The organism is Pedobacter soli (genome assembly GCF_900101435.1).
GTDB classification, from domain to species: domain Bacteria; phylum Bacteroidota; class Bacteroidia; order Sphingobacteriales; family Sphingobacteriaceae; genus Pedobacter; species Pedobacter soli.
The window spans coordinates 230,687-346,029 of sequence record NZ_FMZH01000007.1 but is presented as its reverse complement, the minus strand read 5'-3'; the positions used below and the strand labels follow the sequence as shown (position 1 = coordinate 346,029).

Genomic DNA, 115,343 nt, shown 5'->3' with positions numbered 1-115,343 from the left:
GGTACGATTGAAGTAGTTGGCGGAAATCTTGTAGTAAACGGTAAAACTATCCGTGTTACTTCAGAAAGAAACCCTGCTGATTTGAAATGGGATGCTGTAGGTGTTGAAGTGGTAATCGAATCAACCGGTTTATTCTTAACCCGTGTTGATGCTGAGAAACACATCGCTGCAGGTGCAAAAAAAGTAGTTTTCTCTGCTCCGGCTAAAGATAGCGACATCCCTACTTACGTAATGGGTGTTAACCACGATAAATTAACTGCAGATCAGACTATCGTTTCTAACGCATCTTGTACTACTAACTGTTTAGCACCAATTGCTAAAGTGTTAAACGATAACTTCGGTATTGTTGAAGGTTTAATGAGTACAATCCACGCGGTAACTGCAACTCAGAAAACTGTTGATAGCCCATCAGCTAAAGACTGGAGAGGTGGACGTGGTGGTTTCTCTAACATCATCCCTTCATCAACCGGTGCTGCTAAAGCTGTAGGTATGGTACTTCCTGAATTAAAAGGAAAATTAACAGGTATGTCTTTCCGCGTTCCTGTTGCTGACGTTTCTGTTGTAGACTTAACTGCACGTTTAGAAAAACCAGCTACTTACGAGCAAATTAAAGCTGCGATGAAAGCTGCTTCTGAAGGTGATTTAAAAGGCGTACTAGGTTATACTGAGGATGAAGTTGTTTCTTCAGACTTTATTGGTGATGATCACGCTTCTATTTTCGACGCAAAAGCAGGTATCTCTTTGAACGATAATTTCGTAAAAGTGGTATCTTGGTACGATAACGAGTGGGGATATTCTTCAGCATTAGCTAAATTCGTAGAATACTACGCTAGTTTATAATAAAAAGAGGCGCTAAGCGCAGCATTACACTAAAAAAAGGCAGCATTATTAATTTAATGCTGCCTTTTTATTTTAAACAGCATTTTCACCTATAAATTCTATTTTAAAATCAAGCTAAAACAGCAATTTATTTAATTTAAAAATCAAAAATCGACCTTACACACCAAATAAAACTAAAAATAAACCCGAAATTTCAAAAAAAACAACATTAACTAAAGTTTAAACAAACGTTTGACTAAAATCGCGCTATAAATTGACAATATTTAACAATTAGTTAACACTTTTTTGCCTTATCTTTGTGGTACGATCATTTTAAATCCTAAAAGCTTACAGAAAAGGAACAGGAAATAAAAAATGACAAAAAAAATACTTAAAATTTTCTTAGTGTATTTTTTACACTATCAAATTTTTTCCTATATTTGTATCATAATAAACGGAACGATGTTTGTTATCAATAGAAAAAGATAAATCACTTTCTGGATAAACCCAGGTTTAGAAAGAAGGTTAAAGACAAAGCCTGGCTCATAACAGGTTTATATTTGGTTAGAAAAAAGAGATACGTCTGGATGGAGTATCTCTTTTCTTTTATACGGGGTTTTTATTTATGTTTTCATTTGCATGCGCATCCTTTTAGCAAGGAGAAGAAAGATTTTATCTGCTATACATTAAGATTTTAAAGCCATCTACATCGTTATTCCCAAACGAAAAGGATTATCTACATAGAACATTAATCTACAATACATATATTAGGATAAATTATTTAATCAGCCAACATGAGACATTTTTTATTGTACTGCTTAATACTAGTGGTTACTCAAAAAGCTTATTCGCAAATCAATATCTATACTTTCAATACCCAAAAGTTTTTTACTGAAGCAGAAATAAAATCTATCTACGATAAAATGTCGAAAGGATTACCCTCCGACCTTGATATTACTACGACCATTTACCATAAAATCACAAAAAAAGATACCGTGATCAATTATCTGCGGTTTGATGCACACAAAACAACAGATAAATCAGCTTTTAAATTCTCCTTCAAACAGGATTCTACTTTCTTACTTTTAGGCAAGAAAATTCCGCACTTTGAACTAAAAGATTTGGATGGCAAAGCTTTTACATCAAATCAGTTTTTAGGTAAGCCAACACTTATTAACTTTTGGGCTACTTACTGTGGGCCATGCATCGCAGAGATGCCGACACTAAGCAAACTAAAGGAAAAGTACGGTGCAGAGATGAATTTCATCTCCATTACTGAGAATAACGCCCTCCGTGATGATTTAAAACAATTTGTTAAAGACAAAGGATTTAATTTCTTGGCATTGGAAAATGGCGAATCATACAAAAGAAGCTTAAAAATATCGTCGATTCCGAAAAATCTATTTATTGATAAAGATGGCATTTTACGCTATATAGAAGGCAATTTTCCATTAGAAAGCAACGGAGAAGAGCAATCACAAGAATCAAACTCATTCCTAAAAATTATCAACCAGCTTATTAACGAAGCAAATTTGGACAAAAAGTAGCTGTTATTGCATTCTCTTACATTAAATATCTTTTCATGCCAAACTGTAAACATTCACACCTGGATTAACAATTCCGACACATTCCCCATCGGGCTAAGCTAAATTTGGCAAACAAAACTTCTTTGTTTTATATTTGTTAGAGACCTTAGCTATAGTAAATTTTTAAAACAGTACCCGTGCATGAGTAAGTTTAGCAAACCCTCAAATACTACATCTTATTACGAATCACAACGCCTTAATAAGCTCAGGCGTTATGATATTATTGACACCCCACCTGAACTTCTTTTCGATCTGATTGCAGAAATTGCCAAGATCACTTTTAAAGCAGCGGGATCATTTGTTTCGTTTATTGATGACAAACAGGTTTATTTTAAAGCCAATACCAGCCCTATACAGGTTACAGTGATTAAAAAGGAAGACAGCCTATGTACCATCGCCTCACAATCGGCAGAAATTACCCTGATCGAAGATACTGAAACTTCTGTTGAGGCTAAAGATTGCCCCTACGTTGAAATGGATAACGGAATCAGGTTTTATGCTGCGGCACCCATTACCACGATGGAAGGTTTTGTAATCGGAGCTGTAAGTGTAATGGACGATAAACCCCGTTACGATATTGAAGAAGAGCAGTTAACCATACTGAAATGGCTGGCGCGCATTACGCTCGAAAAACTCGAATCGCGCCTCATTAACCGGGTTTCGGTACGCGCTTACGATGACCGCCTGCATCGCCTTGCCCACGACATGAAAAACCCCGCAACCTCACTGGTTGCTTACGGACAACTTTTAGGCAAAGGTTTACTTAGCCAGGAAAAACTTGTATCACTAGGCAACAAAATTGAACTAACGGGCAGGAACATTGAACAAACGATGAATAACCTGCTAAACGAAGCCAAAAATGAGAATGCCTCTATTGATTTGAAATTTGAAACCGTTGAAGTAACCGATTTGCTCAATACTGTTGCCACAACTTTCGATTTTGCTTTAAAACAAAAACAACAAACCATTAAAATAAATTGCCAAACGGGTGGCTATATCCAGGTAGACCAGGAGCGGATTACCGATGTTTTAACCAACCTGTTAAGCAATGCCATTAAGTACTCACACATTGGGGCAGAAATAACCGTAAATTGCAGTGATCAAATAAACGATATTGTCTTCGAATTTAAAGACAATGGCGTTGGCATGACGGCAGAAGACATCACCAGGCTTTTTACTAAGTTTGCCAGACTATCATCTGTGCCAACTGCAAAAGAGCGCTCGAACGGAATTGGCCTTTACATTGTTAAAACGTTGGTACAGCTGCATGGTGGTAAGGTTTGGGCTACAAGCGCCGGCAAAGACTTGGGCAGTTCGTTTTTTATTTCATTACCCAAACGGGAAAGCCTGCCGGTAACGGATTAGCACAATATAATCGTCATGCGGAACATTGATTGTCCACGTTTGCAACGAGGATAAGCGAGATTGGCGATTGCATCGCCATACATTTCAAACATATATCTTTCCATTCGCGTTACAAACGCAAACGATGCTAAAAAGACAATTACTTAAACCACTTCAATCCCCAGATGCCTGTAAGCATCCAATGCCGCATTATCCGGCTCGGTTTCGGTTATAATTACATCCACATCAGTAACAGGGCACACATAATAAGGCTCTACGGTATTAATTTTTTCTAAAGCAGAAAGTGCAATGGTTTTCTGTGCCTGGCTAATCATCGTATTATTCAGCTGTGCATCTTCGTAAATCATAGAAGTAATACCCATGCTATGGTGCAAACTGCAAATTCCAAGCATACAAATATCGGCGCGTACTTTTCTAAAAGTATCGACCGTTTCTTGTCCCATGGTAGTAAATGCGGTTTTATGCAATTTTCCACCGGCAAATATCACTTCGGCACCAGGATGATCTTCTAAAATATTGGCTACTGGAAAGCTATTGGTAATGATGGTAATTTTCAAATCTTTTGGCAATGCTGCTGCCAGCGCCACAACCGAGGTTCCGCCATCAAAAAACACCACCTGGCCGTCTTTTAAAAACTGCAAAGCCTTGGCGGCGATAGCCTGTTTATGCTGCTGGTTATATTTCTCCCTTTCGCGATAATGCTGCGGACTTGGCGAGCGCACAATAGCACCACCCCGCACTGCCCTAAGCAGACCTTGCGTATCGAGCTCTTTAATGTCGCGCCGCACGGTATCTTCTGATACATTGAGCAAACTACTCAATTGGTCAAGGCGTACTTTATTATCTTTTTCAAGCGTATCGATAATCACCTGCAGACGTTCTTCTTTTACCATATTATTGCAATATACTGCAAATATAAGATTTTAAATGAAAACAAATTTGCAATATATTGCAATATCAAATATTTTTGTTGCAAAATATAGCAAATCATGAAAAGAACAATAGGCATTGATATGGATGGCGTACTCGCCGATATAGAAGACCACATATTACAATCGTACGCTGCTGAAACCGGCATTGTACTTAGCCGCGATGAAATTAAAGGCAAATCGGAAGAAGAGCTTTTTCCTGACCGCGAAATGGTGATGAAAATCTGCAATAAAGCAGGCTTTTTCAGAAACTTACCCCTAATGGAAGGCGCTGTTGAAACCGTAAAAAAACTAATGGAAGATTACGAAGTTTACATCGTTTCGGCTGCAATGGAATTCCCTTTATCGCTATTTGAAAAACGCGAATGGCTGGCAGAACACTTCCCTTTTATTGGCTGGAAAAATATTATTTTTTGTGGCGATAAAAGTATTATCGATACCGATTATTTAATTGACGATCATTGCAAAAACCTCGATTTCTGCAAAGGAAAACCTTTAATATTTACGGCATTTCACAATGTAGAGAAAGACCATCACCAAAGGGTAAACCATTGGAATGAAGTGCCTGATCTATTAAAAAGATTGGAAGAGGAGCAACTGGAAAACCTGGCCATAGCATAACGTCCGTACTGAACAAAAAAAGGATGCAACCATTGGTTACATCCCCTATCTAAATTAACGCTCTCAACTTATGAAGTTGATATAAGGCTCTCACCCCTTATGCCTACAATATTACGGCAGAAAGATTAAGATTTCATGAAGAATTACTTTTTTCTTTGATAATTCTCAAAAGAAATGAAGCAAACACTAAAGCTACTTTGATTAACGGATGCAATTTTCTGCAAGGTTTGACACAGCCTGCAAACTGCTTAAAGCTTAATCACCACCACAACCACCGCAGCTGCCACAAGAACTGCCACAAGAGGATCCGCAGGAGCTTCCTCCACCATCGCTACTACCCCATTTGTTACGATCGTTATAATTCATTACCGTAAAGAAAGAAGCATTTAAAGCAGCGGTTCCATACAGAAAATAATTCCATTGCCAATCGCTACCTGCTTCATACTTGTACTGCGTATGGTTACTGTACCAACCGGGAATGGTTTCCTTGCACAGCATCAGGGATAACTTGCGCAAATAAAAAATTACAAAAGTAAGCAAAGCAACTGTTACAATAACCACCTGGGTAACTGGCTTATCTCTCTCTACACCTGTAATTACCCTGATTAACGGAAACATGAGTAACAAAGCAAAAACCGTAAAGCTGCTGCAGAATAATTTGGCAAAAGTTTTAGACTGGTTAAAATTATATTGAAAATTAGCTAAGCTATTGCTTACATTTCTGAATATGGGTTTTGATTCCAATACACGTAAGAGTTTTGGATAATGCACGCGGCCTGATTCTTTCAAAACACTAACCACCTGTGCCTGCTCGGCAGATTGAATGGTAATGGTATTGGAAACCGAAATCATTTGGCCGGTAATTTTGATTGTTCCATTGTTAATCAGCTCATTTACCGAACCTCCAATTACATCAGAAAGCCGTTGTGTTTTAAGGTAAACCAGTTCCAAAGGTTTTAGGTGATAAACAAAAGAATCGTGATCGAAGTTACGTAACACGGTTTTCATGCTGTTTTTATTGTACAAATCGAGTATTACATAGCCAGCCAATGCTATTGCAGCAAAACCTAAAATAAAATATGGATTATCAATATGTACATAAAGTGGTTTGAGCAAATAGTAAAACGGAACTGTGAGCAGGCCGAAAATCAATACGCCAAATAAGACCACAAAGCCAGGTTTTACATTTGCAGGCCTTAGCTTTAAACCGGCCAACATACTTTCATAATGCCAGATACTTTCAGGCTGCAAGCCAAAATGTGAGGTATACTGCACTTTTGTCCTTTCAGCAGCCCATTTAAACTGCTCAAACTGTGCTTTGTTATGTGTAGAAGGTACATGCTGAATATCTTTACCCAACAGCTGGCAAAAATCATGGTAAGATTGTGAAAAAATAAGGTGCTGGTGCCAAACTACATCAACAATAGCTGAAGGCGAAACCATTACATCGGTAACAGCAGCCAGGTACATAAACTTTTTATACTCGAGAATGGCACTTTCGGTAAAGCCCTTTGTCCACCTGTTTTCGTTGGCAAGCCTAATCGAAAAGGGATAATCGCCAGGTGTCTGATCGAAATCAAACTGCTGTATGTTGTCCCAAAGTGCATTGTTCATAGCGATGCTAGTTTCCAGTTTACACTCATAAATATAGTACTATTTATGAAACAACAACTAAAAATCAGGTGACCGCATTTATTGAGGAATGCAATTAGGGACTGGATTGGCAAAAAAATAAGCCTCTCTAAAAAGAGAGGCTTATGAGTGTAATCTAAATCGTCCCGTTGATTTAATTTTTACTTACCCAAATATAGCCACTATTTATGCACGTGCAACCCGAAATACGATCTTGTACAGCAACTTGTAAAATGTGTATAATGCTATGTAAACATAATGTCTCAAACCTGATCAACATGTACAATACCTTATTGTAAATGACCAGAAACAGCAGGTTAAACCAATTCCTTAATCAGTTTGCTGCGTATACGGCTCAGTGTTTCTAAACGCATACCCAGGTAACTGGCTACACAACGCAAGGGCACTCTGTTGATTTCGAAAGAATTTAATTCCAGAAATTTCTCATAACGTCTTTCGGCCGAGGGAATGCGTGCCAATATTGCACGTTCTGCTGCAGCATAATATTGTAACGCCAGAATTTTCCGGCCAATAATATTGGTTTCCATATGGCTTTCGTAAAGTTTATTGATGAAAGCATTTGACATGGCCACTACTTCTGTTTTTTCTAAGGCCTGCAGGTATTCTATAGATGGTTGCTGAATATCTTCAGGATGCTGAATGGCACCAATAAACTCGTTACCCAGACTTACCCAGGTCGTAATTTCTTTACCTTCGTCTTTTACAAATCCCCTTACAAGTCCGGAGGCTATAAAAAACACATAATCATTATTATCAATTGGCGACAGGATATATTTATTCTTTTTAATCAAAATTGGCGCTGCATGTTTCTTTACCTCCTGAATGAAACCAGCTGTTACAGGATTTAAATTGCTGAGATAATTTAACATGGTGTTTACCAAAAAAACTTTACGTGTTTCGAGCATACAATAACTGGGATAGACTTTAGACCTTTAATTATAGCGAATAAAACTAAACGACAAAAATAAAGTACATTGGAGCGTCTGATTTGCTGATTAAAGTCAACAACTAAGCTTCAATTTTACTTTCGGGGCACAATTCAGGCTGTTAACAGCAACATACGGATCATTATTCTGACCCTCCCCTGTTTTGGCTGTTTCTGTTTATTAAACAACCTTTTCTCCATTCATACGATTAAAAATAACATTTTGGCCTCCTGCTTTTTTTGGTAACTAAATAATATCCTACTGAAATTTCGTGCGATCCGTAATCGTAATTACCGAGTTTATTCAGGCTATAATCATAGCCATAACCTATACGTAAATTCTGACGTACAAAAAGCTCTGAAATTAAACCGATGGCTGCGCGATCTCTGGTGTTGCTTTCCAGATTCTGCTTGGGATATAATTTTATTGAAGTACGATAAACAGCCCCCAGCCAAAATCGTTCTTTTACTAAAAGAAATGCATTCAAATCTAAAGAAGTTGGCCCATGCAGATCGTCTTTAATCAAAAATGTTGGTTTAAAAACAAAATCATCGGTAAGCGGCAGCGCAAGGCCTGAGCTTAAATAGAAATGCGGCTGCGCCTTTACATTTAGCATACTGTAATCAGAAAATACGGACAAGGTTTTCGACAAAAGGTTGTTTGCAGCAAAGCCGATAAAAAATTTCTCGTTAGAATAATGGATACCTGCACGGATATCGGGCATTATCTGACTTACATTCCCGGTAGGGATGCGGTTATCGCCCTGCTCAATCGGATCAAGCAAGCTGCCGTTTAAACCCAGTTGCATTACGCCCACCCCCAGGCCAAATGCGAGTACATTGGTTTCGGTACGATCTAACTTAATGCGATAGGCAAAATTTGCCGAAATGTTTAAAGCACTTTGCGCACCTATTTTATCTTTTGTAATGATGCCACCAATCCCCATGCTTTCATCATTGATAGCTTCATCGGCAGAAACTGATAAGCTCTGTGGAGCCCCCTTTACACCTGTCCACTGTGCGCGGGCGAATGCCTGCAAATAAAGCTCTTCTTTGTATCCTGTATAAGCTGGATTAATGTACATCCCGTTAAAAACATATTGCCCATACTGCGCATCCTGCTGGCTATATGTACGTAACGATGCCAAACAGATTACTAAAACAATGCTGATCTTTTTTAACCTTATCATATCGCTTTATGTTTTTCCATTTTACCTGATGATTGTAACATAGCCTTTGTATTCTATCCAGCTGGCTGAGCCGTTTTTAACTTTAACCACGTAGAAATAAGTTCCATCGCTTAAACCTGGTGCTGTCCAGTCGTTGAGGTAACCATTAGCCTGATAAACTGTACTGCCCCACCGGTTAATTACCGTTACTTCGTTAAATTCAAAAGAACCCAGGTTTTCAAGATAAAATGTATCGTTTTTCCCATCCCCATTGGGTGTAAATACATTTGGAATCCTTAAGCCCGAAATTTCTTTTAAATCGGTTGAAGTATTATTGTTTAATAGTGGATCGTGCTCTGACGCCCTTACAGTAGCCGTATTGGTTACCATGCCGGGTTGCTTCGACCTTACTTTTATACTCAGCTCAGCAAACCTTCCATTGGGCAGGAGTTGAATATCCCATTGCACGGTTCTCGAAACAGGATCGTAGGCAGCTGTTCCATCTGTGGGCTGCCCCAGGCTTTCAAAAATCAGATTATCTGGCAGTACATCCTTTGCTTGTACCGAGCTTGCATCGTCGACTCCGTTGTTGCGTACATTCAGGTAATAATCGAACAGCTGATTGCTGAGTATATTCCGGCTTTCGGATCGTTTCGTAATGGCCACATCAGCAACCGGAACTGCTATAACTTCGACCTCTATTTCATCAGAGAGTTCAGAAGTACATCCAAAGCTGTTAACAGAGGCTACTTTGTAAATACCAGCAGTGGCAGTAATGAGGCTTGCCTTGTTCTGACCAGGTATAAGCACACCATCTTTGAACCAGATGTATGTGCTGGCCCCTCCCGAATTTGCGCGCAACGAAACCGACGACCCTTTTTTGATCGTGATTTTCTGCCGCCCATTGGGTACGGTCTGGCTAAAACCTGTTGCAGATAAAAACAACAGGAATGCCATAAACAGGAAGGTGTAAAACCTAAGCCTCATTTATAGAATTACAAATAAAATATTGATTACTTAAAAGGTAACTGCATTGGCAGTTCCTGAAATTTGTGCAGGTGTAAGCGTTGGCTTGGTCGGCTTAGCGCTAACAACAACATCATGATCTACTGTTTGCGGGCAATATTTATTACCACCAATTACATAACCTACTTTTAACCGGTATTTAGTTGTACCTACCGTTGGCGAAACCGGTGTATAATCCTTACTGGTTGCACCAGCAATTGCGGTTTCAGCAGAACCTGTAACGGTGTACCATTGGTAAGCTAAAGTAGTAATGGTTGGATCTTCGGGATTGATAATTGTTCCTACCTGCGTTAAAGGTGCCTCCACACAAAAATTGGCGGCAGCAAAGTCGGGCACAAGCGGTTTTAACACATATACGGGTATTTGCTGCATTTCCGATTCGCAGGATCCTGCTGCTGTTGCTTTTGAGCTCAGATAATAATACCCGTTTTGTAAATCGGCAGCGGCAATTTTATTTCCGCCAACCAGCGTAATTACCGTTGATGGCGTAGTAGTTGCTGTTGTGCTAAACCTTACAATCCAGTTTTCGCCTGGTGCGGGGGCAGGAAATGTAAGGTCAGATCCTTTACAGAATAAACTTACATCAGTGGTAGTTGGTGTAACCTGCGCTGATGCACGCAAAAAACTGCAGGTTAACAGAATAGCAATGGCAAATACTGTTTTTTTAATGGTACTGTTCATGGGGATGGGATTTAATTTTTGTTTTTGAGTTAATATTGTGAGTTAGTAGTCACCAGCACATGCGGTGCCGGTGGTTTTGGATTTATTTTAATACTAAAATTGAACTGGCTGCTACAACCACTGGCGTTCTTAATGGTTAAAATGCCAGTGTATATACCCGGTGTTGCGTTAGCCGGAATAGTGAGCGGAATACTTGCAGCGGGTAAAGGCTGATCGGTTACAGCTGTGAAGCCACTGGCCGCCCAGCTGATACTGTAAGTAACCGGGGCATTAACAGGATTGCTATAAGTGAGCGATGCTACAGTAAAACCTGCGCATATTTCAGGATCAGTACCCAGGGTTAAACCTGGTTTTCCATTTACAGTCAGGTTAAAATCAACAGCATTGGCGCAATGAGTAAGTCCATCAGGAATACTGTATCTGATTGTAGCTGTTCCTGCAGCTAATGCACTTACTTCACCAGTTGTAGCGTTTACAGCTGCAACTAGTGGGTTTAAACTGCTCCAGGTACCGCCCGCAGCCGAATTGCTTAGCGTGGTAATCTCTCCAACACAAATATTGGCTAAACCTGTAGAAGCAGGCACAATCGCCAGCGGTTTTACATTAACCGTGAGTGCACCACGACTACTACTGGCACAGCCGGTTACCTGATCTATGGCTTCAACATAATACGTGGTAACCGCGGTAAGTACAGGAGTAGTATAGGTACTGCCGGTACTGATTAAAGTACCGTTTGTTGAGGCATCGTACCAGTTATAAGTAATGCCGGCCTGTGGAGTATTTACAGCTAAATTAACTGTAGAACCACTGCAGGAAGTAACATTGCTAACTGAAACAACAGGGAGTGGATTAACCCGGATTGTTACTTTTACACGTTCGGAAATGGATGAAATACAGTTATTGCGCCGCGATTCTACATAATATACATGATCACCCAGCCCCAGCACTCCTAAACTATAGGTACTACCGGTAAATAACGGGGTTGTTGTTGTTTTATCGGCATACCAGTTATACGTAGTACATTGCTGCAGGTTATTGATAGATAAGGTTGTAGCATTACCCAAGCAAACATTTTTAAAGCTCAGCGGCACTCCATCAATAAGCGGATCAGGTTTCGGAATTACTTTGGTTACATTATAAATATGCAGTTCGGCACCTATGGCCAGCAAACCACCCCATGATATTTTAACCCGGTCAAATGCTGCGGCTACCGGAAATGAAACCTCGAATTTTGTGGTACCGGCAACAGGTTTAATGGTTACATTTCCATTATTGAAAGCCTCACCTGCAGTAGCCGTGCCTAAATAAGGCTGTATGCTAAAGCCACTAAGCAGATTTAGTCCACCACCACCATCGTAAACGATCTTAACCGAATCGAGCGGTTGACCTGCCTTAGCGAATAAAGCAGTAAGATACACTTCATTTGCTGCCTGCAAGCCGGCATTTAGCGTGGCATAAGTAGCATAAAGCGGATCGGCATCTATTGCTGCATACGGATTGGTTACCGTAGCAGTGGCGTTTAACAAACCTGCACCATTTACTCCTGTTAGTACATCTATAGGTTTATCACAGTCTATATCAAGCGGGTTATCTTCTAAAATATAAGCACCATAAATTTCGGCCTTTACCCCTATGGTTAAACTTGCAGAAAGCTTAACATAAACACCTTCATAGGCTTGTGCAGGTGTTAATGTAATTTCGATGGCGCCAGCACCACTTAACAAACCCACTGTAGATGCCGAATAGAGCGAAGTTCTTAGGGCTGCCTTAGTACTTGTATTTAAACCGGTAAAAGTCCCTATCTCGATGGTACCTGCTACACTTAAGGCAGCGGCTGGTATCGACACCTTTATCACAAATGGTGTACCTGCAGTTATTACCCTTTTACCTGAATGGGTTCCGTTGTTAGTAAATTCGAGGTATTGGGTAACGGATGATGAACTTAGTAAACTATTTATCGATAAGGTAGCGGCAGTAGATGGATCAGTATCCACTGCTAAATTGTTATTGGTTACTGAAACAGAAGAGCCAAGGGGGCCAGCCGCCTCCTGCGAATCCTGAAAACCAGCGTATACGCGACTTTGATTCGTACACAACTGTGCATACGAAGCTCCTGGCAGGGCCAAAAACAACCCTATTAATAAGAATAGACTAAAAAACCACTTCAATTTGTTTGGGAGAGCAAAATTCAGTGTTATTGTTCTTCCTTACGTAAAAAAGCAATGGGCGGTTTTTTAAAATGCGAATTTTATTATTTTTTTTCGCCGCAAAACAAAATCACCAGTAGATATAAGATAAAGAGCACTTTACCCTGGATTGGTATACGATAAAAAATTAAGAATACGGTGTAATGCTAAGCCCATTTTGTACATTTGTAGCCAGCAATGAAAATATTAGTTTACCTTTTAAGCTTAAGCATCCTGTTCATCTCTTGCATTACCTGCGAAGATGCACCGGATTTTGTGGGCAATAATCAGCTAAATATCTCCATTGTAAAACCAGAAAAAACAGCAAGTACGCATAAAGATGATTGCTCGCCCATGTGTACCTGCAACTGCTGCGGCCAGCCAACACTCAACCACGCTATACTTGCCGATTTTGTTTTTTTGAAGCGCGAAACAACTGTAAAACAAAAAATCCATTACAGCAACCGCTTTATTTCTGCTTACATCCAAAATATCTGGCAACCGCCTAAATTGAATAAAACAGTTATCGGCTAACCGGTAAACAACGATTGTAAACGCTACAATCTATTTATTCAACAATTCACTAAAACACATGCAAAAAATAATAATATTGCTATGCGCAGTTTTGTGCATAACACGTGCCTACGCACAAGATAATTTTAAAATAACGGTTAAAGACAAGGGGAATAATTCGCCATTACAGGGCGTAACCATTCTTGTTAAAGGAACCGGTATTATTGCTAAAACTACCGAAAACGGAACAGCAAGCCTTAATAACATTCCGGCAGGCAAACAAACACTGATTATCAGGAATGTTGGTTACGAAGAACAATTGATAACCTTAAATTTTCCTTTAAAACAAACTGTTCCGCTCGAAATCCTTTTAGCAGCTTCAGAAGATGAGCTCGAAGAAGTAATTGTTTCTTCTACCCGAACCAGCCGCAGCATTCAAAATACACCTACCCGGGTAGAAACTATAGAACTGGAAGAAATTGACGAAAAAAGCAACATGAGGCCAGCCAACGTTTCGATGATCTTACATGAAAGCACCGGAATTTCGGTACAGCAGACCTCGGCAACCAGTGCCAATGCGAGTATCCGGATTCAGGGTCTCGACGGGCGTTATACACAGCTGCTAAAAGATGGTTATGCCAGTTTTGGCAATTTTGCCAGCGGGCTGAGTATACTTGAAATCCCGCCTTTGGATTTAAGTCAGGTAGAGATTATTAAAGGCCCCTCTTCTACCTTGTATGGTGCAGGTGCCATAGCCGGAGTAGTGAATTTCATTTCGAGAACCCCAAAAGAAAAGGCCGAATTTAACTTTATTGTAAACCAATCAAATGTGGGGCAAACCAATATCGGTGGCTTTGGTATGCAACGCAATAAAAAATTTGGTTACAGCCTTTTAGCATTGGCTAATTTTCAAAAAGCTTACGATGTTGATGATGATGATTTTACCGAACTACCCAAAACGAAAGATTTTACGATCCACCCTAAATTATTCTTCTATCCTAACGAACGCACAACTTTAGTTATTGGCAATGCTTTTACCAAAAGTGACCGCACCGGAGGTGACATATTTGTTGTGAACAGTAACGCAGATGCCAATCACCGCTATTTCGAAACCAATAACAGCATCCGGAATACTTCAACACTCGATTTTAGCTACAAAACCAACGAAAAAGATCTATTGAAGCTTAAAACCAGTTTCAATTATTTTAAACGTGGTATTGCTATACCGGATTATCGTTTTGATGGTATTAACTATAATGCCTATACCGATATCAGCTATTTGAAAAATATCGAGAACCAGAGTTTAATTTTTGGGGCTAACCTGGTATACGACGACTTTCAGGAACAAAACCGGGCTGTAAGCCTAGCCAAAAACTTCACCACGAAAACAGCGGGCGTTTATGCACAGCAAACCTGGGACATTACCCAAAAATTTAAGCTGGAAAGTGGCATGCGTATCGATTTTGTAAATTATTTTAATGCCAATTACAGCAAAAACGAAGCTTTTATACTACCCAGAATCTCGGCATTATACAAATTTAACGATAAATGGAGCTCGCGCATTGGTGGTGGATTAGGTTATAAAACGCCTACCCTATTTACTGAGCAAACCGAAACTTTCCAATACCAAAATCTGCTGCCCTTAAACCAGGTAAAGGCCGAGCGGAGCTATGGAGGTACAGCAGATGTGAATTATAAAACCAATATTGGTGAAGACTGGATGATTAGCCTGAACCAAATGTTTTTTTATACCCGGATTAGCAATTCGACAATTTTATTACAAGATGCTGTCGGTAACTTTCATTTCGAAAACACCAGTCTGCCTGTACAAAGCAAAGGTTTTGAAACCAATGCTAAAATAATCTTTAAAGAGTATTTTAAGCTTTTTGCAGGCTATACCTTTACCAGTGCCAAAGCAGATTACCTTCCTGTTATACAAAATATCAGGCTTTTACCTCAAAACAAATTAAACCTGGCCTTGCTTTACGAAAAGGAAAGGAACTTTAAAATGGGGCTGGAAGGTTACTTTACCGACAGGCAATACCTGTACAATAACCAGCAAACCAACCCATTCTGGGAATTTGGTTTTATGGCTGAAAAGGTTTTCGGTAAGGTATCGGTATTTGTTAATGCAGAAAACTTTACCGATACGAGGCAAAGCAGATATAAAAGTGTAGTAAACGGGTCGCACCTCAACCCTACTTTCGACGATATCTGGACGCACACCGAAGGCAGAACTTTTAATGCAGGGATAAAGTTAAAGCTCTAAAAATGAAATAATAAAAAATAATACTTGCAGGTGCATTAGATTATCGTACCTTTGCAGCCGCTCCGGATGCTTCCACTCCGGAGTTAAGAAAGCCTTTCAGCAATGAGAGGCTTTTCTTATTTAAGGGTATTTTGAAGTGAATCAAATAAGTTTTGTCGTAATATAAAAAACTATATCACGCCAAAAACATGTTTTAAAGAGTAGTTTTGGCGTGATATAAAATCAAATTACCGATAAAAAGCAATGTTATTTACTTTTTAGCACAATTACTGCCAGAGGTGGCAGATTAACATCTACGGCATATTTTTGGTTATTATGCCCTTGCTCATGCGGCGTAATAACGCCTTTATTATTGATGCCACTTCCGTAGTAGATAATATCGTCGGTATTAAAAATTTCAGTCCACCCTGTTTTAAAAGGCACACCTATTCTATAGTGCTCGCGCACTACCGGAGTAAGGTTTATGGCAATTACCAAAGTATCTTTTGCTTTAGGTCCTTTGCGCATGTACACAAATACCGATTCGTTAGCATTATCGGCATCCAGCCATTCGAAACCTTCGTAACTAAAATTAAAATGATACAAGGCAGGCTCTTTTCTGTAAAGGAAGTTTAAGGCCTTAACAGTTTCCTGCATCCCTTTGTGCGGTGCATACTGCAAAAGATGCCAATCCAGTGATTGGGTAAAATTCCACTCATTGGTTTGACCAAACTCGTTGCCCATGAAAAGCAGTTTAGCGCCCGGATGGGTAAACATGTAAGCGTATAAAGCCCTCAGGTTAGCAAATTTCTGCCAGTCATCGCCCGGCATCTTATACAACATAGGCGATTTACCATGCACTACCTCATCGTGAGAAAAAGGAAGCATAAAATTTTCGGTAAAGGCATAGGTCATGCTAAAGCTCAACTGGTTATGGTGATGCTTTCTACCCAAAGTATCTACCTTAAAATACTTTAAAGTATCATTCATCCAGCCCATCATCCATTTCATGCCAAAACCCAGCCCACCGGCATGTACCGGATGGGTTACGCCCGGATAGGTACTGCTTTCTTCGGCTATAGTTTGTACACCCTCAAAATTGCCATACACAGCAACATTCAGGTCTTGCAAAAACTGTATTGCACCTAAATTTTCACTTCCACCGTACTCATTGGTGGCCGATTCTCCTTCTTCGCGCGAAAAATCGAAATATAGCATCGAAGCCACCGCATCTACCCTTAACCCATCAGCATGGTACTGATCCAGCCAGAACATCGCATTGCTGATCAGGAAAGACCGTACTTCATTCCTGTCGTAATTGAAAATATACGATTTCCAATCAGGATGGAATCCTTTGCGCATATCCGCATGCTCGTATAAGTGCGTTCCATCAAATTCATACAAACCATGCCTGTCGCCCGGAAAATGCGAAGGTACCCAATCGAGTATTACAGCAATATTGGCTTTATGCAAGGCATCAATAAGATACATTAAATCCTGTGGTGAGCCATAGCGCGAACTTGCGCCGAAATAACCCGTAATCTGATAGCCCCAGCTGGGAAAAAACGGAAATTCCATTACCGGCATGAGCTCCACATGCGTAAAACCCATTTCTTTTACGTAAGGTACCAGCCTGTTCGCAACTTCCCGGCAGGTTAAAACACGTTCGGGATCATCCGGATCGCGCTCCCAGGAGCCCACATGTACTTCATATACCGATATGGGCTGATCTAAAGCATTTAATTTGGCTCTTTTATTTAACCAGGTTTTATCTTTCCAGGTATAATCGGTATCCCAAACAATAGAAGCGGTCTGCGGTGGGTGCTCCCACCTGCGGGCATAAGGATCGCCTTTTAAATGTTCCGATTCATCAAATCCTTTTACAAAATACTTGTAAACTTCGCCTTTGGCAATACCCGGAATAAAACCTTCCCAAATACCAGATTTATCCCATCGCTTGTATAAGCTATGCGAAGCATTATTCCAGCCATTAAAATTACCAACCACAGCCACATTAATGGCATTGGGTGCCCATACCGAAAAGTAAGTTCCGGACGTACTATCAACACTGATCAGGTGCGAACCCATTTTCTCGTAAAGCCTGAAATGCTTTCCAACCAGAAAAAGATCAATATCGTAATCGGTAAATAAACTGTGTACCCAAACTGCTTTCGTGTGGTCTGTTTTGATTAAAGCTGTTTTTTTTGCGTTAACTTTTTTTGCTGCTGGCATAGATATTTTTGGCTAGATAAATTAAGCCCCAAATGCTAAACAACATTTGGGGCTAAAAGATTTACAGACTTAAAATCTGAATCTCAGAGAAATTTTTATTGCATTTGAAATGCAGTACATGCTGATCGTCGGTATAGAAATCGCTCACCTCTTTATTATCGATAATAATCTTTCTCACCTGGAATTTTACCCCGATAATATTGCAAACATAAAACTCGTAGTTCGGGGTATACAACCCTTCAATACGTTGATTTACTTTTATGGCTTGCGTATCGCCTTTTACAGTAAATTTCTTCTCAAGGTAAATATCCTGCTCGTAGGCAAAAGTATCACCATGATCTTCGTACATATACGAATTTACTTCGTAATCGGTATGGTAGATATTTAACACTACTTCTGTAATCGATTTTTCATCTACATACTGCATTACCGGATATTCTGGTAAAACAGAACCTGCACGCACAAACATTGGCATACTGTCTATCTTAGCATCAACAGTATATTCGTTACCTCCCTCCAAAATCTCATTAGTCCAGAAATTATACCAGGTGCCTTTAGGCAGATAAACTTTGCGCGAAATAGCTCCCTGTTCCAATACCGGACAGATTAAAAGCTTATCGCCATAGCAAAACTCATCCTGACGGAAACTGTTGCTGATATTCTCCTGCTCAAGCATTACCAGTGGCCTTAAAATCGGGAAACCAAAGCGGTGATGCTCCCAGAAAACCGAATATAAATAAGGCATCAAACGGTACCTTAATTCAATAAACTTGCGGTTAATATTTTCGAAAAACTCGCCGAAGCTCCAGGGTTCGCGCTCAGCAGTATCTCCGGCAGAATGCGCACGCATGAACGGCGAGAAAGTACCCAGCTGAATCCAGCGGGTAAACAATTCGCCATCCGGCTCGCCGCTAAAGCCACCAATATCTGTTCCGCAGAAAGGCACACCAGAAACCGATAAACGCTGGCACTGGATATTTCCGATCTTTAAGTGTTCCCAGGTAGCAATATTATCACCAGTCCACACACTTGCGTAGCGCTGCATACCCGAATACCCTGCTCTGGTAATGGTAAATGGACGTTTGTTTCGCATCAGTTTTTTCAGTCCCTCGTAAGTTGAACGAACCATTTGCATACCATAAACGTTGTGCGCTTTACGGTGCGAACCACGGTAACCGTCATAATTGTGGCGTACATCGTTCGGGAAAGTGCCCGAACCAAACACAGCAGGTTCGTTCATATCGTTCCAGAAACCAGCAACCCCCATATCTACCAGTTCTTTGTATAGATTACCCCACCAGCTACGTACCTTCGGGTTGGTAAAATCGGGGAACTGGCAGCGTCCGGGCCAAACGTGCCCTTCCATATAATAGTCGTCGCTGCGGCGACAGAAAAATCTTTTCTCTTTACCTTCTTTAAACACCCAGTAATCATCGTCGACTTTAATACCCGGATCTATCATCACCACGGTTTTAAAACCATCATCAGAAAGTTCTTTGATCATACGCCTCGGATCCGGAAAATATTTTTTGTTCCAAGTAAAGCAGCGGTAGCCATCCATGTAATCGATATCCAGGTAAATGGCGTCGCATGGAATTTTACGTTCCCTGAACTGTCTGGCTATTTCTTTAACCTTGGCTTCTGGATAATAGCTCCAGCGGCATTGCTGATAGCCCAAAGTCCATTTTGGAGGCATTGGATGCGTACCGGTTAAAGTTGCATAACGTTTAACCACATCCATAATATGCGGCCCATGTATGTAATAGTACTGCAATTCGCCACCATCGGCCCAGAAACTGGTTTTATTTACATCTTCCGATCCAAAATCGAAGTACGATTTAAAGGTATTATCGAAAAAGATACCATAGGCAGCCTGATTGTGCAAACCGATATAAAATGGTATGGTACGGTAGAGTGGGTCCTGGTTCCATCCAAAAGAATAGGCATCGGTATTCCAGTTTTCGAAACGGCGGCCACGAAGGTTAAAATTTCCTGATTTATCGCCTAAACCAAAGAAGTTTTCTTCGGGATGGCATTTTTTGGTGGCATAAATGTAATAGCCCCCAAAATCTACATTTTCTTCCCAGTGCATCGCATTGGCATCGCCAACCATTTCTACATTGGTAATATTATCTGAAAAGGAAATATGAAAGTTTTCCTTGTCGATTTTACAAGTTACTGCATGGGTTGAAATGCTGTAATGATCTTCGTGCTCCTGCATTTTAAATACCGAAACCTTTTGATCTACCTCAGGTACAGCGTAAGAAAAATCATCTAAAAAAACGCCATGTGGCGCCAAGCGCACCCTGATAATGTCGTCGCTAACCACGCGAACTTCTACCCTTGCATCACCGTCAGAGAAATAAAAACGATTGCCCTCTTTCTTTACTTTTTTTACCGCACCAAGATATTGTTTTACAATTGGCTTTACCGATATATCTACAGGATTGTTCAGGTGCTGTATTTCCTGTTCCTGCTCAATCAGCTCATTTATTTCGTTGCTTTTGTCGTTTTGCGCTTCCATCCTTATATCTATAATTTAAAATTAATAGCTCTTAAACCGGGATAGTGCTTAAGAAAGTACTATAATACAAATATTTTATTAAAAGGAATCAAGCTTTTTTTCAAGGCATGTTGATTAAAGTGTATTATTTACACTAAGGCAAATCATTCTCTATGCCGGTAAACTAAAAAAAATAATTTCAGAAGCCTTACAAAGCCTTTTTTTGAAGCAATTACCATTCGCAGGAAAGTTTTATTTGTAACATCTTTTTTTGAAATATCTTCAAATACTCCTGTCTATACTCTTCTGTTAAAAAACTCTTTTCAATCATGCTCTTAACATTCTTAGCTTGCTTTGAAAAGTCTGCATATATACTTTCTCTAACCTTGTCTGCAATTCCCAAACTAACCGTAAACTGATCAAAGTCAGCTCTTTTAATTTTTTGCTTTCTGCCTCCTAAAGTTAAAGCCAAATCCTCCTGATCCCTCGGATAAATTAAGTTAACATTTAGCAAATCATAAGCTGGCGAAAACAGAATACCTCGATCAGTATGTAACAGGGAAAAATTCTTAAGATGCATATCATTATTACCTGTTAAAAATGAAAATAGCACTAACCTGAAGAATTTGATCGCATCTAGTCCAGAGTTTGAAGCATACTGCTTAATAACCTTTCCTACACGCTCATAAGAACTTTTATATTTTTGTTCGGTTAGCAATTCAGAAAGTTGGCATAAATCTTCCACGTGAACTTTTTTACCTTTAAGGCGGTCAAATCTTTTGGTGATATAAGCAAGTTCATTTGCTGAGGTTCTAATTAACGCGTGTTGGGCAGTTTCAATTTTAAAGAGCCTGGCCAGGTGCATCGTCAGATCTTCTACTTCTGGCATAAATTTAAAATCCGTTGATTGCGGCTTCAATATAAAATCTCCCCACAGCCCCACCAAAGTTAACCGCTTGTTGCCTTTCTCTCCAACTAAACTCAATGATATCTTAGGCTGAACCCCAGTGATTGCCAGTCTTTCATTTACAGTAAACTCAGCCAATTGATTTAGCTTTTCTTTATCCAGCGATAATTTTGGAATTTCAACTGTTCCAAAAAACTTCTTTGAGCAAGCAGCATGATACTCACCGGTATCTACAGATTGATAGCAAAACAAACAACTAGCCATTGCCCTCCACCTCCACTGGGTATACAGAAACCGCTCCAATGGTATCTCTACATAAATTTATTAACAGCTCAAAACGGTCATTTGGGTTAAGTTTCCAATATTTTTCACCAATATCCAGCAACCAACCTTCTGGTATCAGCCCATCAAAAAATGGGAACAGCACTTTGTTATGGTATGGATTTTCAGAAAGCGGCAAAGTCAGACTAACCACAAAAGCATTTTCACTTTTCAAATAACCAAAATCATATTGAAATGTGTATCCGTTATCTGTTTCAGAAAGACTCCCAGCCAACTGATTTTGATAGTATATCTTTGCTTGCCTAAACATTTCTTACAAGATTAATAACGCCAACTTCCTTACCAAATAAGGCCAAAACATCATTTACCTTATCTAAACGAAGGGTTTTCTTGCCCTGCTCTAGATCACGAATAAAATTTAATCCAACACCTGCGTTCAGCGCTAAATCTTCCTGGGTTAAGCCCAATTCTTTCCGTTTAGCTTTTACAAAACCTCTTATTGCTTCCATATTATATCCTATCGGATATAAATATAGTAATTTAAACTTACATTATATGCTATCGGATATAAAAAATAAAATATAGTCAAAATTTATAGCCGAAAGGATATAAATTAACAAATATTGATAAGATACTTGATCACAAAAAACTTTACCAATTTCCTGACCGTTAACAATGACTTCAATGCTTTAAGGGAAAAATATGGGAATTTATAAAGGATGATCTAAGAGATGTAATTACTCATCAACAATACATTCAACATCTCCGCAATAACAAAAAGCCCCCTGTACCTTTATACAGAGGGCCGCTCAAAACTCAATAAGTTTACTATGGGTTAAATGTCAATCCAACATAATAGATTGCGCCAGCCATAGGATTACCATAAGAAGTGATATAATATTTATTCAACACGTTCGAACCACCAAGTTTAACAACCGAGTTTACTGACGGAATCCTTAAACTAACCTGCGCATCCAAAGAGCTGTATGCAGGTACCTGGCCTGAGGCGAAAGATGAATTCCAGTAGAACTGGTCTTGCCAGCGATAAGAAACATTGAAACCAAAGTTTTTAATAATTTCTTTATTGCCTAAGCCCAGGTTATAACGGATTTTTGGGGTATTGAAATCATTGATGTAGTTAGCAGGCAAGTCTCCAATCTGGTTATAAGAAACGTTACCACTTACATTCCATTTGCCTACCAGGTAATCAAGACCTAAAGCCCCACCGTAAGAAGTTACTTCGCCCTCGGCATTAACCGGAACACCAAATTTAACAAAGCTTCCGCCTACATTCTGGTAAACATCAACCGCGGTGATAAAATCTTTATAGATGTTATAATAGCCATAAGCATCAACCAGTAAGTTCGGCAACAATAAGCCTTTGTAACCTAACTCATAAGATTGTACGCTCTCAGGACGAACACCTTTGGCATCGAAATTATATTGTTGCAGCAGTGCCGGATTAGGAGTTCCTGTAGCGGCAGCTGAAGCTAAGAATGCACGATAACTTACATCAGTATAAGGTTTATTGGTATCTAAATGATATTTGCTAAACATAATTTCAGGCAAACCACCAATTAAACGTTGCGAACCACCACCAACAGATAAATCGATATATTGGTTCTGCGTAGTTGGATTGCGGTAACCGGTTTGGTAAGAAACCCTGATATTGTTGTTTTTAGCTACCGTAAATACGCCGGTGATCCTTGGTGTAAACCTGCCCTCAAAATTCTGGCTTTTATCATAACGGCCGGCAACAGTAAACTTAACTTTATCATTAAAGAATTTCTTTCCAATCTGTCCAAATGCACCGTATTCTTTAATGTCGATTGAATTAATTAAATCATTAAAAATTGTTCCTGCAGAGTTTAAATCATAAAGACGGTAAGAAGCACCAACCTGAAACTCTACAACTTTATCAAAAAGATTGGTAAAATTGTACATACCCTCGTAATGGTACAAGTTTGATTTATCATCGAATTTAGCACCATAAATACCTTTTGAAGGATCTGAAGCACTGATTGTGGTATTCATGATCTGATCTTTAGCCTGTATAAACTGAGGAGAACCCGGCTCGAAACGGCCCTGGTTAGCAGCAGTTCTGGCTAAAGCATGTGCCGCAGCATCGCCCTGACCGGCAGCTCTTGCACCTACATAATTACCAATATATTGCGGAAACCAGGTTGTAGATGGTTTTGAAAGCTCATTAATATAACTACCTAAAATAGAAGAAATATAAGAATCGCCAGAGCGTTCCTGAGTAGTGTAAGCTTTAACAAAGAAGTCTTCACCTTTAATCTCCAGTTTATACTGACCAATATTAAAATTACGCAACGAATAACGATCAGAACCGGTGTAAACCGAAGTTCCTGTTCCCCAATTGGCTTGCGCTACAGCCTGTACGGTGTTGCTGATATTGTAATACAAGGCACCCGAAGCTTTTAATGATTTGGTATTGTAATCAACCAGGTTTTCTTCATTATAACCTGTTCTTGAAACGTTTTGATCAGGAATTAAATTGGCTTTTAACCCTACATAAAAAGGGAAATAATTTTGTACCGCCGGACGTAGTGCAGCAGGCAAGCTTGCAAGGAAACCAGCTTGTTGCGTCGCATTTGGGATAGCTGCACCAAAGGCTCCATCCATGGTCGCTTTAATATTAGGAATTAAACCGCCCGAACCTGCATTGATTCCTGAGATTGTAGCATTCTGCACGCTTAAGGCAACGTTTCGCATATTCTGACTTACTTCATCGCCATACACATTTATACCATCATAATTGGTATCGCTATTGCGGTCTCCGGCTTTTGCTGTTCTTGCAATCCTATCGAAATTTGAATAGTTATTTCCCATCCAATCTTTGGCCTGTAAAAACGAGAAAGCTGCTTTTACGCCGAACTTATTATTCCATGATTTAGCCATGCGTACATCCAGTTGGTTAAATGGTTGTACAGTGCTGTTATCATCATTAACGTGATTTACCCCTGTTTTATACTGAAAACTGGCACCTGGGAATTTGAACGGATCTTTTGAAGTCATTAACAGCGTACCGTTAATACCCCCCGCACCATAAAGGGCTGATGAAGCACCTGGTAATAGCTCCACATTATCTACATCCAGTTCTGTTATACCTACAATATTACCTACCGAGAAATTCAGTCCCGGCGCCTGGTTATCCATTCCATCAATATACTGGTTAAAACGGGTATTACCATTAGAGTTGAAACCACGTGTGTTGATCGATTTAAACGTTAAACTCTGCATACTGCTTTCCACCCCTTTCATGTTGTTCAGGGCATCGTAAAACGAAGGAGCAGCAATTTCTTTAATGGTTGCAGCACTCATGCGCTCGATAGAAACCGGCGATTCTAAAATTCGCTCAGGGGTACGTGAAGCCGAAACTACCACATCACCACCCAGTACAACCGCAGTTTCGAGCTCTAAATTAATACCAGTAGTACTTCCAGTAATTTGCTGTTCTACCGTACCATAACCTACATAAGAAGCTACTAGTGTAAAAGGAACTTTAGCCGATGTCGTAAATGTAAAACTACCATTGCTTGTAGAGGCTGTACCGCCCGATTGGCCTTTGATGGTTATGCTTACCCCTGCCAATCCTTCTTTAGATTGCTTGTCTTTTACGGTTCCACTTACCGTAGTATTCTGTGCCTGTGCTGCTAAACTACCAGCAAACACAAATAATAACACATAAAAGATCTGTGTAAAAATTCTGCTCATACGCGATTGTTAATTTGGTTGTTTGTATTATTAGTTACATAAACTTAAATTCTTTTTTTGAATTAAACAAATTATGTAAGCATAATAATTTCAATTCAAATTATAATTTTGATTGATATACAGTTTGTTGTATTTTGCAGTAAACATAAACCGTCATTTTGCCCTATCTTCGCAAAAGACTTGTTACTAACCATTATGAATAAAATTAAAGCCCTGTTCTGCGTCGTTGTGCCAATCGCATTAGCTTTTTTATTTAATACCAAATTAGGCAATACACCACCTCTTCTCAAATTCCTTGATCCTTTTATGGGTCTTTGGCAAAATGCCGAAAACAATCATTTTATGTTTAACCATAAAGCCAAAATTAAAGGCGCAACCGATAAAATAGAAATCGTTTTCGACGACCGCATGATTCCGCATATTTTTGCGCAAAATGATCATGATCTATACCTCGCCCAGGGCTATGTTACCGCCATGCACCGCCTTTGGCAAATGGATTTCCAAACCCGTTTTGCTGCCGGGAGAATAAGTGAAGTAGTTGGTGATAAAGCCATTGAAGTAGACCGCTACCAGCGCCGCATGGGCATGGTTTATGGTGCAGAAAACTCATTAAAAGGGATGATGGCCGATCCTAAAGCGAAAGAAATGATCGAGGCTTACACCGAAGGGATTAATGCCTATATCAAAACCTTATCTAAAGCCAATTACCCTTTAGAATATAAAATACTCGATTTTAAACCCGAAAACTGGACTCCGGTTAAATGTGCTTTGCTGTTGAAACAGATGTCGGCGGTTTTGGCCATGGGCTCTGACGAGTTCTATATGACCAACATCCTCAAAAAATTCGGCCCGGAAGTAACCAAAGATCTTTTCCCGGATTATCCTTTCCGTGAAGATCCGATTATACCGGTAGGCACAAAGTGGGATTTTACTCCACTACCGGTTCCAAAAACACCAGAAAGTTTTACTCAGGCACTAACTGGCGAGGTAAAAACGAAAGAGAAAATAGAAGGTATAGGCAGTAATAACTGGGCGCTATCGGGCACAAAAACCGCTTCAGGTTACCCCATTCTGGCTAACGATCCGCACCTGGATTTAACTTTACCTTCTATCTGGTATCAAATTCAGTTACATGCACCGGGCGTAAATACTTACGGCGTTTCTTTACCGGGCGCACCGGGCGTAATTATTGGTTTTAACCAGAAAATTGCCTGGGGTGTAACCAATGTTGCAGCCGATGTACTCGATTTTTACCAGATTAAATTTAAAGACAGCAGCCACAACGAGTACTGGTACAACAACCAATGGAAAGCGACAACAAAACGGATGGAGGTGATTAAAATCCGTGGTGCTAAAGATGAAATTGATACCGTTTACTACACACACCATGGGCCGGTGGTTTATTTTCAGAAACCAAAATACAGCCGGGCAAATAATGTACCTGTTGGCGATGCTTTAAGGTGGATTGCACACGATCAATCCAACGAGCTGATGACTTTTTATTACCTGAACCGGGGTAAAAACTATGCAGATTACCGTAAAGCTTTAACTTTTTATACCGCCCCGGCACAGAATTTTGTTTTTGCCAGCGTAGATAATGATATCGCCATTACGCCAAACGGAAAATTCCCGCTCAAATGGAAAGACCAGGGTAAATTTATTTTAGATGGTACCGACCCGGCTTACGACTGGCAAGGCTGGATTCCGGCGGCCCAGAACCCGACCGTTAAAAACCCACCGCGGGGTTTTGTGAGCTCGGCAAATCAATCTTCAACCGATACCACCTATCCATACTATATTAACTGGGAATTTTCACCTTACGAAAGGGGAAAAAGGATTAACGACCGCTTAACTGCGATGAGTAAAGCCACTATGGATAGTATCCGCCTGATGCAGACCGATAATTACAGTATTCTGGCGCAAAACCTCCTTCCGGCCTTACTCCCACTACTGAATAACGAACAATTGAACGCTACGCAGAAAGAAGCATTAAGCTATGTAAACAAGTGGAATAAGCACTATGATGCTAATGAGATTGCAGCAAGTGTTTTCGAAATATGGACCAAACGGCTAAGCTTTGATATTTGGGCAGATGAATTTGAGGTAAAAGGTATCCCGATGCGTTACCCATCCAGAGACCGCATGGTAGAAATGATTTTAAAGGAACCTAATGCCCCATGGTATGATAACATCCACACCAGTAAAAAAGAAAGCCTGGCAGATTTGGTAAACGAATCTTTTAAATACAGCTGCGATAGTTTGGAGAGAAGATTTGGCCCTATAAACAAAGACTGGAACTGGGCTAATGTAAAACAAAGCAATGTACCTCATTTAGCCAAAATACCTGGATTTGGTTCAAAAATTCTGCAAATAGGCGGAGCTAAAAGTACCATTAATGCTTTAGGAGAAACCAATGGTCCATCATGGCGGATGGTGATCGAATTGGGCAAAAAACCTAAAGGGCATGGCGTTTACCCTGGCGGGCAATCGGGTAACCCGGGCAGTAAATTTTATGACAACATGATCGATACCTGGGCCAATGGCCAACTTTACGATCTGTTTTACATGCAAAGCGCCGATGATAAATCGGGCACAGTTATTTCACGTTTAAAAATTTCTAAATAATCAAAAATGGTTTTCATCGTTATCGCAGTTATCTGTTTTTTCTTACAAATGATCGCTCCATGGTGGGTAATTATTGTAATTTCTTTTGCCACCTGCGGCATTATCGGTAAAACAGGAAAAATAGCATTCTGGCAATCATTCCTCGCTATATTCTTATTGTGGATTGGTTATGCTTTATTTAAAAGCCTGCCCAACGATAATTTGCTGGCCGGCCGTGTTGCGGTAATGACCGGAGTTAAAATCTGGTGGATATTGCTTTTGCTCACCGGTATTTTAAGTGGCCTGGTTGCCGGAATCAGCGGTTATTGTGGTTATCATTTTAGAATGGCTATGCTGGCCAAAAAAACTGACAAGAAAATAGCATAATGCTTTGTACTTTTGCGGCGTGAATTTAACAGCTGAAGATATATTTTCTGTACAAAGTGGCGATGGATTTAAAACATTAGCCCTAAACATTTTCAGGTTTCAGGCCCAAAATTGCAAGGTATATGGCGAGTACATCCACCATTTACGTGTTGATATTGACCAGGTAAAAACCATTGAGCAGATTCCATTTTTGCCGATTAGTTTTTTTAAAAGCCATGCTATTTTAAGCAGCGAGGCTCCTGTAGAAATTACCTTTAGCAGTTCGGGTACAACAGGTATGGTTCAAAGCAGCCACCATGTAACCGATGTTAAATTATACGAACAGAGTTATCTGCAGGCCTTTGCCCAATTTTATGGCGATGTAACGGAATATTGCTTTCTGGCATTATTGCCTTCTTATCAACAGCGATCGGGTTCATCTTTAATTTACATGGTTAACGACCTGATTGAAAAAAGCGGGCACCCGCAAAGTGGTTACTTTTTATACAATCACGATGATTTGTTGCAAACCCTGCTCAAGCTGAAATCAAAAAAGCAAAAAACAGTTTTAATTGGCGTAACCTATGCACTGCTCGATTTTATAGAGCAGCATGATATCGACTTCCCTGAGCTAATTGTAATGGAAACAGGTGGCATGAAGGGCAAGCGCAAAGAAATGGTACGTGAAGAATTACATGAGCAGTTAACCAAAGGTTTTGGCGTAAAATCGATCCACAGTGAGTACGGAATGACTGAATTGCTTTCTCAGGCTTATTCTTTAGGCGATGGGGTATTTAACTGTCCAAACTGGATGAAGGTTTTAATCCGCGATACCAACGATCCTTTAAGCCTGGTAGCACAAGGCCGCACAGGTGGTATTAATGTAATTGATCTGGCCAACCTCAATTCCTGCAGTTTTATTGCTACGCAGGATTTAGGGAAAATTAATCCTGATCAGAGTTTTGAAGTGCTGGGCAGGTTCGACCATGCCGATATCAGGGGTTGCAACCTTTTGGTGCAGTAAGTTAGTTTACTTTACTAGAGCAATTGGCACAAAGGCCTGTAGCAATCAGGTTAAGGTGTTCTACTTTAAAACCTGCAGGCACCTTTAACGCCGGAATCTTAACACTATCTAAACAGTAAATTTTATGGCAGTTGTCGCAGTTAAAATGGACATGCTCATCATGGTGTTCGTGTGCACTGCAACCTTCTGAACAGATGGCATAGTTAGCTGTTCCCTGCTGGTCGAGTACTTTATGGATAATTCCTTTTTCTTCGAAAGCCTGCAAAACACGGTAAAGCGTAACGCGGTCAGCATCTTTACCCATTACCTGCTCTAAATAAGGCTGTGAGGTTGCAGAATCGCGGCTACTCAAAATCTCAAGCACCTGCAAGCGCGGGGCGGTTCTTTTTAAACCGTTTTTAACCAAAAGTTTTTCGAAACGCTCTGTGTTATTTTCCATAGCAATACAAAATTAACAATTAAATAACGAGTTTGGCATTTTTAATTGTGATTGGCGGTGCATAGCTGGCATCTTTCTGCTCTAATTTTAATATTCCCTTTACCTTAATGGGCTTTTCGCTGTAAGGTATGGCACTTTCCATTTCAATCATGATCATTACCGGAATTCCGTTTTGCCCACAAAAGTAACATTGGTTAATGGGTAAAGTTGCCAACAGAAACTGTTGCTGCTTTGCTCCGCTTTTAATGGGGATCAGATAACCTTTCAACTCAAATTCACGGTTTTGAAAACGTTTTATCGACTCTGAAAATATAGGTAAAAGCTCGTTCTTTTCTGTTAGTTCGAATTTAACAGAGGCAATTACATCCCAGTTAAGCGAACGTAACTGATCGTTAGGATTGTGTTTCTGGTTTTGTGCCTTTGCTATAAAACAGGTAGCAAGCAAAGAAAAAATCAGCAATAGTCTTTTCATTTTTGTACAGCATCTAAGAGGAAAAAGGTTGACCGGCTATCCCCGGAATCGTTAATCTCCAGCTTTCCCTTAATTAAAACAGGTGCATCGGTCCATTTAATTGGCTTTAGCATTTTTACCTCTACCATAGATGGGATATCGCCCGTGCCGCAATAAGGGCAGGAAGCGATGGGCACAATAGAGAGCATAAACTCTGTAAAACTGTTGCCCACCCTGGTTGGAATAATATAGCCTGGCAATTCAATTACTTTATGGTTTATGGCTTTTAACGCCGGCGGAAAAACAACCTGCCAAACCAATGGTTTAACCTGCTTATCGTATTTCAGGCCAATCAGGTTCCAGTTGGTCGTACGCATATCAGCATGAACCTGTGCCTTTGCACCAAAAGAAACGAATAACAATACCCATATCAACACTATTCTCATATTACAACTGTTTAGCGTTTAAGAGAAAAAATTCGCTTCTGTCATCACCCGAATCGTTAATGATAAACAGGCCCCGCAGCTTTATTGGTTTTTCTGTTATCGGAATAGGGCTTAACATTTTAACCTGTATCATGGCTGGTATATCGCCAGAGCCACAATATGGACATGAAGCAATGGGTACAATAGAAAACATAAATTCGGTAAACCGCTGCCCTACTTTGGTTGGAATAATGTAACCCGGCAATTCAATTACCTTATTGTTTAGCCGCTTCAGTGCCTGCGGGAAAACACTCCCCCATTTTCCGGGAGCAATTTCTGCATCGTAACGCAAACCAATTAAATTCCAGGTTGGCGTGCGCATGTCGGTATGTACCCGAACCTGCGCAGCCACTAGCTGGAAACCTAAACATAAAACAACCAATCCAGTTAATTTTTTCATCACTTAGCGGGCCTTGGTGAGCGTTTCAGCAATATCTACCTTATAGATTTGTAAAGCTGGTATTAGCGAAGCCAATACACCGGTAAAAAAGCCTGTAGCAATTAAATACAACTCCTGTGGTACGATAAACATTCCGCTAAGCCTGGCCTGCGATGATTCCTGATAGCTCCCAATCAGCTCGAGTGCTACATGGCCAATCAACAAACCCAAACAGGTACCTATAGCCGTAACCAGCAAACCATCTAATACCACCAACCAGAACAACTTAAATTTGGATGCCCCTAAACAGCGCATTACAGCCAAATCGTATTTGCGTTCTTTCATGGCGTTGTACAAACTGATAAAAATGCTCAATGCAGCGATGCCCATAATCAAAACAGCAAACCATTTTAGCGTATCTACCCCCACTCCAATTAAAGAAAACAGTCTGGCACTCTCCATTGCTGGCGATGCAGCTTGCATATTGGTACTCTGGTTCACCATCCTCGGAAACACAATAACCGACATGGGCGAGCGGTACTGAATTAAAATTGAGGTAATCTGTTTGTTATTAATCTCTTTACTTTCAGTAGCCGAATGTTCATGCTCTTCTTCCGGCGCTTCGTGTATTTTATAAACACTGCCAATATTGGTAAGAATGAGGTTATCGGTGATATTGCCTTGCGGTTTTAAAATGCCTTTTACCACGTAGGCATGCTGCTTATGGATATCGCTGCTACCAGTAAGTCCGTGGGCGCCGAAAAAGGTATCACCAATATGCAGTTTAGCCGTTAATGCTACCGTGTTGCCGATAGTAACCTCCAAATCTTTTTTCCAGAAATTGCCACCTTGAAGCGACAAGCCATATAATCCCGTAAAAGTAGTATCGGTACCCACAATGCGGTAACCGTTGTAATTATCGCCGAGCGCCAGTGGAACAGCCCTTTTTACCATCGGGTTTTTCATTAACCGGTAAGCATCTGCCGCCGGAATGTTTCCAGTTGGGAAATCGATATGGTAAATGCTGCTCATAATCAGTTGCAACGGGCTTCCTTTTGCTCCTACAACCAAATCAATATCTTTAGCATTTTTTTCGAGCTTATTGCCAATCTGATTCGCCGCTAAAAAAAGTATGGTTAAAATACCTACCCCAAAGGCCACCAAAATGATGTTTAAAAGTGTAGCCAACTTATTTCTGTACAGGTTTTGGCTGCTTATTTTCAAGATATTCATTACAGTAAATAGGTTTTAGTAATGTATTTACACACCCGCTGATCGTGTGTAGCAATAACCAGGGCAGCCCCGTTTGCCCTGGCCTGAGTGGTAAGCATTTCAGTTACCTGTGCAGCATTTACATCATCAAGGCTCGAGGTAGGTTCATCAGCAATCAGCAAATCGGGTTTATTAACCAGTGCACGTGCTACTGAGACCCTTTGCAGCTGCCCTTGACTTAACTGAGCAGGATAGTTTTGCGCTTTATCGGCAATGCCAAGTTCGCTTAACAGCGCCAGGTTATGTTCGCTATCTATTGGTACACCTGCCATTAAAGCTGCCAATTCAAGGTTATCGAGTACATTGAGCGACTGAATCAGGTGAGGCCTTTGAAAAACAATACCAATATTTTTTCCCCTGAATTGGTCCATCCTGCGTGCAGGCAAAGTATACAAATTGGTGTCATGAATGAAAACCTCCCCCTGGCTAGGTTTCAGCAATCCGGCAATGATGTTAAGCAAAGTGCTCTTGCCACTTCCCGAAGCGCCCAGTAAAAGCCAGTGTTCCATATCAGCAATTTCCCAGTCGGGAAAAACAATTCTTCTTCCCTGCTCATAATTATGGGCTAGCGATGTGATGTTAATCATGACGGGTAGCTTTTTCCAGGTTTTTAATTACCAGGTTTTTAATGGCATAGTGCCTGTATAGTGTCATGGCATCGTTAGTTCCATGCTTACAGCCTGGATTGAGCACTGAAATAAATAACAGTGCCGGAATGAAAAAGACTTTAGGGTGCTTGAACATATCGCAAAGGGTAAAAGATTTAATGGTTATGGTTTACGGGGCAGGTTTTGAGTAGCCGGAGGTTAAGATAATGTGCCAATGCTATGGTAAATCCGCCAAGTGGAATCAAAACAGGTTCCAATGCCTCCAGGTCCGAGAAATGCCCGAAAGCAATAAAAATAAAACCTAAAATAAGTATCAGTATGGGCATAATACGCTGGTGTTGCTTTCTATAACCCGAGCTTAAGCTCCACACGCCCAACACCAGCGAAACGGCAATCATGGTAATTTCAACAGCTTCATTGGCTAAAAAGCCCATCCCCCAAATGGGTAAAACCGTAATTACAAATGGAAGTACCGCGCAATGTATGGCACAAAGTGTTGAGGCAGTGATCCCCAACCTGTCGAGGTTAATTTTATAGCTACGCTGTTTCATCAATTTAAATTTAGTCGACAAATATAAAAGCAATAAAGTTGCATTTAAAATATTCAACATTATATTTGCAACATAATTGCATTAACATGATAAAGAAATTACCAGGAACCGTATTAAGCGGTTTCTTAGGCAGTGGAAAAACCACCTTACTCAATGCCATACTTCAAAACAAGCAGAACTTAAAAGTGGCTGTAATTGTGAACGATATGAGCGAAGTGAACATTGATGCTGCTTTGGTTAAAAACCAGCATACCCTCTCTAAAACAGAAGAAAAACTGGTAGAAATGAGCAATGGATGCATTTGCTGCACCTTGCGTGAAGATTTGATGATTGAAGTAGAAAAACTGGCTAAAGAAAACCGTTTCGATTACTTGTTGATTGAGAGTACCGGCATTTCTGAGCCCATACCTGTTGCGCAAACTTTCTCTTTCATTGATGAAACTTCAGGTATTGACTTAAGCCGTTTTAGCCGCTTAGATACGATGGTTACTGTTGTAGATGCCTATAACTTTTACAAGGATTTCGGCTCTGCCGAAAAACTCGCAGACCGGAACATGACTGATGATGCAGCCGACAAACGCACGATTGTAAACCTGCTTACCGATCAGATAGAATTTGCCAATGTTATTCTGTTAAACAAAGTAGATCTGGTAAGCGAAAACGATATTCGGGTTTTAAAAGCTTTAATTTCGAAATTAAATCCTGGTGCCAAAATTTACCAAACCCTTTTCGGCGAACTTGATCCGGCTTTAATTTTAAATACCGGCTTATTCGATTTTGAATCAGCGGCCGAAGGGGCGGGCTGGAAAAAAGAGCTTGAAGAAATTCACCAACCGGAAACCGAGCAGTACGGAATTAGCTCAACTGTTTTCCGCTCGAAAAAGCCTTTTCACCCGCAAAGATTATGGGATTACATTAACCATGAATTTCCACCACATATTATCCGCTCGAAAGGTATTTTTTACCTGGCCGCCATGCCAGACCAAGCCATTAATTTCTCACAAGCTGGTGGCTCTTTACGCATCGATCTGGCTGGTGTTTGGTGGGCCAGCATGAACAAAAGCGAAAGAATGCAATATACAGACTACCTGGAGAACGAAGCAGAGATACATGTAGAGTGGGATAACGATTTTGGCGACCGCAAAAACGAACTGGTTTTTATTGGTCAGGAAATGGATAGTGCAGCATTGAAAGCATCGCTTGAAACCTGTTTACTTAGCCCGGCAGAGATCGCAGCTTATAAAATTGGTGCCAAGTTCGAAAATCCGTTTGAACGGGTAATTCCATACCAGTAATTATCAGATTAATTCAACTTATAAATTAGAAATCGCGCTTTTTTATGCCCAGGATGCGTGAAAGAATAAAAACCGACCATAATTAGTCGATTAAATGAACAAAATGGTCGTTTATTAATGGTATTCGCGATCAGGATATTGTGTAAGTTTGATTAATCCCAAACAAACTATAATATCATGACATCAACCAAGGACCAAACTGTTGTTACAGGCTGTCCGCCATGTCCGAAATGCAAAAATTTCGAGACATACAGAGTGCCGCGAGGTTTTCTCTTTAAAACACTTATGCCATGGGTATCGGTTAAACGCTACAAGTGTTATAAATGCTTTAATAAGTTTTACGTAACCAGGTAATACCATAAACAAGAAAGCCACTTTAAAAGCGGCTTTCTTGTTCCTCTCTTATTCTGCAATTAAAAGGAAATAGTTTTTCTTTCCTTTCTGAACTACAATAAATTTATTGTTAATGAGGTTTTCAGCATTAAATACTTGGGCGGCATCAGTAACCTTTTCTTTATTTACAGAAACTCCACCACCCTGGATCATTTTTTTTGCTTCGCCCTTTGATGGAAAAACGGAAGCCTTTTCTGTAAGTAAAGTGGCAGCATCAATTCCAGCGGCTAGTTCAGCTTGCGAAATTGTAAGCTGAGGAATACCTTCAAACATTTCTAGAACGTGATTATCCGAGAGTGTATTCAAAAATTCCAAAGTCCCATTAAATAAAAATTCAGTGGTTTTTATAGCTGTTTCTAAAGCTTCTACAGAGTGTGTTTTAATGGTAATTTCTTCTGCCAAAGCTTTTTGTAAAATACGCAGGTGCGGTGCCGCATCGTGTTCTTTTTCCAATGCTTCAATTTCGGCCTGGGTCTTAAGCGTAAAAATACGGATCCATTTCTTCACATCATCGTCAGATGATTTTAACCAAAACTGGTAAAATTTATATGGAGAAGTTTTTTCCGGATCTAACCAAACGGCACCACTCTCGGTTTTACCGAACTTAGTACCATCAGCTTTTTTAATCAATTGGGTGGTAATGGCGTAGGCTGTTCCCTGATCTTTTCTTCTAATTAACTCGGTACCAGTAACAATATTTCCCCACTGATCTGATCCACCCATTTGTACCAGGCAGTTTTCGTTTTTCCATAAATGGTAAAAATCATACCCTTGTATCAACTGGTAACAGAATTCGGTAAAGGATAAACCGGAATCACCTTCCAAACGGCGTTTAACGCTGTCTTTGGCCATCATGTAGTTTACGGTAATGTGTTTACCAACATCTCTGATAAAGGTAAAAAGGTTCATATCTTTAAACCAATCGGCATTATTAACCATTACTGCTCCATTGCCGCCTTCTTCAAACTTCAGGAATTTAGCCAGTTGCTTTTTCATTCCCTTCAGGTTATGCTCAATCATTTCAGGCGTTTGAAGATTACGCTCGTCAGATTTTCCTGATGGATCGCCAACCATACCCGTAGCGCCACCCACCAAAGCAAAAGGCTTATGGCCGGCGTTCTGAAAATGGATAAGGGTCATGATTTGCGTCAGGTGACCAACATGCAATGAATCTGCAGTAGGGTCAAAACCGATATAACCAGAAGTCATACCTTCGTTTAACTTTTCTTCAGTATTCGGCATAATATCATGTAGCATGCCACGCCACCTTAACTCTTCAACAAAATTCGTCATTGTACAAACACTTTAATAATTGTGCGTGCAAAGATAAAATTTTAGCTTAGTTTAAAGCAAATTAGTTGGTTTTGGTAAACCAGTTCTTAAAATCGGCCTTTGCGGTCTCAAAATTTGCATGACCAATAAGGCAGTTGAGGCTGGAATTGCTACGAATAGATTGATTTGGTACGCCTTGCCCATTTAACCAGTTCTCACAAAGCTTTTTAATCAGAGCAACTTCATCATCTGCAACCGCATCCATATCCATTGCATTAAGCGTTGCATATTCATCTTGATTAATACCTGCAGGCAAATCCCAATGTTTACCGGCTGCATCGTCAATCAACACTGGTCTTAGAGCTGGATTCATGCGGATAAAATCAACCGGCTGTGCAGGCATAGACGGGTTCAGAATCATATAAGCCACAAAAGCAGCCGTATCTGGCGGATCGTTTAAAATACTTGTACCCATTTTTTGGATATCTTTAATCAGGCCTGGCGATTCGTGCTTCGCTTTAAGTTCATCGTATTTTACCGGGATTTCCTCATCATACTGCAATTGCGAAACCGATCCCGTCCCTATAGAAAGTACCTGAACCTGTTCAATCTCATATTGCTCGCGGTTACAAATCGCTTCAGTAACGGCAACTAAAACCGGGTTATTATTGCCTGTAACGCCACCATCCCAATAGTATTTGGGCTTATTGTTAACCAAAAATGTAGCTGGTTCATTAAAATAATTAACCGGCGCAGTACTTGAGGCATGAATGGCATCAACCAATGTTACCATACAATCAGAAGGACTTGCAGGCTGAGCAGGCAGCTTTTTCAGTTTACGCTCAATAACTGATGTCGCAGCCATACTATCGCAATCAGACCTGAAAAGTTCTGCCCTGTTGCGGTAATAATCATATCCAATAATCAAAAACTGGGTTTTAATGGCTCCATTTGATGCAATATGCGCCGGGATATCCATCATATCGATTTTGGCAATTCCGGGTAAAATTTCCTTTAAGGCGAGGTGCTTTCGTTTAGTGGCATATTTCGCCCCGATTTTGAATATCCTGGCTATGCTGGATAATAAACTTTTTTCAAAAAAACTTAACCTCGAAAATACCTTATTCCTGAGTTTTGCATCATCAAAGATCTTTTCAATTTCAGAAAGCCGCAGGTTCTCGGCCATTGCTGCTGCTACCAAACTGCCACCGCTATTGGCCGATACCAGATCAAATTCAGCTAAAACTTCATGTCCGGTAGGATCGGGATTGTTAAAAGTTTCGGCGAACAGCTTACGCAAACATTTCACCTGGATAAGTGCCCAGGAACCACCGCCATCGAGCGATAGGATCCTGTAAGTTTTAGCATTAGGCATGATGCATCAGTTTAAGATTACTTAAAGCTAGGCATAATAAAGCTGCAAAACAATATGGTTTTGGAGTCAATATTTCCAATTCGGGTTTTACAACAGGCCAGAAAATATTACCTTGCAATATGAACTTTTTATCCCATTACTATTTCGACAGGTCTAATCAGGATGCCAATGTGGTAATGGGAACGGTTTTACCCGATTTAATTAAAAATGCCCTTAAGGATGCCAACCTGTATCCTCAGAAAAATGAATTTCTTTTTAAGGGTAATCCAGATGAGGAAAGCCTGCTTAAGGGATGGAAAAGGCATTTAGAAGTCGATTTGTATTTCCACTCTTCTGCTTTCTTTTTTGAAAAAACAGCCATCCTGAAACAGCTGATTAAACCCATTGTAGAAAATACCCCCATCCGCCCCTCCTTTTTGGCACATATTGGCCTGGAATTATTGCTCGATCATTTGCTGATTGAACACAACCTGATTCAGGTAAATCATTTTTACGACCATTTGAGTGCAGTTAAAAAAAATTCGCTAACCAACTTTCTCGAACATTGCGGTTTAAAAGACCAAACCTTATTTTTTAAATTTCTGGAAGGTTTTATTAGCAGTAAGTACTTGCTGAGCTATCAAAAACTAGACAATATCAGTTATGCCCTAAACCGGATTTGCATGCGTTTATGGCCAGAAACCTTAAACGAAAAGCAGCTACAGGAGCTTACTTTTGAACTGGTGGTTTTTAAATCCTTGTTGGAAAAAGACTTCATTACAATTTACCAGGAAATAGAAATTAAACTGATTTAACATTTGTTATCTTTATTGCCAATAACAAATTAATCTTAACCCCAAACAAACTTAATGAAATCTATTTTAAAACTCGCCCTGGTTCTTTGTGCGCTAAATTTTAATGCACTTGCGCAAACCCAAATAAATGTTATCAAAAAACCAGCCTGGAACTTCAGAACCTCTTTCGATAGCCGATACGGATCAAAACTAGATCTTTCGGGCAATGCCTTTGCTATGATTATTGATGTTCCAAAAGCCGACTTCGCAGTGGTTACAGTTGACGATAAGCTAAATCAAAAGTGGCTTACTGAGCTTTCCGGATTTCCGATGGCCATTGGGAAGTTTAAAGATAAGATTATGGTTATCGCTGCCACAGATCATAGCTATTTCAAAAGCTTTACCAACCAGTTTAATGCCTACCTTTTAGAAGAAAAAACCGGCAAAATATTCTCTCAAAAGTTGATTTACGATGGAAGTAAAGATTTTGTAGAAGCTCCCGAGTTCTTTTTTTCAAATGATGGTTCTTATTTTAAAATGGCTTCAAGACTAACCGGTCTAAAACGCAAAGTGCATGTTGGCCTACCAATAGTTGGCTTTTTAACGGCCCTTAAAGTAGATAAAGATTTTAATGAATCGCAAAGTTATACAGTAATAGATTTTAATGAAAAACTTGAGCAAGTACAAAAAATGGAACCAGAAATGCCAGACGGAGATAGCTGGAAAGCATCTTGTGGTGATGATGGTAGCTTTATTATCAGTACGGTAGATGCCACAAAAGGAAAATGTCATGTGGCAACTTATTTAAGCAGCAACCCCACTCCGTTAAAAACAGTAAGCATTCCCATTGATGCTTTCAATCAGGAGGAAGTATCCTCGATAAGTTTTGCCAGCAGTAAAACACCACTGATAAATTACATTGCTATATTTTATAAGAACATGAATAAAGAGCGTTCCTTATTAACCGCTAGGATCGATTTTAACGATGGCACCTACACCTACAATAAAGAAGTGTTTGATAAAGCTCATATTAAAGAATTACAGAAATCTTTCGTACCTGTAAGCAAGAAATTTGATGACCTGGCTTTCTCTGATAGTAAATTTATGAATATCAGACACATCGCAGAATACAACAACAAATTACTAGTAACTATTTCTCCTAGATCTGTTATCAGCAGTAGTCATGGTTCGATCACATCAGAAGGCTCAGTTTTGATTAATGCATTTGATCAGCAGATGAAACCGCTATATCATCAATTTATTCCCCGCGATTATGCAAGCACCAGCATGGGCGAAGGGTCAGAAGTATCGTTCAATCTGGCAAAGAATACCCTTCGCATCTTGGCCAACCAAACTGATGGTTTTACTGCAGTTGCTACAATGTATGCTGAAATGGATCTGGAATCGGGGAAAATTAACAAGATAAATATGATTAGTAAGGATGATATTAAAAATTCTTATTATGCCAATACTGAGTACATCAGTTGGTTAAATGATAGTTTTGTTATTCCTTTCGTTGAGCGTAGGGGCATTTTTAGTAACAAAGTAGATTTACAGTTATTGCAACTAAAATATTAATCACTCTTCACCTTTTTTTATATTTGTAAATGCCCTTAACAGCGATACAAGAAGAAATGGATGCCCTGGTTGCCGAGCTCAACCAGCACAATTATAATTACTACGTACTGGCCATGCCTACCATTGGCGATTACGAGTTTGACAAAAAATTAAAACACCTTCAGGAGCTTGAACAAGCAAACCCCGAGTTTGCCGACCCAAACTCTCCTACCCAACGTGTTGGCGGCGATGTGACCAAAAATTTTGTTACCGTTAACCATAAATACCCCATGCTTTCGCTGGGTAATACGTATAATGAGCAAGATCTGCGCGATTTTGACGAGCGGATCCGTAAAGCCATCGGCGATAATTTCGAATACGTTTGCGAGCTAAAATTTGATGGTTTATCCATCAGTCTTACTTACGAAAACGGCAAACTGGTAAGAGCAGTTACCCGTGGCGATGGCACCAAAGGAGACGATGTAACGGCTAACGTTAAAACAATCCACACTATCCCGCACCAGCTTAAATCGGCTGTATCACCCGAACATTTCGAAATACGTGGTGAAATTTTTATGCACAAAGCAGCTTTTTTACGTTTAAATGCTGCGCGCGAAGAACTGGGCGAAATCCCTTATGCCAACCCGCGCAATTTTGCTTCGGGCACCATAAAAATGCAAGACAGCAAAGAAGTGGCTAAACGTCCATTAGATGGTTTTATCTACTTTTTATACACCGATAAAAACGAATATAAAAACCATTGGGATAGCCTGAATGCGGTAAAAGAATGGGGTTTTCATGTTTGCGAACACAACAGATTGGTTTCCAATATTGATGCTGTGCTCGATTTTATTCATCATTGGGAAGAAGAACGCTTTAAACTCAGCTACGATATAGATGGCATTGTAATTAAGGTGAACAGTTTTGCACAGCAACAGGAGCTTGGCTTTACAGCCAAATCGCCACGTTGGGCTATTTCTTACAAATACAAAGCTGCCGAAGTTGAAACGATTTTAGAAAAAGTAACCTATCAGGTAGGCAGAACCGGAGCTGTAACCCCTGTAGCCAATTTAACGCCGGTTTTACTGGCAGGCACAACGGTTAAACGCGCTACTTTGCATAACGCCAATGAGATTGAACGTTTAGACCTGCATCTGGGCGATACTGTATTTGTAGAAAAAGGTGGCGAAATTATCCCGAAGATTATTAAGGTTAACCTGGATAAACGCTTACCAGATGCCGTTAAGGTAAATTATCTGCAAAACTGCCCTGAGTGTGGCACCGAGCTCATTAGAAAAGAAGGCGAAGCGGTACATTACTGCCCTAACGATGAAGGTTGTCCGCCGCAGATTGTAGGAAAAATACAACATTTCATCTCGCGCAAAGCGATGAATATTGATGGCCTGGGAGATGAAACCATTGAAACCTTTTACAAAAACGGCCTGGTAAACCACATCAGCGACTTATATACGCTTTATCAAAAATCCGATCAGCTTAAAACCCTCGATCGTTTTGGTGAGCGTTCTATCGACAATATGATTGCAGGTATTGAAAAATCAAAAGAAATGCCTTTCGAAAAAGTACTTTTTGGCCTCGGCATCCGTTATGTGGGCGAAACCGTAGCTAAAAAACTAGCTGCCGGTGTTAAAAATATCGATAACCTATCGAAAGCTACTGTAGAGGAATTGATTGCCATTGATGAAATCGGACAGCGAATTGCAGAGAGTATTGTTGAGTATTTTGGAAAATCGGAGCATTTACAGCAGGTAGAATTATTAAAATTAGCCGGATTGCAGTTTGAAATTGAAGAAAAAGTAATTACGCTTGATAGTGACCGACTTATTGGAAAAACATTCGTAATTTCGGGCGTTTTTGAAAACTATAGCCGCGATGAGCTAAAAGATATGATTGAAGCCAATGGAGGCAAGATTTTAAGTGGTATTTCGGGCAAATTAAATTATCTGGTAGCGGGCGACAATATGGGGCCATCGAAACTGGAAAAAGCCAATAAGCTCAATGTGCCCATCATCAGCGACGCAGAACTTTTAGAAATGATAAAATAATAGTTAACCAGAAAGGCACTAAGAACACAAAGTTCTTTAAACAAACATCCTAACTGCTTAAAATTAACTTAAAAAAATAAAGGGCGGCATAAAAAGGGTTATAAACGGCTATTTATAATAAATAAAATCTTCGTGTCTTTGCGACTTGGTGGTAAAAAAACGTGTTATAAAAAATAACTTATAACAAAAGAATAAAACCTCGCTACCTTTGTGGTTCCGTGGTAAAAACAAAAAAGTAAATTATATAATGAACAAATTTCAGGGTACTGGTGTAGCGTTGGTTACACCTTTCAACACAGATGGATCAGTTGATTATAATGGTTTAAAAAACCTGATTAATCATTTGATAGACGGAGGGATAGATTACCTCGTTTCTTTAGGTACAACCGGCGAAACAGCCACTATGACCAAGGACGAGAAGAAGAAGGTGTGGGCCTATACTGCTGAAATTAACAATAACAGATTACCTTTAGTTGCCGGAATTGGTGGCAATAATACTTTAGCTGTAGCCGAAGAAATGAAAGCTTTCGATATAGCTGGCTATAGTGCTATTTTATCGGTTAGTCCTTATTACAACAAACCTACACAGGAAGGTATTTACCAGCATTACAAACATTTGGCTGAAGTATCTCCTTTAGATTTGATTTTATACAACGTTCCTGGACGCACCATGAGCAACATGAGTCCTGAAACTACCTGCAGACTGGCACACGATTTCAAAAATATCATTGCAACAAAAGAAGCTTCGGGCAGTTTTGATCAATTCAATCAGATTATGCGAGATAAACCAGCAGATTTTCTTTTAATCTCTGGCGATGACCCGATTACCTTACCTATGATCGCCATGGGTGCATCGGGTATTATTTCGGTAATCGGAAATGCGCTACCTAAGCAGTTATCTGATATGGTAGACCAATGTTTAGCCGGCGATTTTAAAGGTGCTACACCTGCTCATTTAAACCTGATTGAGTTTACCCGCCTGGCTTTTGCAGAAGGAAATCCCGCAGGTATTAAAGCTGCATTAAAACATATAGGTGTTTGTGGCGATACCGTTAGATTGCCATTAATTAAAGCTTCTGCACAACTTGAACAGTTGATTGTTAAAGAAATCGAAAAGTTAAGTGTTGTAGCTTAAAAAGAACTGCCTGGGGATGAAAATCCGCTGGCAAGTATATAACGAAAAAATCCCTTTGAGCTTTAAATTCAAAGGGATTTTTTCGTTTTAAGCAATTAACCTATTTCTGCGTTCCATGAGCAAATTATCCTGCCATACCCCATTTACTTTACCAATCTTTTCCCGATAACCAACTACCCTGAAACCAGCTTTTTCGTGAATTTTTAATACAGCTGCATTTTGCAGAAAAATTCCAGCCTGCAGCATCCAAACGCCAACTTTTTCACTTTCTTTAATTAAGGTATCCAACAGCAAAAAACCAATGCCTTTATCCTTATGCTCCTGCTTTACATAAACTTCTATTTCGGCAACGCCTACCCTGTCATATTTAGCTGATACAGGCAATAAAGCAATCCAGCCTATAATTTCATTATCCTTGCAGGCTACAAACCTACATACTTTACTGTGCGATGAGTCCCAGTCTTTCCATGACAAATCCGGAGTTCTAAAACTTGCCATACCGGTTTCGATTCCTTCCTGATAAATTCTACTCACCTCATCCCAATCCGTTGCACGCATTGCTCTTATCATAGTTTAATCAAATTTTGAGTTAAAAAAATAACCCATATACCCTATAGTCTATCTTGTTTATACTACAAAAGTACCCAAAACAGTATCTTTTATATCTGTTTAAGAAAACAAGTTTGTCCTGTATTATAAATCAACACAAGTATATCTGAAAAAGTTGCACGAAAGTGTATGTTCGTAACAAAAACGTTATGATAACGCTTTTATTTACAGCAGTTTTTGGTATATTCAACCGGGCTCATACCTACAAGCTTTTTAAAAGCGTTGTAAAAGGCACTTCTCGACGAAAAGCCTGCACTGTAAGCCAGTGCTTCTAAGGTAAAATTTTGAACAATTTCGGGGCTGCGAAGACTTTCTTTAATCCAGTTGATGCGATATTGATTGATGTAATCGATAAAGCTTTTGTTTAGATAACTGTTGAGCACAATTGAGAGTTTATGGCTACTCAATCCTATCTCCTTCGCTAAGGATTGCAATCTGAGGCCCTTATCTCTGAAAGACTGGTACGTTTCCATATGGGCGCTTAACTTTTCCTCCCACATGTCGAGTTCTTTATTTTGCTCTTCCTGTGCGGCGAAATCTTTCTTTACACTCAATAATGTAGAGGGTTTTACATTGAGTAAAGAGGCAATCAGTTCGGACGGTAAACGATCTAAATAACCCGGATTGGTTTGGGCAAAATACTCGTACCGTTCTTTGGCATTCCCTACGCGTATAATATGCGCGCGCTGCTGTGCATGTTTGTAATATTTCTCTAAAATTACCCTAAAGATATAATTCAGTTCGAAATACTGCAGAAACAACCTGTTTATTTCCTGGTTGTGCAGGGCAAGCAAATCGGTATCTTCAACAGCTACAACATATTCCTGAGAATGGGCTAAGCCGTGTAATCCCGATATCGAACTTACAAATTCGTTTTCGATAGATATATAAGTGGTAATCTGTTGCTTTTTATGAGTACTGCATCCCATTAATGCACCTTTCTTAATAAAATAGATATATTCACACACTTCATTTTCGTTAAAAAGAATCTGGTCTTTTTTAATGCTTAATGAAAGTATATGTGCTTCAAGCTCTTTAACCAACCCATTACTGATAGGGTATACAACCGACATAATCTTAAGTATGTGATTAATATCTGCCTGATTTGAACGATTGTATTTTAAATATCCCGACATCTTATATCCTGAATTACTGGTGTATTATCCATATCAGCCTAAATTAACTCACAACAACAATATTGATTAGATTTTTTCTTCAGCTTGTAAGCAGAAGAGATTATTTCTTAAGTAAATACCCGGTATTACGGCAAAAAACGGGGAATAGTCAAGTCTTTATGCGATCAACGGCCAGCTTGTAAAGAAATTTTTAATGAACGTAAAAATAAAAAACAAATGAGACTTAACAGCAGAATAGCATAAAGCTTATTAAATCGTCTTATTATTTTTACAGAGAGAGAAAAACAGGAGCACATTCATCGTATGATAATAGTACTTAAAATAACAAAGGCCTCTGAAAATTTCAAGAGACCTTTGTTTAAATATTTTGAGGGCTTAGGCTTTGTTTTTGGTATCCTGTACTTCTAAACGAATAGCCTGGGCCAGGTTTTTTAAATCTTGCATACCTTTACGTACACGGGTTCCGGCTGCGCTGTTGCCTTTGTTATAAAACTTGTCTGCATCAGCTTCTAAAGCTGCCACTAAACTTTTTACTTCTTCGAATTTTTTCATTTTTTATGGCTCCTATAATTTTAAAGGTTTGATTTTTAATTATCTAACTCTAATTTAAACGGTTTAGTGTAATAAAAAAACTTTTGCCTCGATAAAAAAAGCCCATTAAAGGCCTTTTTTTTCCACATTAACGATAATTATAAACATCTCTAATATTAAAAAAATAAAACAAATAGCTGTATATCAACAAAATACAAACATAAAAACAAAAACATCTCTTAAAAACGGCCTAAAACGGCTATATGTAATTTTATTCATACATAAACATCATGAATGAGGGGGAGCAATGGAGCAATAATGAATGAGTAATGAAATGATCAGTTTTCAGTTGATAGTTATCAATTAACAGTTATCAGTTAATAGTTTTCAGTTGGATTACGAACAATAACGAATGACCAATGAACCAATGACCAATGTATCAATGAACCAATGAACAATAACCAATGAACAATAACCAATGACCAATGAATAATAACCAATGAACTAATGCCCAATGAACCAATGAGCAATAACCAATGAACTATAACCAGTGAACAATAACCAATGATCAATGAACCAATGAGCAATAACCAATGAACTAATGATCCAATAAAATCTTTAAACAAATGCATAAACAAACAAAGCGTTAACAATTAATTAAAGCTTATGATGTAAATTGCAGCAGACGCCCTACAAACAAATCATAAAATTTATTTACAGCTATGAGTACTATTAAAGTAAAAGACGGAACCGAAATCTATTATAAAGATTGGGGTACAGGACAGCCAATTGTTTTCCACCACGGATGGCCATTATCGGGAGATGACTGGGATACCCAGATGATGTTTTTTGTTAACCAGGGCTACCGTGTAATTGCGCACGACCGCAGGGGACATGGCCGTTCGAGCCAGGTTTCTGAAGGACACAACATTGAAACCTATGCGGCAGATGTTGCAGAGTTAACTGCAGCATTAGATTTAAGAGATGCGATACACATTGGCCATTCTACCGGTGGTGGTGAAGTAGCCAGATACGTAGCAAAAAATGGCGATCGTGTAGCAAAAGCGGTATTAATCAGTGCCATTACCCCAATTATGATCCAAAGTGAACAAAACCCTGAAGGAGTACCTTTGGCTGTTTTTGATGGAATACGTCAGGGTACTGGTTTTAACAGGGCACAATATTACCACGATTTTACAGATGCGTTTTATGGTTACAACCGCGAAGGTGTCAAAGCGGATGCAGGCGTTAAAAACAACTGGTGGCGTCAGGGCATGATGGGTTCGGTTAAAGCGCACTACGAAGGCATTAAAGCCTTTTCTGAGACTGATTTAACTGAAGATCTTAAAAGCATCACAGTACCAGTATTGGTGCTTCATGGCGAAGACGATCAAATTGTTCCTTTCCACCAGGCACCTAAAGCTGTAGCGTTATTACAAAACGGTAAACTGATTGCTTATCCAGGCTTTCCGCATGGCATGCCAACTACAGAAGCTGAAACCATTAATCAAGATATTTTAGCTTTTATTAAATCTTAAAAGGCCTTTAAAAACAAAAACCGGTTATTTTTTTATCAATAACCGGTTTTTTTATGATTAATTTGCCGCTTATGCAGTAGCAAATTGGTTTTCTTTGTAATAACCGTTTTCTAATTTCTCAGCTACTTCACTAAATGCATCTAAAGTACGTTGTACATCTTCTAAAGTATGTACAGCTGTAGGGATTAAACGCAATTCGATCATTCCTTTAGGAATTACCGGATACACTACGATTGAACAGAATATACCATAATTTTCGCGTAAATCGAAAGTAAGTGCAGTCGCATCAGAAAGCTCTCCTTTTAGGAAAACAGGAGTAACTACCGAATCGGTAACGCCTAAATCGAAACCACGCTCACGTAAACCTTTTTGCAAGGTCATGGCGATTTCCCAAAGTTTATCTTTTAACTCCGGACGGCTTTTCAATAATTCTAAACGTTTTAACAAACCGATTACCATTGGCATTGGTAAAGCTTTGGCAAAAGTTTGCGAACGCATGTTATACCTTAAGAAATTGGTAATTTCTTCGGTAGAAGCCACGAAAGCACCGATACCTGCCATGGATTTCGCGAAAGTACCGAAATACACATCAATCCCATCGATACAATCCTGAGCTTCGTGTGTGCCCGCACCTGTTTTACCCATGGTACCAAAACCATGTGCATCATCAACCAGGATACGGAATTCGAATTCTTTTTTAAGATCAACAATTTCTTTCAGTTTTCCCTGAGCGCCGCTCATACCGAAAACACCTTCGGTAATTAACAAAATACCACCACCAGATTCTTGTGTTAATTTGGTAGCGCGCTCTAATTGTTTACGGGCACTCTCGATATCATTGTGTTTGTATACAAAACGTTTGCCCATGTGCAAACGTAAACCATCGATAATACAAGCATGCGATTCGGCATCGTAAACAATAACATCGTTACGATCAACAAGCGTATCGATAATCGATACCATACCCTGATAACCATAATTTAATAAAAATGCATCAGGCTTTCCTACAAATGCAGCCAATTCCTGCTCTAACTGCTCGTGAAACTTAGAGTTACCGCTCATCATACGGGCACCCATAGGGTAAGCCATACCGTACTGCGCTGCCGCCTCTTCATCTGCCTTTCTTACTTCGGGGTGATTGGCCAAACCTAAATAATTGTTTAAGCTCCAAACCAAATGCTCTTTTCCTTTAAACTGCATGTGTGGTGCAATTTCTCCCTCTAATTTTGGAAACGAGAAGTACCCATGAGACCATTTCTGGTGTTGGCCAATTGGCCCCATGTGTTTTGCTATTTTATCAAATATATCCAATGTATTACCTGTTTTTTTATTATAAAATTCTGCGAATTTACGCTTTATTCAGCTTAAAATCAACCGTATTCATCCGCTGGCTGTCAATTAACATTTTCACCTTGCTAATTTTATGCCAAAAAAGCCCCGGTTTTTATTTCGGGGCTTTTAAAGGTATTATTTCGGGTCGATTTAGTCAACGTTGTCGTGCAGAAAAGAATTGTTCGGTCTGATTTCTGTACCTCCATCCTGATCGTTGCTTAGCGTAAAACGGCTAACCTGCGATTCTGATGAATGCTGAACCTGCTGTAACTGCATTTGTTTGCGTTTGTAAGCTGGTTCGTTTTCCAGTTCCTGTAAACCATTGGTAGTACGCAATTTCATGCTCAAATCTTTTAAACGTAAAATACGTTCTTTTGATTTTTTCAATTGCTCTTCCATCGATTCGTCGCTCTTATCATCGTCTAAACCAACAACCGGCATTTCTGGTTCTGGCTCAGGTACATGCATTTGAGCCACTTCTGCAACCGGGGTTTCGAAAACGAAATTGGTTTCTGCCAGTTTCACTTCAAATTCGAAACCAGTTTCCTGAGGTTCTTCCACACCACGAGGTTCTTCCTCGATCAATGTATGACGAACGATATTATTTTCAGGCTCCTGAACTTTCTGAGTCTCGGGCTTATTGAACATACCACCAAACAGATCTACTTGCGAAATCTCTTCTTTAGCTTTTAAAACCGGCTCGTATGATGGAGCAGCTTTAGGCTGGATAAAAGAATTTACTGGTTCAACGGGACGAACTAGTGGCGCTTCTTCTGGTGTTAACAGTGATATTTTCTTTTTATTTTTTTCTTCGTAAACGCGTTCTTCTGAAGTTTGGAAACCTGTGGCAATAATGGTTACAGAAAGCTTATCGCTCAAAGATTCGTCGGTACAGTTACCCCAGATTAAATCGGCAGATAAACCTGCTTTTTCCTGGATGTAATCGGTAATGATCGAAACCTCATCCATGGTTACTTCACGTAAACCAGAGCTGATATTCAACAGAATATAACGTGCACCTTCAATTTCGTTATCTTTTAATAATGGAGAAGCCAAAGCACCTTCTACCGCTTGTAATGCACGCTCGTCGCCTTCGGCAGCAAAGCTACCCATAATAGCAACACCGCTATCTTTCATTACCGTACGCACATCTTTAAAATCCACGTTGATATAACCTGGAACAGTAATGATTTCGGCAATACCTTTGGCAGCAGTGGTTAAGATATCATCGGCCTGACCGAAAGCTGAGCCTAAGGTTAAGTTTCCGAAAATCTCGCGCAGGCGGTCGTTAGAAATTACGAGATAAGAATCTACGTATTTCTTCAGTTCTTCCATCCCTTCGTCGGCCTGCAACCTACGTCTTTTCCCTTCGAAAGAAAAAGGCGTGGTAATAATAGCCACGGTTAAAATATCAAGTTCTTTAGCAGCTTTAGCAATAATTGGCGAAGCACCTGTTCCGGTACCACCACCCATTCCTGCCGTAATAAAAAGCATTTTAGTGGTACTACCCAACATTGCCTTAATATCATCTATATTTTCTATTGCAGAGTTTTTACCAACCTCCGGGATAGAACCAGCTCCCATTCCTTCGGTTAAACTAGCACCTAATTGTACCTTGTTAGGGATAGGGCTAGATTCCAAAGCCTGGGCATCTGTATTACAAATAATAAAATCCACACCAGTAATACCCGACAGGTACATATGGTTCACCGCGTTGCCGCCACCGCCTCCAACACCAATAACCTTGATGATTGAAGACTTATCTTTTAACATTTCGAACTGCATATCTTTATGAATCAGTTGTTTAAAAATTTTTAAATTCTGTTCATTACTCAATGTAATATTAACACTTTTTCAACAGACGTTTTCCACAAGTGTTAAGAATGTGGAAAACTCTTTCTTTGTTGAAAAATAATTAGCTTTTCAAGTAATCTTCATCGCTCACATTCATATCATCCTGAATGAAAGTCCTTGTTTTTGCCAATAATTTATCGAACAAACCAGGTCCGCGTTTTTCCTTTTCCTTTGCAGCTTTTGGTTTCTCTACAAAAACACCAGGTTGTTTCATTTCTTCAATCAGCTCTTCAGCTTTCTGGATTCCTTTAATCAACAAGCCAACACTGGTTGCATACATCGGGCTTTTCAAATCGTCGTAAATGGCTTTAGGCATATCTTCGTATTTAGATAAATGCTCATTTGGATAACCAATACGGCAATCTAAACCGGTTACATATTCTACCGCCTGCGATAAGTGTTTTAATAAAGCACCACCACCTGTAATTACGATACCACCAATGAGTTTTTTCTCGTAACCTGAAGATTTGATCTCGTAGTAAACATGCTCGATGATTTCTTCCATACGGGCCTGAATTACATAAGCCAGGTTTTTAACCGAAATTTCTTTCGGTTCGCGACCACGTAGTCCCGGAACACAAATGATTTCGTTTTCTTTGTTTTCCTCAGCCAGTGCCGAACCGAAACGCGTTTTCAACAACTCAGCCTGGTTGCGCATTACCGAACAGCCTTCTCTGATATCTTCGGTAACACTATTGCCACCAAATGGGATCACCGCAGTATGACGGATAATACCTTCGTGGAAAATAGCGATATCGGTAGTACCACCACCAATATCAACCAAGGCAATACCAGCTTCTTTTTCTTCCTCGCTCAACACCGATTCAGACGAAGCCAATGGCTCAAGAATTAAATCCTGAGTTTGCAGCCCTGCATTGTTTACACATTTAATAATATTTTTTACTGCGGTAACCTGACCGGAGATGATGTGGAAGTTGGCTTCCAGACGCACGCCTGCCATACCAATCGGATCTTTGATACCCGGTTCGTTATCGATGGTAAATTCTTGCGGCAATACATGGATGATCTCCTCACCCGGTGGCATTACCAGCTTAAACATATCGTCGATTAGCTTATCGATATCTTTTTTGCCGATTTCGTTGTTTAGTTCTCTTCTTGTTAAAATCCCCCGGTGCTGTAAGCTTTTGATGTGCTGACCAGCAATACCCACATTTACCACCTGTATTTCTACATTGGATTGTCCGCTTGCTACTTCAACTGCTTGAGCAATGCCCTGTACGGTTTTTTGGATATTAGAAACCACTCCACGTGTTACTCCCGCCGATTCTGCTTTCCCTATCCCTAAGATCTCGATCTTACCGTGCTGTGTTCTACGACCAACGATAACACAAATTTTTGTAGTACCGATATCCAATCCTACTACAATGGGCGACTGACTGGTAAATTTTGCCTTGTCCATATTCGTTAATTTTGCTGAGTTTTATACAATTTTTCCAGGGCTTTGATTTCTTTCTCTCTCGCCTCTCTCTGTTTTTTTAAATCTGCCGCAGATTTTGCCGGCTTTGGCTGTGTTGTTACCGTTTGCTTCGGTTTTTCCTTTTTATCCGCTGGTTTTACTTCCTTCGGTTTACTTGCCTGCGTTGTTGCCGGCTTTTTTTCTTCTTTTTTAGCTGGTTCCGTTTTTTTGGCATCAACCTTTTTAGGTTCCACTTTTTTCGGCTCCGGCTTTTTAGGTTCTGGTTTTGCTGGCACTACCTTTTTCGGTTCTTCTTTTTCGGGTTCATCCGCTTCAGGCCTGTCATCCATTGCATCTCCAATTGTACTTCTGATCAGCGAATCGGCTACACTGCGTTGTATCCTCAAACTATCGGCCAGAGAAAAAGTTTTGCCTTTTTTACCCAATTCTGTCGAATCTCTTTTTTCGCATACAATCTGATTGGTGTACTTGATATTTATCGTTTTATAAGTATCCCAACCTACCTGCGGCATGGCCTTTTTATAGAACAACAGCAGGTTCTTCATTTTCTTTTCAAGCGAATCGGCATTACCCAAAATAATACGCTGGTTACCCACTCTTGGAATCAATGTGATGTCGTTTTTCTGATCAACTACAATCTGCTCAATCTGCGAATCCCAGAGCGTATCTTTTTTAATGTACTGCGCCGTTTTATACAAATCGCGCGCCAATTGCGTGTGTAAAGTATCTACCCTGCTACCAAAAACTTCGCTAATGTGCCCTGTAGCCACCAAAACATTGGCTGTAAAGTTTGATGAAATAGGCATTTTCAAACCATCGTTATCGATGTAAAAATCCTGCCCGTTTTCATTTAGAATACGTACAATTGGCTGGCGCTGTTTTACCTCAATGTGCAATACCCCATCCATATCTACATAGACCTTAGCAAAGCCGATGTAAGGATTGGACTGCAATTTCTTTTCTATCTGGTGGATGTTGATATTCTCTAGGTTTCTACCCAGTAGTACCCCCTGATCCTGCTTTAAAATCTCATCAATTTCTTCGCGCTCAATAAAATTATCGGCACCAGGGATAATAATTTTAACATCGGTACATTTAACGGTTTGCTTTTTAACGTTGATAAAACCCAAAAGCACAACCACTCCTGCCAGACTGATTAGCCAGGCGAAGCCAGTAAAAATTGCGCTCCAGTTTATTCGTTTAAGCATTGTTTAATGTATTTTTTATAGGTTCAATAATGGTATCAATATCACCGGCACCTACAGTTAAAATTAATTCAGGTTTTGTGTCCTTAACATACTGAACCACAAAATCTTTTCCACATATTCTCTTATCACTCAATGTAATTTTATCGAGCAAAAACTGTGAATTTATACCTTCCAAAGGCAATTCTCTGGCCGGATAAATTTCAAGCAGCAACAATTCATCGGCTGTGCTTAAAACTTTTGCAAATTCATCAGCAAAATCTCTTGTGCGGGTAAACAGATGTGGCTGAAAAACAACCGTTAACTTTTTATCCGGATAAAGTTGCCTTACTGCATCAAAACAGGCTTTCAGCTCTTCAGGATGATGTGCATAATCATCGATATAGATCTGACTGCCATTATTTACAATATATTCGAAACGGCGTTTAACCCCTTTAAAATTCGCAACAGCCTTTTTCACTTTATCAGCATCGATACCCAAAGCCAGGGCAATTGCAATGGCTACTGTAGTATTTTCTACATTATGCTTTCCGGGCAGCATTAAGCTGATATCTTTTATGCTATGAGCGTCATCGGCATAATCAAACACAAATTTCGCCCCCTCTACCCTCAGGTTTTCCGCCCTTGCGCTGGCAGTAGCACTGGCAGCATAACTGATACCATTAGCCAGCGGCAGCCCCGCATGCGTGTAAAGCTTTCCGTCATCTTTTAACTGTGCAGCAAAAAGACGGAAAGATTCTTCCAGGTGGCTTTTATCACCATAAATATCCAAATGATCGGCATCCATAGAGGTTACCACAGCTACATCTGGATGTAATGTAAGGAAAGAGCGATCGTATTCATCGGCTTCTACTACCACCACATTATTATCGCCAAAAAGCACATTACTGTTGTAATTGCTGGTAATACCTCCTAGAAAGGCAGTACAATCGTAGCCGGTATCTTTTAAGATATGTGCTACAATTGACGAAGTGGTTGTTTTACCATGAGTACCGGCTACGGCAATGCAAAACATACCTTTACTGATAATCCCCAATACTTCTGAGCGTTTTTTCAGGCTAAAACCTTTATGAATGAAGTGATTTAAAATCTTCGAATCTTTTGGTATAGCTGGTGTGTAAACTACTAAAGTATCGTCTTCATTATCCAAAAATGCACAAGGCAGCGAAGCAGCTTCGTCCAAGTAGGTAATTAAAATACCTTCCTGCTCTAATTTTTCGGTCAGCTTGGTCCTGGTTTTATCATAACCACAAACCACCTGTCCGCGTTTAGCAAAATAACGGGCAAGCGCACTCATACCGATACCACCGATACCCACGAAGAAAACCCTGTTTATTTTACTTAATTCCATTTTTATTAGATTTGAGATGCTAGATGTGAGATATGAGACTTGAGAACTGCGACGTAATGCCCAATCTCAAATCTAATTTCTCATATCTCACATCTATTTTTTCATATCTTTTATCCAATCAACTTTAATACTTCTCCGGCAATAATCTCATCTGCCTGTGGCAATGCCATTTTAGCCAGGTTTGTCGAGAGTTGCTCACTTTGTGTTTTATTGTTCAACAAGGCTAAGGCCTCTTTAACCAGGGTATCTTCTGCAGCGCGATCGTTAATTAAAATCGCAGCTCCTTTTTTTACCAGGGCCATTGCATTTTTGGTCTGATGATCTTCTGCCACATTTGGTGAAGGCACCAGAATTACCGGTTTGGCAATGAGGCAAAGCTCAGCAATGGTTCCGGCTCCAGCCCGCGAGATAATTACATCTGCAGCGGCATAAGCCAGGTCCATTTTATTTAAAAACTCCAGGATCCGAACATTAGGATGATAGTCTTCCCCTAACCGCTCAATAATCCCCTTGTAGTAATATTTACCAGTTTGCCAGATTACCTGCACATCCTGCGCAATAATTTCGGGCAAATGTTTTTCAATTGCTTTATTCAGTGTACCGGCCCCCAAACTTCCACCAGTAACCATAATGGTTTTCTTTAAAGGATCGAGCTTTAGCAGTTCGGCACCGGCATGGTGTTTTCCTTTAATATCTACCACTTCCTGACGTACAGGATTACCGGTTTTTAAAATCCTGTCTGCAGGAAAAAACTGGTCCATGTGATCAAAAGCAACACAAATTTTAGCCGCTTTTCTACCCAACCATTTATTGGTAACGCCGGCATAAGAATTCTGTTCCTGTATGAGGGATGGAATTCCTTTGAGCGACGCGGCATACAATAAAGGTCCGGAAGCATAACCACCAACCCCTACTACTGCATCAGGTTTAAAATCATTAATGATTTGGATCGCCCTGCGTACGCTGCCGATTACCTTAAATGGAAGCGCCAGATTTTTCACAATCGAGCCCCGCTGCATCCCACTAATGTTTAAACCAATTATTTTATATCCTGCCGCAGGAACTTTTTCCATTTCCATCCGGCCTGTTGCACCCACAAACAAAATTTCACAGGCGGGCACCAAGCGTTTGAGCGCATTGGCTATGGCTACGGCGGGAAAAATGTGCCCGCCGGTGCCACCACCTGATATGATAATTTTTGGGGAATTATTCATTTACTGTTTAATCATATTTTTAACCGCAAAGCGCGCAAAGTTTTTCGCAAAGCACGCTAAGTATATTTTAACCACCGAGTGCACTGAGCTTTCACAAAGGGCACTGAGTTTTATTTTTAACCACAAAGCGCACAAAGTTTTCGCAAAGCACGCTAAGTATATTTTAACTTTTGTTCGCTAAACAGATTGCTTCGTCATTCTTCCTCGCAATGACGATCTATCTATTTAAGCTATCGCTGGAATCTCGCCTACGATGATTTTATTATTTGTTTTTTCTTCTTTCGAAGTCAGTTTTGCATTTTCTTCCACATCACGGCTTACACTCAAAATAATACCAAAGGCCACACTGGTAAAAATCATTGAGGTCCCCCCCATACTAACCAGTGGAAGCGGAACCCCTGTTACAGGCCCCAAACCAACTGCTACAGCCATATTGGCAAAAGCCTGAATGGTGAGGCTAAAGCTCAGCCCGGCTGCGAGCAGCGCTCCAAATGCCTTGGGGGCCCGCGTTACGATCTTGATACATCGGTATAAAAGCACCAGGTATAGTATCATAATAACAATTCCTCCCAGTGTTCCCCATTCTTCAATAATAATGGCGAAAATAAAATCGGAATACGGGTGTGGCAGGAAGTTGCGCTGTGTACTATTACCTGGTCCTTTACCAAAAACACCACCAGTAGCCAGGGCAATTTTTGCCTGATCTGCCTGGAAAGTTTTATCTGAATGCTGCATTTCGGGGTGCATAAACGAGTTTATACGCGACATGTAGGTTTTCCTTCTTGGACCTAAAAAGAAAACAAACATTAACAGGATAAAGCCGCCAGCACATACTATGGCAATCTGCTTAATACTGATCCTTCCGATAATTAACAGCAAAATACTTACACCAAACAACATCAATGCTGTAGAGAGGTTGGCTAGTGCAATTAACACAAACACTACACAAACCGATCCCATAATTGGTATAAATGATTCTTTTACATCTTTAATATTTTCTTGTTTTTTGGTGAGCATCCGCGCCAAAAATGTAATTAATGCAAGCTTAGCCAAATCGGAAGTTTGAAACGTTAAACCGATTACCGGGATTTTCACCCAGCGCGATGCATCGTTTAAGTTGGTTCCGAATATCAGCGTATAAAACAGCAAAGGAATGGTTACAATCATCAACACCTTCGAAATACCGGCATAATAGCGGTAATCGAGCAGGTGGGCGATATAAATCATACCTATACCCATCAACACAAAAATCAGGTGCTTGGTCAGCAAAAGCTTTTCAACAGCTTCGCCTTTTTTATACGCTAAAGTTCCCGTTGCACTGTACACCGCCATTACAGATATAAGCGAAAGCAGGATGATGATCAACCAGATCCACCTGTCGCCTTTTGTTTTATCAAGTAGTGCCTGCAACATAACTGAGTCTCCTATTATAATTCTCTAACTGCCGCTTTAAACTGGTTACCGCGGTCTTCATAATTTTTAAACAAATCAAAACTTGCACAAGCTGGTGAGAGCAAAACCGTATCACCACGCTTAGCCAGATGGAATGCGATCTGCGCAGCCTCATCAGCCGAAAAAGTATTTACTATCACGTCTACATCGTCTTCAAAAGCATCGTGTATACGTTTGTTGTCCTTACCCAAACAAACTATAGCCTTAACCTTGCTTTTTACCAAATCTTTAAGCATGTTGTAGTCGTTGCCTTTATCAACACCCCCCATAATAAGCACCACATCGCTGGTCATGCTTTCTAAAGCGTACCATGTAGAGTTTACATTGGTAGCTTTACTATCGTTGATAAAATCGATTCCAGAAATTTTGGCTACATGCTCGAGGCGATGTTCAATGTTTTTGAAATTACCCATGCTTTCGCGGATAGAATCATTTCTTAACTCTAAAACTTTAGCAACAATGCCAGAAGCCATAGAATTATAAACGTTGTGCTTGCCCTGTAAGGCTAAATCTGAAATAGACATGGTTAATTGATTATTTGGTTCAGTAAGGATATGTATAGTTGTTTCTTCTAAATAAGCGCCTGTTTCAACCGGTTTAACAATTGAAAAAGGATAGGTTTTGGCAAGAGGTTGAGCAATAGCTATAGCTTTTAAACTTTCCTCATCATCTGCACAGTAAATGAAAACATCATTAGCTGTCTGGTTTTGGGTAATGCGCATTTTTGATGCTGCATAGTTCTCCATTTTATAATCGTAGCGATCTAAATGATCGGGTGTGATATTCAATAAAACCGCAATATCTGCCTTGAACTGAAACATATCATCGAGCATGAAACTCGAAATTTCCAGCACATAATAATCATAATGATCTGTAGCTACCTGCGCTGCAAAGCTCTGCCCGATGTTTCCTGCCAGGCCTACGTTCAAACCTGCATTTTTTAGAATGTGGTAGGTTAGTAAACTGGTGGTCGATTTTCCGTTAGAACCTGTAATACAAATGGTTTTAGCATTGGTATAGCGTTTGGCAAACTCGATTTCCGAAATCACCGGTATGCCCTGAGCAACCAATTTTTTTACAATTGGCGCTGTAGGTGGAATTCCCGGGCTTTTAATCACCTCTGCAGCATTCAGAATCAATTCTTCAGTATGCTTTTCAGATTCGAATGGAACACCCATTTTTTCAAGAGCAGCTTTATACTTATCGGTAATTACGCCAAAATCGGAAACAAATACCTCAAAACCTTTGGCTTGCGCCAGCTTTGCAGCACCAACGCCACTTTCGCCGGCACCAAGAATAACCACACGGCCCTGCCCGGTCATTGCTGACGTAGTATTGCTTGATGTGATATTACTTGTGCTCATTTTTATCTTTTTAGTATTAAGTAATTAGTATCAGGTATCAAGACACCATCTCACCTTCACTACTTTTTATTTTTTTAATCTTTATGTCTTCAGACCTCCGACTTTCCGACTTCGGTCTTTTTTATTACCTGAAACACCTGGGGCATTCAAGTATATTTTTTTCGTTATTTAATCAACCTCTAAACCTTCCACCTTAAACTACCTTAGCTTAAGTGTTACAATGGTCATAATGGCCAGCAGTATTCCAATGATCCAGAAGCGGGTAACAATTTTTGCTTCGTGATATCCCTTTTTCTGATAATGGTGATGTAAAGGCGACATCAGGAAAATCCGGCGTCCTTCTCCAAACTTTTTCTTGGTGTATTTGAAGTAAGAAACCTGCATAATTACCGACACCAACTCTACCAGGAATACGCCGCATAAAATCGGGATCAACAGCTCTTTACGGATCATGAGTGCGAAAGCTGCAATAATCCCTCCTATGGCTAAACTTCCGGTATCGCCCATAAAAATCTGAGCGGGATAAGAGTTGTACCAAAGGAAACCCACGCATGCCCCAACAAATGCACCTGCAAAAATCATCAGCTCGGCCGAATTGGGAATGTACATGATGTTCAGGTAATCGGCCATGATGGTATTACCCGAAACATAAGCCAGAATACCCAGCGTTATACCAATAACAGCAGAAGTACCCGTTGCAAGCCCGTCTATACCATCAGTAATGTTAGCACCGTTCGAAACCGCCGTGATAATAAATACGGTAAAGGCAAGAAAAATGATAAAAGCATATTTCTGATAATCGCCACCTAAAAACTTAAGCACTTTCGCATAATCGAACTCATTGTTCTTATAAAAAGGCATATTGGTTTTACTCGATTTTACATCCTGCGTATAGTAAAATGTCTCACCTTTCTGACGCAGCACCATCGGCACCGAGGAGGTATTTTTAACATTATCCTGAACAGTTTCACGCACCACAATATTCGGATGGAAATACATGGTGGTACCCACGATTAATCCCAAACCAACCTGCCCCACTACTTTGAAACGGCCGGCCAAACCTTCCTTATTCTTTTTGAAAACCTTGATATAATCGTCCAAAAAGCCAATTGCCCCCATCCAGATGGTGGTAATAATCATCAGGATGACATAGATATTGGAAATATTGGCAAAAAGCAATGTAGGGATTAAAATACCCAGCAAAATGATGATACCACCCATTGTTGGCGTACCTTGCTTTTGCATCTGGCCTTCCAGACCTAAATTCCTTACGGTTTCGCCAACCTGCTTTTTCTGCAGATAATCAATTAACCTGCGGCCATATACCGTAGTAATAATCAGCGACAAGATGATGGATACCGAAGCACGGAAGGTAATGTATTGAAACAACCTCAATCCGGGAATGTCGTAATGCTTATGCAGGTATTCGAATAATAAATATAACATTAGCTGATTGGGTTTAATTGTTCAAGTAAAATCTCTTTATCATCGAAATGATTTCTAACACCGTTTATTTCCTGGTATTTTTCATGTCCCTTTCCGGCAATTAAAATAATATCGCCTGGCTGAGCCAAATGACAAGCTGTTTTAATGGCTTCTTTTCTATCTAAAATGGATAATGTTTTACGCTTATTGCTTGGCGATACGCCGGCTTCCATTTCGCTAATAATGGTTTGCGGATCCTCAGTACGGGGGTTATCGGAAGTAAGAATCACTTTATCACTCCAATCACAAGCCACCTGTGCCATCACCGGACGTTTCGTTTTATCGCGGTCGCCACCACAGCCAATTACCGTAATCACCTGCTCGGTACCTTTGCGGATATTGGCAATGGTGCTCAGCACATTCTGCACAGCATCTGGTGTATGCGCATAATCCACAATACCAATAATCTTATCTGGTGAGGTGATATAATCAAAACGGCCTTCAGCTCCAGACAAGCTACTTAAAAGCGTCAATACTTTTAATTTATCCTGTTCCATCAAAACAGCGGTACCGTACACTGCAAGTAAGTTATAAGCATTAAAAGAGCCAACCAGTTTAAAGTAAACATCCTCGTTATCGATATCCAGGTGCAAACCGCTAAACTGATTTTCGATAATTTTAGCTTTGAAATCAGCCAACTGCTTAAGCGCATACGTTTTTTTATGTGCTTTTGTATTCTGCAACATCACCATACCGTTTTTATCATCGGTATTGGTTAATGCAAAGGCTGATTTAGGCAAGCCATCAAAAAATGCTTTCTTAGCTTTGAGGTAACTATCAAAAGTTTTATGAAAATCTAAGTGATCATGTGTGATATTCGAGAATACCCCACCTGCAAAAGTTAAACCCTCAATCCTGTGCTGGGCCACTGCGTGCGAGCTTACCTCCATAAAGCAGTAATCGCAACCCGCGTTTACCATATCCCTTAAAAGCTGGTTAAGTGCAATTGGGTTTGGTGTAGTATGCGTAGCAGGCACCACGGTATCATTGATGTAATTTTCAACCGTTGATAATAATCCAGTTTTATACCCCAGCGCTTTAAATAGCTTAAATAAAATGGTTGCAATGGTGGTTTTTCCGTTTGTGCCGGTAATCCCTACAAGCTTTAAGTCTGCAGAAGGATTGCCGAAATAATTACCAGCCATAACACCCAAAGCAACCGAAGTATTATCTACTTTAATGTAGCTAACTTCTGCATTTGGATTTTCGGGCAGGTTTTCGCAAACAATCACGGTAGCTCCCTGGGCAATAGTCTGATCGATAAACTGATGCCCATCGGCCAGTGTACCTACTACTGCAAAGAAAACATCACCTTTACCTACCTTACGCGAATCGAAATTCAGCGCATTGATTTCCCTATCGGTTTTACCAACCAATTCTTTAATCGTTACACCGTAAAGTAAATCTTGTAATTGCATTTTATTTATTTTTTAGTATTCAGTATCGAGTATCAAGACCTTCAGCCTTTCCACCCTCCGCCTTCTACCTTAATTCAACTCTATTTGTACACCTAACCCTTTGCCCACTTTTGTACCAGCAGCTATCGACTGACTGATTACTTTGCCTGATCCAAAAACCTTTGTTTTCAATCCCGCATTTCCTAAAAGATACAAGGCATCTTTAAGTCCCATTCCCGCTACGTTTGGCATTACCCCTTTACGCTCGTTATTCTCCTGAAAAATGGTTCCAGCGCTGGTATCTATTATATTGTAGTATTCAGATTTCGAAGCAAAAAGCGGCTTAAACCCAAATGCTTTATATACTTTTTGTGTGGCTTTGCTCTGCCCTGCTTTTGTTGGCGGCGTACCGGTATTACCTACTAATCGCGTTGGCACATCATTATACATCTGCATATCGCTGGCATAAATGCGGTCGGCAATTTCCCTAAATACTGGTCCTGACACCGTAGCGCCATAATAGCCTCCCTGTGGATCGTTAATTACCACAATCATCGAATATTTTGGCTTATCTGCAGGAAAATACCCTACGAAAGATGCTTGATATTGTTTTTTTGCTTTATAACCCTTATTCGCATCAGCTACCTGCGCTGTACCGGTTTTACCTGCAATCGGATATAGCGGATTGTAAACGATCTGCTTTCCACTACCTTCGGTTACCACCCCTTCAAGCATTTTCTTTACTTTGCTTAAAGTAACATCCGAACAGATTTTATCATTTACTACCCTGGCCTTAAACTGCTCAATCGGATTACCCAGCCTTCTGATCTCTTTTACGAAAATCGGCGCTATCATTTTACCATTGTTAGCCACCGCATTATACAGGGTCAGCATTTTTAATGGTGTCAAATTCATTTCATAACCATAAGCCATTTGAGGCAGGGTCATGTTTTTGTTCCAGCTTCTATTCGCTTTTATATTTTTAATCACCGGCGTTGCCTCTCCTGGAATTTGCAGATCCATTTTTTTGTTCAACTGCCAATCATACAGGTGATCGGTAAATTTCATCGGATCGCTACCGTAGTGCATATTGATCAGCTTTGCAATTGCAGCATTAGAAGAGGTTTCGAAGGCTTTTTTTGCGGTAACCGTTTCAATTTTAGGGTGCGAATCTGTAATCAGCTTGCCAGGAATCTGGTAGTACCCTGTTCCAATCATGGTATTGGTATCAATCAGCTTATCTTCCAAGAGTGCCATGTAAGAGGCCAGCTTAAAAGTCGAACCCGGATCCTGGTTACCTGCAATGGCATAATTAAACTTCTCTTTGTAAACACCTTCTTCTACTTTAGAGAAATTGGCTACTGCCCTGATTTCGCCTGTTGCCACTTCCATTAAAATCACTGTACCGTGATCGGCCTGCGATTTAATCAACTGCTTTTCTAAGGCACTTTGTGCCAAATCCTGCATATTCACATCGATGGTAGAAATAATATCAGCTCCATCTTTTGGTGCAACTTCCGCCTCTTCATTCACCGGAATATAAACCCCACCAGCGATACGCTGCATGAGCCTTTTTCCGGTTTCACCGTTGATATATTCTTTATAAGCACCTTCTAAACCTACCCCGTTAGCCACATTCTCGTTTTTATAACCAATTGTACGGGCCGCTAAAGCCTGAAAAGGAAGGATGCGTTTATTTTGCTGCACAGCTATTAAACCACCACTGAACTTACCGATATTATAAAGCGGAAAAGTCCTGATCGTTTTCAGATCGGCATATCCCACTTTACGATGGATTAATAAATAACGCGCACTATCCTGACGGCCTTTACGCAGGTAACGCGCATATTCCTTTGCTGTTTTATCCTGAAAAATCTGCGCCAGTTTATAACCCAGCGAATCTACTTTTTCGTTAAATACTTTATCTTCTGCAATACCACCGGCAAACATATCCATACGCAACTCGTACTCCGGAATTGAAGTAGCCAGCAAACTGCCATCATTAGAATAAATATTACCACGGGTTGCCTCCACGCTCACATATCGTGTAGAAAGACTATCTGCCATAGCTTTCCATTTTTTCCCCTGTACAAACTGCACCTGACCGAGGCGTAAAAACACCGCGAAAGCAAAAAGCACAATTAAGCCAAATGCCAGATATACACGAAGCAAGATGTTTGCTCTAATATTCATCGCTTTTAACAATTATTTTTTTTGGTGGTTCAATCAGTTCTTTTATCCCCAAAGTATCAACCTTTTTAGCTACTTCCGTCAGTTTACTTTTAAACATCAGGTCGGCCTTTAGCGATTTATACTCCCATCGCAATTCTTTTACTTCTTTATTTAACTTATCAATCCGGCGCACATTGTTTACCGCAAAATGGCTATTGGCAATGTAAACCATCCCCAGAAAGGCCAAAAAACACAAATAAGGCAAAGCATCAGTTGCCGCCTCTTTACTTACTAATCCATCATTAAAAAGTTTGCTGATAAAGGAATTACTATCCATCTTCTCTTCAGCAGTTTTTGGCTTTTTGGGCGCAGCTTTTAACTCCGGCTCAGGTCCAGCTTCCTCTTCTTCTATCTCCTCTCTAAACCTGTTCATATTTTTTCTGCAATTCTTAATTTCGCACTACGAGCCCGATTGTTTCTTGCAATCTCCTCGTCAGTGGCTACAATCGCTTTACGCGTGATTACATTAAATGGCTTCTGCTGGTTCCCGAAGAAATCTTTCTCTACCTCACCCTGAAACTTCCCTTTGGCCATAAAGTTTTTTACTGGCCTGTCTTCCAGGGAATGATAAGACATCACCACCAAATGACCACCAGGTTTCAACACCTCAGCTGCTTGCTGTAAAAAATCTTCAAGCACCTGAATTTCTGCGTTCACTTCTATCCTGAGCGCCTGAAAAACCTGCGCCAGGTATTTATTTTCTTTTCCTTTAGGAATATTGGCCGATATAGCCGACTTTAAGCTATCGATATCAGTAAAGGGCTTCTCTAAACGTGCAGTAACAACAGCACGAGCCAAAGACTTCGCATTTTTCACCTCACCATAAATCCCAAAAATTTTATGCAGCTTATCTTCTGTATAGGTATTGAGAATCTCGGCAGCAGTTAAATTACGGTGCTGATCCATGCGCATATCCAAATCCGCATTATGACGAATCGAGAAGCCACGCTCAGGCACATCAAACTGATGAGAAGAAACCCCTAGATCAGCCAGAATACCATCTACCTGCCTGAAACCTTTTAAACGCAGGTTATTTTTCAGGAAACCGAAATTCTGATCAATGAACACGAAACGATCATCAGCAGGAATATTGGCCTGCGCATCCGGATCCTGATCAAAAGCAATTAAAGTACCCTTCGGCCCCAAGTGCTTTAAAATCTCCCGAGAATGACCGCCGCCACCAAAAGTAACATCCACATACACCCCATCTGGCTTAATATTTAAGCCGTCAATACATGGCTGCAGCATTACAGGCACATGGTAATTATTCTCCATCCGAGCCTCCTTTCTTATCGCCCATTACTTTTTGAGCCAGACTGGCAAAATCGGCCGGCACATCATCAAAAATATCTTCATAAGATTTTTTATCCCAAACCTCGATACGATCTAACTGGCAAGCCAAAACCAGATCACTACCGATACCCGCATACTCAACCAAAGATTTCGGCAACAGCACACGACCAGCAGCATCAAGCGAAAGCTCAGTTGCCCCACGCGTAAAAGCCCTTACAAAGGCACGGTTTTCCTGATCGTAAATATTAAGCTTGGCAAGATCGGCTACAACAGCGTCCCAAACATTTTTAGGATAGATAACCAAATTTTTCTCAAAACCACGGTTAATTATGAGCCCATCATTCTCGGCATTAGGCAATTGTTTCTTAAGCGCAGCAGGCACCATAAGGCGACCTTTTGCGTCAAGTTTACAATCAAATTCTCCTAAAAGTTGGGTCATAGTGGTATCTACACTTTTTATCTAGTGTAAAAGTAAAGAGTTCTACCACTTTTTACCACTTTTTACCACAAAAAAGTTTTCCACATCGTTTTTGTTACAATTTGGAGGATGCAATATAGCCAGAATATATAGATTGGCACACCCTTAAAACCACTATACACTGATAATAAGGCAATTAAAAACAAATTAACTAAAAGTGTCACACTGGCCCATTTTTGCCCATAAATTTCGAAGATTTACCTAAAAGCGCTCATTTATAGGTTTTAAAACCTCCCCATCACCCCCATTTTTTAAGTTTAATTATTCAATTTTTGGGAAAACCTCCCACTTCCAAAATATCTCATGATAGATGGCGATTACGCAAACGTTTGCCCGTTATTTGCATTTTCTTTATCGCTGGTTTATCTCTAATTTGGGTTAAACTCACCCTTAAACACTAAAAATGAAAACCAAAATTCTGAAAATGATGCTAGCGCTGACTTTAAGCGCTTCCATCGGTTTTGCCCAAACAAGCGAGCCCGGCAATCTCTCTTTAAACAGTATTATCCCTAAACCATTATCAGTTAGCGCCCATACAGGTAAATTTGAATTCAAACCTACCACACCTATTTATTACCAGCCGCGAGCGCAGGCACCAATAAGCGTATTCATTGCTCAACTAGCCGGTAGCACTGGTATAAAAGCTAAAACTTCGCTCTTAACCAACCAAAGTCAGGGCATTTTATTTATGGTATCAGATACCTTGAACAGCCTGGGTGAAGAAGGTTACTGTATCAGGATTACGCCAACTGCCATCAGCGTTTATGCCAAAACTGGCGCAGGGATATTTAATGCCACCCAAACCATCAGGCAGTTATTGCCTGTACAGATTGAAGGCAAAACCAATGGCAACTCAGTATGGAGCATTCCTTGCGGTGAAATTACCGATAAACCACGCTACAGCTGGCGCGGTTACATGCAGGATGTTAGCCGCACCTTTTATGGTGTAGAGGTGATGAAGAAATATATGGATGTGATGGCGTTGTATAAATTAAATGTACTGCACTTACACCTAACCGACGACCAGGGTTGGCGGATTGAAATTAAAAAGTATCCGCTGCTTACCAGTACCAAAACTACTTTATTTGATAAAAGCACCAACCAACCTGCCGAAAGAAGTGGTTTTTATACGCAGGAGCAAATCCGTGAGCTGGTTAGATATGCCGCCCAACGGAATATTACCATTATTCCCGAAATTGATGTACCCGGCCACTCCTGGCCTACCGTATTGGACTATCCCGAACTGGGCGTAAACCAAAACCGTAAACCAGATTATGTATTTCCATTTTTGGATTCGTGGTCACATTGGGGCAACCAGTTTACCCCAAATACCCTCGACCCAACCAATGAAAAAGTGTACGAATTCTTAGATGGCGTATTTACTGAACTAGCCGACCTTTTCCCTTCGGCTTATATTCATTTCGGTGGAGATGAGGTAAGGCATGTATTGTGGGAAAAAGAGCCACACGTACAGGCCTTCATGAAAGAGAAATCGCTAAAGAATACCAATGAGCTGCAAAGTTATTTTGTGCAGCGCATTTCTACCATTATTAAAGGTAAAGGCAAAAAACCAATTGGCTGGAACGATATTTTAAGCGATGCAAAAAATCTGACCAAAGAAACAGCAATCATGTCGTGGTTGGGCGATGAGGCTATTGCCGACGCCGCAAAGAATGGCTTTTATGCAGTAGCCACACCTACCGACCCGCTTTACTTCGATATTACCCAGGCCGACCGTAACGATGGTACCATGAGCGATCTGGCTTACGGCAACATCAACTCTTTAGAAAAGGTATATAATTACGAGCCTGAAACAGGCTTAAATAAAGATGAGGCAAAATTTATTTTAGGCGTACAAGCCAATCAATGGACTGCCATAACCCAGGATCTTAAAGACATGAACGTGCAGAATTTCCCGCGTTTACTCGCACTTGCTGAAATAGCCTGGATACCAAAAGGGAATAGAGACCTGGACGGTTTCAGGGAACGCTTAACCAATAACCTAAAGCGCCTTGACTTGCTCAAAATAGATTATTATAAACCGGGTGGCTATATTTCGGGCAAATGGACAGCCAAAGAAATCGGCAGCGAATACCAGCCCCTTAGCTGGGATGTGACCAAAAAAACCTATGCAAACGGCCGCATTACCGCAGGGTTCTTTTACACGAGCGGGGCTAATTTCATGGAAATCAGAAAGGTGGAACTACTTCAGGATGGTAAGGCAGTAGCGCAGGACGAACACGTTGGGATCGCTGATAAATTTAGGGGTACCAATAAGGTAAAAACCTTTTTGTATCACCTGCAGCTTAATCGTTATAATCCGAAGGCGAAGTACGAACTGAGAGCAGAAGTTAAGGGCATTAAAGGAACTGAAAGCTACGGCAACTTTACTTATAACCTGAGCCCGGCCGACCGGCTAAATGTGGTAGAAAGCAAATAATAAATCCCGGTTCCAATATGTGCATGAATTCGTGTGCATATTGGACTTAAAGGCAATCTTATTTCTAACCATGACTATCGAATTCTAATTTTACTTATTTAGACTCATTAAAAATAATTTGCATAAGCGGGATTAAAACTATTTCTTTGTAGCAAAGAAAATTCTGAAATACGTTCCCAGTCAAGGGTATATCTCCGCTAAATGAAATCTGCAGGCAATTCTAAAAAAATCAGTTGGGCAAAACACCAAAAAAGATGGTTCGGTAAATGGCACCTTTATTTGGGTATTATTGCTGGAGCAATAGTGGCTTTTGTGGGTGTTACTGGCAGCATCCTGGTTTTTCAGGATGAAATTGACCGGGCTTTAAACCCAAATTTGTTTGAGGTTATTGCTCAAAAGCAAAAAATGCCGGTCGAAGAGATTGTACCGCTAATCAAAAAAAACTACCCAAAGCTAAAAATCGACTACCTGATGCTGAACAACTTCAAAAACCCCAATGAAGCTTACAGTGTTTTGGATCTGAAAAGTGGTAATGAAACTTTTATTAATCCCTATACCGGCAAGATAGGAGGCAAAAGAATACATACCAGTTCTTTTATCCATATAGTTACAGAATTACACAGAACCTTATTAATCCCGGTTGCGGGCCGTTACATTTGCGGATTGGCTTCGCTTTGCCTTTTAATTTTAACGATTTCGGGCCTGCGTTTATGGTTGCCCAAGAAATGGAAACAACTTAAATCGGTACTTACGGTAAGGTTTAGCGGTTCGTTTAAACGCCAAAATTACGACTGGCACAATTCGCTTGGTTTTTACTCCTCGCCAATTGTGGCCATTTTGAGCTTAACAGGTTTTTGTATTACCTTTTCTACGCTTGTTATTCCTTTCCTATTCCTGTTGAATGGGAAATCGCCGCAAGGTGTAGCCAAGTTACTGGGTGCAAAATCGGCCTGGCATGCACAAGCAGTGCCGCTCCCGCTTAAGGCAATTACTGCAGCAGCTAAAGAAAAAATGCCCAATGCCCATATCGGCGGAATTGCTTTTCCGGCCGATAAAACCGGCACCTACCGTTTAGATATGCTAAGCGGCGACCTGCCCAAAGTCGGAAAAAGGGAAATGCTGATTGTTGATCAGTATACCGCTAAAACATTATTGAATAGCCGCAGCGATTTCCCGAATGTGGGCAATGCTTATCTCAGCTGGCTCACGCCTATCCACTACGGTAGCTTTGGTGGCCGGCCGACACAAGTTATAGCCATTATTGCCGGATTGATGCCATTGGCTCTTTTTATTACGGGTTTTATTATCTGGTGGCCCCGCTACAAAAAACAAAAAAGAGGTAAAAAGCAGAAAACGACTGAAGCAGCTTTGAATGAAACATCAGAAACTCAGGTATCTGAAAAAGAATTAAAACCAGCAAAAATCAAAACACCGCTCCCAAAGTTGGGCAGATATTTCATAACCAATTTTAAAGCGGGTTTTAAATATGCAGCTGTTATTTTGCTTGTAAGTTTTATAATGGGCGCACTTTATGGCTTGCCCTCGGGCATTATAATCCACCCAGCTGTTTTTGTAGTGGCCTTCAGCGCAGTTATGGTCTGCCTTAATTTTATATGTGCATTACTGGCCGAACTGTTTAACATTTTATTTTTACTCCCTTTTAAGAAAGGCAGTCACCGTGTGACCAGATATTTTGCCTTATCTGCCGCATTTTTAGTTTGCTACCTGGCAGTTTATATGGTATTGGCGAATACAGGTATGGAGATTTTCTAAAATATTGCCATAAACTGAAAATAGGGTTATAACGTCACTTCTTAACCAAACGACATCTGGCTTGCGATTGTCGGGGATTCATAGCGCGATAAACATTAAGGCGATTCAATACCTCAATACAATTCCACCTATTCCATCTGTTCGGTCCCGTACGCCAAACTGTTCGATAACGAACACCTACCAATTCAAACACTTATTTAAATAGTTGACTATAAGTAATATAATCAGAAATAATTGTTTTGGCACTTCCTTCGTTAACATGCAATCAAACGATACGAATGCAAAAAGAAACAGCAGCTCGGTTATCGGCTAAACATTTATTAAATAAAATTAAGTTATGAAACGTTACCTCAAAACCCAAATTGCACTACTATTTATCATTCTACTACTGATACCTCTCTGCCCAACTCTTGCCAACGCTAAAGTGCATAAGCCTATAAAAACCAGCAGAATTTCCCCTTTCAGAAAAATTTTAATAAAAGGAAATGTTGAAGTGCTACTGATCCAAAAACCTGGCCTTAACATATCTTACACTGATGACAATGAGGGAAACGCTATGGTAACACAACAGGGAGAAATACTTTCGATTACGGGCACCAGTACCTTGCGCTGCAAAATACGTGTTTATGTAGATGAGCTTTACAGAATAGAGGCCAGCGAAAATGCTATTGTAAAAACAGATGGAATTTTATCACTCAAATACCTGCAGATCATCTTAAAGGGAAATTCAAATGCCGATATCAATACAACCAGTCAGCAACTTTATACGGCCATTCACGATAAATCTAAATTATACCTAAAGGGAAATACAGATACACATTTCCTTTTTATGGATAAAACCCCAAGCCTAACCTTTGATCAGTTTGCGGTATTACGCACTCAGCTCATTGAATAATAAATTAATAACAAAAAGGCCTGGGAAATATCCAGGCCTTTTATTGGTAATTATTTAGCAGGAGTAATCACAATCTTCCTGTATTCAATCGGCATGTGATCACCTTGCAGGTAAATTGGTCCAGATTCTCCTTCATTGCTATCTAAAGCACCACCGGTAATACCCGGAATTTCCTGATTGCTGATGATGGTTTTACCATTGGCTACTATGGTTACCAATCGGCCTACCAGGGTAATATCGTAGCTCTGCCATTCATCTGGCCCAAGCGTAACCATTTCGTTAGGGGTTAAAAACCCGTATACCCCACCAAACAGTACACTGTTTGGATGCGCATCTTTCTTGCTGTCTTCAATCTGCACTTCATAACGACCTCTCAAATACACACCACTATTGCCCTCTTTAGGATAGCGGAATTCGACATGAAGTTTGAAATCGTTGTATTTCTGTTCGGTAATCAGGTTTGAACCTGCTTTAGGGCTGGTTAAAATACCATCTTTCACGATCCATTGGTTTTGGCCACTTGCTTTCCAGCCGGTTAAATCCTTACCATTAAACAAATTTACAGCCTTACCCCATGCCGGCGCAGCAGTTCTTTTTAAATAAGGTGCTTTAACACCTTTCCAGCTGTATTTTTTACCGTTGCATTCGGTCATTGTTCCGCTAATTCCAGCGTCGGTTAATTCCCCTTCCATAACCAAATTTGCTGTTCCACTCTCCCACTGTGGTGGAATTTCAAACCTGAAACTTTTGCCATCGAACTTTACTTCAGATACCGGGCGGGCACTGCCAGCTACAGATACAAAGTAACCTACTAACGTTTTGGTACCAGATAGTTTAACCTCGAGCCATGATGGCGCCTGTCTACCATTAACATCAATGGTTATATCCCAGCGACCAATAAGGGCAGCGGGCTCGGCAACCAAACGATTATATTCAGCTTTAATTAGTGTTGAAGCAAATGTTTTTCCAGGCAACCCTGCAATTAAGAGGCAACCTAAACCAAGCAAACAGATTTTTTTTCTCATAAGTGTAATTTCATTTATCAAGCAGTGCTTTTATCTGCTTTCTGCTATCGGTTATTGTTAAGATAATTTAAGAAAGGTATAATTTATTTTCTTTTGCAGCAAACACATATTACGTGCAGATACGAAAAGGCCCTTGCAAACCAGATCTGCAAGGGCCTATTTTATATTAATGCTATTAACTATCCATTAATGGCTTTAACGCCTGGTAATTCCTTACCTTCCATATATTCTAATAAAGCACCACCACCTGTAGACACGTAGCTTACTTCATCTTCCAAACCGAATTTAGCAATAGCCGCAGCCGAATCGCCACCTCCGATTAATGAAAACGCTCCATTGTCTTTAGTTGCAGCCACTACCGCATCGGCAACAGCTTTGGTACCCACCTGGAAGCTTTCCATTTCGAAAACACCCATTGGGCCATTCCACAATAATGTTTTAGAGTTTTTAATTACATCCTGAAACAATTCAGCAGTTTTCGGACCGATATCTAATCCCATCCAATCAGCCGGGATATGGCCTGCAGCCACATCTTGTTTAGCAGCATCGTTAGCAAATTTATCTGCGATAACGGTATCGATCGGTAAAATCAAGTTTACCCCTTTCGCTTTTGCTTTTTCAAGTAGTTCTAAAGAAAGTGCTTGTTTATCGGCCTCTAATAACGAAGTACCGATTTCCCCACCTTGCGCTTTAGCAAAAGTATATGCCATACCACCACCGATAATCAAATTATCTACTTTCTCTAACAATTTCTCGATCAGAAGAATTTTATCAGAAACCTTAGCACCACCCATAATAGCTGTAAATGGTCTTTCGGCATGGTTTAAGATTTTTTCGGCATTTTCAACTTCAGATGCCATTAAGTAACCAAAGTATTTTGCATCAGGGAAAAACTGTGCAATGATTGATGTAGAAGCGTGTGCACGGTGTGCAGTACCAAAGGCATCGTTTACATAAACATCGCCCAATTTCGATAATTTTTCGGCAAAAGCTACATCACCTTTTTCTTCTTCTTTGTAGAAACGCAGGTTCTCCAACAATAAAATCTCACCTGGTTTTAAAGCAGCAGCCTGGGTTGCAGCGCTCTCGCCAATGCAATCGTCGGCAAATTTAACCTCAACACCGGTTAAAGCAGAAAGATCAGCTAAGATATGTTTTAAAGAATATTTATCAGTTGGTCCATCTTTCGGACGGCCTAAGTGCGACATTAAAATCACTGCGCCACCATCTTTTAATATTTTGCTGATGGTTGGTAATGCAGCCCTGATTCTTTTATCGTCGGTAATTTTAAATTCATCATCCAAAGGCACGTTAAAATCTACCCTGATTAATGCTTTTTTATCTTTAAAGTCAAACTGGTCAATGGTGTTCATGTTTAATTATTTTGATTTAAGTTTAATTTCATTTCGTAGTGGAAACCGATACCGGGAATATCGAATTCGGGCGATTCGGTAGTAAAGCCAATCTTTTTGTAAAATGCTGCTGCAGTAGAGCGTGCATTGCACCACAAGTAATCGGTTTTATATTCTTTTAAGTATTCGATAGCAAAGTTAACCAGCGCCGCGCCATATCCCTTGCCTCCGGCATCGGGATGTGTGGCCATTCCGCGTAACTGATAACCTTCACCTTCTTCGGGGAAGAAATCGTTGCGCATAAATGTGGCTATTGACTTTATTTCCCTGTCTGCCCAAAAACCCAGGTGAAAAGTATCGTAGGCATCATCGCCTTCAAAAACACATTCTTTTAAAGGTTTGCCATTGCGTAAAACGAGGCTTCTTAAAGGCAGAACTTCTTCGGGAAGAATAAATTTAACCATATTTATTAGCAACAATTTAGCGCGAACTAACCATATATTGCAATATGGAAGCTCCGCTCAGGTTTGCAAAGTTAACAAAGCAATTGAAACGCGGTTATAATATCAAGCATAAAGTTTTAACATTTTCGTGGTAAATCCAGTAACTAGCCTAAAGAAAACACATCAAAACATTGGGTTAAAACCGGACGCCTTATTTATAACTGGCTCATTAATTGGCTTCCAATTTTGGAAGGGTTTTCCACCAAGCCAGTAACTTATCTTTTAAACCGCCAGCTATCTTAGGCTCACTTGCAGCAAGATTGGTTGTCTCCTTTTTATCCTTAACGATGTTATACAGCTGCATATCGGTGTTGTTACTGTTCATCAGCAATTTCCATTCTCCTTCTCTGATTGCCAGATTAGGGCTTTTATCGACTGGCCGGGGATATTTATAAGCAATATCATTCCGCCCATATTCCCAAAATATTTCCTTATTCCTTGATGATGGCTTGCCTGTTAAAACAGCGCTTCGATCAACACCATCGCTATGATAGCTTTTAGGCAAACTAATGCCAGCCATTTTTGTTAGCGAAGGCAAAAGATCGGTAGCCGTTACTACAGACAGATTATCGGTTTTACCTTTGGCAATATGCCCGGGCCAGCTAATGAGAAAAGGCATACAAATACCTCCCTCGTACAGCGAAAGCTTGGATCCCCTCAAGCCTGCTGCCCTGCTTCCTTTGAAACTCGGCAGCGGACCGTTATCACTGGTAAAAATGACAATGGTATTCTGATCCATGCCGAGTGCTTTCAACCCATCCAAAAGCCGCCCGATTTGTTTATCATATTCTTTCAATACCAGCTTAAAAGCGGCTTCTTCTTCAGGATTCATTGGATATTGGCCAGTATATTCAGTTTCTTTTCTCGGCACCCAGGGTGTATGCACATCATCAGGCCAAAGGTTTACAAAACAAGGCTGGTTTGGATGCGCCTTAAAAAAAGCAAGTGTTTTATCTACAAAATACTTTGTGCGGTCGTAACGCTTAATGCTATCTTTATCTGACCAGATCCAGTTGGTAGCGGTAATTGCAGGATCGGGATCAGGACTTTCGTAAGTACTGGCATGTGCATCGTAGCCATAAGCTTCAAAACCTGGGGCATCTTTAACATCCCTGCCGCCGCCCAGGTGCCATTTACCAAAATGTCCTGTCGCATAGCCAGCATCCTTAAAAAATCTGGCCATACTTGGCGCTTTGGGATCCAGAAAATCAGCTTGCCCAGCATTTTTATTGTGTTTTTTATTGTCAAGGTAGGTACAAAAATTCCACCTACCCGGGTACATACCGGTAAGCATGCCTGCACGTGATGGGGAGCAGATTGGCGCTGCGCTATAATACTGGGTAAGCTTTAAACCATTAGCAGCAATCCTATCGATGTTGGGTGTAGGTACAAATTTACCACCAAAAGCGCCTACATCACTAAAACCCATGTCGTCGGTTAAAATAACAATTACGTTGGGGGCCTTCGTTTTGTTTATCTTTTTCTGGGCGTTTGCATTTAAACCAATTGTTAAATTCAAAAGTACCAGCAAGGCGCGGGCTATGGCCAGTTTATTCATGTTTTCGGTATTTAGTTTCAGTAGATTAACCAAATATAGCCTTCTGAAATTAACCAAAATGTAATGAATTGGATAGAATAGAAAAGAAGCGATGCTATTAAATAAAACACATACCCATAACGGTTGTTCATTAGTTGTTGATAAAATCAAGTGATATGATAAAAGCGAAAAACATCCAAACGGCTGCCAAACTACTACTGGGCGCAGGCTTAATTGCTGCAGGAACAGGGCACTTAACTTTTGCACGAAAAGCTTTCCAGGCGCAAGTACCTGATTGGGTACCACTCCAAAAAGATGATACCGTGGTTTACTCTGGCCTGGTTGAAATTGCATTGGGCAGTGCTTTGCTACTAGCACCAAAAAAATATGAAAAGTTGGTTGGTAAAATTGCAGCAAGCATGTTTATCGCTGTTTTTCCCGGAAATATTTCGCAATACACCCATAAAAGAAGTGCCTTCGGCCTGAATACGGATACCAAAAGGTTTTTGCGCCTGTTTTTTCAGCCGGTACTGGTATACTGGGCGCTAAAATCTACGGATTAAGCAAATCAGCCAAAATTAGTGTATTGAGTTGCAGGATGTCTCAGCTATATTTAGCCGTGTTTTACAATTGTTTAGGCTTTTGGCAAAAGATCTATTTTCTTTACTACATCAATCAAACGGCTGCTATAACCATATTCGTTATCATACCAGCCAACCACTTTAACCATATCTCCTACAATGGAGGTAAGTAGCGAGTCGAATACGCATGAGTGAGGGTTATCGATAATATCAATTGAAACAATTGGATCTTCGGTATATTGTACCAGCCCTTTAAGCTCATTTTCTGCAGCTTTTTTAAAAGCAGTATTAATTTCCTTAATGGTTGTCTTTTTCTTTAAAAGGCAGGTAAAATCGGTAAGTGATCCGTTTAAGACCGGCACCCTGATTCCAGCCCCTCCCAAACGGCCATCGAGTTCGGGAAAAATATGGGTAATGGCCTTAGCCGCACCAGTTGTTGTCGGGATAATTGAAGATGAGGCAGCTCTGGCCCTTCTTAAATCTTTATGGTTCGCATCGTGCAGGTTCTGATCACCTGTCATCGAGTGTATTGTGGTGATATAACCCTCTTCTACTCCCCAGTTATCGTTCAAAATCTTAATCATGGGTGCAATGTTATTGGTAGTACAACTTGCGTTAGAGAGTACAGAACTGCTTAAATCAATCTGATCATCGTTAACACCCAGTACAACCATCGGAATATCATCAGCTGCAGGGGCAGAAATTAATACTTGTTTGGCACCCGAGGCAATGTGTTTTTCGGCTGATGCGCGGGTTAAATTCCTACCAGTACAATCAATAACCAAATCAACCCTCAATGCCGACCATGGTAATTCATCAGCTTCCTTAATGGCAAAAACCGGAATAGAAAGGTTATCGATTACTAAAGCATCGGGCTTGGCAGAAACATTACCAGCAAAAACCCCATGAACGGTATCGTATTTGAACAGGTGTGCCATTGTTTTGGCATCTGCCAAATCATTAACCGCTACCACTTCAAAACCCTCAGCTAATGCCAAGCGTAAAAATGTTCTTCCTATTCTACCAAAACCATTTATTGCCAGCCTCATGTTATTAAAAATTAGAGCGCAAAATTAGTATTAATTTATGAATTGAACAGGATGATATGATAAGATGGAAATGGGGTGATCAAACAGCGTTTTCAGTCCCCTGGACAGCTATTGTTTTGTCGATTTTTTATATAAACTCAAGGTGAGCACCCCGTTAAATGTCGCGCAGATCGCTATAATGAAGAAAATCAACACAAAATTCCCCAGTCGCTGCAATGAGATAGTGGCAAGCAGAATAACCGCATTAAGCATCAGAGAAGCAAGTACAATCTGGTTTGGCTTCAATCCGAGCAATTCTAAGCGGTGGTGAATGTGGTTACGGTCTCCTTTAAAGGGCGAAGTTCCATTTAAAATCCGGATGCAAAACACTCTTAACGAATCGAAGATGGGCACAATTAATATCGCTACAGCAATAGCAGGCGCCGAATAAAAGGCCGGCTGGTTGCTACCGGTAAATTTATTAAGCTCTATAAATTTAATTGCCAGTGCTGCAGAAATGAGCCCGATAATCAGGGCACCGGTATCCCCCATAAAAATCTTAGCCGGAAACCAGTTATATTTTAAAAAACCAGCAATAGCACCTGCCAGTGCAAAAGCAATAAAGGCATAAGGAATCTGCCCCATACTGGCGAACAAAACACCAAAAACCATACTTGTAAATATCCCAATCCCACCTGCTAATCCATCAATGCCATCTATTAAATTAAAGGCATTGTTTAAAAAGATAATCAGGGCAATCGAGAACAGGCTTCCCCAGATCATAGGCATATCTCCAATATTGAGTACGCCGTACAAACTAGATAGCCTGAACGAGCCGAAGAATACAAGAATAAAAGCAACTACAATCTGCAAAATAAACTTGGTACTGGTATTGGTACCATATACATCGTCTTTCAATCCCAGTGCAGCAAGAATGATGCAGGATGCAATAACAAAATTGGCTTCCCTAAAATTAATAATTGACGAAAAAAGTAAAATGCTAATGGTAAAGCTCGCCACTATGGCCAGTCCTCCCAGGCGTGAAATGTCGTGTTTATGGGTTTTACGGTAAAGGTCATTTTTATCGAAAAGGCCATATTTCAACGAAGTATAAATCACACTTGGCACACTTAAAATTACAGCTGAAAATGCCAAAATAAATATGGCACCGTAAAAATAGGCGGGATTCGAGTGCAGTATATCTTTGAACAAAACGGGATGATTTATGTTCAAATGTAGGAAAATTTGCAGAATGAACTACATTAGTAACAAGCTATTAACATGACATAGATCAAGTATCCTGAAGAAAAGACATGATCAGATTCAAATCCATTTAAGCTTAGAACTGCTTTAACTTGCTTAGTTTTTTCTTTACCAATACCCGGAATGGATGCGGCATTTTATTCCTCTTAAGTGACTTATAATCATTTACAAAAGCTAGCCAGCGGCTATGCAGCGATTTATTACTCACTCCCCCCACACGCATATTAACCATAAGCATGGGTAGATAAGCCGTTTTAGTTTGATGAGTGTAAAGGAACCTCAGCATTAAATCGTAATCTGCAGTAGTACCCAAATCAAGTGCGTAACATCCGTATTTTGAGAATAATGATTTCTTTAAGTAAAGCGTCGGGTGAGCAGGCATCCACCCATTTTCCAAATCTTTAAAACTTGCGTTTCGGGATTTCCATTTTCTCACGATTCTGCCAGTAGCTGGATGTATATAATGCAAATCGCCATATAAACCACCTATTTCTGGTTGGTTTTTAAAAGTCTCAGCTACTGCTGCCAATACATCGGGCCCCGAAAACATATCATCAGCATTTAAAATACCAATAATATCGCCGGTAGCTTTTTCGATCCCTTTATTTATGGCATCATAAAGTCCCTGATCAGCTTCGGAAATAAAATAATCGATGTGTGCCTGATTTTCGGCTATTATGCGAAGCGTATTATCTTTCGATCCGCCATCAATTACTAAATATTCTACATCCGGGTAAGTTTGAGACTTAACAGAATTAAAACATTCCTGCAGAAAAGCTTCGCCATTATAAACAACAGTGATGAGGGATATTTTCATAATTAACCAATCAGTCATCAACTTGTATAGATGTTAAAGCTGAAGCCCGGGTAAATATAAAATTAAGTAAGGATACACAGAAGAGATAATGTAAAGAAAGCAGTTCAGGGTTTATTCCTTTTTCTGATGATGAGGATACCGAATAAACCTGCCGCAGCACCGAAAAGCCAGGAATGATCGTCGAGGTTGCATTCTACCATGGTAAATGTGCCTTGATAACCATACCTAAATGTCCCAAATAAACATATTTTAATACCCAAAACATCGACACCTAGCGTGCCATCGCAGATTACACAGGAAGATGCAGTTGTACCGGGCGTCCAACTACAATAATTACTAGATAAAGATGTAAATGGTGAATTATTATATAATTGTGATGTGCCTAAAACCTCTAATGCGTTAGAAGTATACACCCTATTACTATATGGAATTAAACATCCTGTAGCTGTCCCCTGTGCCAAGGCAATAATAGAAATTAAAGCAGCAAAAAGGGTAAGACAAAAACGTTTCATGCATTCCTAAAAGTAGTAATACACAAAGTTAGCCCCTTTATCAGCTCAATTATGTGTTCGTTTTGTTCAATAGCTAAACAATTAGTTTACAACCAATAGCTCTAAAATGAACAAAAACCAGATTTACACAATATAGCTTAAAAAACAAGGTGGCATCTGTTACGGATAAACAGCAAACTGAATACACCAACGACCGCTACACAATATGGTGTATAGTCATCTAAAGGCAACGTTACACACGTACTGTCGGAAGGATTATAATTTACCAAAGTACCAATATCGCCAGTATTAGTATCTGAGGTACATTGACCGTTGGGATTGGATGGAGAAACAATTTTTGGGTAAGCATCCGCAGTATTCCTGTCAATTCCACAAACAGGGTCCTGCGCCCAATTTCTTTTGGCTATACGATCTGTTGCAGTAAATTTAGGTATGAGTACGGAGCCGTTAAGATAGGTTCCGTTTTGAACCGTATAAATAAAATCGCCGGTTCTGCAACCCGTAGCTGCGAATGAACAAGAAAAAAATAAAACTGTTGACAAGACAGTTAGGGATAGATGCTTTAGCATTTTTGTTTGGTTTCCGGGCGCTACCTTAGGCTCCCATCACATTTTTATTGTAATATCTTCACAGCCTTAACAGAAATCGGCACCATTAAAAATCAAAAAGTGAAAATAACCGTAAGATTAATATTACAAAATTATAAAAAAACGAAAAACAAAAACAATGAACAAAATGAATGTGATGAATGCATGACAGTCTAGATCACTAGGCAAAAGCAGATAAAAACAGTTAAATGGGACTTGAAAGGGGAAAAATATAGTTATAGCGACACAAAAAGCCAACTCACAATGTTGACAAATATCACTAAGAAAATATTATAAGAGGTAACGTTCGCGAGATTTTGTTATAGCTAAGAGCTAAATTACACAATCTGGATCCTTAGCCTTTTGATTCCTAATAAGTAAAAACCCTAAAAACCCATCCACTAAAAAGATAGTCCAAAGATTATCATCAAGCGGACAATATATCATTGAAAATGTATTTCTAACACCAGCTACAGGTGAATTACAGCTAATAAACGCTCCAGTAGTGGTATTGTAGGTAATTCCACCAGTACAAACGGTACAAGTTGGTGTCCCAGTGGCAGGTGTCCAGTAGCAATAACCTGGGGATAGCGGACGTGCGCCTGTTACACCAAGAAAATATGTCGGATAAAGTTCATTGGTATACACAGTATTGGTGGATGAAAGAAAACACCCGGTATAAGTTCCCTGAGCCTGCGCCGACTGACTAAAAAGAAAACAAAACAATAAACTTACTGAACAAACGAAAAGCTTCATAATAAATACAGGGTAATTGTTATTGCAAAAATAGACACCGTATGATAAAAACACAAAAAAACATGCTTAATAATACAAAATCTTTTTAGCCGTAACTACTCAATATTCATACCAGTATTTTTTCTTCTTATTATTCCCATGGCAATAAAAGCGGTAAAAACTGTCATTATTATTGCATGATCATCAATGGGACATGCAACCATGCTAAAAGTTCCTTTAACACCAGTTGTACATCCTGATGGAAAGTACCCCCATGGCCAAACATAAGTATAGCTTGTGCACACACTACAGCTTACACCTGTCGAACTGGGCGTCCAATAACAATAGTTGTTGGAGAGTGTAGTTACAGGTGCACTTGTTTCGTAATATGTTGCATTGCCCATGAAATCATTTCCATAAACAGAATTATTGGGCAACAAACATCCTGTAGCAGTACCTTGAGAAAATGAATATGAAACAGCTCCAAAAGTAATGAGCAAAAAGAGAAGGGATAATTTATACATGACAACCATAAATAATCATCAAAAATAGCCCTAACACGTATAATAAATATTACAAAAATAACCAACATTGACAATTATCAAGGTCATTATTTTTTTTAACAAAACAAATCATACATATCCAATCAAATTGATTATCAATAAATCAGAATAAAAATTACAACCACGTACATTAGACGATGCGCAATAGCTATCAGATAAAATCAAAAAACAGGATTTATAAAAGCTACTTTCTTTAAAAAAGCATTTAGAAAATGTATTTTTGGCATAGATATGTGGAAAGTTTAATGCATAAACGTATCTTTAAAATTATGGCCCGTTTTAATTTCATCCCACTCCTACTCTTTAGCTTTATTTTCTCAATTCTGGTCCTATCGGGTTGCTCTGTACGCAAACAACATAGTTTGTTTAATGCACCTACTGATATTGTTACAGATACCATTAAACAGGTATATGTGGTTAATGATCAGGGATTGGGTGATATCTACTACAAAATCAAAATAAATGATCAACTAGCCGTAAGGAATGTTCAAAACCCTGAGTTTGGCGCAACAAGTAGCTCAGCTACCAGTGTTTCAAGTAATAGTCAGAACGGATCGGCTCAGAATGTACTTGCTTATGCTGTTGAACCTGATGGAACCGTTAATTTACCAGCCATAGGCAAGGTTGAAGTTGCCGGTTTGACAAGAAGAGAAGCCAGAAACAAAATTCAGGATATTTATAAAAGCAAACTTTTAAAAGATCCGATTATTGAATTAACCATTGTTAATCTAAAAGTTACCTTGTTGGGTGAATTTGCAAAACAGGGAAATTTTTACCTGGAAAAAGAGAATACTGATCTTATCGAAATTATCGGCGAAGCTGGTGGAATATCCAAAGCAGCAGACCCTAAAACACTAAAAATCATTAGAGGCGACCGCAGCCACCCGGAAATTATCTATGTCAACCTTAATGATATCAATAGCCTGGCGAGTAAAAAACTGATTCTTCAGAACAATGACATCATCGTTCTCCAGCAGACTAAAGGGCAGGCATTAAGCGAACGCTTACAAAGTTTCAATAATATTGTGCAACCTCTACTTGTTGTAATTAACCTTGCAACATTAATTTTTGCTTTAACACGCTAATGGAAAAGGAACAAAATTTAGAGGCAAAAGCCGTTAGCCAACAGATCGATTTTTATAAAATATTCAGGGTTTTCTGGAGCCGGTGGTATTGGATTGCGGGCTGCATTGTAATTGCACTAAGTGTAGCAAAAATTAAAGTGTTATACACAACTCCGGTTTATCAAACCTTTGCTTCACTTAAGTTACAGGATAGTAACCCAAGCGTTAATACAAGCAATCAAATGCCAACGCAGGTCTATAACTATACCGATAAAATACAGGCGGAGAGCTTTGTGATCAGGAGTAACGACGTAGTATTAAATGCCATTAGTAACCTGGATTATAAAATATCCTATTACCTTAAAGGCAGGATCCGGACCACAGAACTCTATCCGGCTATTCCGTTCCAGATCGAGATAGTTAAACAGGATTCAGCTAATTTCAGCAGAGGCGTATACAATGTCGAAGCGGTAGACAAAAAGACTTTTAAAATTGGCGACCCTAATAATGTAAAGGCAAAATTAATCACCCACCGCTATGGCGAGCTTTTAAATTTGGGCAATATGCAGTTCCGTATTAAATCGGAAATTCCAAATGGCGATTATAGCTTCAAATTTAACACAAAGGAAGATTTTATTGGCCGGGCAATGGGCGTAAATGTGGCAGAAGCGGCAAGATTTACCAATGTAATGAGCTTAAGTTTAACCGATGGCAACCCGGTATTTGCCGCCGATATGCTTAATGCCATCATGAAAGAATATGTCCGTTACGACCTTATTCAACGCCAACGTTCTGCTAAACAAACTGTCGAATTCATCGATAACCAATTGGGCTTCATTAATACTGAGGCGGGTAAATCTGGCAGCAGCCTTGCTAACTATAAAACACAGAACAAAATCGTAGATATCAATTCGGCCGGAAATATGACGGTTGGGAAATTAGCCGAACTTGAAAAACAAAAAACGGAGCTAAACATTAAATTATTAGGTATTAAGCAACTAGAAGACCAGGTTAACAACAATCGTTCAAAAGTAGAAATCGGCCTGGATTTGGAGGGCGAGCTAAATGGAGGTTTGGGCGCTTTGGTTACGCAGTTAAACACCCTGCTGGCCAATAGGGAAATTAAACTGACCCAATTTACCTCCGATTCTCAACCTGTGAAACAAATTGAACAACAGATTACCAATGTAAAGGCTGGCATCAAAAACAGCATCCGTTTAATGCGAGAAGGGAATGAACAAACTGTTAAATATATCGATCAACAGATTAGCGGGGTGAATAGAAGCATAAGTGCTATTCCTGTTAAAGAGCAGAATTTTATTAAACTGAGCACCAATTTTGAGGTAAATAATAAAGTAAGATCTTATTTATCTGAAAAAAAGTTAGAAGCCGAAATGAATGCGGCCGCTACTGTTGCCGGTGCCGCCATTGTTAATATGGCCTATCCATCTTATTATTCTATAGCAGCCGATTCTAATAAAACATATACGTTTGCATTTTTGGTTGGCCTGGGTGCGGGCATGGGACTGATTCTTTTGGTCCGTTTTCTAAACCCTTACATCTATGATAAAGAAGCCGTTGAAGGTTTAACCAAAACACCAATCATTGGCGTAATCCGGAAATTCCCAGACTATATCGATCAGGATAACCGACAAGCTTTGTCTATCGCCAAACCAAAATCAGTCTTTGCAGAATCTGTACGTTCGGTACGTACCAATTTAAGTTTCTTAGCCAGCCATAAACAAAGTAAAGTAATTTGTATTACCTCAGAGATTTCTGGTGAAGGAAAATCGTTCGTAACCATTAACCTGGCAGGTACAATGGCCCTGATTGAAAAAAAAGTGATTTTGATCGCTGCCGATTTACGCAGATCACGTTTACATAAAGCTTTTGGCGTTGATAATAAAAAAGGGTTAAGCTCATTACTTTCCGGGCAGCACCAACTGGAAGATGTACTTATTCACGATGAAGTACACAATATGGATTTCATCCCTTCGGGGCCTGTTCCTCCAAACCCTTCAGAGCTTTTACACACAGAAGCCATGCAAAACCTATTGAAACGGCTCGAAAAAAGTTACGATTACGTACTGGTTGATACCGCTCCTGTGGGCCTGGTTTCTGACGCCATTCCATTGATCAGAAATTCGGATGTTAACCTTTTCGTTATCAGATCGGGCGTATCCAAGCAACGGGCAGCCAATATTCCAGAACGTTTATCGAGGGAATACGGGCTTAATAATATAGCCATAGTACTTAACGCCTTTGGCGATGATGCCCTATACTCTAATTACTATACTACCGATTACAGTCGCGGAGGGGGTAACAGCACCTATTATTATTCAGATTATTCCGGATACTCAGGTTCTGGCTATTACGACGATGAGAATCGCAAATGGTGGATGTTCTGGAAGAAAAAATAAGCAGGCCAGATTAGCAGCTTAGTGAACTTGACAAATAAAATTCAGGATTATGGTAGATGCAGGTAAGTTATGATCGATCAAAATTACAGGTGGTATCCGGTTTATACCCGCTCAAGAGCAGAAAAAAAAGCATATGAGGAGCTAAACCGAAAAGGAATACTGGCATATCTTCCATTAAGAAAAGCAGTAAAGCAATGGAGTGATCGTAAAAAAATTGTAGAAGAGCCTTTAATTAAGTCTTACCTGTTTGTGTATATTTCGGGCAAAGAGTATGCAGAAGTTTTAATGACGAACGGTATTGCCAGGTTCATTTACTTTTCAGGCCAGATTGCAACAATACCCGAGCAACAAATTACCGACCTTAAGTTACTGCTTGCTACTGATGCAGATCTTGAAGTACTGGAGTACGATATTAAGCCCGGTGAACGCGTATTGATTAAAGCAGGGCCATTTAAAGGCATTATGGCCGAACTGGTATCGGTACAAAATAAACAGCGTATTATCTTACGCTTACAAAATATAGGTTATGCAATAGAGATTAACACTTCTGTTGCATTTATAGAACCAGTGTAAGGTTCAATCCTAAAATGAGGTTAACAGTCGCGTTTTTTAAAACAACATGTGACTGAGAGGGCGAAGCTATGCCCGGCCACAAACAAAAAATCATCCCATCCCATATCCCATGTGCCGCATTGCGGGAATTATTGACCTTAACAAGCCTGTAGCAGAACTTCAACAGGAGGCGAAAGCTATGTGCAATTTAATGGCGCACGGTGGACCAGATGGCGAAGGCTATTATTTTGATGAAGAAAAAGGGCTGGTATTTGGACATAGGCGCCTGGCTCTGATCGACCTCTCTCCTGCTGGCCAACAACCTATGTCAATTCATAATGGCCACCTAACCATCACCTATAATGGTGAAATTTATAATTTCCAGGAGCTGAAAAAAGAACTGGTTGAAGCAGGCTTCGATTTTGTTTCGCATTGCGATACTGAAGTGATTCTCGCCGCGTACCAACGTTGGGGAGTTGCCAGTTTTAGTCGCTTAAATGGCATGTTTGCCTTTGCACTACATGATCAGCTGGAGGCTAAAACTTTCCTGGTGCGTGATCCCTCAGGGATCAAACCACTTTACTATTATAATGAAGAAGGCAAACTGATATTTTCATCAGAAGTAAAGGCTTTCAGTGAAACCGATTTACAACTATCAGAACTTCCGGAATGGAAAGTTTACTTTTTAGCTTTTGGTCACCTTCCCGAACCTTACACCACCCTTGCTCAGGTAAAAATGCTACCTAAAGGCAGCTATTTGAGTTGGGATCATCAACTTCAGCAAGCCTCCATTACCGCTTATTATAGAAGCAATCTAAAAGAATACTGTAAAGATCAGCAGCGTGCAGAGACTGCGCTCATTGAAATATTTAAGGAGGCTATAGCCAGACACCTGATTTCGGATGCGCCAATTGGTGTTTTTTTAAGTGGCGGGATTGACTCAAGCCTTTTAACACTGCTTTCAGCACAAAGCCTGGGGAATGGCCAGCATTTGAAAACCATATCCATCAATTTTTCTGAGCAACAATTTTCTGAGCAGGTTTATCAGGACCGGATTGCAAAACAAACCCAGAGTGAACATGCTGCATTCCTGATCGATAAGGATAGCTTTGAAAAGCACCTGCCCACTGCATTGGCAGCCATGGATCAACCTACTACAGATGGGATAAACTCCTGGTTTGTAAATTATTTTGCGAAGGAAAAAGGCCTAAAAGCCGTATTATCGGGCATAGGAGGTGATGAATTATTTGGAGGCTATCCTGCTTTCAAAAGAATGAAAATGGTAAGACTGCTGTCAAAGCTTCCACGTTTTATCCTCAAAAAAGGCATTCATTTTAAACAAACACATTTAAAGCGCGCCTACTATCTCAGTTACAAAAATACAGCTGGTAAATATCTGTTTTTACGTGGAATATATGCTCCCACCGAAATTGCATCGATATTGAATATGAAAATTGACAAGGTCGATGAAATACTTCAATCCATGTTAATGCCTGTTATTCCCGATAATTTAACGGCTGAGCAGGAAGCAGGTTGGCTGGAGTTTAATCTGTATATGCAAAATCAATTGCTGAAAGATACCGATGCAATGAGTATGCAGCATGGGATAGAAGTACGTGTACCCTTTCTGGACAAAGATCTAATCCAGCTACTTGATTATACTTCAGCTGCTATCAGATATCAACAAGCTAAACCAAAAGGTTTTCTTATCGATACCTTTAAGAATATCTTACCTGAAGCCATTTGGAACAGGGAAAAAATGGGTTTTACTTTTCCTTTTCAAACCTGGTTGCAGGCAAATGATTTCTTCCTGAAAGCACTAAATACTGTAAATCCGAAGGTAACAGAACTGAAAGCAGCATTTGTGCAGGGAGAATTGCATTGGTCTAAAGCAATTGCCTTGTATCAGTTAGAAAGGTGGGAAAATGGTAAGCTGAAGAACAGGACTGATCTGGATCGGGTTATACCAACCGATATCAACAATGCATAAACAACAGCGTATCTTATTCTTATCTTTATATACTTTCGGGTTAACGGGTGGGATCGAAAAGGTATGCAGATCGTTAACCAGTGCTTTGCATGAGTTAAAAAACATGGATGCTGTTAGTCAGTATCATTGCCTGAGCATGTATGATGAAAATCCAGATCCACGATATATAGATGCCGGACATTTTACAGGTTTTAACGGAAACCGAATTGCCTTTGGGCAGAAAACCATCCGCGAAGGCCTGAAATCTGACATTATCCTGCTCAGCCACATTAACCTGCTGGTATTCGGCTGGCTGATCAAGAAATTAAAGCCTAAAGCCAGAATTATCCTTTTAGCACATGGTATTGAAATCTGGGAGCCTTTAAAAAACTGGAAAAAGAGGTTTTTGCAACAAAAAACCGAAATATGGGCAGTCAGTAAATACACTGCTAACCGCGTTCAGCAACAACATAGTATTGCACCACATCAAATCAATATCCTGAACAATTGCCTCGACCCTTTTTTCGATGTACCTCAAAACTTTGAGAAACCCACTGAGCTATTAGAAAGGTATGGTCTGAATGCTGATCAAAAAATATTGTACACATTAACCAGATTATCATCCCGCGAGCAATATAAAGGTTATGACCAAGTATTGGCCGTATTGAAGCATTTACCTGAAGAAATTCATTACGTTCTTGGTGGAAAAGCAGATGCACTTGAACAAAAACGGATTCAACAATTAATTAATCAGTATGGCTTGCAGCACCGGGTTACTTTAACCGGTTTTATTGCAGATAGTGAAATCACTCCCCATTTTCTATTGGCCGATATTTTTGTGATGCCCAGCAAGGCTGAAGGTTTTGGAATTAGCTTTATTGAGGCAGCTGCATGTGGCTGTAAAGTTATTGCCGGCAATGGGGATGGCAGTAAAGACGCACTATTAAATGGAGAACTGGGTTTCCTGATTGATCCAACTAACCAGAAAGAGCTACTCAAAGCTATCCTCGAAGCATTAGCCTTGCCCATTGTCCGAGATTTACAGCAGCAGAAAACCCTAAACCACTTTGCTTTCAGCAATTACCTGCATAAAACACAGCAATTATTATCTATTTCATGAGCGAGCAAGAGCATTCCTGGACCATAGAAGCTAAAAGTTCTTTATTCGACCTCAAATTAAATGAGGTTTGGGCCTATCGCGATCTGTTATGGCTGTTGGTAAGGCGCGACTTCGTTTCCTTTTATAAGCAGACCATATTTGGACCCCTTTGGTTCTTTATCCAGCCTTTGTTTACCACCATTATTTTCACCTTTATCTTTGGAAACCTGGCCGGTATTTCTACCGATGGTTTGCCTAAACCACTTTTTTACATGGCAGGTATTACCGCATGGAACTATTTTTCTGATTGTCTGACCAAAACATCAACAGTATTCAGGGATAATGCAGGCATATTTGGCAAGGTTTATTTTCCGCGTTTAATTATGCCCCTAAGCATTGTGGTGAGTAATCTGGTACGTTTTGCCGTGCAACTGTTACTTTTTCTCCTATTGATGATCTATTACCATCTGTCAGGGGCGCAATTCTCTATCAGCTGGGCTCTAGTCCTGTTCCCTATGCTCATCATTTTAATGGCACTTTTGGGTTTGGGCGGAGGTATGATTATTTCGGCCATGACCACAAAATACCGCGACCTGGCATTTTTAGTAACCTTTGGCGTACAACTTTTAATGTATGCAACCACCGTCATCTATCCCCTATCAGCCGCACTTGAAAAATACCCAAAATATGCCTGGATCATCATGTACAATCCCATGACGCCTATCATTGAAACCTTTCGCTATGGTTTTTTGGGAGAAGGAAGTTTTAGCTGGGGCAGTTTTGGTTATGCCAGCGGAATTACATTTGCAGTATTGATTTTGGGAATCATCATATTTAATAAAGTAGAACGGAATTTTGTAGATACGGTTTAATTATATTGTTAATGGCTCTTCCTGGCAGAGAAAAAATGAATTCAATTTTAAGTAAGCTAAACAGTAGTTTCACTGTTCCAGGCTTTTTAGAAAAATCATATTTCCCTTCATTAGACGGCTGGAGAGCAGTAGCCATTATAATGGTAATTCTAGGCCATGCTAAATCAACAGTTCTCAATAGTACAGCTTACTATCGATTTTTTGAAAGATTTGTATATGCAGAACTTGGCGTTAGAATTTTTTTCATTTTAAGCGGTTTTTTGATAACAAGCTTACTACTAAAGGAATTTGTTCAAAATGGCAAAATAGTTATCTCTAATTTTTTCATAAAAAGGGCACTCAGAATTTTTCCGGTATTGTATTTATATATCATTACAATCTGTATAGTAAACAGTTACTTCGGTCTTGGAATTAGTAATTCTTTTTTTTGGGGAATGTTATGCTATTTCACGAATTTCATAATGTACAACAACCCCTGGCTTTCGAGTCATACATGGTCATTATCGGTAGAAGAACAGTTTTACCTGATCTGGCCAATAATAATCTATGCTATTAAGAAAAAAGCGTGGCTGTTCAGTTTATCACTGATTGTATTAACTCAACTTCTACGTGTGCTTTGGTATAAAGCAGGATTTTATCAGGAGACCCTAGGTCCGTTTCTAAATGGTGCAGATGCTATATTTTTAGGTTCTCTGCTCTCTATTGTAAGTTTTAAAAGATTTATTAACCCTTTAGCTAAATATTGGAGTAATCAGTACTTTCATTTTCTGGCAATATTCCTGGTTTTTTTCATTTATTACAGCCTGCACAGGGGCATGTTCGGAAAGTTCCTGCTACCATTTGGATATATCTTATCTGATTTAGCTATAGGTTACCTGCTTCTGGCAACAATCATAAATGCAAAAGGATTAATATACAACACACTAAATAATGCTGTAATGGTCAAATTGGGAGTTATATCATATAGTTTGTATATATGGCAACAACTCTTCATAGTTCCACTAAATTATAACCCGGAAATTCTTCCCAGGGCTCAATTTCCATTCAATATTTTGATTTCAATTTTTGTTGCCTTCTTATCCTATTATTGTTTTGAAAAACACTTTCTTAATTTAAAGAAGCGCTTAACTAACAGATCTAAATGTCAGAAATAGCAATAAAAATTGAAAATTTAAGTAAAGCCTATCAACTCGGCCAGATTGGTACAGGTACAATAAGCCGCGATCTCGAACGTTGGTATGCCCGGATTAGAGGAAAAGAAGACCCCTTATTACTGGTTGGAGAAAGTAATGACCAAAATATCAGAAGTGAAAGTAATGTAGTTTGGAGTTTAAAGAATATAAATTTTGAAATTGCAAAGGGCGATGCTGTTGGTATCATCGGTAAAAATGGTGCAGGAAAAAGCACTTTGTTAAAAATATTGAGCAAGGTTACTGCCCCAACAACCGGAAAAATTTCGGGTAATGGCAGGATTGCAAGCCTCTTAGAAGTTGGTACAGGTTTTCATCCTGAGCTCTCGGGAAGGGAAAATATCTTTTTAAATGGTGCTATACTGGGCATGCGTAAAAAAGAAATTCAGCGCAAACTGGATGAAATTGTAGATTTTGCTGGTATAGAACGTTATCTGGATACTCCTGTTAAAAGATACAGTTCAGGCATGTACGTACGGCTCGCCTTTGCAGTAGCTGCCCACCTCGAAAGCGAGATTTTAATTGTGGATGAGGTGCTGGCTGTTGGTGATGTAGAATTTCAGAAAAAATGCCTGGGTAAAATGAGCGAGGTGAGTAAAGGCGAAGGCAGGACAGTACTCTTTGTAAGCCATAACATGACGGCTATTAAAAAGCTGTGTGGCAACAGCATTCTGCTAAACAAAGGCAGCGTAGAACTATTCGACCGTACAGAACGCGTAATTGAACATTATTATCATGCTAATAAAGAAAGTCTCGTAAAAATAAATCCAGCTTCTAAACGGGAAGGATCTGGCGTTGTTCAATTTTACGACTTCACTATACTTAACAAAAACCTTGAAGAAAAATCAGTATTCCTTAATGGCGAAAGCATTGTTTTTAAATTTACCCTAAATGCTATCGCTGATACTGCCAATGTAGATATTGGTTTTTCCATTCATGATGAAGACGAAAATATGTTATCGGTTATTTATAGCAGTTACCAGAACAAAGTTTTCGACCTTAAAAAGGGGATAAATCATTACTCATTCGAACTCACTGATAATTACCTGAGCAACAGGACCTATATTATCAGGGGGCTGATAAAAGCGGATAATATTATTGCTGATATGCCTGCTCAACCCATCGGAGAACTGGTAATCGAATCCGGTAATTTTTACCAAACAGATAGTATAGGGCATCAATCCTCAAAAATTGCATTCTTGATTAAAGGGAAATGGGCTTAAAGGAATATACAATACAAACGCTGTTAAAACTGATGCCCGACTTCCTGAAACGAAGGATTATTACCCAATCTGCAGATTCAGGGATACTCACTTTTTCGCAGGAAGGAGAAGATCGGTTAATTGAAAGGATACTCGGCAAAAAACATTATGGCATTTATGTTGATGTTGGAGCACATCACCCTTCCACAATAAGCAATACCTATTATTTTTATAGAATGGGCTGGAGAGGAATTAATATCGATGCCATGCCGGGTGCTATGGCGCTTTTCGATCAGGTAAGGCCTTATGATATCAATATAGAGCAGCCAATTTCTGACGAGGTAGCCGAACTGGAATATTTTATGTTCAACAGTGCGGAGCTGAATACATTCGATGCCCAAAACGCAGCTATTTTTTCAAGCTATCCCAACGTTAAGCTGATGAACAAAACCATACTAAAAACCAACACCTTAGCTAAAGTACTGGAACAAAACTTACCTAAACTGGGGGAAACAGAAATCGATTTCCTCTCGGTAGATGTAGAAGGTCTGGATTTAAAAGTGCTAAAATCGAACGATTGGACAAAATTCCGTCCAAATCTAATCCTTGTAGAAGATTTATTTGCCGACGTTATGAAATCCTTTCATGGGGAAATATCTACTTACCTAACCAGTGTTGGTTACCAGATGATAGCCAAAACACAGAATACGCTTTTCTTTAAAAAAATTGCCTGAAGTTTCGATCATTATGCCTGTTTACAACGGGGAAGCATTCCTGAATGAAGCTGTAAATTCTGTTATTCAGCAAAGCTATACGGATTGGGAACTGATTATTGTAGATGACGGCTCGACGGATAATACCGCTAAAATTATTAATGACTTTACCTCATTAGATAATAGAATTAGGAGCTTTTATCAAACCAACAAAAAACAGGGCCTGGCCAGAAATGAGGGTATTAAACAGGCTAAAGGAAAGATTATTGCCTTTCTGGATGCCGATGACCTCTGGGAAGTACACAAGCTGGAAGTTATGGTCGATTTTTTTCACCAATCAACATGTGAACTTGTATTTTCAGATGCATACTTACAGGATGATGCCACCGCAGAAAGTAAACGCTTCGGGGTAACCAATACAAACTACAGCGGTGCAAAAGGTTTAGAATCTTTTTTATTTTATAACAGGATTCCCCTGTTAACCGTATTGGTAAAACGTGAGGCAATTTTTGAAGTGGAACTATTTAACAACAGAGGCATAAGCGAAGACTATGAACTCTGGCTTAAATTATTATTACGCGGTTTTGAGTTTAAATCAACCAGCCAGGCCCTGGCCACTTACCGCGTTCATGCCCAATCCACAACCCATCAGGATAAACTTGCAATGGATGCGAACATCGATGTCATTTATAGCTTATATAAAAACGTTAATCCACTTTACAAAAGACTTTTCGGCGATTATCTCAAAGTATGGTACCGGAGAAAGCTAAAAACCATTAAAGACCGCACGGCATACCTGAATTTTTTAAATGTTCTTACTTTACAGCACCGGGATAATTTTAAATATCAGCTCTTGCTAAAAATTAATCCGGCATTGCTCGGCTATCGATTTCATAAACGATTGTTATCTTATTTAATCAGATGAAACTTGTTTCCATCATTATACCCTGCTACAACCAGGGTAAATATTTAAAAATGAGTTTGGATAGCTGTCTAAGTCAAAGTTATCCGCATTGGGAATGCATTATAATAAACGATGGCTCTAATGACGATACTGAAGAAATAGCCTTTAGCTACTTAAATAAAGACGAAAGATTTAAATACAAAGCTCAGCCGAATAAAGGTTTATCTGCTGCCAGAAATCTGGGAATTTCCATTGCCAAAGGCGATTTTATTCAACTATTAGATGCCGACGATTTAATTGAGCAAGATAAACTGGCAAAGACAATAGCCCAATATCATTATCTCAGAGATCACAACCGCATAATCATTTATTCGAGTATGCGTTATTTTGAAAGTCAGGCCCCTGCAAAGTTAAAAGTGCTGGGCCGCAATAATTTTATTGGTCATGTAGAATTGAAGTTGGAAGATAGCCCGGCCAGCCAAAAAGAGTTGGTTCAGTTTAGAAACCCATTTGTGATATCTGCTCCACTTTACCCTGCAAATTTGTTTAAAGAAATAGGCTTATTTGATGAATCTTTAACTGCCCTTGAAGATTGGGATCTCCACATCAGGTGTCTCAAATCAGGTTATTTATTTCATCACCACGCTGAAGCAGATACCCGGACGCTGATCCGCCTGCACGACAATAGCATGATGAGAAATCAGCACTTGATGGATACCAACTTTAGTATTGTAAATGCAAAACATCAATTAAAACCAATAGAGGCACCAGCAGTAAAACAATCATTATTCGTACGCTTCTTTAAGAAAATTATGAACCGGCTAAAACCTTAAGGTCTATTTATTCATGAAAAAAATCATTTCAACATATTTCAACCGATTTCTAAAAAGATTGATGAATGGAGTTGATGAATCTTTGAAAGATACCGGAAAGCTACTTGCAGGCGAACAAACTGCACAATTGATTATTAAAAACCAATACAGGGCACTTCAGAAAGAAGAAATAAGAAAATATGATTTTAACGAGGTGGGTTTTAGAAAATATTCGCAAAATTCGGAAGATGGCATCCTGCTGTTCATTTTCGCGGCAATTGGCACTACGAACAAAAAAATTGTGGAGCTTTGTGCTTCTGATGGGATAGAATGTAATGCGGCCAATCTGATTATCAACCACGGCTGGCAGGCACTGCTGTTTGATGGAAATACGGAAGCTATTGAAAAAGGCAAAAAGTTTTATCGTTCACATCCTGATACTTTCACCCTCCCCCCCATCTTTGTAAATGCCTGGATCACCAAAAACAATGTAAACGAACTTATTGCCAACCAGGATTATACCGGAGAAATAGACCTGCTTTCTATCGATATGGATGGTGTAGATTATTGGATCTGGGATAGCATTACGGTGATAAAACCCCGTGTTGTAGTAGTAGAAGTTCAATGTATATTCGGGGCCGGCGATTCAGTTACTGTACCTTATGCCGATAACTTTAAAACTGAATTTATAGATGGCTTTGGTGTTTACAGTGGTGCATCGCTGAATGCTTTTATAAAACTGGCTTCACACAAGGGGTATAGGCTCGTTGGTGTAGAAAAATATGGTTTTAACGCCTTCTTCATCAGGGAAGATATTGCAGCAGATATATTTCCAGAATATGATATCTCAGGTTATGAAGACATCCCATTTGTGAAATGGGCCAAAGCAAAATTCCTCGAACAAATAAAAGATAAGAAATGGGAGCAGGTGTAGATAAAATCAGGGCAATTGCATTTTATCTGCCCCAATACCACCCTATTCCCGAAAACGACCAATGGTGGGGAAAGGGTTTTACAGAATGGACCAACGTAGCAAAGGCCCGGCCTTTGTTTAAAGGCCATTATCAACCCCATGTTCCTGCTAGCCTGGGCTTTTACGATTTAAGATTAAACGAAGCCAGGGTTGCACAGGCCGATCTCGCAAAGCAATACGGTATAGAGGGCTTCTGCTATTGGCATTACTGGTTTGGAAATGGAAAAAGGCTACTCGAAAGGCCTTTCAATGAAGTTTTAAGCAGCGGCAGCCCAAACTTCCCATTTTGCATTGGCTGGGCAAACGAGAGCTGGTCGGGCATTTGGCATGGCAACCCTTCAAAAATATTAATTGAACAAACTTATCCCGGAAAACAGGACTATATTGATCATTTTAATTATTTGTTAACAGCTTTTCGGGATGAACGCTATATCAAAGTTGATGATAAACCTTTATTCTTTATTTACTCGCCAGACAAAATACCTGATCTCATCGGGTTCACCAATCTTTTTAGAAAACTGGCAACTGAAAATGGACTGAAAGGCTTATACATTGTTGCCAACACGTCAGACGAAGAATGGGATCCTAAATTAAACGGCTGCGATGCAGTAAACCTCAATTTATTGGGTAACTTGTACCATAAAATTCCCAATAGCAAACATTATCTTTATAAAAAACTTAGAAACCAGTTACATAAATCAGGTCTTGCCTATCATTTTCACAAATGGATTAAAAGGCCATTGAGGTTATACAAGTATGCTGAAGCGATACCTTTTCTGACCAGGGCTAAAAACAAAGATTTTGAATCCTTTCCTTGTATCGTTCCCAACTGGGACAATTCGCCACGAAGTGGCCTAAACGGACTGATTTTGAGGGATTCTACTCCAGAGCTATTTCGTATTCATTTAAGAGATAATATCAATCTGGTTAAGAACAGCGATCCCCAAAAGCGAATAATATTTCTAAAATCGTGGAACGAATGGGCCGAAGGAAACCATTTGGAACCCGATTTAAAGTTTGGTCTTCAATATCTGGAAGTTTTACAAGAGGAAATTTATGGCCATGACCAAGGTATTTAAACATTCTCATTTTAAGGCCGACATGCACGGACATGGCGGAAACAAACGGACGGCCCAAATCAATGCGCTTTTGTATGCAGCAGGTATTGCATTCGAAGAAGTGGATTTTGATCAATATGAGCCCGAACCGAATCATATTCAATCCTTTATAAAAGGTAGTTCGAGGCTCAAAAACTTAAGAAGAGGGATAAAAACTACCTATGCTATAGGGCGCTACCTCCTTAAATTTGAATCTTTTATTAAAAACTGCAAACCCGATTTATTTATTTGGGAATCAACATCCGGCTATTATTTATTATTGGCCGAGGTTTTACGCAAGCATAAAATTCCATTTGTTGCCATACCGCATAATATCGAATCATTAGTTATCGGAAACGAAAGTGCATTTTCTAAACAAAAATCGCCATCATGGTTTAAAGAAGAAGTTGCATTCTTAAGACTTGCCAATATGGTTTTTACCATTTCAAGAGAGGAAAGCTGGCTTCTTTCTATTTATGGATTAAATTCGGCTTATCTACCTTATTTTCCACCGCAGGATCTAATGAAACATTTTCTGCAGGTAAACGAAAAAAGGAAAGACCGAAAATATCAGGTTGCTGAAAAAATAAATTTATTGCTCTTAGGCACATTTCATAATCCACCAACTTTTAAAGGCTATTCAACCATTATAGCGGCTTTAAACAACCTGGATTTTGTTCAGCTCACTGTTGCCGGCTTCGGTTCAGAACGTTTAAAAACATCAGCATTGGGCGCAAATATTGATGTTTTGGGAACCTTAAATTTTGATGAATTGCTGGAAACGATAGCGCAAGCAGATTATGCACTCATCCACCAGGAACCTAGCTCCGGATCACTTACACGCATACCCGAACTCTTAGCTTGTGGATTACCGATTATTGCCAACGATTCGGCATCGAGAAGCTTTTATAATTATCCTGGTGTAATGACTTATCATGACTTAGATGGCCTTATAAATTTGTTAAGACAGCAAAATATTCCTCAAACACTCGCTGTGCAACCAGCGGGTGAAGTTGAAATTTTCCAAAACTGCATCAGACGTTTACAAGGTGAAAGATAGGGAAATCAGAAGATTAAATGATTTGAATATCAACCGCGATCATTCGCTGTATCTTCATTACAAATTTTACCAAGACGAATTATTCAAAGCATTAAAACAACATGCAAAAGGCAAACTACTTGATATTGGATGTGGCAACAAACCCTACAAACAGCTAATTGAACACCAGATTGAAAGTTATTTGGGATGCGATATTGTGCAGAGTGAAAACAACACTGTCGATATCATTTGCAATGCTGATGAAATACCAATGGAGAGCAGCCTTTTTGATACGGTAATCAGTACACAAACAATTGAACATGTCGAAAATCCACAAGGACTGGTAGCCGAAGCTTACAGGTTAGTTAAGCCTAACGGATATTTAATTATCAGCGGTCCGATGTATTGGCCATTACACGAAGAACCTTTCGACTTTTATAGATTTACAAAATATGGTTTTAAACACACCATTGAACATGCTGGATTTGAAATTGAAACCATCTGCCCTTGTGGAGGGAAATGGGCCCTTGCCGGACAAGCCTTATTGCATGCAATCTACCCAACCCTATATAATATTAAAGGCTTTAAGGGGAAAATCATTGGGTTTATTGTCAAAACGCTGAGGCTGATAAAGCTTATCAATATCGTATTCGAACATCTTGATAACCATGTTACCGATTATACCAATACCATGAACTACGTGGTTATTGCAAAAAAAACAGTTAAAAATTTTGAAGATACAACTGCCTAAGCTCTCAGATTACAAAAATACATATCTAACCGCTCAGGTTAATATCCCGTTACCAACAGTTGTTGTTCCTGATGGAGGCCAGTTAGATCAATTGCCCAAACCCAATACCCAGCTTACCGGCTGGCCCTGGGATGTACAGGTAAAGGCCGAAATTTATGAGAAAAATTTAGTCTGGCCAAAGTTAACTGTTGTAACACCATCTTATAATCAGGAAAAGTACATTGAGCAAACCATCCGGGCGGTATTACTCCAAAACTATCCAAACCTCGAATATATTATTATGGATGGTGGCAGTACAGATGGAACAAAGGAGATCATCGAAAAATATGCTCCATGGATTAGCTTTTGGGAGATAAAAAAAGACAACGGGCAAGGTCATGCCATCAATAAAGGGTTCAGCCTCGCTTCCGGCGCCTATTATTCATGGATTAATAGTGATGATTATTACCTGGAAAACACGTTTCATAAAGTAATGAGCACCTTTATGGCAACCAAAACAGAATTTGTATATGGCTATTCGCAGAATTTTGACGCTGAAAAGAATGAAACGAGCCTTACCAGAACGCTCCCTTTGCTAGATGCCCTGATCAGGATGCCAACGCTGCAACAACCTGCCACTTTCTGGTCGGCAAAAATACATCAGCCAATTTGGGAAGAACTGGTTTGTTCTTTGGATTATGAACTGTGGCTAAGAATGCTGCCTGGCAAAAAGAAAAAGCTAATTAAAGCGCCTTTGGCAGTGGCTCATGTGCATCAGGAAGCGAAAACACATAACCCGGAAATGGGTAAGAACTGGGCAAGAGACCATGAATTGATTTGTAGCCCTGATGCACATGGCCCCGTAACACAATGGAAACTGAGATACCTGTTACACAGGATCTGGATCAAAATAAACAAGTATATTTAATAACAATGGTTGGTATTTCTATACAATGCAGGTTGGGCAATCAGTTATTTCAATATGCTTTTATCACCGCGCTTTCAAAAAAATTAAATACAAAATATTTTATCAGCGAAAAAATAGAGCGCTTTACTTTACCTGACTATTTCGAACTTCCGCAATACAGTTCAAAACTCAATTTTTTGCGTAAGCTTATCCTGAAAATAAAAAAGGGCTATACTTTAAAGCCTCTTCAACATTACGAAATAACCCAAAATACTCCTGCAAAAGACAATGAAATATATGTAGGTTATTTTCAGTCGGAAAGCTTTTTTGAGGGGACAAAAGATAATATCGGTGAATTGATTAAGGTCAGGCCAGAACATAAAAATGCTTTTAATAACCAGTTCGAAAAAACTTTCTCCCAACAAAAAACCATTGCAATTCATTTAAGAAGAGGCGATTACCTTAACCTGGACGATTGGTGGTTAGAAAACCTGGGTGGCAACAACTTAACCCTCCCAATTACCTATTATGAAAAATGCTTTGCGGCGATAAAGAATCTGAACAACTACCGATTATTATTTATCAGCGATGATATAGCATTTGCCAGATTAAATTTTGGACACCTCGAAAATGCCGAATTCCATAACAATGAGCTGATTATAGATTTTCAGATTATGATGAATGCCGACATTTGTATCGTATCCAACAGCTCTTTTGCCTGGTGGGCTGCTTACCTAAATGCCAAATCAACCAAAAAGATATTTTGCCCTGAATATTGGCTGGGTTTCAATATCAATACAGAATATCCTAAAAATATTATTCCTGATAGCTGGGAACAAATAGCAGTTAAATAATGAAAAATTTGCTTAGAAAATTATTAAATACCTTAGAGCCAAACAACAGGTATAAAAGAATATCTTATGCTCAATATGGCGAAGATCTGATTATAAAATCCATTTTTAGGGAATACCTTGGAATTGAAAGACCAAGCTACCTCGATATTGGAGCACATCATCCTTATCACCTTAGCAATACGGCATTATTCTATAAATTTGGATGCCGCGGGATCAACATTGAGGCAAACCCCGATCTCATAGCTGCGTTCAAAAAATTCCGTCCTCAGGATCAGAATCTCAATATTGGCATCAGTGCGTCAAATTCAGAAAACCTGGATTTTTACATCATGGAACAGCTAGAGCTCAATACTTTTGTAAAGAAACAGGCCGAAGAACTCGCAGCTAAGGGTTACCCTGTAAAAAAAGTTATTGGTATCAACTGCCAAAGCCTCTCCAGCATTATTCAAACTTATTGCAATGGCATTTTTCCCGATTTGCTTTCTTTAGATGTAGAAGGTTTAGATGAATCAGTACTCGAAAGTTATAATTTCGAAACCACCAAACCCAAAATCATCTGTGTCGAAAATCTTCATACTGACGAGTCAGGATTCTTGAGAAAGAATGACCAGATCAGGGCGATATTGAAAAGAAACGGATACTTTCTCATTGCGGATACTTTTCTGAACGATATTTTTATGGATTCAGCACTGCTAAAATACAGGTAATAACCACGCTGGTTTTAATGGAAAATTCGGCAACAATAGCATTATTAATCCCTGTTTTTAACGGTGCAAATTATATTGTTGAATTTTGTGAACATCTTAAGGATCTGACTTCACCTTTTGATGAAATCATTTTCTACAACGACGGAAGCACTGACGATTCATTAAACTTAATCAAAAAAACAGGTTATAAATATATTACAGCTGACACCAATAAAGGTGTTGGTGCGGCACGTAACATTCTTGCTCAAGCTACTCAATGTAATTATATCCATTTTCATGATATAGATGATAAATTCAGCAGTACATTTGTTGAAGAAGTTAAAAACGCTATTACTAATAACCATGCTGAAGTTATATTTGGCAATTGCGATTGGATAGATATCGCGAGTAAAACTGTTTTAATCCGCTGGCGTTACAACCAGGCTGAACTTTCGGCAAAACCAGCCGATTACTTCCTGACAAATCCACTGGGTATTATTAATACCGCTTATCATGCCGATACATTCCGCAGCATTAATGGATTTAATGAAGATTTAAAGTGTTGGGAAGATGCAGATATCCATATCAGATTGGCACTGGCTGGAACCAGGTTTAAACACATCGACAGTACCATCGCTTTTTCAATGCGGCACAGTCATGGGCTAAGCGGAGATCAACTCTGGTGCTGGGAGTGTAGACTTAAATTTCTTGAGCGGTACCTTTGCGATTATTCCGATCTGTTAAATAAATCAACAATCGAGTCTGAAATTAAAAAGGTGCAAAATGTATTTATCCTATCTGGTAATTTCTCAAAACTTAAAAAAATTATCGATTTAAAAACCAAATACAACCTGCGTTTAAAGACTGATAAAATTTACATTTTATACCTGTTAAGCAAAATAATTCCATCAGGTATTTTGTTTCCACTGGTTAAAAAGATGATACAATAAATGAAGGTTCTCAAAAAAATAATTACATTTCTTTTTACCAATTATCCCTATAAAATCAGGTCTTTTGATCAACTGTATCGCAATAAAAAAGGAGAAGCGATTGACGTGCCTGAAGAAAGGCCAATGGTTTTAAAGACTGAAACAGGCGATACAATTGTATATGCCAACGGTGCATCATTTTTAAATCATCCTCCCATCCTGAGAACAGTTAACGGTCAAAACCGGTATGAATTGACTGGTATTTTTAAAGCGCCTGACAGAATTTTATATAAAATACCTGGCGGTAGCATTATCGGCAACAACGGATTGGTTTACGATGCCAAAAAAAGATCATTTATTGAAGAATCGGCAAAAGAATGGACCACGGCACTCGGCGATTCGCCATTTACCAACATGGTTCACTTTCCTGCAAAGAAAACTTTAGCGGGACAAGTACTTTCCTGTCTGACTAACGGTGCTGATGGTGGTTTTTACCACTATTTTTTTGAATCGCTTTTAAAACTTTATTACTGCCGCGAAGTCATTGATTTTACCAGCTATATTCTGCTCAACGGACCATCAACACCATGGAAGTTAAACTGGCTGGAAAAAGCAAATATTAATCCGGATAAAATAATCTGGGTAATGGATACAGATCATATAACCTGCGAACAATTACTGTTTACAAATCGATTGATTAACGATCAGCAACTATCTAAATGGTGTATTAATGCGCTGTTAAGCTTATTTAAAGTCGAATTTGCCCCAGATCGGGAACGCAGCAACAGGCAGATAATCTGGATAACCAGAGCAGGATTAAAAGAAAGACACATTAGCTGGGAAGCACAAATTCTGGATATTTTTCCGGAAATAAAATGCGTTGACCTTAACCGGCTTACGCCCGAAGAAACCATTTATACCCTGCAAGAAGCCACACATGTTATTTCAGCTCATGGAGCGGGTTTGAGTAATCTTATTTTTTGTAAAAAAGGTACTAAAGTGCTGGAAATATTACCTAACGGCAAAAGTTTTCAGCCTTGTTACAGCCGCATTTCTAGTATTTTAGGTTTTAACCATTATATTGTAAACCTCGATTTTTCCAATGCAGATAATCAGGAAACGGGCTTCAGCTATTTAAAGGAAACATTATGCAACTTTATCTAACACGATTGATATCTTTTTGCTACAGGATTTATTTTAGGCTCTTTGGCATCACGATCCCCTCTTCTGTTACTATCGGCAAGAATGTATTTATCTCAAAGGGCTTTTCAGCTAAAAAAGGAACCATCACTGTAGGAGCAGGATCTGAGCTATTAAAAGGCAGCGTATTGAAGGCTTATGGCGGAGAGATCAACATTGGAAAAAAAACATACATTGGAGAATATGCGGTGATTTACGGGCATGGAAATGTCTGGATTGGAGATAATGTACTTATTGCCATGCAGACCACCATTGTGAGTTCTAATCACGACATTCCATCAAAGCACACTTTGATCCGTTCTCAGGGCGACATTTTGTTGCCTGTACACATTGGTAACGATGTTTGGATTGGCGCAGGAGCTAAAATATTGGGTAATGTAAATATAGGCGATGGCTGTGTGGTTGGTGCAGGTGCAGTAGTTACAAAAGATTTACCACCATACGCAATCGCTGTTGGTGTTCCTGCAAAAATTATCGGCTATAGAAATGATTAAACTGATTAGTGTAATTATTTCCACTTATAATCCCAATCAGGAGAAGTTAGATTTAACCATCAAACACCTTGAAGAACAAAGCCTTTCAAAAGATTGCTGGGAATTAATCATTGTGGATAATAACTCGAGCAAAGATGTAAAAATCAACTGCTCCCCTGCCCTCAGTTATCAACTGATAAAAGAGTTCAAACAGGGACTTACCCATGCGCGTTTAGCCGGCATAAGGGCTGCAAAGGGCGAACTTGTTGTTCTGGTTGATGACGATAACCTCTTAATGCCAGATTATCTGGAAAATGCAGCTTCATTTTTTTCTGCAAACTTAAATTTAGGGGCAGCTGGCGGCAAAATTCTTCCGGCATTCGACAATGAGCCTGAAGCCTGGCTAGCAGATTTTTATGAATTGCTAGCCATCAGAAATCTTGGTGACGAGGTGATGTTGGCCCGTTGGGACAATACCTACCCCAAAGTATCGCCAGTTGGTGCAGGAATGGTTTTGCGGATGAATGCCTTAACAGACTATCTGAATAAAGAACACCTCATCTTAGACAGGACCGGTAATACCTTAAGTTCAGGTGGCGATAATGATATCGTTATAGAAGTTTTAAAAGCAGGTTGGGAAGTGGGATATTTTCCATCGCTCGAGTTAAAGCACCTTATTCCCCCATCTCGCACCACTTTTAAATACATCAGCAAACTCACCAAGGAAAGCAGCAAGTCGTGGGTGGTACTGCTGCTGTCACATCACATCTGTCCATGGAAGAAAATTCCACGGTATACCCTACCCATCAGGAAAATCAAGGCTTGGTTTGCCTATAAAGCCTGGAGCAATAAAACCAATTACATTAAATGGAAAGGTGCATGTGGCACTTTTGATGGCCTGGCAACATGATTAATAAGATAAAAAAATCTTTAGCCTACCGGATGCCAGTGATATATAAATTTTTACTGCGCTTTAAAACCTATAAAACCAGCCAAAAGGATACATCAGATCAGGTTATCCTGATGATGACGGGCAAAGCACATATTGAAATGGTAAGTTTGTGCCTGTTAACCATAAGCAAAAACTGGTCAAAACTACCAACGCTTATTATAACTACTGATGGTTCTATTTCATCAGAAAAAATTGCCACTTCTTTAAAATTCTGGAAAGGTAAAATCCAGATTAACAATTGGGAAGAAAGTGTAAATTATCATTTAACAAAAGGTAGAAAAGCCATTGCAGCCTATGCCCGGTTAAATGCCTTCGGTAAAAAGCTGGCCATCATTTTACACCATGCAGAAGAAAAGCCCGTGGTTTGGATCGATAGCGACATCTTGTTTTTTAAGGATTTTCTGCCCTATTGGCCCGAAAACCAGGTAACAACAGCATGTGGTGGGTCGGCCGACTGGAAAGGGTCATATGATGAAAGATTATTAAAATTCTTTAAGGGCAGCCTCCAAAAATATGGCAGCTTTAACGCTGGTCTTATTTATGCCCATGGAATAAACTTATATGAAGAACATAAAATAGAAGAGGCCTTAAACCTTATTCATCCCGATTATGATTTCTTATCAGAGCAAACCATTTTTGCTGAAATAGCAAGTGCCTCGCTTGGAGTGCTGTGGGGGCAGCATATTATTGGTAATTTTAATGATGATAATCAATCCCTTAGTCCAACAAAAAAGCAGTACACCGGCAGACATTACACCAGCAATGTAAGGCATCTTTTCTGGCGCGATGCATTCTTCCTCACTTAAATGTTATGCTCAACCAAAAAATAATCGACGTACTGTACCGCTATCCAAAAGGCAAATTGAAAACGTACCGACGCTATGGGGGTATATTTAGCTATTGGCAGATGCAGCTTAACAACCTTAAAATGAAAAGAGGGATCCGATCACTTCCCGAAATCGGCTCCAATCCGGATGGTTTGCCCGTTTATTTCCTGACAGGTGAAAAATACCTTTACCAAACATTTTTCTGCATGACCTCGGCTGTAAAATACCACCCTGGAGTATTCAGGTTTATACTGGTTGACGATGGTACTTTTAATACGGAAATTATTTCTCTAATCAATAAACAGGTAAAAAAAATCGAAATAGTTGATGCATTACAGATAAAAAAGAATCTAAACCAGGTCTTACCAGAAGGCGAGTTCCCTGTTCTCCACCATAAAAGGCGTGTTTATCCACATATTAAAAAGCTAACCGATATCCATTCAATTCAGGATGGTAATGATTGGAAACTTGTGCTGGATTCGGATATGTTGTTCTGGCAGAGTGCCAATGACATCACTAATTGGCTAAAATCTCCACAAAGTCCTCTCTTTATGCAAGACTGTGAACAATCTTATGGCTACACCACCACACTAATGGAGAAACTATCCGGATCAAAAATTCAGCCTTTAATTAATGTTGGGGTTGTAGGACTAAAAAGTAAGGCTATAGACTGGAGAACACTCGAAAACTGGATAAGCGGGCTCGAAGAGGCTGAAAAAACTTCGTACTACTTGGAGCAGGCACTAACCGCAATGATTATCGGGGAAACCAAATCAGTGCGCCTAAATAAAGACAAATACATTGTAAACCCAACACCTGATCAGGTAACTCAAAAAGAAGGGATACTTCATCATTATGTTGATTTATCCAAAATTGCCTATTTCGCAAAAGCATGGAAAACATTTTAGTCCCCAAACATGTCCAATCACTATGGATTGGAGAGCAGTTATCGAATGTCGAAAAATTGTGTATACAATCTTTTTTGGATCACGGGCACGAATTTCATCTATATACCTATCAGGATATCAAAAATATTCCTTCAGGAACTAAGATTTTTGATGCCAATGAGATCATGAAAGAAGAATCTATCTTCAGGTATAAAGATGGATGGGCCAAAGGATCTGTTTCAGGTTTCGCTGATGTATTTCGATTATTACTGATAAAAAACCGTGGTGGATGGTGGGTAGACATGGATATTATCTGCCTTAAATATCTCGATTTAACCTCAGATCTTATTTTCTGCACAAGTAATGAGGGAGAATATGGTTCAGTAGTCAATAATTGCATCTTTAAAGCGCCTGTTAATCATTTTTTCTTTGATTACTGCCTCGATAAAATTGATCAGATCGACCTTATAAATATGGATTTCGGTCTGGCAGGTCCTTTTCTGTTTCAAGAGGCTATAAAAGACCTCAAATTGAGAGAAAATGCACTGGAATATGATTTCTTCAATCCAATAAACTGGAAAAATGTTGGGGAACTGATTTTAGAAGATAGAAGCGCTTTAAGCAAGTACAAGGAACTGGTAAGGCCTATCTTTAAGCCACAAACGATGCCTGGCCGGAGGATTACCAAAAATTCATATACGCTGCACTTATGGAACGAAGTATGGAAAAATTATCATTATGATAAAAATAAGCGCTATCCTACTTCCTCTATCTTTGAAAAATTAAAAAAGAAGCACGGCATAAAATAGATGTTACCCCTAATCTCCATCTGCGTTCCGGCACATAATTGTGGTTTATACATAGCAGATACCTTAAAATCGCTCTGTAACCAATCCTACCCACATCTGGAAATCATTGTGGTAAACGATGGCTCAGAAGATGATACTTTAGCTCAGATTAATGCCATCAACGACCCCAGGATTTTTGTGTTTTCAATAAATCAATCTGGAGCAGCAGCGGCAAGAAATGTAGCCTATAGTAAAGCTACCGGAGCATATATTGTATTTTTTGATGGAGATGATATCATCCCCGAAAATTTCATCCAGCTTCAGTTCAAATCCATCAATTTCAAAGAAGATGTAGTTGCAGTTTCGGGATGGGGCCGGTTTTATCAAAATAATATCGAAAACTTTAAAGCGGAGTTTACACCGGATGAGCAGCTGAGTTTTAAACAATGGATTTTACGGTACTGGCACGCCTGCAATCCTATGACTGCTCCCGGGCGTATACTCATGCACAGATCTTTAATTGATGAGGCTGGTTTATGGGATGAAGAACTCAACCTTAACGATGACCTGGAATTTTTTACCAGGGTTTTTCTTAAGGCCAATAACATTGTGATGAACCCTTCAGCTTTATTGTACTACAGATCGGGCATAAACGGCTTGTCTGGCAAAAAAGGTCAAAAAGCTTATCATTCACTTTACCGGTCGGTATATCTTTCAACACATTACGCAATACAGGCCTATAATGAGGAGGGTGTTAAAGCATCATGCGCCAATATGTTGCAAAGCTGTATATATGAGATTTATCCATACAGTAATGCTTTGATTAAGGAAATAGAAACACAGGTAAAAGCTTTGGGCGGTTCAGCCCTAAAACCCGAATCAGGAGGTATTACCCGTATTCTTAATACACTATTGGGCTGGAAATTGACCAAAAAAATAAAATCAGCCTTAAATCTATAAATGAGCATGAATGATAGGGTAAGGATTTTCGTCATCACCTATAGAAGGCCAAAGCTGTTAAAAAGGGCATTGGAGTCGCTCATTGATCAATCTTATACCAACTGGATTGCAGAGGTAATTAATGACGATCCATCAGATGATAATGTAGCCTTAATTATTGAAAGTTATCAAGATGAAAGAATTTACCTTTCTGTTCCCAGCATAAAAAGAGGAGCAACAGGAAATTTCAACTATGCTTTTGCCAGCAAAGCCCAAGAAAAATACGCCAGCATACTGGAGGACGACAATTGGTGGGAAAGAGACTTCCTGAATAAGATGACCGCTACACTTGCTAACCAGCCGGATATCATGCTTGCCGTATCGAATGAAAATATATGGTTAGAGGCTAAAGGTGGTAGCTGGATAAGGACTGGAAATACCGTATGGGATAAAAAAACAGGAACCGAATTTTACGGTTATACTTTGAAAGATAAGTGTGGCAGCGCAAAAATATGCAATAGCGCTATGCTCTGGAAAACCGGTCAAGCGGATAAATGGCTCACCCCTGACGACCTGCCCGTAGATGTTACCGAACACTACAGGGAGCGGCTGATACCGCATCCAATCCTTTTGGTAAACGAACCCCTGGTTAATTTTTCTGAGACATTGAATACAGCAAGGTCCCAAAAGCCATGGTTGTGGGGGTCATATCAGGTTTTACTGATATCGTCTATATTTCAGGGTAATGACGATAAAACACGCATAGATCTCGCCAACGAACTCTGGCTAAAAGCACGCAATGAGAACAAACCTTATATTACCAGCCTCCTGCATACCGGATTATCGTTAAAGGCTGCAAGGGTTTTATGGACTAAAGCTAATATATTCGATATCTTCAGATATTTATTAACCTGGATAAAATCTCCTTTAACCTGCTATAAAATTATTAAGTCTCCAAAAAGACTTTCGAAACACTTCAATTTTCTACAAGCAGCCCATGAAAAAGTGTAGACTTTATAACGCAGACATTTATTTCCAATATGAACTTAAAAATAGTGGCCAATACCTCGATGTTGCACTGATATGAATAACGTAGTGTTTAAGATCTGTATCATTACCCATACCCACCTGAGCCGCAATCCGCGTGTGCTGAAAGAAGCGCTTGCACTTGCAGAAGCCGGTTATGAGGTACACCTTTTAAACTCCATTTACTCTAAAGTTTTGGCGGCTGCCGATCTGGCCCTTTTAAACGGAGCCTCCATCCACATCGAACATATAGCAGATCTATCGGAAAATAATTTCCGCAGTTTCGTCCATCGGGCTGTTAAAAAAGCCGGGAATTTACTGATCAAATATTCTAACTGGGAAACCTGTTACGCACTTGGTTATGCACCTAAGCTTTACATCCAAAAAAGTAAAAAAATAAAAGCCGACTTGTACATCTGCCATCAGGAATTACCGCTTTATATCGGCACAAAACTACTGAAGGCAGGATTAAATGTTGCTTTCGACATTGAAGACTGGCATGCCGAAGATTTATTAAAGGAAGCAGTCTCATCAAGGCCTGTTAAACTTTTAAGAAAACTGGAGGCATTTGCTTTAAAAAACGGCAAATATTGTACAACTACTTCCGAAGCATTAGCCGAACAGCTGGCTATAAGGTATCGTGTTCAACAGCCCAAAGTAATCTACAATAGTTTTCAGGTTGATCAGCAAATATTAAAAAGGGAGAAAGAAATTAAATTCCCGATAAAGCTGATCTGGTTCTCTTTAAATATTGGAAAAGGTCGTGGATTAGAAGAATTTATTAAAATAATAAACCGGTTGAGGGTTGCTGTTGAATTCCATCTGATAGGGGAAATAGAACCAGCATATCAACAGGAAATCCAAAAACTTATAGACAAGAAATTTAACGCTTTTTTCCATCCTCCGGTTCCTACTGCGCAGATGGAACAAACACTGAGTAAGTTTGATGTGGGCCTTGCTATAGAATTGCATCAACCCAAAAACAGGGAATTTACAATAACCAATAAATTTTTTCAGTATGTACAGTCTGGGCTCCCTATTATTGCAACAAATACCTCCGGTCAGCAGGAAATTTTCAAGAAATTTAATCCCGGTATTTTGATAGATTTCAACAAGCCAGACGATATAGCGCTTGAAAAGTGGCTCAACAATCTCGAAGCGATAAATACAGCGAAAACAAACAGTCAGGAAATGGCCTACGCCTATGATTGGAAAATACAGAAAACAAAATTATTGAATTTGGTCAAATATGCTTTATCATAAAGAACCTGTAAGTTTACAAATCAATCTTTCACCAAGCGACTTCCGCATCGCTAAATTTATCTTGCCACATCAGTTAAAAGCATTGGCCAATCAGGTAGATGAAATTATCTTAACGGTAGAATCTAAACCCAGCAGAGGTAGGTTTGCTACCGGATGGACCGAGAATATAGCTAACCTTAAATCATTATTAACAGATATTGCAGAAACATTTGAGGTAAAAGTAATCCATGTAGATTACGCGGAACCAAAAAAGCGTGAAATCGCACAGTACTTTTTTAACAGTGCTTATATTCCTGAAAAAGATTTCAGGGGTGGTCCTTTTTATGCTTATTTCTATGGGCTTTATCATTGCAAAAATGACCTGGTTTTTCATTTAGACGCTGATATGTTTTTAGGCGGAAACAGCAGCAAATGGATAGCAGAAGCTGCCAGCCTATTTAACCAGTATAGTAACCTATTGTGTGTGGCCCCACTTCCCGGTCCGCCTGTAGAAAATGAACAATTAAAAGGCCAACATATTATAAAAAAAATTGATGGTGTACCTTTCATGTACGAATTAGCTGGTTTTAGCACCAGGATTTTTATGCTTAAAAAATCTTTGATAAATCGTTACAAAATAAAATTAACCAGACCCGATTTAAAAGATCAGCTAAAAGCCATTATCAGAGGTAATCCAAATGCCGATTTACCCGAGCATCAATTATCTGACTTAATGAGCAAACACCAGTTAACGAGAATAGATTTTTTAGGAAGTGGAACTGGAATGTGGTCTTTACACCCGCCCTACCGAAATCAAAATTTCTATGAAGGATTACCAGATTTAATCAATAGAATAGAGCAGAATAATCTTCCCGAATCTCAAAATGGATTTTACGATATTGTTGATGAGGTAATAGACTGGAGCGATGTTAAAGAAAAGTTATTTAAATAGTTTAAACATATAGTTTGAGGAAAGAAGCAAATACAATTGTTATTATGGTTTCGGTTGGCGACAGGGAGCATTTAACTAAATTTACCTATCCACGGCTCGCAGCATGGGCGGCTAAACATCATTACTCGAGCTGCTTGCTAAAAAAACCTTATCAAAGTGATCTTGATCGTTCGCTGCATTTTACCAAATTAATGGCACACAAAATCCTGCCAGGTTTTGAGCGATATATCATCATTGACGACGATCTGCTATTGAGAACCGATGCGCCAGAAATGGAAGAAGTACCAGAAGGTTATGTGGGCTTATGTATGGATGCTGTACAGGTTAACACAGCTGCTACACACGTAAAATGGACTGGAAACACAGGTTTTATTGTCTGTGACAGATCTGCTTTGAAATTTTTAGAGCAGGCCTATTATGAAGGTGAATATCAGCCGTTGGATCCTTCACAAACCATTTGGGGCCCATTTGATCAGGCAATTCTTAACCATATATTATTTAAAAATGACAGGGTTTATCAACTAGATTGGCGTTGGAATTACCAGTGTGTTATCGATTATTATGACAAAACAATTGGCTGGCACAACTGGAAAAATAAACGCTGGGAAAGATTATTGTATTATCTCAAAATTGGGCTTCCTTTAAGCAGTAAAGCGAAGAAAAAAATAACCCAGGCTTACGGGATACACATGACGATGGGGCTATATCCTAAGTTTTTTTCGAAAATACATGCATAACCGATGAAAAAAGTACTGATTATTTCTCCATATTTCCCTCCTTCTAACGCAGCAGATATGCAAAGGATCAGGATGAGTTTGCCCTTTTATAAAGATTTCGGTTGGGAGGCAGAAATTGTATGTGTGGCCGAGAAATATACTGATGCAGTATTTGATTATCTATTGGTCAAATCTGTACCACAAGATATAAAAATTCACCATGTTAATGCCTTAAATAAAGAATGGACAAGTAAAATTGGATTGGGTAGTATTGCATTACGCTCCTTATGGTACTACAAGGCTTATATTAACCGGCTATTGAAAACCAAAAAGTTTGACCTAATCTATTTTTCAACAACACAATATCCCGTTTGTATTTTAGGGGCTTACTGGAAAAAGAAATATGGTATACCCTATATCATCGATATGCAAGACCCCTGGTTTACCGACTACTATAAAGATAAACCTAAACATCAGCAACCTAAAAAATTTTGGTTCTCTTACCGGTTAGATAAATACCTGGAGCCCATTGCAATGAAAAGCGTTGATGGTATCATGGCAGTTTCTTCAGCTTACATTACAGAATTAGAAGAACGGTACGAAAATATCAGATATGTTCCTAGTGATGTAATAACTTTTGGTGGCTTCAAACAAGATTTACAGATTGCAGAAGATAATCAGCATCAATTACGCATTGCATTTGATAATAACCCGGCCTATAAACATATCGTTTATGTTGGCCGGGGCGGTTATGATATGCAGAAGGCCGTACATCTTTTACTGAGTGCCTTTAAAAAAGGACTAAAAACAGATCCTCAAAATTTTGGACTTTTAAGGTTTCATTTCATCGGCACGAGTTATGCACCATTAGGGCAAGGAAATAAAACTTTGTTTTGTATAGCCGAAAAGCTTGGTTTAGAGAACTATGTAAACGAAGACACAGATCGTATTTCATTTTATGAAAGTATCTATAACCTTCAACAAGCAGATGCATTATTCATTCCCGGACATGAATTCCCGGCTTACACTGCATCTAAAATTTACCCGTATATCTTATTGGAAAAGCCTCTTTTAGCTATCTTTAATATGGAAAGTAGTGCTGCTCATACCTTAACAGAATGTAATGCAGGAGATGTTGCCAATATCTCAAATGCAAAAGAAGCACAAAATACAATTCTCTCCTTTCTATCAAACCTGGCTAACAGTACCCTCCTTAAAAAGGAAGTAAACTGGGCGAGATTCGAAAAACACAGGGCAAGATCTATGACTAAAAAACAGTGCGATCTTTTTGACAGGGTTATTGGTAAAATAAAATCCCACAATGAATAAATTAGCTGTAGTTATTACGCATCCTATCCAATATTACAGTCCCTTTTTTTCTATTTTATCGAAAAAATTCGAATTAAGGGTATTTTACACTTATGGCGATCCTAAAAATAATACCTTATTCGACAGTGGGTTCAAAAAAAATATTCGATGGGATATCCCACTTTTAACGGGCTACAATTACACCTTCCTCCACAATTCGGCCAGAAATAAAAGTTTAAACTCATTTACAGGGATTAAAAACCCGACAATAATAAAAGATATCGAAGATTTTTCACCCCAGGCGATATTGGTTTACGGATGGGCTAACACTAGCCATTTAAAGGTTCTGCGTTACTTTAAAGGTAAAATTCCAATATGGTTCCGTGGCGATTCTACTCTTCTTGATGATCAAAATTGGTTAAAAAAACAGCTCAGAAAAATCTTATTGTCAGGTATTTACCAAAAAATCGACCTTGCTCTGTATGTTGGAGCGGCTAATAAAGCTTATTATAAGGAATTTGGCATCAAAGACAACCAGTTGATTTATGTTCCACATGCGATAGATAACGACAGGTTTAACTTGGAAAGGGAAACTGATGCAAAAGAAATCAGATCGCAGCTACAAATTGCTGAAGATCAAATTTTGATTCTCTATGCTGGAAAATTTGAAGAAAAGAAAGACCCGAAATTACTTTTAAATGCATTTCTAAAATCAGAACGACAAGATTTACACCTTTTGTTTGTGGGTAGCGGAAATCTTGAACACGAACTTAGGCTTCTGGCCAATGAAGGATTAAAAAATCACCCCAATAAAAGGGTTAGCTTTATGGACTTTGTCAATCAAAAAGAAATCCCTTCCATATATCAGGCTTGCGATGTTTTTTGTTTACCATCAAAAGGCCCGGGCGAAACATGGGGCCTGTCAGTAAATGAAGCTATGGCATCGGGCAGGGCCGTAATAACTTCTGATAAAGTGGGATGCCATCTGGATCTGGTTAAAACCGGACTTAACGGCTGGATATTTAGAGCAAATGATTTGACCGGTCTCGAAGATATTTTAGCATTGCTGGATAAAAATTTATTAATTGAAATGGGCAGAAATTCTAAGGAAATTATCGCCAGTTTCGATTATGACACCGGAATTTCAAATATTTGCAGGATTCTAAAATAAAATATAACAGTATTTCAATAAATGGATAAATTTAAATCGATAGGGAACTCGGGGAAAATCTTACTTTTCCTGTTGATACTATACGCAATTACCAGCCACAATCCTTTACAAACAACATTTGCAGTTATTGTTCCCTTTATTTTATTCTCTTGTTTATGGAAAAAAAATGAAGCTCCGTTCCTTTTCATGGGCCTTATGCTGCAATGGTCTTCAGTTAATATCAAGGTATTTTATGCAAATTTTGAGGGGATTGATTTTGCAGAAACCTTTGACAATTATAAAAATATACAGGAAGCTTTCGTTCTTGGAAATATTGGTTTAGTTGCCGTTGCACTCGGCATTTATTTCATTATTAAAAACTATGAGCTTCCTGATACTGAATATAAGTCTCTGGCATTATCATACGATTCGAGACGAATTATTCCTATTTATATTATTGTTACCTTAATTTATCCATTTATCTCCGAAGGCTCTTTTCGTTTTGGTGGCCTTCAGCAACCCATTTCTAAACTGGCTGATTTTAAATGGATGATTTTTTTCATTTTCATGATAAGTTGCCTTTATACTAAGCAGTTTAAGCTCTTTTCAATAATTGCAATTGCCGAAGTAGTCATGAGTTTAACCGGATTCTTCTCCAGCTTTAAGGATTATTTCCTCGTTGTTTTTGGGGGTATTTTATTAATTTACAGTAAAGAGCTGAAATTCAAACAAGTTTTACCGCTTGCAGCAATTACAGTTTCACTAGTCTATATGATCATTATATGGCAATATGTAAAGCCAGAATATAGAAAATACCTTTCCGGAGGCCAAATTAATCAAAATGTAGTAAGGGGTACAGGAGAGTCATTAAGCAAGCTGGGAGACTTAGTTGGAAAGGTAGATCAAAACGCAATAAATGTTGGCTTTAAACAAACCGTAGACAGGTTAGCTTACATTGATTATTTCTCTGCCACCATAGACTACGTTCCCAGGGTTATTCCACATACGCATGGCCGTTTATGGGGCGATGCCATAACGCGCGTATTACAGCCGCGCATTTTGTTCCCTAATAAGTCGGCAATTGACGATTCTGAAACAACAAGAAAATATTCTGGAATATTTGTTGCCGGTACTGAACAGGGAACTTCGATCAGTTTAGGTTATGTTACCGAAAATTATATCGATTTCGGAGCACCGGGCATGTTTATCAGCTTATTCATTTATGGTTTACTGATAGGTACAGTTTATAAATACGTGATGACCAGCAGTCCGAACAAGCTGATTGGAACAGGAATGATTATACCCTTATTTATACTCATTTACATGTTCGAATCAGCATTAAACAAACTCATTGGCGGATTATTGATGTATCTGATTATCTACGAATTAATACGTCGGTTCGCCCTGGAAAAGTTTTTAAAACAGATAAGTATTTAAGTTGAAGATTATTCACCTTACCGCATCCTACAAACCTGCCTACATTTATGGTGGCCCTATACAAAGCGTGGCCAAGTTATGCGAAGCTGCTACTAAAATTATTGATGAGAGCAAAGAGAAAGGTAATTTTGACTTACAAGTATTAACCACCACCGCAAACGGGGATCAGGAACTGAATGTTAGCCCAGGTAAACCAGTTTTAATAGATGGCGTATCTGTAACTTATTTTAAAAGGTTAACCAAAGATCACAGCCATTTTTCTCCTCAGTTACTGCGGGAGCTCAAAAACATCCTTCAAGCTGTAAAGGAGAAAAATATCGTCCATATCCATGGCTGGTGGAACCTGGTGTCTGTTTTAAGCTGCTGGGTAGTCAAATGGTATAACATACCTGTAGTGCTTTCGCCCAGGGGTATGCTTACAGCCTATACTCAAAATAACCGTAATTCTTTCGCCAAAAGAATACTGCATTATTTCATCGGAAAAAGATT

103 protein-coding genes (2 of these 103 running past the window's edge) are annotated in these 115,343 nt (G+C 39.5%); 53 read left to right on the top strand and 50 right to left on the bottom strand.

The window, feature by feature from the left end; all coding sequences use genetic code 11:
• From gap (BLR37_RS17035) to BLR37_RS17025, 3 genes are all read left to right on the top strand, one after another.
• Window positions 1-840, top strand: partial view of a type I glyceraldehyde-3-phosphate dehydrogenase gene (gap, locus tag BLR37_RS17035; protein ID WP_039478121.1) — the 3' portion only. Its footprint begins 159 nt before the window's first position; the window shows 840 of its 999 coding nt (coding positions 160-999); its start codon lies off the left edge, out of view; the stop codon is at window positions 838-840.
• A gap of 773 nt (window positions 841-1,613) precedes the next feature.
• The gene (locus BLR37_RS17030) at window positions 1,614-2,366 is read left to right on the top strand and encodes a TlpA family protein disulfide reductase (RefSeq protein ID WP_090770620.1); all 753 of its coding nucleotides are present in this window, start codon (window positions 1,614-1,616) and stop codon (window positions 2,364-2,366) included.
• A gap of 180 nt (window positions 2,367-2,546) precedes the next feature.
• Window positions 2,547-3,770 (top strand): GAF domain-containing sensor histidine kinase, encoded by a 1,224-nt coding sequence (locus tag BLR37_RS17025; protein WP_090770618.1) that lies wholly within the window; start codon window positions 2,547-2,549, stop codon window positions 3,768-3,770.
• 143 nt (window positions 3,771-3,913) lie between these two features.
• Here the strand turns inward: BLR37_RS17025 and BLR37_RS17020 are convergent, their stop codons facing one another.
• On the bottom strand, window positions 3,914-4,663 hold the full coding sequence (locus BLR37_RS17020) for a DeoR/GlpR family DNA-binding transcription regulator (protein WP_090770617.1): 750 nt from the start codon (window positions 4,661-4,663) through the stop codon (window positions 3,914-3,916).
• 96 nt (window positions 4,664-4,759) lie between these two features.
• Between BLR37_RS17020 and BLR37_RS17015 the strand changes: the two genes are divergently transcribed.
• The gene (locus tag BLR37_RS17015) at window positions 4,760-5,320 is read left to right on the top strand and encodes a 5' nucleotidase, NT5C type (RefSeq protein ID WP_090770615.1); all 561 of its coding nucleotides are present in this window, start codon (window positions 4,760-4,762) and stop codon (window positions 5,318-5,320) included.
• A 255-nt stretch (window positions 5,321-5,575) separates the two neighbouring features.
• Here the strand turns inward: BLR37_RS17015 and BLR37_RS17010 are convergent, their stop codons facing one another.
• The 6 genes from BLR37_RS17010 to BLR37_RS16985 form a co-directional block, all read right to left on the bottom strand.
• On the bottom strand, window positions 5,576-6,934 hold the full coding sequence (locus tag BLR37_RS17010; RefSeq protein WP_090770613.1) for a glycine-rich domain-containing protein: 1,359 nt from the start codon (window positions 6,932-6,934) through the stop codon (window positions 5,576-5,578).
• Between the two features lie 335 nt (window positions 6,935-7,269).
• Window positions 7,270-7,878, bottom strand: a complete 609-nt coding sequence (locus BLR37_RS17005) for a Crp/Fnr family transcriptional regulator (RefSeq protein ID WP_052266251.1) — start codon at window positions 7,876-7,878, stop codon at window positions 7,270-7,272.
• A gap of 229 nt (window positions 7,879-8,107) precedes the next feature.
• On the bottom strand, window positions 8,108-9,088 hold the full coding sequence (locus BLR37_RS17000; RefSeq protein WP_090770611.1) for a PorP/SprF family type IX secretion system membrane protein: 981 nt from the start codon (window positions 9,086-9,088) through the stop codon (window positions 8,108-8,110).
• A gap of 21 nt (window positions 9,089-9,109) precedes the next feature.
• Window positions 9,110-10,054, bottom strand: a complete 945-nt coding sequence (locus BLR37_RS16995; protein ID WP_090770609.1) for a T9SS type B sorting domain-containing protein — start codon at window positions 10,052-10,054, stop codon at window positions 9,110-9,112.
• A gap of 30 nt (window positions 10,055-10,084) precedes the next feature.
• Window positions 10,085-10,774, bottom strand: a complete 690-nt coding sequence (locus tag BLR37_RS16990; RefSeq protein WP_090770607.1) for a hypothetical protein — start codon at window positions 10,772-10,774, stop codon at window positions 10,085-10,087.
• Between the two features lie 29 nt (window positions 10,775-10,803).
• Window positions 10,804-12,900 (bottom strand): immunoglobulin domain-containing protein, encoded by a 2,097-nt coding sequence (locus BLR37_RS16985; protein WP_167356634.1) that lies wholly within the window; start codon window positions 12,898-12,900, stop codon window positions 10,804-10,806.
• Window positions 12,901-13,158: 258 nt separating this feature from the next.
• Here BLR37_RS16985 and BLR37_RS16980 point away from each other — a divergent pair, with 258 nt between their 5' ends.
• Window positions 13,159-13,494, top strand: coding sequence for a DUF6660 family protein (locus tag BLR37_RS16980; protein ID WP_090770602.1), 336 nt, complete (start codon window positions 13,159-13,161; stop codon window positions 13,492-13,494).
• Window positions 13,495-13,552: 58 nt separating this feature from the next.
• Window positions 13,553-15,742, top strand: a complete 2,190-nt coding sequence (locus BLR37_RS16975; protein ID WP_090770599.1) for a TonB-dependent receptor — start codon at window positions 13,553-13,555, stop codon at window positions 15,740-15,742.
• 246 nt (window positions 15,743-15,988) lie between these two features.
• On the opposite strand, the gene glgB is transcribed toward BLR37_RS16975, so the two are convergent.
• The 6 genes from glgB to BLR37_RS16945 form a co-directional block, all read right to left on the bottom strand.
• The gene (gene glgB / locus BLR37_RS16970) at window positions 15,989-17,953 is read right to left on the bottom strand and encodes a 1,4-alpha-glucan branching protein GlgB (RefSeq protein WP_090770597.1); all 1,965 of its coding nucleotides are present in this window, start codon (window positions 17,951-17,953) and stop codon (window positions 15,989-15,991) included.
• 61 nt (window positions 17,954-18,014) lie between these two features.
• The gene (locus BLR37_RS16965; protein ID WP_090770595.1) at window positions 18,015-20,477 is read right to left on the bottom strand and encodes a glycoside hydrolase family 31 protein; all 2,463 of its coding nucleotides are present in this window, start codon (window positions 20,475-20,477) and stop codon (window positions 18,015-18,017) included.
• Window positions 20,478-20,688: 211 nt separating this feature from the next.
• A complete protein-coding gene (locus tag BLR37_RS16960; protein ID WP_244154682.1) occupies window positions 20,689-21,615 on the bottom strand; it encodes a HipA domain-containing protein in 927 nt (308 codons plus the stop codon).
• Between the two features lie 4 nt (window positions 21,616-21,619).
• Window positions 21,620-21,955, bottom strand: a complete 336-nt coding sequence (locus BLR37_RS16955; protein WP_090770592.1) for a HipA N-terminal domain-containing protein — start codon at window positions 21,953-21,955, stop codon at window positions 21,620-21,622.
• Window positions 21,948-22,154 (bottom strand): helix-turn-helix transcriptional regulator, encoded by a 207-nt coding sequence (locus BLR37_RS16950; protein WP_090770590.1) that lies wholly within the window; start codon window positions 22,152-22,154, stop codon window positions 21,948-21,950. Before BLR37_RS16950 ends, BLR37_RS16955 begins: the two co-directional genes overlap by 8 nt.
• Before the next feature lie 319 nt (window positions 22,155-22,473).
• A complete protein-coding gene (locus BLR37_RS16945; protein WP_090770588.1) occupies window positions 22,474-25,383 on the bottom strand; it encodes a TonB-dependent receptor in 2,910 nt (969 codons plus the stop codon).
• Window positions 25,384-25,578: 195 nt separating this feature from the next.
• Between BLR37_RS16945 and BLR37_RS16940 the strand changes: the two genes are divergently transcribed.
• From BLR37_RS16940 to BLR37_RS16930, 3 genes are read left to right on the top strand one after another with little or no spacing between them, the layout of a single operon-like run.
• Window positions 25,579-28,008: a penicillin acylase family protein gene (locus tag BLR37_RS16940; protein WP_090770586.1), complete on the top strand. Its 2,430-nt coding sequence runs from the start codon at window positions 25,579-25,581 to the stop codon at window positions 28,006-28,008.
• A 6-nt stretch (window positions 28,009-28,014) separates the two neighbouring features.
• Window positions 28,015-28,374, top strand: a complete 360-nt coding sequence (locus BLR37_RS16935) for a hypothetical protein (RefSeq protein ID WP_039478083.1) — start codon at window positions 28,015-28,017, stop codon at window positions 28,372-28,374.
• A 19-nt stretch (window positions 28,375-28,393) separates the two neighbouring features.
• Window positions 28,394-29,377 (top strand): LuxE/PaaK family acyltransferase, encoded by a 984-nt coding sequence (locus tag BLR37_RS16930; protein WP_208599674.1) that lies wholly within the window; start codon window positions 28,394-28,396, stop codon window positions 29,375-29,377.
• A gap of 1 nt (window position 29,378) precedes the next feature.
• On the opposite strand, the gene BLR37_RS16925 is transcribed toward BLR37_RS16930, so the two are convergent.
• The 8 genes from BLR37_RS16925 to BLR37_RS16895 are packed head-to-tail and all read right to left on the bottom strand — an operon-like array spanning window position 29,379 to window position 33,562.
• Complete coding sequence (locus BLR37_RS16925) at window positions 29,379-29,816, bottom strand: Fur family transcriptional regulator (protein WP_039478079.1); 438 nt, start codon at window positions 29,814-29,816, stop codon at window positions 29,379-29,381.
• 19 nt (window positions 29,817-29,835) lie between these two features.
• Entirely contained in the window at window positions 29,836-30,288 is a 453-nt protein-coding gene (locus BLR37_RS16920) for a hypothetical protein (protein WP_244154681.1), read from the bottom strand.
• Window positions 30,285-30,713: a hypothetical protein gene (locus BLR37_RS16915; protein WP_090770582.1), complete on the bottom strand. Its 429-nt coding sequence runs from the start codon at window positions 30,711-30,713 to the stop codon at window positions 30,285-30,287. Before BLR37_RS16915 ends, BLR37_RS16920 begins: the two co-directional genes overlap by 4 nt.
• Window position 30,714: 1 nt before the next feature.
• Complete coding sequence (locus tag BLR37_RS16910; protein ID WP_090770580.1) at window positions 30,715-31,152, bottom strand: hypothetical protein; 438 nt, start codon at window positions 31,150-31,152, stop codon at window positions 30,715-30,717.
• A gap of 3 nt (window positions 31,153-31,155) precedes the next feature.
• Window positions 31,156-32,364 (bottom strand): ABC transporter permease, encoded by a 1,209-nt coding sequence (locus BLR37_RS16905; RefSeq protein ID WP_090770578.1) that lies wholly within the window; start codon window positions 32,362-32,364, stop codon window positions 31,156-31,158.
• Entirely contained in the window at window positions 32,364-32,990 is a 627-nt protein-coding gene (locus BLR37_RS16900) for an ABC transporter ATP-binding protein (RefSeq protein WP_090770575.1), read from the bottom strand. Before BLR37_RS16900 ends, BLR37_RS16905 begins: the two co-directional genes overlap by 1 nt.
• Window positions 32,983-33,147: a hypothetical protein gene (locus BLR37_RS25400; protein ID WP_167356633.1), complete on the bottom strand. Its 165-nt coding sequence runs from the start codon at window positions 33,145-33,147 to the stop codon at window positions 32,983-32,985. Before BLR37_RS25400 ends, BLR37_RS16900 begins: the two co-directional genes overlap by 8 nt.
• Window positions 33,148-33,166: 19 nt before the next feature.
• Window positions 33,167-33,562, bottom strand: a complete 396-nt coding sequence (locus BLR37_RS16895; protein WP_090770706.1) for a MerC domain-containing protein — start codon at window positions 33,560-33,562, stop codon at window positions 33,167-33,169.
• Between the two features lie 86 nt (window positions 33,563-33,648).
• Between BLR37_RS16895 and BLR37_RS16890 the strand changes: the two genes are divergently transcribed.
• Entirely contained in the window at window positions 33,649-34,857 is a 1,209-nt protein-coding gene (locus BLR37_RS16890; RefSeq protein WP_090770573.1) for a GTP-binding protein, read from the top strand.
• Window positions 34,858-35,259: 402 nt separating this feature from the next.
• Here BLR37_RS16890 and tyrS read toward each other — a convergent pair whose 3' ends face one another.
• Window positions 35,260-36,543, bottom strand: a complete 1,284-nt coding sequence (gene tyrS, locus BLR37_RS16885) for a tyrosine--tRNA ligase (RefSeq protein ID WP_090770571.1) — start codon at window positions 36,541-36,543, stop codon at window positions 35,260-35,262.
• 61 nt (window positions 36,544-36,604) lie between these two features.
• On the bottom strand, window positions 36,605-37,897 hold the full coding sequence (locus tag BLR37_RS16880) for a patatin-like phospholipase family protein (RefSeq protein ID WP_090770569.1): 1,293 nt from the start codon (window positions 37,895-37,897) through the stop codon (window positions 36,605-36,607).
• A gap of 119 nt (window positions 37,898-38,016) precedes the next feature.
• On the opposite strand from BLR37_RS16880, the gene BLR37_RS16875 reads away from it, so the two are divergent.
• The 4 genes from BLR37_RS16875 (at window position 38,017) to dapA (ending at window position 43,425) form a co-directional block, all read left to right on the top strand.
• Window positions 38,017-38,691, top strand: a complete 675-nt coding sequence (locus BLR37_RS16875; protein ID WP_090770567.1) for an ACP phosphodiesterase — start codon at window positions 38,017-38,019, stop codon at window positions 38,689-38,691.
• 54 nt (window positions 38,692-38,745) lie between these two features.
• Window positions 38,746-40,248 (top strand): hypothetical protein, encoded by a 1,503-nt coding sequence (locus BLR37_RS16870; RefSeq protein ID WP_090770565.1) that lies wholly within the window; start codon window positions 38,746-38,748, stop codon window positions 40,246-40,248.
• A 29-nt stretch (window positions 40,249-40,277) separates the two neighbouring features.
• On the top strand, window positions 40,278-42,290 hold the full coding sequence (ligA, locus tag BLR37_RS16865) for an NAD-dependent DNA ligase LigA (RefSeq protein ID WP_090770563.1): 2,013 nt from the start codon (window positions 40,278-40,280) through the stop codon (window positions 42,288-42,290).
• Window positions 42,291-42,537: 247 nt separating this feature from the next.
• Complete coding sequence (gene dapA / locus BLR37_RS16860) at window positions 42,538-43,425, top strand: 4-hydroxy-tetrahydrodipicolinate synthase (protein ID WP_090770704.1); 888 nt, start codon at window positions 42,538-42,540, stop codon at window positions 43,423-43,425.
• Window positions 43,426-43,512: 87 nt separating this feature from the next.
• On the opposite strand, the gene BLR37_RS16855 is transcribed toward dapA, so the two are convergent.
• The 3 genes from BLR37_RS16855 to BLR37_RS16845 form a co-directional block, all read right to left on the bottom strand.
• Complete coding sequence (locus BLR37_RS16855) at window positions 43,513-43,995, bottom strand: GNAT family N-acetyltransferase (protein ID WP_090770561.1); 483 nt, start codon at window positions 43,993-43,995, stop codon at window positions 43,513-43,515.
• Window positions 43,996-44,195: 200 nt separating this feature from the next.
• Window positions 44,196-45,107, bottom strand: a complete 912-nt coding sequence (locus BLR37_RS16850; protein ID WP_167356632.1) for a helix-turn-helix domain-containing protein — start codon at window positions 45,105-45,107, stop codon at window positions 44,196-44,198.
• A gap of 438 nt (window positions 45,108-45,545) precedes the next feature.
• Entirely contained in the window at window positions 45,546-45,722 is a 177-nt protein-coding gene (locus tag BLR37_RS16845) for a hypothetical protein (protein WP_010602932.1), read from the bottom strand.
• 701 nt (window positions 45,723-46,423) lie between these two features.
• Here BLR37_RS16845 and BLR37_RS16835 point away from each other — a divergent pair.
• Complete coding sequence (locus tag BLR37_RS16835; RefSeq protein WP_090770557.1) at window positions 46,424-47,239, top strand: alpha/beta fold hydrolase; 816 nt, start codon at window positions 46,424-46,426, stop codon at window positions 47,237-47,239.
• Window positions 47,240-47,308: 69 nt separating this feature from the next.
• Here the strand turns inward: BLR37_RS16835 and BLR37_RS16830 are convergent, their stop codons facing one another.
• From BLR37_RS16830 to mraZ, 14 genes are all read right to left on the bottom strand, one after another.
• A complete protein-coding gene (locus tag BLR37_RS16830; protein ID WP_090770555.1) occupies window positions 47,309-48,550 on the bottom strand; it encodes an aminotransferase class I/II-fold pyridoxal phosphate-dependent enzyme in 1,242 nt (413 codons plus the stop codon).
• A 171-nt stretch (window positions 48,551-48,721) separates the two neighbouring features.
• On the bottom strand, window positions 48,722-50,356 hold the full coding sequence (ftsZ, locus tag BLR37_RS16825) for a cell division protein FtsZ (RefSeq protein WP_090770701.1): 1,635 nt from the start codon (window positions 50,354-50,356) through the stop codon (window positions 48,722-48,724).
• A 130-nt stretch (window positions 50,357-50,486) separates the two neighbouring features.
• Complete coding sequence (gene ftsA / locus BLR37_RS16820) at window positions 50,487-51,845, bottom strand: cell division protein FtsA (protein ID WP_039473398.1); 1,359 nt, start codon at window positions 51,843-51,845, stop codon at window positions 50,487-50,489.
• 5 nt (window positions 51,846-51,850) lie between these two features.
• Window positions 51,851-53,071, bottom strand: coding sequence for a cell division protein FtsQ/DivIB (locus tag BLR37_RS16815; RefSeq protein WP_090770553.1), 1,221 nt, complete (start codon window positions 53,069-53,071; stop codon window positions 51,851-51,853).
• The gene (murC, locus tag BLR37_RS16810; RefSeq protein WP_090770551.1) at window positions 53,064-54,419 is read right to left on the bottom strand and encodes a UDP-N-acetylmuramate--L-alanine ligase; all 1,356 of its coding nucleotides are present in this window, start codon (window positions 54,417-54,419) and stop codon (window positions 53,064-53,066) included. Before murC ends, BLR37_RS16815 begins: the two co-directional genes overlap by 8 nt.
• Window positions 54,420-54,529: 110 nt before the next feature.
• Window positions 54,530-55,633, bottom strand: a complete 1,104-nt coding sequence (gene murG, locus BLR37_RS16805; protein ID WP_090770549.1) for an undecaprenyldiphospho-muramoylpentapeptide beta-N-acetylglucosaminyltransferase — start codon at window positions 55,631-55,633, stop codon at window positions 54,530-54,532.
• 225 nt (window positions 55,634-55,858) lie between these two features.
• Window positions 55,859-57,046 carry an FtsW/RodA/SpoVE family cell cycle protein gene (locus BLR37_RS16800; protein WP_208599673.1) on the bottom strand — a complete coding sequence of 396 codons (1,188 nt, stop codon included), beginning with the start codon at window positions 57,044-57,046 and terminating at the stop codon, window positions 55,859-55,861.
• Between the two features lie 14 nt (window positions 57,047-57,060).
• A complete protein-coding gene (gene murD / locus BLR37_RS16795) occupies window positions 57,061-58,449 on the bottom strand; it encodes a UDP-N-acetylmuramoyl-L-alanine--D-glutamate ligase (RefSeq protein WP_090770547.1) in 1,389 nt (462 codons plus the stop codon).
• 198 nt (window positions 58,450-58,647) lie between these two features.
• Window positions 58,648-59,895 carry a phospho-N-acetylmuramoyl-pentapeptide-transferase gene (gene mraY, locus BLR37_RS16790; RefSeq protein ID WP_039473413.1) on the bottom strand — a complete coding sequence of 416 codons (1,248 nt, stop codon included), beginning with the start codon at window positions 59,893-59,895 and terminating at the stop codon, window positions 58,648-58,650.
• Window positions 59,895-61,352 carry a UDP-N-acetylmuramoyl-L-alanyl-D-glutamate--2,6-diaminopimelate ligase gene (locus BLR37_RS16785; RefSeq protein WP_090770545.1) on the bottom strand — a complete coding sequence of 486 codons (1,458 nt, stop codon included), beginning with the start codon at window positions 61,350-61,352 and terminating at the stop codon, window positions 59,895-59,897. The genes mraY and BLR37_RS16785 overlap by 1 nt, the downstream gene beginning before the upstream one ends.
• 69 nt (window positions 61,353-61,421) lie before the next feature.
• Window positions 61,422-63,524, bottom strand: a complete 2,103-nt coding sequence (locus BLR37_RS16780; RefSeq protein WP_090770544.1) for a penicillin-binding protein — start codon at window positions 63,522-63,524, stop codon at window positions 61,422-61,424.
• A complete protein-coding gene (locus BLR37_RS16775) occupies window positions 63,514-63,936 on the bottom strand; it encodes an FtsL-like putative cell division protein (protein ID WP_090770542.1) in 423 nt (140 codons plus the stop codon). Before BLR37_RS16775 ends, BLR37_RS16780 begins: the two co-directional genes overlap by 11 nt.
• Window positions 63,933-64,838 (bottom strand): 16S rRNA (cytosine(1402)-N(4))-methyltransferase RsmH, encoded by a 906-nt coding sequence (gene rsmH, locus BLR37_RS16770; protein ID WP_090770540.1) that lies wholly within the window; start codon window positions 64,836-64,838, stop codon window positions 63,933-63,935. Before rsmH ends, BLR37_RS16775 begins: the two co-directional genes overlap by 4 nt.
• Window positions 64,828-65,295, bottom strand: coding sequence for a division/cell wall cluster transcriptional repressor MraZ (gene mraZ, locus BLR37_RS16765; RefSeq protein ID WP_090770538.1), 468 nt, complete (start codon window positions 65,293-65,295; stop codon window positions 64,828-64,830). The genes rsmH and mraZ overlap by 11 nt, the downstream gene beginning before the upstream one ends.
• A gap of 442 nt (window positions 65,296-65,737) precedes the next feature.
• Here mraZ and BLR37_RS16760 point away from each other — a divergent pair, with 442 nt between their 5' ends.
• From BLR37_RS16760 to BLR37_RS16750, 3 genes are all read left to right on the top strand, one after another.
• Window positions 65,738-67,774, top strand: a complete 2,037-nt coding sequence (locus tag BLR37_RS16760; protein WP_208599672.1) for a beta-N-acetylhexosaminidase — start codon at window positions 65,738-65,740, stop codon at window positions 67,772-67,774.
• Window positions 67,775-67,975: 201 nt separating this feature from the next.
• Window positions 67,976-69,547, top strand: a complete 1,572-nt coding sequence (locus tag BLR37_RS16755) for a PepSY-associated TM helix domain-containing protein (protein WP_090770537.1) — start codon at window positions 67,976-67,978, stop codon at window positions 69,545-69,547.
• Between the two features lie 337 nt (window positions 69,548-69,884).
• Entirely contained in the window at window positions 69,885-70,442 is a 558-nt protein-coding gene (locus BLR37_RS16750; RefSeq protein WP_090770535.1) for a GIN domain-containing protein, read from the top strand.
• Between the two features lie 50 nt (window positions 70,443-70,492).
• Here the strand turns inward: BLR37_RS16750 and BLR37_RS16745 are convergent, their stop codons facing one another.
• The 4 genes from BLR37_RS16745 to BLR37_RS16730 all read right to left on the bottom strand — a co-directional run bounded on the left by BLR37_RS16745 (window position 70,493) and on the right by BLR37_RS16730 (window position 74,880).
• Window positions 70,493-71,467 carry a 3-keto-disaccharide hydrolase gene (locus tag BLR37_RS16745; protein ID WP_090770533.1) on the bottom strand — a complete coding sequence of 325 codons (975 nt, stop codon included), beginning with the start codon at window positions 71,465-71,467 and terminating at the stop codon, window positions 70,493-70,495.
• 179 nt (window positions 71,468-71,646) lie between these two features.
• A complete protein-coding gene (locus BLR37_RS16740; RefSeq protein ID WP_090770532.1) occupies window positions 71,647-72,840 on the bottom strand; it encodes a phosphoglycerate kinase in 1,194 nt (397 codons plus the stop codon).
• A 2-nt stretch (window positions 72,841-72,842) separates the two neighbouring features.
• Complete coding sequence (locus tag BLR37_RS16735) at window positions 72,843-73,283, bottom strand: GNAT family N-acetyltransferase (protein WP_090770530.1); 441 nt, start codon at window positions 73,281-73,283, stop codon at window positions 72,843-72,845.
• Between the two features lie 208 nt (window positions 73,284-73,491).
• Window positions 73,492-74,880, bottom strand: a complete 1,389-nt coding sequence (locus BLR37_RS16730; protein ID WP_090770528.1) for a sulfatase family protein — start codon at window positions 74,878-74,880, stop codon at window positions 73,492-73,494.
• Between the two features lie 155 nt (window positions 74,881-75,035).
• On the opposite strand from BLR37_RS16730, the gene BLR37_RS16725 reads away from it, so the two are divergent.
• Window positions 75,036-75,422: a DoxX family protein gene (locus BLR37_RS16725; RefSeq protein ID WP_090770526.1), complete on the top strand. Its 387-nt coding sequence runs from the start codon at window positions 75,036-75,038 to the stop codon at window positions 75,420-75,422.
• A gap of 71 nt (window positions 75,423-75,493) precedes the next feature.
• Here BLR37_RS16725 and gap (BLR37_RS16720) read toward each other — a convergent pair whose 3' ends face one another.
• The 6 genes from gap (BLR37_RS16720) to BLR37_RS16695 form a co-directional block, all read right to left on the bottom strand.
• Complete coding sequence (gene gap / locus BLR37_RS16720; protein WP_090770524.1) at window positions 75,494-76,489, bottom strand: type I glyceraldehyde-3-phosphate dehydrogenase; 996 nt, start codon at window positions 76,487-76,489, stop codon at window positions 75,494-75,496.
• Window positions 76,490-76,597: 108 nt separating this feature from the next.
• Window positions 76,598-77,680, bottom strand: a complete 1,083-nt coding sequence (locus BLR37_RS16715; protein ID WP_167356631.1) for an MraY family glycosyltransferase — start codon at window positions 77,678-77,680, stop codon at window positions 76,598-76,600.
• Window positions 77,681-77,807: 127 nt separating this feature from the next.
• Window positions 77,808-78,548 (bottom strand): glycosyltransferase family 2 protein, encoded by a 741-nt coding sequence (locus BLR37_RS16710; RefSeq protein WP_167356630.1) that lies wholly within the window; start codon window positions 78,546-78,548, stop codon window positions 77,808-77,810.
• Between the two features lie 104 nt (window positions 78,549-78,652).
• Window positions 78,653-79,060: a hypothetical protein gene (locus BLR37_RS16705; RefSeq protein WP_090770518.1), complete on the bottom strand. Its 408-nt coding sequence runs from the start codon at window positions 79,058-79,060 to the stop codon at window positions 78,653-78,655.
• Between the two features lie 920 nt (window positions 79,061-79,980).
• Window positions 79,981-80,403, bottom strand: coding sequence for a hypothetical protein (locus BLR37_RS16700; protein ID WP_090770516.1), 423 nt, complete (start codon window positions 80,401-80,403; stop codon window positions 79,981-79,983).
• Between the two features lie 95 nt (window positions 80,404-80,498).
• Window positions 80,499-80,906 carry a hypothetical protein gene (locus tag BLR37_RS16695; protein ID WP_143009603.1) on the bottom strand — a complete coding sequence of 136 codons (408 nt, stop codon included), beginning with the start codon at window positions 80,904-80,906 and terminating at the stop codon, window positions 80,499-80,501.
• Window positions 80,907-81,214: 308 nt separating this feature from the next.
• Here BLR37_RS16695 and BLR37_RS16690 point away from each other — a divergent pair, with 308 nt between their 5' ends.
• From BLR37_RS16690 to BLR37_RS16525, 34 genes are all read left to right on the top strand, one after another.
• Entirely contained in the window at window positions 81,215-82,030 is an 816-nt protein-coding gene (locus BLR37_RS16690; protein ID WP_167356629.1) for a polysaccharide biosynthesis/export family protein, read from the top strand.
• Window positions 82,030-84,429, top strand: coding sequence for a GumC family protein (locus BLR37_RS16685; protein ID WP_090770510.1), 2,400 nt, complete (start codon window positions 82,030-82,032; stop codon window positions 84,427-84,429). Before BLR37_RS16690 ends, BLR37_RS16685 begins: the two co-directional genes overlap by 1 nt.
• Before the next feature lie 69 nt (window positions 84,430-84,498).
• The gene (locus BLR37_RS16680) at window positions 84,499-85,002 is read left to right on the top strand and encodes a UpxY family transcription antiterminator (RefSeq protein ID WP_090770508.1); all 504 of its coding nucleotides are present in this window, start codon (window positions 84,499-84,501) and stop codon (window positions 85,000-85,002) included.
• 109 nt (window positions 85,003-85,111) lie between these two features.
• Entirely contained in the window at window positions 85,112-86,971 is a 1,860-nt protein-coding gene (asnB, locus tag BLR37_RS16675) for an asparagine synthase (glutamine-hydrolyzing) (protein WP_090770507.1), read from the top strand.
• A complete protein-coding gene (locus BLR37_RS16670) occupies window positions 86,964-88,070 on the top strand; it encodes a glycosyltransferase family 4 protein (RefSeq protein WP_090770505.1) in 1,107 nt (368 codons plus the stop codon). The genes asnB and BLR37_RS16670 overlap by 8 nt, the downstream gene beginning before the upstream one ends.
• Complete coding sequence (locus BLR37_RS16665) at window positions 88,067-88,921, top strand: ABC transporter permease (protein WP_090770503.1); 855 nt, start codon at window positions 88,067-88,069, stop codon at window positions 88,919-88,921. The genes BLR37_RS16670 and BLR37_RS16665 overlap by 4 nt, the downstream gene beginning before the upstream one ends.
• A gap of 11 nt (window positions 88,922-88,932) precedes the next feature.
• Window positions 88,933-90,075 (top strand): acyltransferase family protein, encoded by a 1,143-nt coding sequence (locus tag BLR37_RS16660; RefSeq protein WP_090770501.1) that lies wholly within the window; start codon window positions 88,933-88,935, stop codon window positions 90,073-90,075.
• Entirely contained in the window at window positions 90,063-91,334 is a 1,272-nt protein-coding gene (locus BLR37_RS16655) for an ABC transporter ATP-binding protein (protein WP_090770499.1), read from the top strand. Before BLR37_RS16660 ends, BLR37_RS16655 begins: the two co-directional genes overlap by 13 nt.
• On the top strand, window positions 91,325-92,047 hold the full coding sequence (locus BLR37_RS16650; protein WP_090770497.1) for an FkbM family methyltransferase: 723 nt from the start codon (window positions 91,325-91,327) through the stop codon (window positions 92,045-92,047). The genes BLR37_RS16655 and BLR37_RS16650 overlap by 10 nt, the downstream gene beginning before the upstream one ends.
• Window positions 92,040-92,951, top strand: coding sequence for a glycosyltransferase family 2 protein (locus BLR37_RS16645; protein ID WP_143009602.1), 912 nt, complete (start codon window positions 92,040-92,042; stop codon window positions 92,949-92,951). The genes BLR37_RS16650 and BLR37_RS16645 overlap by 8 nt, the downstream gene beginning before the upstream one ends.
• Window positions 92,948-93,763: a glycosyltransferase family 2 protein gene (locus BLR37_RS16640; protein WP_090770493.1), complete on the top strand. Its 816-nt coding sequence runs from the start codon at window positions 92,948-92,950 to the stop codon at window positions 93,761-93,763. Before BLR37_RS16645 ends, BLR37_RS16640 begins: the two co-directional genes overlap by 4 nt.
• A gap of 13 nt (window positions 93,764-93,776) precedes the next feature.
• Window positions 93,777-94,676 (top strand): hypothetical protein, encoded by a 900-nt coding sequence (locus BLR37_RS16635; protein WP_090770492.1) that lies wholly within the window; start codon window positions 93,777-93,779, stop codon window positions 94,674-94,676.
• Entirely contained in the window at window positions 94,661-95,794 is a 1,134-nt protein-coding gene (locus BLR37_RS16630; protein WP_090770490.1) for a glycosyltransferase WbsX family protein, read from the top strand. Before BLR37_RS16635 ends, BLR37_RS16630 begins: the two co-directional genes overlap by 16 nt.
• Complete coding sequence (locus BLR37_RS16625) at window positions 95,778-96,872, top strand: glycosyltransferase family protein (RefSeq protein ID WP_090770488.1); 1,095 nt, start codon at window positions 95,778-95,780, stop codon at window positions 96,870-96,872. The genes BLR37_RS16630 and BLR37_RS16625 overlap by 17 nt, the downstream gene beginning before the upstream one ends.
• Complete coding sequence (locus BLR37_RS16620) at window positions 96,826-97,602, top strand: class I SAM-dependent methyltransferase (RefSeq protein ID WP_167356628.1); 777 nt, start codon at window positions 96,826-96,828, stop codon at window positions 97,600-97,602. The genes BLR37_RS16625 and BLR37_RS16620 overlap by 47 nt, the downstream gene beginning before the upstream one ends.
• On the top strand, window positions 97,583-98,509 hold the full coding sequence (locus tag BLR37_RS16615) for a glycosyltransferase family 2 protein (RefSeq protein ID WP_208599671.1): 927 nt from the start codon (window positions 97,583-97,585) through the stop codon (window positions 98,507-98,509). The genes BLR37_RS16620 and BLR37_RS16615 overlap by 20 nt, the downstream gene beginning before the upstream one ends.
• Window positions 98,452-99,342: an alpha-1,2-fucosyltransferase gene (locus BLR37_RS16610; RefSeq protein WP_090770484.1), complete on the top strand. Its 891-nt coding sequence runs from the start codon at window positions 98,452-98,454 to the stop codon at window positions 99,340-99,342. The genes BLR37_RS16615 and BLR37_RS16610 overlap by 58 nt, the downstream gene beginning before the upstream one ends.
• Window positions 99,342-100,049, top strand: a complete 708-nt coding sequence (locus tag BLR37_RS16605; RefSeq protein WP_090770482.1) for an FkbM family methyltransferase — start codon at window positions 99,342-99,344, stop codon at window positions 100,047-100,049. Before BLR37_RS16610 ends, BLR37_RS16605 begins: the two co-directional genes overlap by 1 nt.
• A 17-nt stretch (window positions 100,050-100,066) precedes the next feature.
• Window positions 100,067-100,978 carry a glycosyltransferase family 2 protein gene (locus BLR37_RS16600; RefSeq protein ID WP_090770480.1) on the top strand — a complete coding sequence of 304 codons (912 nt, stop codon included), beginning with the start codon at window positions 100,067-100,069 and terminating at the stop codon, window positions 100,976-100,978.
• Window positions 100,979-102,121, top strand: coding sequence for a glycosyltransferase family 61 protein (locus BLR37_RS16595; RefSeq protein ID WP_090770478.1), 1,143 nt, complete (start codon window positions 100,979-100,981; stop codon window positions 102,119-102,121).
• A complete protein-coding gene (locus BLR37_RS25670; protein WP_090770476.1) occupies window positions 102,106-102,651 on the top strand; it encodes an acyltransferase in 546 nt (181 codons plus the stop codon). Before BLR37_RS16595 ends, BLR37_RS25670 begins: the two co-directional genes overlap by 16 nt.
• On the top strand, window positions 102,644-103,540 hold the full coding sequence (locus tag BLR37_RS16585; protein WP_090770474.1) for a glycosyltransferase: 897 nt from the start codon (window positions 102,644-102,646) through the stop codon (window positions 103,538-103,540). The genes BLR37_RS25670 and BLR37_RS16585 overlap by 8 nt, the downstream gene beginning before the upstream one ends.
• 32 nt (window positions 103,541-103,572) lie before the next feature.
• Window positions 103,573-104,388, top strand: coding sequence for a hypothetical protein (locus tag BLR37_RS16580; RefSeq protein ID WP_143009600.1), 816 nt, complete (start codon window positions 103,573-103,575; stop codon window positions 104,386-104,388).
• A gap of 122 nt (window positions 104,389-104,510) precedes the next feature.
• Window positions 104,511-105,317 (top strand): glycosyl transferase, encoded by an 807-nt coding sequence (locus BLR37_RS16575; RefSeq protein WP_143009599.1) that lies wholly within the window; start codon window positions 104,511-104,513, stop codon window positions 105,315-105,317.
• A complete protein-coding gene (locus BLR37_RS16570; protein ID WP_090770468.1) occupies window positions 105,302-106,105 on the top strand; it encodes a glycosyltransferase in 804 nt (267 codons plus the stop codon). The genes BLR37_RS16575 and BLR37_RS16570 overlap by 16 nt, the downstream gene beginning before the upstream one ends.
• Window positions 106,106-107,044 carry a glycosyltransferase family 2 protein gene (locus BLR37_RS16565; protein WP_090770466.1) on the top strand — a complete coding sequence of 313 codons (939 nt, stop codon included), beginning with the start codon at window positions 106,106-106,108 and terminating at the stop codon, window positions 107,042-107,044. It abuts the gene before it with no gap.
• On the top strand, window positions 107,045-108,034 hold the full coding sequence (locus tag BLR37_RS16560; RefSeq protein WP_090770464.1) for a glycosyltransferase family A protein: 990 nt from the start codon (window positions 107,045-107,047) through the stop codon (window positions 108,032-108,034).
• Between the two features lie 72 nt (window positions 108,035-108,106).
• Window positions 108,107-109,312 (top strand): glycosyltransferase, encoded by a 1,206-nt coding sequence (locus tag BLR37_RS16555; RefSeq protein ID WP_090770462.1) that lies wholly within the window; start codon window positions 108,107-108,109, stop codon window positions 109,310-109,312.
• Window positions 109,299-110,243, top strand: coding sequence for a hypothetical protein (locus BLR37_RS16550; protein WP_090770460.1), 945 nt, complete (start codon window positions 109,299-109,301; stop codon window positions 110,241-110,243). Before BLR37_RS16555 ends, BLR37_RS16550 begins: the two co-directional genes overlap by 14 nt.
• A 14-nt stretch (window positions 110,244-110,257) precedes the next feature.
• Window positions 110,258-110,980, top strand: coding sequence for a glycosyltransferase family protein (locus BLR37_RS16545; protein ID WP_090770458.1), 723 nt, complete (start codon window positions 110,258-110,260; stop codon window positions 110,978-110,980).
• A 3-nt stretch (window positions 110,981-110,983) separates the two neighbouring features.
• A complete protein-coding gene (locus BLR37_RS16540) occupies window positions 110,984-112,288 on the top strand; it encodes a glycosyltransferase (protein WP_090770456.1) in 1,305 nt (434 codons plus the stop codon).
• Window positions 112,281-113,438 carry a glycosyltransferase family 4 protein gene (locus tag BLR37_RS16535; RefSeq protein WP_090770454.1) on the top strand — a complete coding sequence of 386 codons (1,158 nt, stop codon included), beginning with the start codon at window positions 112,281-112,283 and terminating at the stop codon, window positions 113,436-113,438. Before BLR37_RS16540 ends, BLR37_RS16535 begins: the two co-directional genes overlap by 8 nt.
• Before the next feature lie 21 nt (window positions 113,439-113,459).
• The gene (locus BLR37_RS16530; RefSeq protein WP_090770452.1) at window positions 113,460-114,854 is read left to right on the top strand and encodes a hypothetical protein; all 1,395 of its coding nucleotides are present in this window, start codon (window positions 113,460-113,462) and stop codon (window positions 114,852-114,854) included.
• Window position 114,855: 1 nt separating this feature from the next.
• Window positions 114,856-115,343 carry the 5' portion of an XrtY-associated glycosyltransferase XYAG1 gene (locus BLR37_RS16525; protein WP_090770451.1) on the top strand. Its footprint extends 691 nt past the window's final position, so the window shows 488 of its 1,179 coding nt (coding positions 1-488); its start codon is at window positions 114,856-114,858; the stop codon falls past the right edge of the window.

What these genes read in the sequence shown, in the direction of transcription:
- BLR37_RS17030 (WP_090770620.1), top strand. Translation starts at nt 1,614, where the DNA reads ATGAGACATTTTTTATTGTACTGCTTAATACTAGTGGTTACTCAAAAA.
- BLR37_RS17025 (WP_090770618.1), top strand. Translation starts at nt 2,547, where the DNA reads ATGAGTAAGTTTAGCAAACCCTCAAATACTACATCTTATTACGAATCA.
- BLR37_RS17020 (WP_090770617.1), bottom strand. Translation starts at nt 4,663, where the DNA reads ATGGTAAAAGAAGAACGTCTGCAGGTGATTATCGATACGCTTGAAAAA.
- BLR37_RS17015 (WP_090770615.1), top strand. Translation starts at nt 4,760, where the DNA reads ATGAAAAGAACAATAGGCATTGATATGGATGGCGTACTCGCCGATATA.
- BLR37_RS17010 (WP_090770613.1), bottom strand. Translation starts at nt 6,934, where the DNA reads ATGAACAATGCACTTTGGGACAACATACAGCAGTTTGATTTCGATCAG.
- BLR37_RS17005 (WP_052266251.1), bottom strand. Translation starts at nt 7,878, where the DNA reads ATGCTCGAAACACGTAAAGTTTTTTTGGTAAACACCATGTTAAATTAT.
- BLR37_RS17000 (WP_090770611.1), bottom strand. Translation starts at nt 9,088, where the DNA reads ATGATAAGGTTAAAAAAGATCAGCATTGTTTTAGTAATCTGTTTGGCA.
- BLR37_RS16995 (WP_090770609.1), bottom strand. Translation starts at nt 10,054, where the DNA reads ATGAGGCTTAGGTTTTACACCTTCCTGTTTATGGCATTCCTGTTGTTT.
- BLR37_RS16990 (WP_090770607.1), bottom strand. Translation starts at nt 10,774, where the DNA reads ATGAACAGTACCATTAAAAAAACAGTATTTGCCATTGCTATTCTGTTA.
- BLR37_RS16980 (WP_090770602.1), top strand. Translation starts at nt 13,159, where the DNA reads ATGAAAATATTAGTTTACCTTTTAAGCTTAAGCATCCTGTTCATCTCT.
- BLR37_RS16975 (WP_090770599.1), top strand. Translation starts at nt 13,553, where the DNA reads ATGCAAAAAATAATAATATTGCTATGCGCAGTTTTGTGCATAACACGT.
- glgB (WP_090770597.1), bottom strand. Translation starts at nt 17,953, where the DNA reads ATGCCAGCAGCAAAAAAAGTTAACGCAAAAAAAACAGCTTTAATCAAA.
- BLR37_RS16965 (WP_090770595.1), bottom strand. Translation starts at nt 20,477, where the DNA reads ATGGAAGCGCAAAACGACAAAAGCAACGAAATAAATGAGCTGATTGAG.
- BLR37_RS16955 (WP_090770592.1), bottom strand. Translation starts at nt 21,955, where the DNA reads ATGTTTAGGCAAGCAAAGATATACTATCAAAATCAGTTGGCTGGGAGT.
- BLR37_RS16950 (WP_090770590.1), bottom strand. Translation starts at nt 22,154, where the DNA reads ATGGAAGCAATAAGAGGTTTTGTAAAAGCTAAACGGAAAGAATTGGGC.
- BLR37_RS16945 (WP_090770588.1), bottom strand. Translation starts at nt 25,383, where the DNA reads ATGAGCAGAATTTTTACACAGATCTTTTATGTGTTATTATTTGTGTTT.
- BLR37_RS16940 (WP_090770586.1), top strand. Translation starts at nt 25,579, where the DNA reads ATGAATAAAATTAAAGCCCTGTTCTGCGTCGTTGTGCCAATCGCATTA.
- BLR37_RS16935 (WP_039478083.1), top strand. Translation starts at nt 28,015, where the DNA reads ATGGTTTTCATCGTTATCGCAGTTATCTGTTTTTTCTTACAAATGATC.
- BLR37_RS16925 (WP_039478079.1), bottom strand. Translation starts at nt 29,816, where the DNA reads ATGGAAAATAACACAGAGCGTTTCGAAAAACTTTTGGTTAAAAACGGT.
- BLR37_RS16920 (WP_244154681.1), bottom strand. Translation starts at nt 30,288, where the DNA reads ATGAAAAGACTATTGCTGATTTTTTCTTTGCTTGCTACCTGTTTTATA.
- BLR37_RS16915 (WP_090770582.1), bottom strand. Translation starts at nt 30,713, where the DNA reads ATGAGAATAGTGTTGATATGGGTATTGTTATTCGTTTCTTTTGGTGCA.
- BLR37_RS16910 (WP_090770580.1), bottom strand. Translation starts at nt 31,152, where the DNA reads ATGAAAAAATTAACTGGATTGGTTGTTTTATGTTTAGGTTTCCAGCTA.
- BLR37_RS16905 (WP_090770578.1), bottom strand. Translation starts at nt 32,364, where the DNA reads ATGAATATCTTGAAAATAAGCAGCCAAAACCTGTACAGAAATAAGTTG.
- BLR37_RS16900 (WP_090770575.1), bottom strand. Translation starts at nt 32,990, where the DNA reads ATGATTAACATCACATCGCTAGCCCATAATTATGAGCAGGGAAGAAGA.
- BLR37_RS25400 (WP_167356633.1), bottom strand. Translation starts at nt 33,147, where the DNA reads ATGTTCAAGCACCCTAAAGTCTTTTTCATTCCGGCACTGTTATTTATT.
- BLR37_RS16895 (WP_090770706.1), bottom strand. Translation starts at nt 33,562, where the DNA reads ATGAAACAGCGTAGCTATAAAATTAACCTCGACAGGTTGGGGATCACT.
- BLR37_RS16890 (WP_090770573.1), top strand. Translation starts at nt 33,649, where the DNA reads ATGATAAAGAAATTACCAGGAACCGTATTAAGCGGTTTCTTAGGCAGT.
- tyrS (WP_090770571.1), bottom strand. Translation starts at nt 36,543, where the DNA reads ATGACGAATTTTGTTGAAGAGTTAAGGTGGCGTGGCATGCTACATGAT.
- BLR37_RS16880 (WP_090770569.1), bottom strand. Translation starts at nt 37,897, where the DNA reads ATGCCTAATGCTAAAACTTACAGGATCCTATCGCTCGATGGCGGTGGT.
- BLR37_RS16875 (WP_090770567.1), top strand. Translation starts at nt 38,017, where the DNA reads ATGAACTTTTTATCCCATTACTATTTCGACAGGTCTAATCAGGATGCC.
- BLR37_RS16870 (WP_090770565.1), top strand. Translation starts at nt 38,746, where the DNA reads ATGAAATCTATTTTAAAACTCGCCCTGGTTCTTTGTGCGCTAAATTTT.
- ligA (WP_090770563.1), top strand. Translation starts at nt 40,278, where the DNA reads ATGCCCTTAACAGCGATACAAGAAGAAATGGATGCCCTGGTTGCCGAG.
- dapA (WP_090770704.1), top strand. Translation starts at nt 42,538, where the DNA reads ATGAACAAATTTCAGGGTACTGGTGTAGCGTTGGTTACACCTTTCAAC.
- BLR37_RS16855 (WP_090770561.1), bottom strand. Translation starts at nt 43,995, where the DNA reads ATGATAAGAGCAATGCGTGCAACGGATTGGGATGAGGTGAGTAGAATT.
- BLR37_RS16850 (WP_167356632.1), bottom strand. Translation starts at nt 45,107, where the DNA reads ATGTCGGTTGTATACCCTATCAGTAATGGGTTGGTTAAAGAGCTTGAA.
- BLR37_RS16845 (WP_010602932.1), bottom strand. Translation starts at nt 45,722, where the DNA reads ATGAAAAAATTCGAAGAAGTAAAAAGTTTAGTGGCAGCTTTAGAAGCT.
- BLR37_RS16835 (WP_090770557.1), top strand. Translation starts at nt 46,424, where the DNA reads ATGAGTACTATTAAAGTAAAAGACGGAACCGAAATCTATTATAAAGAT.
- ftsZ (WP_090770701.1), bottom strand. Translation starts at nt 50,356, where the DNA reads ATGCAGTTCGAAATGTTAAAAGATAAGTCTTCAATCATCAAGGTTATT.
- ftsA (WP_039473398.1), bottom strand. Translation starts at nt 51,845, where the DNA reads ATGGACAAGGCAAAATTTACCAGTCAGTCGCCCATTGTAGTAGGATTG.
- BLR37_RS16815 (WP_090770553.1), bottom strand. Translation starts at nt 53,071, where the DNA reads ATGCTTAAACGAATAAACTGGAGCGCAATTTTTACTGGCTTCGCCTGG.
- murC (WP_090770551.1), bottom strand. Translation starts at nt 54,419, where the DNA reads ATGGAATTAAGTAAAATAAACAGGGTTTTCTTCGTGGGTATCGGTGGT.
- murG (WP_090770549.1), bottom strand. Translation starts at nt 55,633, where the DNA reads ATGAATAATTCCCCAAAAATTATCATATCAGGTGGTGGCACCGGCGGG.
- BLR37_RS16800 (WP_208599673.1), bottom strand. Translation starts at nt 57,046, where the DNA reads ATGTTGCAGGCACTACTTGATAAAACAAAAGGCGACAGGTGGATCTGG.
- murD (WP_090770547.1), bottom strand. Translation starts at nt 58,449, where the DNA reads ATGAGCACAAGTAATATCACATCAAGCAATACTACGTCAGCAATGACC.
- mraY (WP_039473413.1), bottom strand. Translation starts at nt 59,895, where the DNA reads ATGTTATATTTATTATTCGAATACCTGCATAAGCATTACGACATTCCC.
- BLR37_RS16785 (WP_090770545.1), bottom strand. Translation starts at nt 61,352, where the DNA reads ATGCAATTACAAGATTTACTTTACGGTGTAACGATTAAAGAATTGGTT.
- BLR37_RS16780 (WP_090770544.1), bottom strand. Translation starts at nt 63,524, where the DNA reads ATGAATATTAGAGCAAACATCTTGCTTCGTGTATATCTGGCATTTGGC.
- BLR37_RS16775 (WP_090770542.1), bottom strand. Translation starts at nt 63,936, where the DNA reads ATGAACAGGTTTAGAGAGGAGATAGAAGAAGAGGAAGCTGGACCTGAG.
- rsmH (WP_090770540.1), bottom strand. Translation starts at nt 64,838, where the DNA reads ATGGAGAATAATTACCATGTGCCTGTAATGCTGCAGCCATGTATTGAC.
- mraZ (WP_090770538.1), bottom strand. Translation starts at nt 65,295, where the DNA reads ATGACCCAACTTTTAGGAGAATTTGATTGTAAACTTGACGCAAAAGGT.
- BLR37_RS16760 (WP_208599672.1), top strand. Translation starts at nt 65,738, where the DNA reads ATGAAAACCAAAATTCTGAAAATGATGCTAGCGCTGACTTTAAGCGCT.
- BLR37_RS16755 (WP_090770537.1), top strand. Translation starts at nt 67,976, where the DNA reads ATGAAATCTGCAGGCAATTCTAAAAAAATCAGTTGGGCAAAACACCAA.
- BLR37_RS16750 (WP_090770535.1), top strand. Translation starts at nt 69,885, where the DNA reads ATGAAACGTTACCTCAAAACCCAAATTGCACTACTATTTATCATTCTA.
- BLR37_RS16745 (WP_090770533.1), bottom strand. Translation starts at nt 71,467, where the DNA reads ATGAGAAAAAAAATCTGTTTGCTTGGTTTAGGTTGCCTCTTAATTGCA.
- BLR37_RS16740 (WP_090770532.1), bottom strand. Translation starts at nt 72,840, where the DNA reads ATGAACACCATTGACCAGTTTGACTTTAAAGATAAAAAAGCATTAATC.
- BLR37_RS16735 (WP_090770530.1), bottom strand. Translation starts at nt 73,283, where the DNA reads ATGGTTAAATTTATTCTTCCCGAAGAAGTTCTGCCTTTAAGAAGCCTC.
- BLR37_RS16730 (WP_090770528.1), bottom strand. Translation starts at nt 74,880, where the DNA reads ATGAATAAACTGGCCATAGCCCGCGCCTTGCTGGTACTTTTGAATTTA.
- BLR37_RS16725 (WP_090770526.1), top strand. Translation starts at nt 75,036, where the DNA reads ATGATAAAAGCGAAAAACATCCAAACGGCTGCCAAACTACTACTGGGC.
- gap (WP_090770524.1), bottom strand. Translation starts at nt 76,489, where the DNA reads ATGAGGCTGGCAATAAATGGTTTTGGTAGAATAGGAAGAACATTTTTA.
- BLR37_RS16710 (WP_167356630.1), bottom strand. Translation starts at nt 78,548, where the DNA reads ATGAAAATATCCCTCATCACTGTTGTTTATAATGGCGAAGCTTTTCTG.
- BLR37_RS16705 (WP_090770518.1), bottom strand. Translation starts at nt 79,060, where the DNA reads ATGAAACGTTTTTGTCTTACCCTTTTTGCTGCTTTAATTTCTATTATT.
- BLR37_RS16700 (WP_090770516.1), bottom strand. Translation starts at nt 80,403, where the DNA reads ATGAAGCTTTTCGTTTGTTCAGTAAGTTTATTGTTTTGTTTTCTTTTT.
- BLR37_RS16695 (WP_143009603.1), bottom strand. Translation starts at nt 80,906, where the DNA reads ATGTATAAATTATCCCTTCTCTTTTTGCTCATTACTTTTGGAGCTGTT.
- BLR37_RS16690 (WP_167356629.1), top strand. Translation starts at nt 81,215, where the DNA reads ATGGCCCGTTTTAATTTCATCCCACTCCTACTCTTTAGCTTTATTTTC.
- BLR37_RS16685 (WP_090770510.1), top strand. Translation starts at nt 82,030, where the DNA reads ATGGAAAAGGAACAAAATTTAGAGGCAAAAGCCGTTAGCCAACAGATC.
- BLR37_RS16680 (WP_090770508.1), top strand. Translation starts at nt 84,499, where the DNA reads ATGATCGATCAAAATTACAGGTGGTATCCGGTTTATACCCGCTCAAGA.
- asnB (WP_090770507.1), top strand. Translation starts at nt 85,112, where the DNA reads ATGTGCCGCATTGCGGGAATTATTGACCTTAACAAGCCTGTAGCAGAA.
- BLR37_RS16670 (WP_090770505.1), top strand. Translation starts at nt 86,964, where the DNA reads ATGCATAAACAACAGCGTATCTTATTCTTATCTTTATATACTTTCGGG.
- BLR37_RS16665 (WP_090770503.1), top strand. Translation starts at nt 88,067, where the DNA reads ATGAGCGAGCAAGAGCATTCCTGGACCATAGAAGCTAAAAGTTCTTTA.
- BLR37_RS16660 (WP_090770501.1), top strand. Translation starts at nt 88,933, where the DNA reads ATGGCTCTTCCTGGCAGAGAAAAAATGAATTCAATTTTAAGTAAGCTA.
- BLR37_RS16655 (WP_090770499.1), top strand. Translation starts at nt 90,063, where the DNA reads ATGTCAGAAATAGCAATAAAAATTGAAAATTTAAGTAAAGCCTATCAA.
- BLR37_RS16650 (WP_090770497.1), top strand. Translation starts at nt 91,325, where the DNA reads ATGGGCTTAAAGGAATATACAATACAAACGCTGTTAAAACTGATGCCC.
- BLR37_RS16640 (WP_090770493.1), top strand. Translation starts at nt 92,948, where the DNA reads ATGAAACTTGTTTCCATCATTATACCCTGCTACAACCAGGGTAAATAT.
- BLR37_RS16635 (WP_090770492.1), top strand. Translation starts at nt 93,777, where the DNA reads ATGAAAAAAATCATTTCAACATATTTCAACCGATTTCTAAAAAGATTG.
- BLR37_RS16630 (WP_090770490.1), top strand. Translation starts at nt 94,661, where the DNA reads ATGGGAGCAGGTGTAGATAAAATCAGGGCAATTGCATTTTATCTGCCC.
- BLR37_RS16625 (WP_090770488.1), top strand. Translation starts at nt 95,778, where the DNA reads ATGACCAAGGTATTTAAACATTCTCATTTTAAGGCCGACATGCACGGA.
- BLR37_RS16610 (WP_090770484.1), top strand. Translation starts at nt 98,452, where the DNA reads ATGGAAACTGAGATACCTGTTACACAGGATCTGGATCAAAATAAACAA.
- BLR37_RS16605 (WP_090770482.1), top strand. Translation starts at nt 99,342, where the DNA reads ATGAAAAATTTGCTTAGAAAATTATTAAATACCTTAGAGCCAAACAAC.
- BLR37_RS16600 (WP_090770480.1), top strand. Translation starts at nt 100,067, where the DNA reads ATGGAAAATTCGGCAACAATAGCATTATTAATCCCTGTTTTTAACGGT.
- BLR37_RS16595 (WP_090770478.1), top strand. Translation starts at nt 100,979, where the DNA reads ATGAAGGTTCTCAAAAAAATAATTACATTTCTTTTTACCAATTATCCC.
- BLR37_RS25670 (WP_090770476.1), top strand. Translation starts at nt 102,106, where the DNA reads ATGCAACTTTATCTAACACGATTGATATCTTTTTGCTACAGGATTTAT.
- BLR37_RS16585 (WP_090770474.1), top strand. Translation starts at nt 102,644, where the DNA reads ATGATTAAACTGATTAGTGTAATTATTTCCACTTATAATCCCAATCAG.
- BLR37_RS16580 (WP_143009600.1), top strand. Translation starts at nt 103,573, where the DNA reads ATGCCAGTGATATATAAATTTTTACTGCGCTTTAAAACCTATAAAACC.
- BLR37_RS16575 (WP_143009599.1), top strand. Translation starts at nt 104,511, where the DNA reads ATGAAAAGAGGGATCCGATCACTTCCCGAAATCGGCTCCAATCCGGAT.
- BLR37_RS16570 (WP_090770468.1), top strand. Translation starts at nt 105,302, where the DNA reads ATGGAAAACATTTTAGTCCCCAAACATGTCCAATCACTATGGATTGGA.
- BLR37_RS16565 (WP_090770466.1), top strand. Translation starts at nt 106,106, where the DNA reads ATGTTACCCCTAATCTCCATCTGCGTTCCGGCACATAATTGTGGTTTA.
- BLR37_RS16560 (WP_090770464.1), top strand. Translation starts at nt 107,045, where the DNA reads ATGAGCATGAATGATAGGGTAAGGATTTTCGTCATCACCTATAGAAGG.
- BLR37_RS16555 (WP_090770462.1), top strand. Translation starts at nt 108,107, where the DNA reads ATGAATAACGTAGTGTTTAAGATCTGTATCATTACCCATACCCACCTG.
- BLR37_RS16550 (WP_090770460.1), top strand. Translation starts at nt 109,299, where the DNA reads ATGCTTTATCATAAAGAACCTGTAAGTTTACAAATCAATCTTTCACCA.
- BLR37_RS16540 (WP_090770456.1), top strand. Translation starts at nt 110,984, where the DNA reads ATGAAAAAAGTACTGATTATTTCTCCATATTTCCCTCCTTCTAACGCA.
- BLR37_RS16535 (WP_090770454.1), top strand. Translation starts at nt 112,281, where the DNA reads ATGAATAAATTAGCTGTAGTTATTACGCATCCTATCCAATATTACAGT.
- BLR37_RS16530 (WP_090770452.1), top strand. Translation starts at nt 113,460, where the DNA reads ATGGATAAATTTAAATCGATAGGGAACTCGGGGAAAATCTTACTTTTC.